The organism is Solibacillus sp. FSL R7-0682, assembly GCF_038005985.1.
GTDB lineage: Bacteria > Bacillota > Bacilli > Bacillales_A > Planococcaceae > Solibacillus.
The window spans coordinates 1,237,432-1,352,774 of record NZ_JBBOUI010000001.1 but is presented as its reverse complement, the minus strand read 5'-3'; the positions used below and the strand labels follow the sequence as shown (position 1 = coordinate 1,352,774).

The following is a 115,343-nucleotide window of genomic DNA, read 5'->3' as shown; positions in this document are numbered from 1 at the left end:
TAAAACCTTTGAAACATAGGGGAAAATAAACATCGTCGAAATTGCTCTCGCAACGAGTCCGAACCCCATTATAATACTCGCTTCTGATACAGTTAGCCCTTTATCATTAATTAACCACCCTGTCCAATATGGTAAAAAAACTCCCCACGTTAAAAAAAACGTAAAAAAGTTTTTGGCTAACCAACGTTGATTGTTCATAATTCCATATCCCTCCAACTTTCCTTTGTTGAATAATAGCACGATAAAATATACAATAATGTGAGATATCTCATATTTTTCGATGAGGAGTTGCCATATAATTTGAGAAAGCTACCACAAGAAGAAAGTATACACTATATTCAGAAATACCCTATTTCACAATATTTTTCATTTGATATTACACCCTATATTTATGTATATGAATTTGAAAAAGGTGAATTTATATTTCACGAGCAATCGTTTCCTGATTATTTATATTACATGATTGAAGGAAAAGCAAAACTTTATATTACCCATAAAAATGGTAAAATATCATTAATAGATTTTTTAACTTCCCCAACTTTTATGGGGGAAATAGAACTTCTAAATACAGAACGGTATTCAAAGGGCATTCAAACCGTTACAAAATCAATTTGTTTCGCTATCCCAATTCGCGAAGTAAAAGAGCGATTACTTGCCGACCCAGTATTTTTAAAAATGCTCTGTTTATTTTTAAGTAAAAAAACGACTACCGCAACCGCAAAATATACACAAAATCAAGCATACCCTCTTGAAAATAGACTCGCATCTTTTATTTTACTATCTTCGGACCAACATTTTTACAAAGAAAAGCATACCGAAGTATGTGAATATTTAGGGGTATCCTATAGGCATTTGTTATACGTTCTCGCACAATTTAGTGATGCGGGTTATTTAACAAAGCAAAATCGTGGTTACTTACTCACAAATATTGAAGCATTACAGCAACTTGCTACTGAAATCCAATATTAATGTACATGACCATACAAAAAAGACTGCGCTTAAATGTTTTTAAGCACAGTCTATAATCTATTAATTTAAATTTATAAAAACATCCCTGCAATTGCAGCTGATAATAATGAAGCTAACGTACCAGCAATTACAGCTTTTACAGCTAAGCTTGCAATCATACTGCGTTTTTCTGGTGCCATACCACCTAATCCGCCGATTAAAATACCCATCGAGCTTAAGTTAGCAAATCCACATAACGCGAATGAAATGATAATTCCTGTTTTATCAGAGAACTCACCGATTACTGGACCAAAGTTTGAGTAAGCTACAAATTCATTTAAAATTAGCTTTTGGCCGATGAACGAACCTGCACGTACTGCTTCATCCCAAGGAACCCCAATAACAAATGCAAGTGGTGCGAATACATAACCTAAAATACCTTCAAGTGTTACATTTTCATAACCAAATATTCCAGCTACTCCACCTAATAAACCATTTAATAATGCAATCAATGCAATGAAGCATAGAAGCATAGCACCGACGTTAACAGCTAATTTTAAACCATCAGAAGCACCCATTGCAGCTGCATCAATTACGTTAGTTGCATCTGAGTTACGTTCTAATTTGAAGTCTGCTTCATCAACCTCTTCTGTTTCTGGAATCATTAACTTCGCCATAATTAAACCTGCGGGCGCAGCCATGAAGCTTGCTGCTAATAAATATTCTAATGGTACACCAAGTAATGAATAACCTACTAATACTGAACCTGATACAGAAGCTAGTCCACCAGTCATAACAGCGAACATTTGTGATTTCGTCATTTTCTTTAAGAAAGGACGAATAACAAGTGGAGCCTCTGTTTGTCCTACGAAAATATTGGCAGCAGCGTTTACTGATTCAGCCTTCGTCGTTCCTAAAACTTTCGATAGGAAACCACCAATAATTTTAATAATTAATTGCATAATGCCTAAATAATATAGTACTGCGATTAAAGAAGAGAAGAAGATGATAATCGTTAATACGCTCATTGCAAATACAAATCCTACCTTCTCTGCATCTGCCAAGCCACCAAATACGAATACGATCCCTTCATTTGCATACCCGATTAGTTTTTGTACACCTTCTGAAAGCTGCATAAGCTTTTCACGACCATACTCCCACTTTAACACGATAAAGGCAAAGATAATTTGTACCGATAACCCTGATAAAATAATTCTCCACTTAACAGCTTTTCGCTCGCTTGATAAAACAAAGGCGATACCTAAAACCGATAAAATCCCAATGATCCCCCATAAGAAATCCATATATTTGCACCTACTTTATTTATTTTGTAAACCTTTTCATTTACAATTAATGACATCTAACTTCGGACGTCATATGAACGATATCTATACTAACACAGTTGGAAATACAACAATAAAAAATTGTTTCTTTTTAAATTTCTGACTTTTACTTATGGAATTAATAAAACATAACAATATATTGTTAAAAAATTAGGTTTTTTAAACATGTGTTATGAATATCTGATCAATTATATTTCCATACCTTTAGCTGAGATAATTAAACATATAGCAAAATAAAAAAACTAGCAGAAATTCTGTTTCAATCGAATTTCTGCTAGTTTATAAAATTTATTCGTTAAAATCATATGGCGATACTCCATCCATTCCAATTAAAGGATGGATGTAGGGTGCCGTTTCAGTCGTTAAATGATTGGGTAGTGATTCGCCGATTTTATGTGAGTCTGAGACATTTAATAAACTTAATTGTTTCTCTGTATTTTGCTTATTTTTCATTTCAAATTCTTTAGAACTAGGTGTTTCTGTTACAGGTACAGTTTCTTTTGGCACTTCTTCATGCTCGTCAACAGTCGGGTTTAATCGCATTTTTAAGGACGTCAAGCGCATTAAATCGTCTGTTTTTGCTAAGCCAGTTGCTAATACATCTGGCTCTCCACATAAAATTAAAAAGTTTTTTGCCCGCGTAATTCCCGTATAGAGCAAATTACGACGGAGCATTTTAGAATAGCCCCGAACAACAGGCATAATGACAGTTTGAAACTCAGACCCTTGAGATTTATGAATGGAACAGCAATAAGCAAGGGTAATTTGATTTAAATCGGGTCGTTGATAAGTAACTTCGATTCCATCATATGAAACGATGAGCAGGTCTTGCTTTTCAACCGTCTCTTTTGCTCGAATAATTGAAATGACCTCACCCATATCCCCATTAAATACATTATTTTCTGGTTGGTTCACTAGCTGTAATACTTTATCTCCTATACGGTAAATCGTATCACCGAACACAATTTCCTTCCGTGTTCCGTCATTCGGATTGACGAGCTGTTGAATTTCTTTATTTAGCGCATCGATTCCAGCTGGCCCTTTATACATTGGGGCTAAAACTTGAATATCTCGAATTGCTTGCCCTTTTGCGATTGCGCTTTTCACAACTTGTGTGACTACACCCGTCACTTGGCCAGCCGCAGCTTGAATGAAGGAACGATCCGATGTCTTTGTCGTTAAAGTTTTTGGAATGACCCCTTTTTTTATTTGATGGGCCATCTCAATAATTGTTGATCCCTCTGCTTGACGATACACATCCGTTAGTTCCACCGTCGGAATTTGCTTCGAGGCAAGTAAATCCTTTAATACTTGCCCTGGTCCTACTGGGGGCAGTTGGTCTTGATCCCCTACAAAAACAACTTGTACGTCTTCATGCAATGCCTTCAATAATTGATGGGCAAGCCATGTATCAACCATCGACATTTCATCTATTATGATGAGTCGACCCGTCACTTCTCGTTCTGTTTCCTCATCCTTTTCTTGTCCGTTAAAACCGAGTAAGCGGTGAATTGTCATCGCAGGTAAGCCTGTCGATTCAGCAAGGCGCTTCGCCGCTCGTCCAGTCGGTGCAGCTAGGACAATAGGAAAGGGTTCCTCTTTTTCTGCATAGGTTTTCGGATTTAATGATAGCCCATGAAGTTCTGCATATACCTCAACTAAACCTCGCACTACCGTCGTTTTCCCAGTACCTGGTCCACCAGTTAATATCATAACCGCAGAATTTATTGCCGTTTCAATTGCTTGTGCTTGTGTTGGCGCATAAGCTACATTGTATTGCTCTTCTACCTGTCCTATCGCTTTTCGAATTTCATCCTGTGAAAAGCTTTCAGATTGTTTATTTTTTTCTTTCAAGTCAAGAATTTTACTCGCTATACCCACTTCACTAAAATAGAGTGAAGGTAAATACATACGCGTTTCTTCCCCACAAATTTTTGACTCTTCCCGCATGTCTATACACGCTTTGGAAATGGCTTCATATGGAATTTCAATACGCTGACTTTGCTCGAGCATATCTTTTACCATTGGTAGTACCATCTCCGCGTCTAAATAAACATGCCCTTCAGATAGCGCCGCGTTAGTTAGTACATGGAAAACTGCAGCTTTAATTCGGTCCGGGTGATTCCCTGTAATTCCTAGCTTTGCCCCAAGTTCATCCGCACGAATAAAACCGACTCCGTCGACTTCTTCAATTAGTCGATACGGATTTTCAGTTAATAAATGAATCGTCTCTTCCCGGTAAGCTTGATAAATTTTCATGCCAAGCTGTGGACCGAAGCCCCATTCATTCAACCTTACCATGACACGCTCTAGTCCTAAGTTTTCTTCAATTGTTTGACGGATTTGTAACTTCTTTTCACTAGATAGCCGTGGAACAACATCTAGTGCTGATGGATCTTCTAATATTTTGTTAAGTGCATCCATCCCAAGTTTTTCAACTATTGTTTCTGCCGTTTTTCGTCCAATGCCTGAAAACAAATCACTTGATAAATAATGAACAATACCCTGCTCCGTTGTCGGCACCTCTTTTTCAAAGGTTTCAATTTGAAATTGCATGCCGTATTTCGGATGGCTTTTCATATGCCCTGTAAAACGATACAGCTCTTCCTCCACAAGTTGAGGGAAATAACCAACAATAATTATTTCCTTTTCGTCATATTGAATATTCGTTTCCTGAATTTTGACACGAACAATGGAATACATATTTGTTGCATTATGAAAAATAGTCCCAATTGGTCGCCCTAAAATAAACAACTTATTGAGATCAAATAAATTCAAATTCTCCGCCATTTTCATGCCACACTTTCCTAACTTTTTCGTATGCTCATTTTACCATACGAAAAATTGACTGTCTTATATTATTAAGCTTTTCTAAAAACACCGAATAAGCGTCTGATTTTTCTATTAATTTGAGTAGGAGTAATGGTATGATAGGACATGATGTTTTAGAAAAGGTAGTGAACAAAATGGAATTTAGACCCTGTATTGATTTACACGATGGAAAAGTAAAGCAAATCGTCGGCAGTACGCTTGGTTATAAAGATCAAGCTGTCGTTGAAAACTTTTCATCCGAGCATGATTCATCCTATTATGCACAATTATTTCAAGAAAATAAATTAACGGGTGGACATGTCATTATGCTTGGTCCGGGAAATGAGGACGCTGCAATTCGCGCTTTACAAAGCTACCCAAAGGGCTTACAAGTCGGTGGTGGCATTACAGCTAATAATGCAAAAAAATATATCGATGCAGGGGCATCCCATGTCATCGTTACATCCTATATTTTCCATGATGGCATGCTTCATATGGAACGTCTAAAGCAGTTGATTGACGTTGTCGGCAAAGAGCAGCTTGTCATTGATTTAAGCTGTCGTAAGCGAGATGGGAAATGGTTTGTCGTCACTGATAAATGGACAAAATTTAGTGATTTTGAAGTAAACGCGAAATCAATACAGCAAATCGAACAATATTGTGATGAATTATTAATCCATGCGGTCGATGTAGAAGGGAAACGTAGTGGCATGCAGGAGGATTTAGTGCGTGATTTAGCTCAGTGGACAACTATTCCTACTACTTATGCAGGGGGCGTACGTTCTTTGATTGATTTAGAAAAATTCCATGATCTTGCAAAAGGCAAATTGCATGTAACGATAGGAAGCGCGTTATCGATTTTTGGTGGAGATTTAGATTTTGATACAGTCGTAACATATTGCCAAAAATAATGTAAGGACAGAGAGATTCTTTTTTCGAATCAATCTGTCCTTTTATTTACAAATTTGACATTAAGCGCTTAGCGATCATTTGGAATTCTTCTGGACCAATACCTGGAGCAAATTCTTCTGGTAGCTCATCTAAATCCGGAATTTTCCCACCCTTCGGAATCCCTTCCTGCACAATTAATGGCGCATTCGTCATCGGATGAGTACCCTTCCAAATTTTGTCTATATCTTTATAATCGCCAACATAGTTCCATGTAAATAGTACATTTCCATAGCCTCGATCCTCATATTTCCGCGCTTGGTCAAAAATATGATTGTCTAAGCTTGGAATTGGTAGCATCTTTGTCACATCGACACCAGTAGCCATTTCAAGTGCTTTCGCATAGGCAACGACATGTACACCACCACGTACTAATAAATAGCCTATCATTTCACGTGCTGTAGGGTGATCCGTCATTTCAAAGACACGCATTTTATGTGTACGCGCACCACATTCCAAAAAGAAATTATGCAGAAGGTCTAATACTAAATTCCCACTGGAAAATACATTTTCGCCAGTCCAAGGTTTTCCCATTGAGTCTACCGGTAAGGCAGTTTGAGCAGAGGCAATAAAGCTTTGTGTATTACGCAAATTTTTGGCATTTTGAAGTGGTGCAACATTCGGTTCAGCTGCAAAAGACGCATCTTTACTTAATAAATTGATCGTATTTGCAACTAGCTCAACATGACCAAATTCTTCAGCCGTAATACTTGCTACTAAATCGTAAAATGGTTTTAATTTTTTTTTCCCACGAAAATTAAACGACTGATACATATAATTATTCAATGTCGACATTTCACCGAACTTACCACCTAAAAGCTCTTGAACAGCACTCGCTGCATTTGCATCACCGTACTCGACATTTGGTAAATCTATAGCCAAACGATTGACACGTTGGAACAATAAGGCACCTCCTAAATTATCATAGTAATCATATGACAACTAGAACGTGCCTATTCGTATTTCCTATCCTTTTTTTACAACTGGCGTTACCCACACAATTTGTTCCATACGAATATAAAATGGTGTACGGCAAACATCAAGTACGATATAATCTGGACAAATTGCTGCCAAAATACCGTGCTGTACACGATTACCTGTTTGTTGAACCGCAACCATTTGACCAAGGAACGGTTGAATCGCTTCTAACCAATACATATTTGAATATTGACTAGCTTGAACCAAAAAAATCACTCCTTTACAAGCATACTGTACAATATGCCAAACAGGAGTGATTCGTTCGTTGTCTATTTTTTTCAGCAAAAGTAAATTGACTTTATTTCACTTTAGACTCAACAATGATTGTCACAGGGCCATCATTTACTAAGGCTACATCCATCATTGCACCAAAGATCCCCGTTTCAACATGTAACCCATGGGATTTTAAATGTTCGTTAAATGCTAGCCAAAGCGGCTCCGCATGTTCGGGTCTTGCTGCTTCAACAAAACTCGGGCGTTTTCCTTTACGCGTATCCGCATACAATGTAAATTGGGAAACCGATAAAATTGCTCCACCTTCTTCTACAATCGAGCGATTCATTTTTCCTTCTTCATCTTCCCAAATTCGTAAATCCACAATTTTTTTTGCTACGTAGGCAATGTCCTCTTCTGTATCTGTATGTGTTATTCCCACTAACAGGACGTAACCTTTCTGTATTGCACCTGTAACAGTGCCATCTACCGTAACTGATGCATTTTTTGCACGTTGTAATACTACTCGCATTTTTTCATCCTTCTATCTATTAATTAATAACACGCTGCACAGAATAAATATCAGGCAGTTGCTTAATTTTTTCTACTACTTTATGCAAACCTGAAATATTTGAAATTGCAATTGTTAAATGAATGGTTGCAATTTTATCTCGATCTGCACGACCTGTCACCGCTAAAATATTTGTTTTTGCTTCACTTACTGCTTGCATCACATCATTTAACACACCAGGACGGTCAAAGGCCGAAATCTCAATATCCACCGGGTAATCTTTTCGTGTTTGTAATATTGCGTTTTCCCATTCAACTTCAATTAGACGCTCTAAATAACCATCTTCTTGTATGTTTGGGCAATCCGCTCTGTGAACTGATACCCCTCGCCCCTTTGTAATAAAGCCTACAATTTCATCACCCGGAACAGGCGTGCAGCAACGGGATAATCGAATTAATAAGTTTTCGATTCCTTTTACAACGACACCAGATTCTGTACGTCTCTTCGGCGGTTGGCTATTCATGTTTTTCACAATTTTTTCAAGTGCTTCTTCTTTCTCACGCTCTTTACGCATTTTTTCAGCAAGGCGATTAACAATTTGCTGTGCCGTAATGCCGCCAACACCTACTGCTGCATATAAGTCATCTTCGTGGGTATAGTTGAATTTCTCAATAACACGTTTAATATTTTCAGGTGTTAAAACTTCCTTTAATTCAAACTCTTGTGCCTTAATTTCTTTTTCAACCATTTCTTTCCCTTTAATAACACTATCTTCACGCACATGCTTTTTAAAGAATTGCTTAATTTTATTTTTTGCCTGAGAGCTTTGGGCAATTTTAATCCAGTCACGACTTGGTCCAAAGGATTGCTTTGACGTTAATACTTCGACAATATCACCCGTTTTTAACGGTGTATCTAGTGGTACCATTTTGCCGTTTATTTTTGCACCTATCGTCTTATTTCCGACTTCTGAATGTACGCGATACGCAAAGTCAATTGGCACTGATCCTGCTGGCAATTCAATAACATCACCCTTTGGTGAGAACACGTATACCATATCTGAAAACAGATCAAATTTTAATGATTCCATAAATTCTGCGGCATTCGACGACTCGTTTTGGAATTCTAGAATTTCACGGAACCAAGTTAATTTTTGATCGATATTTTGAGCATTTTCATCAACGGTTTTTCCTTCCTTATATGCCCAGTGTGCTGCGATACCAAACTCAGCAATTTTATGCATTTCTTTCGTACGGATTTGTACTTCAAGGGGATCTCCGTAAGGACCGATAACCGTTGTATGAAGAGATTGATATAGGTTTTGCTTTGGCATGGCGATGTAGTCCTTGAATCGACCAGGCATTGGCTTCCATAATGTATGAATGATTCCTATTACCGCATAACAGTCTTTAATACTATCGACTAAAATACGCACTGCTAATAAATCATAAATTTCGTTGAATTGTTTTTTTTGTAGCACCATTTTACGATAAATGCTATATAGATGCTTCGGACGTCCATAAACATCGGCTTCAATTTCGACTTCTTTCAACTGTGAATTAATCTCTGCCATAACATTATCTAAATACGCCTCACGCTCATCACGTTTTTTCTTCATTAAACTGACGATGCGGTAATATTGTTGTGGATTTAAATAACGTAACGCCGTATCTTCAAGCTCCCACTTTACTTTGGAAATTCCTAAACGGTGAGCAAGCGGCGCAAAAATTTCGAGCGTTTCCTGGGAAATACGACGTTGTTTTTCAGCAGGTAAATGCTTTAACGTGCGCATATTGTGAAGGCGGTCCGATAATTTAATTAAGATGACACGGATATCCTGTGCCATTGCGACAAACATTTTCCGATGATTTTCTGCTTGTTGCTCCTCTTTCGACATATATTTAATTTTCCCTAGTTTCGTTACTCCATCAACAAGCTTTGCCACTTCTTCACTAAATTCGTTGACTAAATCTTCACGTGTTACTTCTGTATCTTCAACGACATCATGTAAAAAACCAGCTGCAACAGTTTCAGGGTCCATTTGTAGCTCAGCTAAAATACCCGCAACTTGTACTGGATGAATAATATACGGTTCCCCAGAGCTACGGAACTGCTCTTTATGTGCTTCTTTCGCCACCTCATACGCTTTTACGACAAAGGCAACGTGTTCTTCATTCATATACGACTTTACGAGCTCGAAAACATCTTCGGGCGCCAAAATTTGTTCTTTCGCCATTGTTTGTCCACCTTGTTCCATTAATTTTCACATTAAATATAAATTTAATTGTATAAAATATAGCTAGCAAATGTAAAGACAGTAAGCAATTTAGTTTTATAGAAAAGCCAAATATGTAGAATCATTGAACTAATTTACATAAATAATAAAAAACTACGATACATGAATATTGTACCGTAGTTCAAAAAATTAATATTGAATTAATGTTTTCGCTGGAACGTTGCCAATTTTTGCACGACCGTTTAATTCAAGTAACTCGATAATAAATGCACAACCTACTACTTCTCCACCTAATTGCTCAACTAAACGGATTGTAGCCTCCACAGTACCACCAGTTGCTAATAAGTCATCACAAATTAATACTTTTTGACCTGGTTTTACTGCATCTTTGTGCATCGTTAATGTATCTGTACCATACTCTAAGCCGTAATCAGCAGAAATTACTTCACGTGGTAATTTACCTGGTTTACGCACAGGTGCAAAGCCAATTTCAAGAGCATAGGCAACCGGACACCCAATGATAAAGCCGCGTGCCTCAGGACCTACGATAATTTCAGCACCAACTTCTTTTGCATATTCAACAATTTGGTCTGTTGCATATTTATATGCGGGACCATTATCCATAATTGTTGTAATATCTTTAAAGCTAATACCCTCTTTTGGCCAGTTTTCTACTGTTGTTACATATTGTTTTAAATCCATTGCTCCTTGTTCCTCCTCAAGAACTCAATCGTTCATCGAACCATTGTTTTAACTCTATATACGTGGCATATAATAGCTTTTGCTCTAATTCAATTTGTTCTGAACGCGATTTATATGACGGTGCATCTGAAAGTGCTTTCTTCGGCGCATTTTCATTTACTGTCGTCAAACCATTCTCTATTGTAACAAATCCTAGCTCAAAAAACACTTTTGTCATAAATTTAATTACATCAATATTTAGTCCAATATGTTGTGATAATTGTTGAATATGTTGATCCAGGTTAAAGGTCGGACGTTTTTTTAAAAATCCGTAATACCATTTGAAGTGCTCTCGGGATGGCATACCTTCAAAATATTGTGATTTAGCTGTATAAAAATGCGCATAAATTCGTTCAATCTTTACTTCTTTTAAAAGCTGCTCCAATAATGTTACGTTATTCGGCAAATCTAGTAAAACAATATTTCCACGTAAACTTTGCAAATTGTTTTCACCGGTCACATAAATAATATCTTTTGAAATTGTCTGCTCAAAATGTGCTTTTGTCTCAGCTGAAAAGGCAACAAAATCTGTTTGTTCTAACGGAATTTTTTGTAGCCAATTTGCAATTTGATTTTTCCCACGGTAATCGTATAATTGCCAGTCTTTCACACCTACATCTTGTATCATAAATTGTGGTTTCTTTTTACCTTGCCACTCATTTATTTGTAAATCACCTACTAACGAAAGATCAATACCATACGATATTTCATCATGTAAATAGCCTTTTCCAAAGCCAATTGCATCAAGTGAACTATACGTATCCTCTAGCTCCATTTTTAAATGATTTTCTCCTGATCCAATTTTGCGCATAGCTTTTACTTTTACTTGCTGAATCGCAAAAACTGGCTTCGGAAATTCTGTTCCATATGGGGCAAGCTTGCGTATTTCTTCAATTGCCTCAACTGTAATTTCACTTAATTCTATTGGTACATCGACTTGTAATTTCTGAATGAGTTGTTCATCTGTTAAACATTGCTTTGCTTGGTCATTAAGTCTTATGCGAAGTTCCTCGACATTTTCTGCTTTTAATGTCATACCAGCCGCCATTGGATGCCCTCCAAAATGCGGTAAAATATCGTGATTTTTCGCTAATTCATTATATAAATGGAAGCCCTCAATACTACGTGCAGAGCCTTTTGCTGTTCCTTTTACAGAATCAATGGATAACACAATTGTTGGGCGATAATACTTTTCTACTAAACGGGAAGCAACAATTCCAACTACCCCAGCATTCCAACCCTCCTGTGCGACAACTAACACTAAAGAATTACGAATATGTGGTGTATTTTCAATCATTTCAATTGCTTCATTGGCGATATCTTCTACAATTTTTTTACGTTCAGTATTTTTTTCATTTAATTCTTTTGCCAAATGAGTGGCTTGTACCGGGTCTTCACTCATTAAAAAACGTACACCTGGTTCAGCACTTCCTAAGCGACCAATGGCATTTAAGCGAGGTCCAAAATAAAAACCAACTGCTTCTTCGGTAATGTCCTTTTGGTTGACACCCGACGCCTCACATAATGCTGGAACCCAAGGATTATAAGATGTTTGAAGGGCTTTTAATCCACGTTGCACTAAATAGCGATTCTCTCCTACAAGGGGCACTAAATCCGCAATCGTTCCAATTGTCACATATTCAAATAAATGTTCTGGTAGCTCCCCATAAAGTGCATGAGCTAGCTTGTATGCTACCCCCACTCCTGCAAGCTCTCCAAAAGGATAGTGACCTTCTGGGATACGTGGATGAATAATAACATTCGCATCGGGTAAAACGTCACCTGGCTCATGGTGATCTGTTACAATGACATCCATCCCTAACTCACGAGCAATTTTAATTGGTTCAATCCCACTAATCCCATTATCAACCGTAATTATTAATCCAATACCTTTTGCAGCAGCATCTCTAAATAGTTCTTCATGCGGTCCATAACCATGTGTAAAACGATTAGGAATCATAAAGCCAACGTCTGCTCCTAAATCCATTAAGACATTAAGAAGTACCGTTGTACTCGTTATTCCATCCGCATCGTAATCACCATAAACTAAAATTTTCTCACCGTTATCTAGTGCCTGTTCAATACGTGCAACTGCCTGTTCCATACCGGCCATTAAAAATGGATCATGATATTGACTTTCATCTATTTTTAATAATGTTTTCGCTTGTTCAGCCGTCTCACAACCTCTTGCTAGTAAAATCTTTGTTGCAATCGTTGAAATATTTAGCTCATTGCTTAATTCCTTTATTAGATGTTCATTCGGCTCGTTAATCGTCCATAATTTTTGTGATTTAATCATGTATGTTCACTTCCTCATGCAGTCCATTATACCGAAAAAATAGTACTCTTTCATAAAATTTAATTTCAGTTAATATAGAAGAAATTAAAAAAGGTATTTTGTAAGCAAAACTGTTTACAAAATACCTTTTCGACTTAATTATACAGTTGGCTCGTCTGAACCCCATTGTTTTTTCTCTTTTTTCACAACCGAAGTACCTTTTTTGTCCATTTCGCGTGCTTTTAAAGTATACCAAACTTGTGCTGCAATACAGATTGATGAGTACATACCTGTCACTAAACCAATTAGTAGTGCAATTGAGAAGTTTTGAATTGAAGGAGCACCTAAAAATACTAATGCTACTACTACAACGATTACAGTTAACACCGTATTCACAGAACGTCCTAATGTTTGACGTAGAGACTTGTTAACAATGTTTGCAAGCTCTTCTTTTGTTGTAATTGTTTCTTTTCGATCAATATTTTCACGAATCCGGTCGAACGTTACGATCGTATCGTTAATTGAGTAACCGACAATTGTTAATACTGCTGCGATAAACGTAATATCTACTTCTAAACGAAGTACACTGAAAATCGCAACCATAAAGAATACGTCGTGCAGTAAGGAAATAATTGCACCTAGACCCATACGCCACTCAAATCGTACCGCTACGTAGATAATAATACCAATAGCCGCTAATGTTAAAGCATAAATCGCATTTAAAGCAAGCTCTTTACCTACTGTAGCTGATACAGTGCTTAAGCTTGGCTCATGACCAAACTCTTCGATTACTTGTGCTTTAAAGTCTAATACTTCTTGCTGTGAGAAGTCATCTTTATAACGCATTACCGCTGTATCTTTTTCTTCACCGGATATAACAACGTCGCTATTCGGGAAGCCAATCTTATCTAAGTAATCTACTACTTCTTGCTGAGAAATTTCGTTATTCGCTTTAATTTCCACACGCGTACCGCTTGAGAAGTCGATTCCTAAGTTTAATTTAAATACTGCTAAAATCCCGATACCAATGACTAAAATAATTGTTGATAAGGCATAGAATTTTTTACGATTACCAACGAAGTCAAGTTTATCGAACTTTGTTGATAAGTCTAAAGATGTAATGCCTTCATCGATATGATGTTGTTTCGATTTATTAATACCAAACCAAGCTGGATTATTGAAGTAGCCACTATTTACTAATAAGCCTAGTAACAGACGTGATCCCCATACTGCTGTTACGAATGACAACAGAATCGAGATAATTAACGTTGTTGCGAAACCTTTTACAGAACTTGTACCGAAATAGAATAATACTGCCGCTGCAAGTAATGTCGTTAACTGCGCATCAATAATAGCAGATAATGATTGTTTTGAACCTAGCTTAAAGGCCTCTTTCACTGTATGTCCAACACGTAACTCTTCACGAACACGTTCTGCTGTTAAAATGTTGGCGTCAACGGCCATACCGATACCTAATACAATCGCTGCGATACCTGGTAACGTTAATACTGCGTTTATCCCGTTAAATACGATTAATACTAAATATGTGAAGATTGTTAACGTAATAATCGAAATAAAACCTGGTAGACGATAGTAAAGTAGCATAAAGACGAAAATTAATAATACGCCGACAATACCCGCAAATACTGTATCATTTAAGGCATCTTCACCAAATTGTGCCCCAACAGACGTTGAATAAATTTCTGTTAATTTAACTGGTAATGAACCCGCATTTAAAATCGACGCTAAGTTTTTCGTTTCTTCTACTGTAAAGTTACCCGAAATCATAACATCCGTCGTATTTAATACTTGTGAAACAGATGCAGCCGATTTAAATTTTTGATCCTTTGGTGCCTTTTTAACTTCTGCTGCATAAGAATCGACGCCTTCTTCAAAGTCTAACCATACAACGAGTAAGTTATTTGGTGGACCCATTGCTAAAACTTTTTTTGTTACTTCTGCAAATTTTGAAGCATCCTTTAATGTTAACGATACGATTGGCTGGTTTTGTTGGTCAAAGGAAGCATTTGCACCGCCTTCTTTTAAATCCGTACCATCTAATAAAATATTGTCATTCACATCACGGAATGTTAAATTGGCTGTGCTTGATAAAAGCTCACGTGCCGAAGACTGATCATCTAAACCCGCTAGCTGTACACGGATTCGATCTTTCCCTTCGACTTGAATGCTCGGCTCACTTACACCGAACTCATTAATACGGCCATTTAAAGCCGTTGTCGTATCCGCAAGAACTTTTTCCGTTACCTCTTGTCCATCGACTAGTGATTCAACTTCGTAAAGTACTTCAAATCCACCTTGAAGATCTAGACCGAGTTTTACATCGTTTAAAACCTTCTCTACCGTTGTGCCCATTCCAGTAAATAGCAATGCTACAACGAGAACAAACGTAATGATACGGTTTACTAATTTCATTCAAAATCCTCCTCAATTTCGCACGGAACAGCGCACGAAGGGAACGTACAAAACTTTCCCGCAAAACTATGTATCTAATTCACAATTCAATACATTACTTTTCAAAAATAATAATCCATAACTTTGAAAAGCACAACACTCTCATTATGAAACAGCTTACGTTAACTGTCAAATTATTACTAGACTATATGAATTACTTTTCATTATTTTCGGACAAGCTACTTGGGAATTGCTGAAATAAATTAGACAGTTCATCGTCTGAAATTTCTACTTCAAACAAATTTTGCTTCAATCCATTTACTTGTAAGTAATTAATAATTTCCGATGCGGATACATTTAATATTCCTGAAGTTAATTCATACAACCTCAATGACTGAATATCTCGTTTACGCCAAGTTTTATTAATGCAATATTCCCATAATTCTTGTTCTGTTATCGAATTATAACCAAAATAGTGAAACTCCTCAATTTTATTTTTTAAAATAATTTGAACTTTTTCGTATAAACTTGCATAAGGAATTGCCAATACACTCACTCCCACACCTTAGTTTTAACTCACGTAGTCCTTGCATATAAGTATTGTAATTGAATCAATTAAAAATGAGAAGGGATAAGGTAGTTGGGGTCATTTTTAAAAGGAACACTATTTTTAATGTTTGTCATTTTTATTTCTAAGCTGTTTGGCTTTGTTTATCGCATGCAATTTATGCGGATTGCAGGTGAAGAGGCCGTCGGTTTGTACATGACAGCCTATCCTACATTTATATTTTTTATTTCACTTATTCAATTAGGCATTCCAATTGCCGTTGCTAAACTTATTGCGCACTATCATGCAAGTAATAAGGACGAACATATTTCAGTAATTATGCGGACAGCAATCAAGTTATCCGTTTTGTCTATTATTATTTTCATGCCTATACTAATGCTTACTATTCCATATATCGTTAAAAACTTATTACATAATGAAAATTTAATTTTTACTCTATACGTTAGCTTATTTACAATACCACTTGTTATTTTTTCTAGTTTAATGAAAGCATACTTACAAGGTTTAGCAAAAATTGCGCCAACAGCATGGGCACAGTTACTTGAACAACTCGTTCGTATCGGATTAATCGTATTTGCACTTCCATACTTTATCATTCCAAGTGAACCGGCAAAAACAGCTGCTGTCGCAATGGGTATTACGGCAATGGGAGAAGTATTTTCTTTTTTATTTTTGGGCTACTACTACTGGAAATCGAAGCGGAACCTAAAGAAAGCGACGACAAAAGGAACATTTGTCAAACCAATTTTTAATATCGCTATTCCTTCTGCAGGTAGTAAATTATTTGGAACCTTTACATGGTTTTTAGAACCAATCGTCTTCTTAAAAGCTTTGACGGTTTCTGGTATAACCGCTGGTGCTGCAACAACTCTTTACGGTGTTATTTCAGGTGTTCACATTCCATTATTGTTATTTCCATCCTTTATACCAAATGCTCTTGCAATTGTACTAATTCCGGCTGTTAGTAGTGCATTAGCAAGTAAAAATTGGACATTGCTTAATCAACGTATCGGCATGTCACTGCGGCTTTCTTCAATTATTGGATGTGGCGCTGCGGCATTTTTCTTTTTACATGGAGATGAACTTACGATGCAGCTGTTTCATTTGGAAGAAAACAGAGGGTACATGAAAATTTTGGCGCCAATTTTCTATTTTTATTACATTCAAAGTCCGTTACATTCTATTTTACAGGCCGTTGATGAAGCCCGTGTTGCGATGATGAACTCCATTTATGGTGGAATCGGAAAATTATTTTTACTCTATTTATTAGCTTCGCAATCTTCTATCCAGGAACACGGTGCGATTATTGCTATCGGGTTTGGCGTTTTAATTACATCTTTTTTACACATTGCTTCTATTAGACAGCATAAAAAAATTGCAGTCGGCTTTAGATTTTTTGTCTTACCTTATTTAATCTTTATTGTGACGTGTTTTATACAGCCAATTCTTACTCAAAATCTTTCGTTATACGCATCCTGCACTGTAACGATTCTTATGGTGACATCCTTATTAATCATCACAAATCAGTTGAAACTACAGGATTTGAAATATGTTCGTTCAATTTTTTCGAGAACTTAACTGGACAAACCATTTTCCTTTCTCATAGCTACAGTAAAAAATATCCTTTATATTGTGATAACCCATGACCATTAATTCTTGTTCCAGCCATTCGCAATCTTTATTAATAATTTTTAAATGTCGTTGATCGACATATCCGTCTAAAATGAGTGGCATTATTAGTTCTGTATCATCTTTACGGTAAATCGATAACTTTCCAGATTGCTCCAAAAACGCATAGGCGACATCCTGCACTGAGCCAACACCTTGTTCCCTAAGCTGTTGTAATAGGTCATCTAAATTGTAGCGTTGATTTTTCATTTCCTGTTCTATTATCCATCCGTCTCGTATAATCATCGATGGATCGCCTTCAATAAAATCACGTAGACGCTTATTTTTTAAAATTAACAAGGAGTTTATATATTGAATAATAAATAATATACCAATAGGCAAAACGGCTTTACCAAAATGATTATGTACATCATCAAGTGCTAATGCCGCAACTTCAGCCATTAATACAAAAATTGCTAAATCAACAATACTTAGCTCTCCTACTTCTCGCTTCCCCATCAATCGGAATACTACGAGTAAAATGATATATAAAATAACTGTTCGAAATAAAATTAACAGATAGTCATTCATATGTTCACCCTTTTCTTTTAAGCATCATACTTAAAGAATAGGCAAAATCAATTTTGACTATACAAAAAGCTTGTGGAAATTATTTTCCACAAGCTTTTTCAACTACTTAAACTGATTCTACACGACCAATTGCTTGGCGTTCAAATTTCAAACGTGTATTCCCGTCAACTAAAATATATACAACTGCATCTTCAATTGCATCGACTTCACCATGTAAACCACCAACTGTTACTATGCGGTCACCACGCTTTAAGTTGTTTTGCATTTGCATCGTAGCTTTTTGACGTTTTTGTGCTGGACGAATTAAAATGAACCACATCGCAATAAACATTACGATAATTGGCAAAAATTGGATTAAACCTTCCATTTTCGATTTGCCCCCTTTCTATTTCTCACTTACCTAGTATAGTACAGATTTGCTAGATTTTGCGCTAAAAAACTCTATTAATTCAAAAAAAATCAAAGAATATTTAAATCTCGACATATTATTAGAAATTTTTTGCATTTGGCTTATTATAGCCGTACTTTTCAAAGAATTCTTCTTTAAAATCACCTAAACGATCTTCACGAATTGCTTGACGTACATCTTCCATTAATTTAATTAAGAAGCGTAAGTTATGGTAAGAAGTTAGGCGGAGGCCGAATGTCTCCTCTGTACGTAATAAATGACGTACATATGCGCGTGTATAGTTTTTACAAGTGTAGCAATCACAGTTATCATCAATAGGGCGGAAGTCTTCAGCATACTTCGCATTTTTAATGACCATACGGCCTTCAGATGTCATTAACGTACCGTTTCGCGCAATACGTGTCGGTAATACGCAGTCAAACATATCAATTCCGCGCATCGCCCCATCAATAAGTGAATCTGGAGAACCAACACCCATTAAATAACGTGGCTTATTTGCTGGCATTAACGGCGCTGTAAAGTCTAATACTTTATTCATGACATCTTTCGGTTCACCAACAGATAAACCACCAATTGCATAGCCTGGGAAATCTAGTTCTACTAGTGCCTCTGCTGAACGTCTACGCAATTCCTCATATTCGCCACCTTGAATAATACCGAATAGACCTTGTTCATCAGAACGCTGATGCGCTTCTTTACAACGTTTCGCCCATCGTGTTGTACGATTTACTGATGCTAGCATGTACTCATATGTCGCAGGATATGGTGGACACTCATCGAAGGCCATCATAATATCTGATCCTAAGTCATTTTGAATTTCCATTGCTTTTTCTGGAGATAAAAATAATTTGTCACCGTTTAAATGATTACGGAAGTGAACGCCTTCCTCTTCAATTTTGCGGAATTTACTTAACGAGAATACTTGGAAGCCACCTGAATCGGTTAAAATGGGACGATCCCAGTTCATGAACTTGTGTAAGCCACCTGCTTTTTTGACGATTTCATTACCTGGACGTAACCATAAATGATACGTGTTTGATAGGATAATACCCGCATTCATTTCTTTTAGTTCCTCTGGACTCATCGCTTTTACAGTAGCCTGTGTTCCAACTGGCATAAATGTTGGCGTTTCAAATGAACCGTGTGGCGTATGAACGATTCCTAAACGCGCTCCTGTTTGGGCACAAGTTTTAATTAATTCGTAACGAATTGGTGGTTGTTGTGTCATTTCTGTCATTTCTATTTTCCCTCTCATTTCTAATGTAAAAACAGTACATCGAATTAAAACACCTACTAAAAATAGTAGGTGTTACACAAATAACAATTGTATATAGATTTTAGTGTAATTGCAAACTACTTCTTCGGACGAATGAACATCGCATCACCGAAGCTGAAGAAGCGGTATTTTTCTTCAACTGCTTTTTCGTAAGCGTTTAAAATTGATTCTTTCGAAGCTAAAGCACTGACTAGCATAACTAATGTAGACTTCGGTAAATGGAAGTTTGTAATCAGTCCATCAATTGCTTTATACTCATAGCCCGGATAGATGAATATGTTTGTCCAACCTTGTGCTGTGACAATTTTGCCATCATTTTTTGATGCAACTGTTTCCAGCGTACGTGTTGATGTTGTTCCAACGGATATAACTTTACCACCGGCATCTTTAACACGTTGAATTGTTTCCGCAGCTTCTTCAGATACACTATAAAATTCTGAATGCATATCATGTTCCTCAATTGAATCAACGCTTACTGGACGGAAAGTACCTAGGCCAACGTGAAGCGTTACAAAGACAATTTCAACGCCTTTAGCACGAATTGCTTCAAGCAACGTTTCTGTAAAGTGAAGCCCTGCCGTTGGGGCCGCTGCAGAACCGCGCTCTTTTGCATAAACTGTTTGATAACGATCTTGATCATCTAATTTTTCACGTATATATGGAGGAAGTGGCATTTCACCAAGTTTATCCAAAATTTCATAAAAAATTCCGTCGTATTCAAATTTAAACGTACGACCACCGTGATCTAATTCGCCGGTACATGTGGCTGTTAGTAAGCCGTCACCGAATGTTACAACTGTCCCTACTTTCACACGCTTCGCAGGTTTTACAAGTGTTTCCCATTCATCTTCATTTGTTTGTTTTAATAATAACAACTCAATATTTGCACCCGTATCAGGCTTAACACCCATTAGACGAGCTGGTAATACACGCGTATCATTTAATACAAGGCAATCCCCTGCATGTAACTCATCTAAAATATGCCCAAATGTATGATGCTCAACTTCTAATGAATTTGGATTAACAACCATTAAACGACTCGCAGTTCGGTCAAGTAAAGGTGTTTGTGCAATTAATTCTTCTGGTAAATGAAAATCAAAATCTTCTACTCTCACGTCTAAAACTTCCTTCTATTCTTTTTGTGCTGGCGGATAGCCAAAATGTGTATAGCAAAGATCCGTTGCCATACGTCCGCGTGGTGTTCGCTGAATAAAACCGATTTGTAATAAATATGGCTCGTACACATCTTCAATCGTAATACGTTCTTCACCAATTGAAGCAGCGAGTGCATCTAAACCAACCGGACCTCCACCAAAGCGTTCAATTAATGATTGCATAAGCTTATGGTCTATATGATCAAGCCCTCGAGGATCTACTTGTAAAAGCTCTAATGCTTGTTTCGCAAGATCTGGTGAAACAATACCATTTGCTAATACTTGCGCATAATCGCGTACACGCCTTAATAACCGATTGGCGATACGTGGTGTCCCGCGCGAACGACGTGCAATTTCACCTGCTGCCTGTTCATTTAGCTCGACTCCAAATAACGTTCCTGAACGAATAACAATTTCCGCTAATGCCTCTTCGTCATAATATTCTAATCGCGCAAGGACACCAAATCGATCCCGTAACGGGGCAGATAAAGCACCTGCTCGAGTCGTTGCACCAACAAGTGTAAATGGCGGTAACTCTAAGCGAATCGACCGGGCTTCTGGTCCTTTTCCAACGACAATATCTAAACAAAAATCTTCCATTGCAGAATATAAAACTTCTTCAATCGCACGTGGCAGGCGATGGATTTCATCAATAAATAGGACATCGCCCGCTTCAAGAGAGCTTAATATCGCAGCTAAATCGCCGGGACGCTCAATTGCTGGCCCACTTGTCATTTTGACGTTAACGTCCATCTCATTCGCAATAACAATCGCTAATGTCGTTTTCCCTAAACCTGGTGGACCATAAAGGAGAACATGATCTAGACTTTCCTGACGAAGTTTTGCCGCTTCAATAAATATTTTTAAATTTTCCTTTACTTTATGTTGGCCTATGTATTGCATAAGTCTTTGTGGTCGTAAGGAAAGTTCTAATTGCTCTTCTGCTTCTGAAGCTTCTCCTGAAAGTACGCGGTCTAACATGATTTTCACTCCCTTTTATTTCATTTTTAATAATAATTTAAGTGCTTGTTTAATATAGCCATCTGTTGTTGATAAAGAGTCATCTTCATCGAGCTGCGGTTTAATTTTATCAAGCTCTTTTTCTGAGTAGCCAAGCGCTACTAAAGCAAGTAACGCTTCCTCAAGCTCATGCTTATTCGGATTTACACCAAATAACGGCAATTCATCCTCGTTACTAGGGAGTTCGACTGTATCTAGTAACATACCTAGCTTGCCCTTTAAATCTAAAATCATTTGGCGTGCAGTTTTTTTACCAACACCAGGGAAACGTACTAAAAAAGCTTCATCTTCCATTTCAATCGCTTGTATAACGGACGTAGGGTTACCACTTGCTAATATCGCTAAAGCACCCTTTGGACCGATTCCTGATACTTGAATCAGTTTTTTAAATAATTCACGTTGCTCCAAACTATGAAAGCCATATAAATTTTGTGCATCTTCGCGAACTTGCATCGAAACAAAAATTTGCTGCTCTAATGCAGATTGTCTAAATGCATAAGGATTAGGCGTATATAGCAACCAACCAATCCCTTGCTGCTCTAAAACAATATATTCTGGTGTAACACGTGTTACTTGTCCTTTTAAATAATCATACATCGTTCATCCCTCACATTTCTGCATCTATTATAGCACATCACAGAGCGATCACCGAACGTATGTTGCATTTTACATGAAGAAAGACTGCCTCTATTGAGACAGTCTAAATTATTCTACCATATCACATCATGAAGGGATACTGATTGCCTTTTAAACTAGCTAAAAATTCACTATTGTAATGCTTCAATGGCACGTTTTAATTTTTTTTCATAGAATATACATTCACTCACTACAGATTGTATAAAAGGATAACAAGCTTGCTGCTGTCTTGGTGATAATTTTAAATAGTACAATGCTTCTCGCATCACTTCGTTTGGATAAAGTAAATAATGGAGCTTATGCCTCACTTCTTGTAAAGTAGGGTGCTCATTCATCAAATCCGTTAAATTGTAGTTGACGTTCGGTAAAACACGGTGTAACCATAATATGATTTCATCTGTTTTTTGACCTAATGCAGCTAAATCAAAATCAACAAGCTTTATCCCCTCGTCACCAATCATAAAATTATGGTGTACGACATCGCCATGAAGTAATGTTTGTCGTTCGGGTACGTATTTTGTCGCTTCAATATAAGTTAATGCCTTTTCAGCCTGTTTAACGATTTTTTTATAATTATCTTCCAGCAATTCTGTTAATGCCGATTCATGCTCAATAAATCGTTCGAATCGACGGTTCCACTTTTCTTTCAACCCATAATAAGGGAGTAAATTCAGTTCTGTCCAGTCAATTTCCTTACCCGTTTGATGCAATGTTTGTAGTACATGTAACGTCAACTTTCGATCATCTGGCTGACGATAATTTGCACTTCTTCCTTCATACCAGCGCTGTTTGATAATATGCGCATCCTCATTTCTTTCTACAGGTACATGATAAGGAAACTTTATTTTTTCAAGTTGATGATGAATCAATTTCACTTTTTGTGCAAGAAAGGCATCCTCATAATACTTCATGAAAAATGAGCCCTTTGGCGAATCCCACTGCCAACAATTTTCCTTTATTACTAGTGACATGGCTTCTGTGGATGTGGCATTGGATTCATTTGTGGCATCATCTGTGGATCCATTTGTGGCATCATTTGTGGCATCATTTGTGGCATCATTTGCGGATCCATTTGAGGCATCATCTGTGGCATCATTTGTGGATCCATTTGTGGCATCATTTGCGGCATCATTTGCGGCATCATGTGCATCGGATGAGGTACTGGTTGCATTTGTGGCATCATGTGCATTGGATATGGCATCATATGCGGTGAACAACAAGGATTTGGCATACACATCATTTGTTGTATTTCCTCATAATAATTACGTACTTGATGTTCTCTATCTTTACATCCACACATTGGCATAGCTGATGATTCCTCTTGGCGAATTGGTAAAACTCGAGGCGGTTCTGGCATTTTCATTCCATGTCCACACTTGTGGCAAGTTGGCATATGATGCATTTGTGGCATCGGAGGGTGCCAATGTACAGGCTGTTCAATATAAATTGGTTGTTGCGGTACCGGCTGTGGTTGCGGCTTAACTTCTGGCTGTGGTGCTGGCTGTGGTGCTGGCTGCTGTATAATAATTGGTTGCTGAGGCATCATTTGTGGCATAACGACTGGCTGTGGTATAGGCATTGACATTGTTTGTTCAATTGTCGGCTGAAAATGTACATGCGTTTGCTGGAATGGTAATGACATTGGCTGTGGGGGCGGTTGAAAATAAATATCCCCTTGCCATAATGGTTTTTGTGGGACTGGAACCGGCATCGGTGCTGGTATTGGCTTCGGCGCTGGTGCAACTTCTTTTATAGGCTTTACTTGTTCTTTTACTTGTTCCTTTATATGTTCCTTTACAACTTGTTGTTGCACAACTTCTTTTTCCTTTTTCACAACCATTTCTGGTAAATAAATTTCCATCCCCGGTACAATGTAATCCGGGTTTGCTAAATGGGCATTTAAACGTTTTAACTCTTCAAATCCAACGGCATATTGCTTGGCAATTTTCCATAATGTATCTCCCTTTTGAACAATATGAACGCGCACATTCTTCCTCCTTTTCTCGTAATAGCATATGCGTAAGTTACCACGTTGCCACAAACTTTCCATCAAGCATAGCAACTTGTGGTAAACTAAGAGCACGATGTTTGTCAATTGAGGTGGAAATTATGAAGAAGTTACTTGGTGAAGAGCGACGCAACGAGCTACTCTCCATTTTAAAAAATGCAAAGCAGCCTATGACAGGCACAGACTTGGCAAAGCATACGAACGTATCTCGACAGGTGATTGTCAATGATATGAATTTATTAAAGGCACGAAATGAACCAATCGTTGCAACGAGTCAAGGTTATATTTATATGCACAATATACAGCAAACAAAACATGAACGAAAAATTGTTTGTATGCATTCATCCGAACAGGCCAAGGAAGAATTATTCATTTTAGTAGATTGTGGTGTAACTGTTGAAAGTGTGATTGTTGAACATCCAGTATATGGTGAAATAACCGCTTCAATTATGGTTTCAAACCGTTTAGAGGTCGAGCATTTCATCAAACGGGTTGCTGAAACGAAAGCTCAATATCTTTCTGCATTAACAGATGGGACACATTTGCACGTAATTAGTGCGTTAACAGAGGAAAGTTTAGATTTAGCAGAGGCAAAATTACGTGAACATGGTATTTTAATTGAAAATTAGAGCTTGAAAGGGACGCAATTAATTGCAGTCCCTTTTCCTATTCTATTATATAGTTCTTTCAAACATTCATTTGACTATTTATTCAATTTATTTTATATTTATACAAAAGTGAAAGGATTGGCTATATTGAACATTATTCTAAACGAAGATGTTGAAACTAATTTATCCATTCAGTTAAAAGCATTTGCAGAATACGCGACTGACCCAACCCCCTCCAGCGCATTAGATGAGTCAGTAGAACAAATTAATGAGGAATTACAAAATGGCACAAAAATTTTAACGGCCATCGTTGAAGGGAAGCCTGTTGCTACCGTTCGCTTCTTATTAAAAGCGCATCTGCTTTATTTTTATCGCCTCTCCGTGTTACCTGCTGAACAAGGAAAAGGCTACGCGAAACAGCTCATAACTAAACTGGAGGATTTTGCAAAGCAACAGGGGCTAAATGAAGTACAATGCAACGTAAGATATAACGTTCCGCGTAACCTCTATTTATATACATCCATTGATTATCAAATTATTCACGAATATGATGTTATTAAACCAAATGGAGCAGCTATTAAAACGGTAACGATGGCTAAGAAAATTTAAAAAATAAGGCTCTCTTATGTTTACTTGAGAGCCTTAAGTATCGAATATTATTTTTTATCAATTAGAAATCGACCTTTTTGTTCTGGAGTTGGCAACATACACTCTTGCTTTTTACCAAACCATTTATAGCGATTTTTTGCAATCCATTTATACACAACATCTCGTAGTGGCTTCGGTATAACAATGCCAAAATAAAATAGTTTCCAAAACCCTGAAAGATTTCGTGCTACTTTTAATGCCGCAGTCGATTCAGTGAAATAATGTTCCCCTTCCAGTAGCAAAAAGCTATTCGTTGTTGCGGGAATATTGTATTCCAATAATAACGATTGCCCTATTTCACTTTGTAATGATGTAAAATGAAACATACCACTAGGGTCGCGCTTTAAAATAAACTGTACACTTGCATCACATAAATTACATTCCCCATCAAATAGTACAATACGACGCATGCTCTTCACCTCACTCTGGAGTGACGTATGTAAAGTACGTGCCAAGGGATTTTAATTCACACCCTAGAGATTTTAGCTCTTCAACAGCACCCTTCATCATCGCGTCCTCTTCATCAGCTAGTATATCAATTATAAAGAAATAATTCCCTAATCCTGTTTTAAGTGGGCGTGATTCAATTTTACTTAAATTTAGCTTTCGCCATGCAAAAACCGATAATACTTGGTGAAGGGCACCTGAAACATCCGTCGGTAATGTTAGCATGAATGTTGTTTTAGGCTGTGCTTGTAATGGCACAAGACCGTGGCGAATATTTTGCTTCGATAACACAAAGAATCGTGTATGATTAAAATGAAAGTCATGAACATTGTGCTGAGCAATATGTAAGCCGTATTTTTGAGCAGCTGATTCATTGGCAATTGCCGCAATAAAACGATCCTCAGTTTTAGAAACGAGCTCTGCAGCTGCAGCTGTAGAAGCAAAAGGTGTTTGTTTTACCCGACCATGATTGTAAAATAAATATTTATGACATTGTGCCAATGCATGTGGGTGTGAATAAATTTCTTCAAGCCCTTCTAAATCATTGGCAAATTTTTTATTCACAAGTAAATGCTGTTGTATTTTTGACATGACCTCAGCTGTTACAAACAGATTTGCCTCATGATATAAATAATCTACAGTTAATGGTACAGAACCTTCTAATGCATTCTCTATTGGCACAACGGCTAGTTCCACTTTTCCTTCTGATACCGCTTCAATACATTCAGGAATAGATGTATATGGGATATGCCAGTCATTAGGAAATAACCCCTTCGTTGCTAAATATGTAAAAGAAGCTTCAGGTCCTAAATATGCTATTCTTTTCTCCCATTTGTTTTCAGACATTTTTTTGTCCTCCAATCTTCCGTTCTAAATTTTCAGTGAATTCAACAATAAGAAAGGGCTGTCCCATAGCTTATTTTTCTTATATGCTTTGAGACAGCCATTGTTTTTTCTATTATAAGGCACCCGAGCTTATTACTTCAGCTGATTCGACAAAGTCTAGCTGATTTAAGCTTCGAATGAGCTCATCTAAATCATAAGTCATGCTCGTTACATCAAGTGATAATGTCACATTTGCACGACCTTGAATAGGAATTGTTTGATGGATTGTTAATACATTACAATGGGCATCGGAAACTGTTTCAAGAAGTCTCGCAAGTGTACCTTTCCGATCTTGTAATTGAATAAAAACCGTTAATATTCTTTCTTGCACGATAGAGTGGAACGGAAAAACGGCATCACGATATTTATAAAAGGCGCTCCGAGACAAATCAACCTCTTTTACAGCATCCCAAATGGAAGCGACTGTTCCATTCTGTAGCAGCTGCTTTGCTTCTAAAGTTTTTTGCATGGCATCCGTTAGGACATCTTCACGCACTAAGTAATATCGCTGATTGGCAACGTTTTTCATTATGATCCCCCTAACCCTTAATCAACAAAGTCAAATTCAAATTCCATTAAACGAACCGTGTCGCCATTTTGTGCACCACGTTTACGTAATTCTTCATCAACGCCCATTGCACGTAATTGACGTGCGAAGCGACGAATACCGTCTTCACGGCTAAAGTCTGTCATTTTAAATAGACGTTCAATTGTATATCCAGAAAGTACAAATGAACCGTCATCATCACGTGAAATTTCAAAATCGACACCTTTACTTTCATGCTTGTAAAGTACTACCGCATCTGATTCTTCTTCTGTAATTTCGTGAAGTAAAAATTCTGGTGTTACTTCTAATAAGTCTGCAATTTCAAATAATAATGGTTTTAAGCCTTGACGAGATACAGCTGAAATCGGGAAGATTTTCACATCTTCTCCTACTTTCTTTTTGAACTCAATTAAGTTTTCTTCTGCATCTGGCATGTCCATTTTGTTTGCCACAACAATTTGCGGACGTTCTAGTAAGCGTAAATTGTATTGCTCTAATTCATTGTTAATCGTTACATAATCATCATATGGCTCGCGACCTTCCATACCTGACATATCAATTACGTGTACGATAACACGTGTACGTTCGATATGACGTAGGAATTGCATACCAAGACCCACTCCTTGGTGTGCTCCTTCGATTAATCCTGGTAGGTCAGCCATTGCAAATGAACGACCATCATCTGTTTCGACCATTCCTAAATTCGGTACGATCGTTGTAAAGTGATACGCACCAATTTTTGGTTTTGCCGACGAAACAACCGATAACAATGTAGATTTACCAACTGATGGGAATCCTACTAAACCTACATCTGCTAATACTTTTAATTCTAAAATTACATCTATTTCTTGGCCAGGCTCTCCTTTTTCTGCAAGCTCTGGTGCTGGGTTCGCTGGTGTAGCAAAGCGGCAATTTCCGCGCCCACCACGTCCAGCTTTTGCAACAACCGCTTTTTGACCATGCTCAACTAAGTCTGCAATTACAGCCTTTGTTTCTGCATTAATCACGACTGTACCAGGTGGCACTTTTACGATTAAATCCTGTGACTTACGACCGTGCATTCCTTTACTCATACCATGCTCTCCGCGTTCCGCCTTAAAGTGACGTTTATAACGGAAGTCCATTAATGTACGTAATCCTTCTTCAACTTCAAATACGACGTTACCACCGTGTCCACCGTCACCGCCTGCTGGACCACCATTTGGTACATATTTTTCACGACGGAAGGCAACCATCCCATCTCCGCCATCTCCGGCTTTAACGTAAATCTTTACGTGATCGACAAACATTTCTTTCACTCCTCATAAATGTGAATAACATATTTCCACGAAGTATTCGTTTCTTCTAGTGTTTCCACATTGAATATATTCTGTTCTGTTAAAAAGCACGATTGTTGCCATTTTCCTTTTAAATGAAAAGTAATCTGACAATCTTTACCGTTTGCTTCAATGTCCAATTGTAATTGCTGCTCCTCATAAGGATCAAGCACATCATATACATGAATAATTGTGTTTTCCAAGTATTGAACAATAGCTCCATCGTACTTAGCATTGACTGATGCCAGTACATCACTCGTCATTTGCATCTGTAAAGCGGGGTATCTCCAATTCACCGTTTGAAGCCATTCTACCGTTTGTGGTAACTTAAGTTGATTAACGTTAGAAAGCATTTTACAATGTTCAGATAGTTGTTCAATTACTTTTTTTGCGTCATCTACTCGTTGTAAATCTAAATTCATTTGAATTAAATGAAGATGATTTAAAAAATCATGGTTTGCATAACGTAAAGCTTCACTTACAGTTAAGTTAGAAACGGTCATTTTACTCACTCCGATTTACAGTTTCATCATTAGTATAACAAGTATTTCAACATTTTTCCCTTAATTCCCTGCCCAAACGACATAGATAATACTATAGGAAAATTTCAATTATTCATTTAAAAAAGGACTGCAATAAATGCAGTCCTTTAATTGCAATAATTATGCTTCTTGAGCTGTAGGGTATACAGACACTTTTTTCTTATCGCGACCCATGCGTTCGAATTTAACAACGCCATCGACTTTAGCGAATAAAGTATCGTCACCACCGCGACCTACGTTTGTACCTGGGTAAATTTTTGTACCGCGTTGACGGTAAAGAATTGAACCACCAGTAACGAATTGACCATCAGCACGTTTAGCACCTAAACGCTTAGACTCAGAGTCACGACCGTTCTTAGTAGAACCTACACCCTTCTTAGATGCGAAGAATTGAAGATCTAACGTTAATAATAACATAATGTTCCACCTCCTAGACCATTTTGTATTTCAATTCGATATACTCTGAATAGCTAGCAGTCATTGTATAAAACTGCGTCACCATTGTGTTCAAAAGTACTTGTAATTTTTCGTCTGTTTCAGCATCTGGTTTCTCAGGAATAGTTACTTTTAAGTATCCACCTTCTGCACCTTGTTCAATTTCAGGTGTAATTCCAGTAACATGTGGAATGGCATTTACTGCACCAAAGGCAACAGCAGAAGCACCTGCACATACTAAATCACGACCATATACATCAGACAATGCATGACCAGATATTTCAAATCCATACGATTTACGATTTTCATCGCTGTAAATTGTAACAGTGATCACTCTCTATCACCTCACTTATTAAGCGTTGATAGCTTCAACTACTAATTTAGTGTATGGTTGACGGTGACCTTGTTTACGACGGTAGTTTTTCTTCGCTTTCAGTTTGAAAACAGTAATTTTCTTTTGCTTACCTTCTTTAACAACTTTAGCTGTTACAGTAGCGCCAGCAACTGTTGGAGCACCAACTTTAACTGTTTCTCCACCTACGAATAAAACTTTGTCAAAAGTAACGATTTCGTCAGCAGCTACACCTAGTTTTTCAACATAGATTTCTTGACCTGCTTCAACTTTGATTTGTTTACCACCAGTTTCGATAATTGCGTACATTAAAATGCACCTCCTCTTAGACTCAGACTCGCCCGGAATTGCAGGTGACCAAAACGGTACTTAAAACCTGTTCAGCGCGGTTGTAGTAGCACGGGTGCTACAAACAATAACATTAAAATACTACCACACCATACCATTCAAGTCAACCTGTTCATTACAAGTTTTTCGAATGCAGAACGGTATTTTCGAACTCTCCATTCTCCTATTACTTTGCTCCATAAAAATAGACTTAACACAGCTAAGGAAAGAGATCGAGGCAGTAAACATAATAGTACGATAATTATCATTGTAAGTAAATAAAAAGATACGGACAAATACATTTCATAAACTTTTATTCTCGGATTGGCCATTAGTAGGCGATAACAAAGCAATCTTCCGCCATCTAATGGCCAAATCGGGATGAGATTAATTGCAAGCAATAGAAAATTCATATAAAAAAAGGGTTCGGTAAAATTATCAGGAAGATACAAAGCTACAAACATTCCAATTGCTGAAGCGATTGGCCCTCCTAATGCAATGATTGTCAGCTGATTATAAGAGAGTGCCAACTCGTTTTTTATTTTCATTTCCCCACCATAAGGCACAATGACACAACGTTCAATTTTAGCACCGACAAGCTTAGCTGCCACATAGTGACCGAATTCATGAAATAATAGCGAAATAATAATGACACTATATAGTGCGATATTGCCGTATAAAATAATGAAAAATAAAAGTATAAGAAATAACGGATGAATGACTAGTTTCATTGGTGAAGTTCTTTCAGCCACTGAGTTGTTTGTTTTATGTCTAAAAATACTCCATTTTCTTCAATTTGAATATATAATTTCCCTGCTTCTTTCGTTGCAATCAAAGTACCTTTTGAGACAGCCGAATATGGTAACACGTCAAACTGATCAACATAACCAAATGTGACAGTAATCCCATTTCCATATAAAATTGAGATCGTTTTCCCGTTGTACCTCGTATGACCTGTAAATACAATCAATCCATCATACAATGCCGTTAAAACGATTGGTTGCTCATAGGACAATAAAAACCCCTCATTATATCGCTCAATTGACTGATACGTTAATAATTGTTCTATTGAGGGATCTGCTGAAACAGGTACTTGCTGCTCATTTCGAAAGCCAATATCCATAATGACAGAGCGCATAAACAATAAATCTTCAGAGCTATAAACAATTTTATTCACACTTCTTTTGACAACTAAATTCCCATACGTGTTACAAAGAAAAATCGTCAATAACAATACACTCGCGATGAGCCATTGCCATTTTTTCAAGCTCACCATCCTATCTTTTTCTATAGAATATGTGTAACACCTGAATTAAATTCAAAAAGAAGTTGCCAACTAATTCGACAACTTCCTACATTTACTATTTAAAGATTGATTTTAATTTTGCAAACATCCCTTTAGGTTGGTCGTCCTCTAATGTCATTAAAGGGACGGAATCCCCTAAAATACGGCGTGCAATGTTTCGGTAGCCTAATGATGCCTTATTATTTGGATTCATTACAATTGGCTCCCCTTTGTTCGAAGAGCTAATAACATCATCACTATCTACAATAATTCCTAATAAATCGATTGATAAATGCGTTGTTACTTCCGTAATATCCATAGCATCACCATTTGACATTAGATTTTTACGGATACGGTTAATGATTAACTTTGGCGCTGCAATTGGTTCTTGTTCTAAAAGACCGATGATTCGGTCTGCGTCACGTACAGCTGATATTTCAGGTGTCGTTACAACAATGGCTTGGTCTGCTCCAGCTACCGCATTACGGTATCCTTGCTCAATACCCGCTGGACAATCAATTAATACATAATCAAATTCGCGTTTTAATTCATCAACTAAAACTTTCATTTGATCCGGTGTTACGGCATTTTTATCTGTATTTTGTGCGGCTGGGAGTAAATATAAACGATCATCGACACGTTTATCTTTAACAAGTGCTTGATGTGTTTTACAACGCCCTTCAATAACATCAACTAAATCATAGATGATGCGATTTTCTAAACCTAAAATAACATCTAAATTGCGCAGTCCGATATCTGTATCGACTAAACAAACCTTCTTCCCTTGAAGTGCCAATGCAGTCCCTAGGTTAGCAGTCGTAGTTGTTTTACCGACTCCACCTTTTCCTGAAGTTATAACGATTGCCTCTCCCACATTAGCGGCCCCTTCCTTATGTAAGGTAGCATCTTGAGCTATTGCTTCATCAATATTCTTAGCGAATAATAATTCTTCTTCACTCATTTAGCTCCCTCCTTAAATGTTGATAAATTCGGTCGGATATTTCTTACTTCTTGTATTCTGTCATAACAAATTGCATTATCTTCACCGATATAGGCAAATAATTGATCCGTTTTTTGCATCAAAAACTGTGTTTCATTTGTCATGACCTCCACATGATTCGCAATTAAAACATGTGTCGGTTCAAAATGAGAAGCGGTAATGATTGCTTCATCATTACCGTTAACGCCTGCATGGACAATGCCTTTTAGCTTACCAGCAATATGAATACTACCTCCCGCTTCAATTCGCCCATTCGGATTGACATCACCTAAAATAAGAATATCCCCAGTTGCACGAAGAACTTGTCCAGAACGAACAATACCAACAAAAGTATCACAACGATTTTCCTCTAGCTGTTGTTTACTTTCATCCACTGTAAGTACATCACTATAAACCTTTTTTACTCGTAAATTAGGCTGTTGTTCTACTAGCTTTGTTAATTGCTTTTTTTGTTCTGGTGTGCAATAACGTTTCCCCAGATGCAATTGTACATCTATTTTACCATCAAGATGACCTTCTGTAACTTTTTTTCCAAGTTCTTCAATTAAATCTGTATAAGAACATTGATCGTCTAGTCGAAGTACCAATCCATCCTTCGTCCCTTTTATATGGACTAGTTGTTTTTTCATAGCTTACAAGTCACCTCACGCTACATTATTAAGAATGCTGCTGAGCACGTTGAAGTACGCGGGCACTTATTAAATATTTAAATACCCACCCGAGCATCATTAAAAATAAAGAATTAGCCAAAATTGTCGGCAAAAGTCGATTAAGTATGAACGGCTTTAATGCCATTGTAGTAAACTGTATCATATAGAAAAATTCATATAACGCAAATTCTAGCAAACTTATTAATAAGATTGCTAAAACTGTAGAGAATAGTAGATGGGGGTGAATACGTTTTACACACCACGCTGCAATAAAACAAACTGCTGGGTATAAAAATGTATATAACCCAATGATATTAATATAAAATACATCGAAACATAACCCAAAAATTAAGCCATAAATCATCGCTTTTTTACGATTATAATAAATGGCTAAAAAGATTAAATATAAAATTAAAAACCGAGGAACTAAAATAAACGTTTGATCGTTCCACGTGATTGGTGAAAACATCGCAAATTCGGATTCAAGCAAAAATAATAGCACTGCAACTAACGGAATTAGAATTCGAGTGAGCATTATTCTTCCTCCTCATCTTCCTTAGGGGCAGGTCCATTCGTTAAATCTTCATTTGTTGCGTTACCATCAGAACCATCAATTGCAATCGTTTTACGCTTTGCAATGATAACATTTTCTAGCATAGAGAAGTCCGCTCCTGGCTTTACATAGGCCATTTTCGTTAAACCGAAGTCATCTGTCGTTACTTCCGTTACTTCGCCAATTAAAATACCTTTCGGGAAAATCCCTCCAAGACCTGATGAAAGAACTTTCTCGCCTACTTTTAATTCTACTTTTGAGTCGATTCGCTTTAATAGTAATTCGTTGCGCTCTGCATCATAACCTTCTATTAAACCGTGAATTTCTTTATTTTTTTCATTGATTACAATAGCTGAAACACGATAATTTTCATTATTTGTATAAAGAAGTTCCACTTCAGATGTATACGGCGTAGCAATTACGATTTTACCGATAAGTCCCCGTGTAGTCATGACGGCCATATTTTTCTCAACACCGTCTGCTGTACCTTTGTTTAAAATAATTTTTTCTTCCCATTGATCAGGGTTTCTCGCAATGACCGTCGCCTGAATCGGGTTGAAATCACGCAAACTTCCCTCCATCGATGTTAGTTCACGTAATGAAGTATTTTCAGCTTTTAAAGTACTTACCTCTGCTTGCAATACCGCAAAATCCTCTAAGCGCATTTTTAAGCGTTGATTTTCTTCATACGTATTTAACAGCGAATCAATATTGCTAAAAATACTTGTTATGTAGTTTGTTGGCTTTGCAAAAATAGATTGCGCAAAGCCAACAGTATCTTTAATAATTTGCTCAGGTAATGTTGCGTTATGACGATCACGTAGGGAGAAACCAATCAATGCCACAAGGAAAATTACGCTAACTAACAGCAAGATTAATTTTTTATTTGTAAAATGTGGCACCGCAAGTCCTCCTTACTTCAGTTGTTGTGAACGAATTAAATCAATATTGTCTAATGCTTTACCTGTACCAATTGCAACACAATCTAATGGATTTTCTGCAATAAATACTGGCATTTTTGTTTCATCACTAATTACTTTATCTAAATTGCGTAGTAATGCGCCACCACCTGTTAATACAATACCGCGCTCCATAACGTCAGCTGATAATTCTGGTGGTGTTTGTTCTAATGTTTTCTTAACGCCATCTACAATTGAAATAATTGCTTCATGTAAAGATTTTGAAATCTCATCAGAAGTAATTTCAATTGTTTTAGGTAAGCCTGTTACTAAATCACGGCCGCGAATTTCCATCGTTTCAGCTGGTCCTTCAGCACGTGCTGTACCGATTTCAACTTTAATCGATTCCGCAGTACGTTCACCGATTGTTAAGTTATAAGATTTGCGAATATATGCAATAATTGCGTGATCCATAGCATCACCGCCAACACGTACAGATTCACTTGTTACAATACCACCAAGTGAAATAACCGCTACTTCCGTTGTACCGCCACCGATATCAACTACCATTGAACCTGTTGGCTCCCAAACTGGTAAACTAGCACCAATTGCCGCAGCAAATGGTTCTTCAATAGTAAACGCTTCTTTTGCACCAGCTTGACGAGATGCATCAATAACTGCACGTTGCTCTACAGATGTAATGCCGTATGGCACACAGATCATAACGTTAGGTTTCTTCCAATTAGAACCTGATGCTTTCATAGCTTCTTTTAAATAGTATTGAATCATTGCAGTCGTAATTTCAAAGTCTGCAATTACACCATCTTTCATTGGACGAATAGCAACGATTGATCCTGGTGTACGACCAATCATATTTTTCGCATCGTTACCTACTGCAACAATGTCGCCTGATTTCGTATTTTTCGCTACTACTGAAGGTTCACGTAGTACGATTCCTTTTCCTTTAACAAACACTAATGTATTCGCTGTGCCAAGATCAATCCCGACATCCTTATTCCCTAATCCAAACAAATTTAGTACTCCCTTTCTTAAATAGCCATTCTATCTTTTATGATATTGCTAAAATCATACGCTCTATTATAACGAATTGCGTCAAAAAATTATAGTGTCACAAGCACTGAATCCCGACTTTTGTCGAATGTTTTTTTGCATAACGCCACTTTTCTATTGTATTTCTATTTTCATTTTGAAACAATTAAAATTAATATGTAAGATTTAACAAAATAACCACATACACATGACGAATATAACATACAAAAGTTCCATAACAATTAATCTCTTTATATCCGTACAGTTATATTACAAAAATAATAATTTCTTTACGATTGTATCGACGAAACTGCTAAATTATGCATGCCTGTTGAAAAAGATATTTATATTTTTATTATCAAACAAAAAGACCCTCTTGTAACAATGGATTACAAGAGAGTCTAAAATAATCAAAAATACCCTTTTTCTTTCATACTGATAAATTGATGATCCCCGATGATGACATGATCAAGCAAATCCACTCCGACTATTTTACCTGCTTCATGCAGTCGATTTGTTACTTCAATATCTTCTGGACTTGGAGTTGGCACGCCACTCGGATGGTTATGCGAACAAATAATGGCAGCCGCAGAACGTTTTACAGCTTCGCGGAAAATTTCTCTTGGGTGTACGATACTAGCGTTTAAACTACCAACAAAAATCGTCTGTTTATGTAGTACTTGATTCTTTACATTAAGAAATAAACAAACAAAATGCTCCTGAGTGAGTGATGTCATATCCTGCATTAAAAAAGATGCTGCATCCTCAGGGGAACGAATAGTAAAGCGCTCTTCTAACTCTTTTGACGCTAAACGACGACCTAGCTCAATTGACGCTAAAAGTAAAACCGCCTTCACTTCTCCAATCCCTTTAATATCCTTCATTTCCTCTAAAGTTGCATGCTTTAAATTGTGTAACTTCTCAAAAGTAAGTAAAACACGATTGGCAACAGTTAATACGGACTCCTGCTTCGTGCCAGTGCCTAATAAAATCGCAATTAACTCTTGATTAGAAAGGCTTTTTGCTCCTTGACGAATCAATCTTTCACGAGGGCGATCTAACGTATGAACATCATGTATTTTTATATTCATTAACGGGTGGGTAGACAATTACATCACTCCTAAAAAGTTAATTTTAGTAGGTGTAAAGTAAGCAATTTTTGTACTAAAGTTGCTATTGGTAAACCAACTACATTGTTGTAATCTCCTTCAATTCGATCTACTAGTAAAGCTCCACTAGTTTGGATTCCATATCCTCCTGCTTTATCAAACGGATCTCCTGTTTGCACATATGCTTCTATCATTTTAGGGGAAACTTCTTTAAATACAACGTTTGTAACTTCGACAAATGTTGTTTCTACCCCATCCGGTTGAATAATCGCGACAGCAGTCATTACTTCATGTCGATTTCCACTCAACTGGGATAAGTGTTGTACAGCCTCCTCAGGGGATTTCGGCTTGTGTAAAATTTGATTATTAAAAACAACAATTGTATCGGCACCAATAATAAGTTTTCCGACGCATTTTTTGGCGACATCACGCGCCTTTAATAATGCAACCTCTTTTACATATTGTTGCACCGTACTAGCTTGTACACTTGTTTCTTCAACATCGCTCGTTTGTATTGAAAACGGTACGCGAAGCATTCCGAGCAATTCCTTTCTTCGCGGTGATGCTGAAGCTAAAATAATTTGTTCATTCGTAGTAAAATTCATTTCCAATCCTCCTATTTACTATAGTAAACGACAATTGGAAATTTGAAAAACTTTGCATTAGTTAAACAAACTCAAAAAAAAATATTTAACGACGTTTTGCTATCAAAACGTCACTTTCAAACAATCTAATTGCTCATAATAATTCATTAACATATGCAGCCGAATAACATTAACCTGATTCGTTAACTTTTGAACTTCTGCAAGATTTGTCCCCCAATCCTTTGGCACATTCGCCTGTTGTGCGTCTGTCAACGTTTCAACAGAAAGCCACTTTTCATCCATAAGTAGATTGGGAAGTTGAAGCTCACTAGTAGTAGGGCAACTGCTTGATAATGTCATTTTTTTATAAAAAGAACTAGGGGTTGTTAACGTTGCGCCTTCTACTTTTTCTTGATCAAGTTGTGACCAAATATAATACTGATCATCCACCTCAAAGATAGTGGATTTATTCAGGGTTGGATATGACGCTAAAAACTGAGCAGCACTATCAAAGTTTGAAAAAACACCATGCTGCAAAGCAAAAAAAGACTGTGATACTACTTCTTGTTCACTTGATACTTGTGTGGTCGAAGCGAGCTCATCCTCTTGTTGTTCATTGGAAGGTAACTGTAGAATAAAAATAAATACAATAACGCCTACTAAACCAGTTAATCCTCCAAAAAACATCGCTTGTGCAACTGAGCTTTTTCTTACTGTTCGAATTATTGGCATATACTCACCTCTTTTTATAGCAAACTTTACCAAAAAAAATATAAAAAAAGGCGAGAGTGATGTCGACTCGCCTTTAAAAGTTTTCTTGTTATTTCGATATATTTTGTCAGTATACAACTTTTATGCATTTAATTTTCGACGAATTTCGCTTAGTAAATAAAGGGAGCCCGTAACAATTCGAATACAATTTTCCACAGGCTGCTGTAAAAATGCCACGACATCGTCTATAATAATCTTATTACCTGCATGACTTAATTGATAAATTTTTGTTGCTTCCATAGCACGATCATTTGCAATATTAACAAAATAAAAAGTATCACTTACTTCTTCTAATATCGTCAGAATTTCCTCTACATCTTTATCTGCTAAAATACCCATTACAAATTCAATATTTTTAGATGGAAAGTGTTTTTTAACCGTATGAACTAATGTCCGAATACTCGCAGGATTATGCGCACCTTCAAAGTAAATATTTGGCAAAACCTCTTCGAATCGACCGGCCAATTGTGCCTCTCGTATTGCCACGTGCACTTTTTCTTCTATTACCTCAATTTTTAATGCATCCGCAACTTCAAAAAACGCTGTAATAGCAAGCGCCATATTATGTCCTTGGTGAATACCTAACATTTGCCGCTGCAAACCTGAAATAGTCAACTGTCGATGTGAATTTATGTATTCTTCACCGTTTCCATGCTGTTTTATATCAAATTGCTTTCCCATTTCATATAGAGGCGCATTTTTTTCCTTAGCTATTTGCTGAATTACTTCACGTGCTTCCTCAGGTAAATGTCCAATAACGGTTGGTTTACTGTCTTTTATGATTCCGCCTTTATGATGCGCAATTAATGTAAGTGTATTCCCTAAAAAATTCGTATGCTCTAATGCGATACTCGGAATGACTGAAACGATTGGTATTACAACATTCGTACTATCCTCGCGCCCTCCCATACCAACTTCTAGGCAAACTAAATCTACTTGCTGTTCTTTAAAATGGATAAAAGCTGCTGTCGTTAATAATTCAAAATCCGTTAACTTGCCACTTAAACCAGCTGCTACAAGTTGTTGAAATATTGCATCCATTTCCTTTGGTTTAATCGGTCTACCATTGATTTGAATTTGATCGTGCACATCAACAATACACGGTGACATAAACTTCCCAACTGTAAGATCATGCTGGCGCGCTAAATGCTCGACAAATGTTAATGTCGAACCCTTCCCATTCGTTCCGGCAAAATGGACAACTTTTAGTGTGTTTTGAGGGTTTCCCAACGCTTCAAGTGCCTCTAATATCGCAGCCAAACCTGGTTTAATCGCACGCTCACTTTCTACATGCCAACGCATTTTATATTCTTCTAAACGTGGAATCATCAAATCAGTCCCTTTTTAATAAATTCTCCGCGCACCTCTGCAATAAAATACAATGAGCCCGTGATAATTAATAATTCATCCTCCGATAATTCATTCATTTGCTTATCAATTAACCTTTTCCAGTTGTCATGCGCGCTCTTTATCTCATGCTTACTTTGTTCACACAAATCCTTTGGCTTTGCCGCGCGTGGCAAATCAATTTGTGTAAAATACATTTGATAAGCCACGTTATCCATTAATTGAATGCTTACAGCATGGTCTTTATCTTGAAGTGCCGCATACACAAATTTATATTTTTTATCCGGTTCAACAAGTTGAAGCGTTTCAATTAAAGCGCTCGTTCCTTCAGAGTTATGTGCTCCGTCTAAAATGATATTGTCTCCAACTCGTTCAAAACGACCATCCCACTTTGCACGTTTTAACGCTTCTTTCACATGCTGGATGTTCAAAGTATGTAAAAATAACTTAGACGCAGTAATTGCTAATGCCGCATTCGATACTTGATGTTGTCCCACCATTGCCAGCTCTAGTTGCTCGATTGTTAAATCTCCGTAATAGCTGAAGCTAGTAGTCCCCGTTTTTTGTGTAAAAAATTGTTTATCTAAAACATAACTTTTTGCATTTTTTTCTTCCGCTACTGCTTGAATAACTGCTAAGGCTTCTCTATTTTTCACGCCTATTACGACAGGTTTTCCAGTTTTAATAATTCCCGCTTTTTCTGCTGCAATTTGCGCATATGTCGTGCCAAGCATATCCGTATGCTCTAACGAAATAGTTGTAATTACGGAAACCTCTGGTGTAATGACATTTGTCGAATCAAGACGCCCACCAATCCCCGTCTCAAGTAGCGCCAAATCAAGCTTCTGCTCAGAAAAATACTGTAGTGCAATTAATGTCATAATTTCAAAGAAACTCGGGAATTTCCCTTTTAATTGATTGTTCACTACATCCGCAATAACATTCATAATGCGCAAAAAATCTTTATCTGAAATTTGTAATTTATTAATCGTAATTCGTTCATTTGGACGTTCTAAGTGTGGCGAAATAAAAGCTCCTACTTTTAAATGATGAGCCATTAATATTTCACGGGTTGCATTGAGCGTAGACCCTTTGCCATTAGACCCTGCAAAATGAATAAATTTCGTCTTCCGTTCAGGATTACCTAAAGCGGATAATATAATTCTTGCTGATTGTAATGGCTCACCTTTATATTCACTCGCTTTTAATCGAAAAATGAAATCTGTGCATTGTTCCATCGATTGAAACATTGTCATTCTCTCCCCCAACAATTTATTAGAAAGAAAGAGGCACCGACTTGCGGCACCCCTTTCGATTAAAACTACATATTTTTTAATTCAGCAATACGTTTTTCAACTGTTGCATATTTCGCTTCATAGTCCGCTAATTTTTCACGCTCTGCTGCTACTAACGCTTCTGGCGCCTTCGCTACAAATCGTTCATTAGATAGCTTACCAGAAACTAATTTTACTTCCTTCGCCCACTTTTCAAGCTCTTTTTCTAAACGTGCAATTTCTTCCTCCACGTTAATTAAGCCTGCTAGTGGCATAAAGATTTCTGCCCCTGATACAACAGCAGACATTGCTTGAGCTGGTGCTTCTAAATCTGCACCAATCGTAAGTGTTTCTGGGTTACAGAATTTTTCGATGTAGCCTTTGTTTGCTTCTAGTACTGCTGCAACTGAAGCATCTTTCGCTAAAATTGTCATCGGTACTTGTTTACTCATTGGTGTATTTACTTCCGCACGAATGTTACGAACAGAACGGATAATATCCATTAATAGTTGCATTTCACCAGCTTCAGCTTTAAAGTTGAATGCTTCGTTTACAGTTGGCCAAGCTGCTACTGTAATTGATTCACCTTCATGTGGTAAGTGCTGCCAAATTTCTTCTGTTACGAATGGCATTAGTGGGTGAAGTAAACGCATTGTATTATCTAAAACGTAAGCTAATACTGAACGAGTTGTTAATTTTGCCGCTTCGTCTTCGCCGTATAATGGCAATTTCGCCATTTCAATGTACCAAGAACAGAAGTCATCCCAAATGAAGTTGTATAGCTCACGACCTACTTCACCAAACTCGTATTTATCCGATAATGCTGTCACACGTTCAATAGTTTCGTTTAAGCGTGTTAAAATCCATTTATCAGCTGTTGATAGATCTCCAGTTAAATCGATTTCTTCAAATTTTAAACCGTTCATGTTCATTAAAGCGAAGCGTGAAGCGTTCCAAATTTTGTTTACGAAATTCCAAGTTGATTCTACTTTTTCTGTTGAATAACGTAAATCTTGACCTGGTGAAGAACCAGTCGCTAAGAAGTAACGTAATGAATCGGCACCGTATTGATCGATAACATCCATTGGATCAACCCCGTTACCTAATGACTTAGACATTTTTCGTCCTTCTGCATCACGTACTAAACCGTGAATTAATACATCCTTGAATGGACGTGTCCCTGTAAACTCCTTCCCTTGGAAAATCATACGGCTTACCCAGAAGAAGATGATGTCATAACCTGTTACTAATGTGCTCGTTGGGTAGTAACGTTTGTATAACTCTGACTCTTCATTTGGCCAATCCATCGTTGAGAACGGCCATAAAGCTGAAGAGAACCACGTATCAAGTACGTCTTCATCCTGTGTCCAGTTTTCAGCATCTGCAGGTGCATCTTTTCCTACGTATAATTCACCTGTTTCTTTATGATACCAAGCTGGAATTTGGTGACCCCACCATAATTGGCGTGAAATACACCAGTCATGAATGTTTTCCATCCAACGGTTATATGTGTTTTCAAAACGATTTGGTACGAAGTTTACTTTTTCATCTTCGTTTGCTTGCATTTTTAAAGCTTCTTCCGCAAGTGGTGCCATTTTAACAAACCATTGCTTTGAAAGGTAAGGCTCAACAACAGCATTTGTACGCTCTGAGTGACCTACTTGGTGTACATGTGGCTCGATTTCCACTAATACACCCGCTGCTTGTAAGTCCGCTACAATTTGCTTACGGCATTCAAAACGATCCATACCGTTATATTTACCTGCAAGCTCATTCATTGTACCGTCTTCATTCATTACTAAGATGCGTTCTAAATTATGACGGTTTCCAACTTCAAAGTCGTTCGGATCGTGAGCTGGCGTCATTTTTACAACCCCTGTACCGAATTCCATATCTACATAGTCATCTGCTACGATTGGAATTTCACGGCCTACGATTGGTAAGATAACTGTTTTTCCGATTAAATGCTTATAGCGCTCGTCTTCTGGGTGTACAGCTACACCAGAGTCGCCTAGCATTGTTTCTGGACGTGTTGTCGCTACACGTAATTTTCCAGAGCCATCCGCTAACGGATATTCCATATGGTAGAAGGCACCTTCTACTTCTTTGTGAATTACTTCGATGTCAGAAAGAGCTGTTTTTGCCGCTGGATCCCAGTTAATGATACGCTCACCACGGTAAATGTAGCCTTTTTCGTATAATTTTACGAAGACTTCTTTTACCGCATCCGATAAACCTTCATCTAATGTGAAGCGCTCTTTTGAATAGTCTAAACCAAGACCTAATTTTGCCCACTGCGCACGAATGTGAGAAGCGTATTCCTCTTTCCATTCCCATGTTTTTTCAAGGAATTTTTCGCGTCCTAAGTCATAGCGAGAAATACCTTCACCACGTAGCTTTTCTTCTACTTTCGCTTGCGTAGCAATACCCGCGTGGTCCATACCTGGTAACCATAATGCATCATAGCCTTGCATGCGCTTCATACGAGTTAAGATATCTTGTAATGTTGTGTCCCAAGCATGACCAAGGTGTAATTTACCTGTTACGTTTGGTGGTGGGATAACGATTGAATATGGCTCCTTTTCGCTCGTTGGGTCTGCTTCAAAAAATTTACCGTTTAACCACCATTCATAGCGGCCGGCTTCTGTTTCTTTCGGATCATACTTTGTTGGCATTGTAATTTCCGTCATAATGATTCGCTCCTTTAAATAAAATCAAATAGTTGAATGAAAATAAAAAACTCCCTTCGTCTTTAAAAAGGACGAGGGAGTTGATTCGCGGTACCACCTTTATTTCCGTCGGCTTAAGTAAAGCGTTCGCATTCTGCGTCACTCCTCACTCAGCAATCCTCATGAACCTTAAGTTCATTCTGGTTGCTTCGCTTCGTCGTTCCTTGACTGACAAACGCTTTCTTTTAAGCCTCTGTCATATCAAGCGCCCGCGTAATCTCACAATTCTTAAGCACATCGGCACTTCATTCGATAACGGTGTTTAACCGGAGCTTAGCTACTATTTGTTCACTAAGTCAGCTCATAGGCTACCTTCTGCTTGTATGCTGTAGAAACTTTTCAGCTACCGTTTCCTCTCTTCACAACATGATCAAACATACTCTTCCTAATCTTCGCTTCACATATATAGTTGACCTCAATTGTAATAGGTTTTTGTTAAAATTTCAAGTAGCGTATTTACACTATCTATAATAAGTAACTCCAATAACAATTCCTGCTATAACGACTATCCAAGGCTTCCATTTAAATTTGGACAACAGCATCAATAATATGAATGCAAAAACACCATCTATCCAGCTCGTAATCGTTGTAGAAACAATTGGTGAAATAAAGGCAGCTAGTAAAATACCGATTACTGCAACATTCATCCCCACTATTGCTCCATTTAGCTGTGCGTATCGACTAAGCATTGCCCAAAATGGATATGCCCCAACTATCAATAAAAATGCAGGCAAAAAAATCGCAATCGTTGCCATGATTGCCATCGGAATTCCGCCGATCACCATACCTAAATAGCTAGCAAAGGTAAATAATGGCCCTGGGACAGCTTGCGTCAAGCCATAACCAACTAAAAATTCTTCCGCAGTCACATATGTTCCTACAAATTGCGTTTCTAACAATGGTAGTACGACATGCCCACCACCAAATACAAATGAACCCGCTATAAAAAATTGACTAAAAAGCTTGATCCAATCCATACTTACGATATTCGCTATTATTGGTAATCCGATTAATAGCACGAAAAATAAGAGTAATGAGAATGCTCCCCATTTTTTTGAAAATACAGGCTCATACTCTGTCTGATTATGGTGTTTAAATAATTGAAGACCAATAAGTCCGCAACTAAAAATAACAATGACTTGTGAAAAGATTGAATTTGAGAAATAAAGCCCTATTAATACAAGCACTAACAAAATAACATGCTTTTTCGATACGATTATCTTTTTACCCATATCAAAAACTGCCTGCGCTACAACGGCAACTGCTACGAGCTTTAAACCCATTAACCAGTCCATATTGATTGTAGAGCTTTTCATGAAAATTACAAAGATAATGAGGATTATAACTGATGGCATAGTAAAACCAATAAAGGCTACAAGACTGCCTAATATTCCGCCTTTTCTAAGCCCTATCCCCATTCCTACTTGGCTTGATGCAGGCCCAGGTAAAAACTGACTAAGAGCAACTAAATCGATATATTGTTTATCTGTTAGCCATTTCTTTTCCTTCACATACGTTTGTTGGAAATACCCTATATGTGCAGAGGGCCCGCCGAATGAAGTAAGCCCAAGCTTTAATGCAGTTACAAAAATCGTCCATATATTTAACATATTTCTTACTCCCTTATGTAGATACACTTCCATGATTACATACTACACAATAACGCCACCATTCGTATCAATATTTACATGTTTTTAAATTAATCTTAACAAAGGGAAAATGTTTTCCAACAGCACATAAGCGTTGTTTTCAACATATACTATGTAAAAGGAGATGATGAAGTTGCGCAAAAATTACAATCCATACTTACTCCCTCCTTGGTTAAGAAAATTTCGCTTTTTGATGAAAGGCTGCATCATCCCACTTGCTATTTTCCAAGGAATTCGGACGATTTTCTTCCCTACATCAGGAGATATTATATTATTTATTTTATTAATTATTTTATGCTATTTACTATCAATCGATTTTATTTAATGCACTAGGTTGTATTAACAAACCACAAAAAGACCCGAGTTTAGCACAAACCCCATGTGAATTAAAAATCCCCTCAATAAAGTATAATTAATCCCGGCAAACATCTGTGATGAAGTTAAAACTAGAATGGATACTTTTAAGCAGACACACTATTCAACAAAACACCCGTAAATGTTCGATTCAAACATTTACGGGTTAATTTTAGTTAATATAATCAGTTAGTTACTTGAACATAAAAAAATTCCTAGAGGAATCCTCTACTTCTCTACTTTACTCATATGAACTTTAACAATGCTGTATGCCTCCGCAAGCTGTTCAAAAAAGTCAGCTTCTTCTTCAATTTGTTTCGCTTCTTTTGTAGATAATTTTAGCGATTCATTTTGAACTAGCTGCTCTTCTTTTGGAGCTGCAACCGTTCGTTCCTTATAGTCCTCAATCACAAGCTTTTCTACTATTAGTTGTTCTGCCTCAACAAGTGGAGGCATTTCAATAGCTTCTGCCAGTATTTCTTTTTTAGGCTTCTCTTCTACCCGCTCTTCTACAACTTTCTTTTCAACAATAGCTTTTTTAACTACAGGTGCTTCCACAACCGGTGCTTCCACTACCTCAGTTTCAGCAACTACTGGTGCCTTTTTCTCAAGATGACATTGAACTTGCCAACTACAGTTACATGCGGAGCCCTTGTCAGCTACTAACTTTGGCGACAGCGCTTCTATTGTAACTGTCTCGACCTCCTCTTTTGGGAAATCGATGGAGAATGGAATGGCATATTCAAAATACGCTTGGTCTTGTTCTACATCAATGTGCTCAATGAGTATCCCTTGAGGCTGTTGCTCATCTTCAATTGGATTAAAATCAAATTGAACATGCCCTTTAATGACATAAACACCATTTAATAAGACAGACTCATTTTCTACTTGTTGTTGCCAACTTGGTTTTACTTGAATTGACGGCGTTCCAATAACATTCCCTAAAAAACTAGGGAAAATAAAATTTTCATTCATCTCCCATTGTTGCATAAAAAAACCTCCTCTCTACGAATAAATTATGCGTAGAAAGGAGATTTATGAGTTCGTCCTAAATTATCGAGCTAATTTTTCAAACACGGTATGGAATGCTCGAACTGTTTTTTCAATATGCTCTTCTGTATGAGCTGTTGAAATAAATAATCCTTCAAATTGTGATGGTGGTAAGAAAATACCTTCTTCAGCCATTAATTTAAAGTACTCTGCAAATAACGCTAGATCCGAAGTTTTTGCTGACTCAAAATCAATTACATCTTCGTTTGTAAAGAAGAAGCCAATCATAGAACCTGCGCGATTTACTGTATGAGGAATGTTATACTTCGTTGCAGCCTCACGGAAACCTGCCTCTAATTGGTCACCTAACTTACGGAAATAGGTATACGAATCTTTTGTTAAACGTGATAAAGTTTCATACCCTGCAGTCATTGCAAGTGGGTTACCAGATAAAGTTCCTGCTTGATAAATCGGACCAGCAGGCGCAATTTTCTCCATAATCTCACGTTTACCACCGAATGCACCGACTGGTAAACCACCACCGATTACTTTTCCTAAGCAAGTAAGGTCTGGCTGTATACCGAAATATTCTTGTGCACAGCCGTAGTCGACACGGAAGCCTGTCATAACTTCATCGAATATTAATAATGTGCCATTTTCTTCTGTTAGCTTACGTAGCCCTTCTAAAAAGCCAGGTTGTGGAGGTACAACACCCATGTTGCCAGCTACTGGCTCTAAAATGACTGCAGCTATATCTGAACCAAATTTTTCAAATACTAATTTTGCTGATTGTAAATCGTTGTACGCTACTGTTAATGTATTTTTCGCAATATCAGCCGGTACCCCTGGTGAATCCGGTAAACCTAAAGTGGCAACACCTGAACCCGCCTTAATTAGCAATGAATCCCCATGCCCATGGTAAGAGCCTTCGAATTTTAATATTTTGTCGCGTCCCGTATAACCACGTGCTAAACGTAATGCTGACATCGTTGCTTCTGTACCTGAAGATACAAAGCGAATCATTTCAACTGAAGGTAAACGATCCATTACTAATTTCGCCAATTTATTCTCCGATACAGTTGGTGCACCAAATGATGCTCCTTTTGCAGCCTGCTCTTGAATTGCCGTCACGACTTCAGGATGTGCATGTCCTAAAATCAGTGGACCCCAAGATAAAACATAGTCAATATATTCATTGCCATCAATATCCTTAATGATTGCACCTGATCCAGATTCCATAAAAATCGGGTCTAAGTTAACAGATTTAAATGCACGTACCGGTGAGTTAACCCCACCTGGCATTAAATCAACGGCTTCTTTAAATGCCTCTTTTGAATTTTCATATGAACGCATCTTATTTTTCCTCCAACCAACGACAAACGTCTTTTGCATGATAAGTAATAATTAAGTCTGAGCCTGCACGCTTCATCCCTAGTAACGTTTCTAAAACAACAGATTTTTCATCAATCCAACCATTTTGTGCTGCTGCTTTCACCATCGAATATTCTCCCGATACATTGTATGCAACCACAGGCACCGGGAACGCATTTTTCACGTCACGAATAATATCCATATATGCTAATGCAGGCTTGACGATTAAGAAATCTGCGCCTTCTTGTACGTCAGAAGTTGCCTCTCGAATTGCTTCGATGCGGTTAGCTGGGTCCATTTGGTACGTTTTACGATCGCCAAACTGCGGTGCCCCCTCTGCTGCTTCACGGAACGGGCCGTAATAGCTTGAAGCATATTTAACGGCGTAAGACATAATTGGAATATGCTCGAATCCCTCTGCATCTAATCCTGCACGAATCGCCGCAACAAAGCCGTCCATCATATTTGACGGCGCAATGATATCTGCCCCAGCTTTCGCTTGTGAAACAGCAGTACGCGCTAAAATATCGAGTGAAGGATCATTTAGTACTTGCTCGCCCTCAATAACGCCACAATGTCCGTGGTCAGTAAATTCACAAAGACAAGTGTCAGCCACTACTAATAATTCTGGATGACGCTCTTTAATTAAACGTGTTGCCTTTTGAACAATTCCGTGATCATGGAAGGCACCTGTACCAACTGCATCCTTCTCTGCAGGAATACCGAATAATAAAACAGCACGAATACCTAAATTTACAATCTCGTCCACTTCTGCTGCTAAATTATCTAATGACAGCTGGAATACACCGGGCATAGAGCTAACCGGATTTTTAACATTCTCGCCTTCAATAATGAATAACGGATAAATTAAATCTTCCTTTTGTAAATAAGTTTCTTTTACCAATGCGCGCATTGCGGCATTTTGACGTAATCTTCTGTGACGTTGGAATGTAATTTCAGTCATTTGTTGTTTCCTCCAAGATGAGCTGTTCAATGACAGCCTGCATTGTATATGTTTTAGGTTGAACGATTGGTGTCACGCCGTACTTTGCGAGTGCAGCGGTCGTTACATGCCCTATTGATGCAAATTTCACATAACCCCAATTTAAATCGGGTACAATTCGTTTTGCGTAAATGTCTACTGCTGATGGGCTAGCAAATATGACAATAGGTTGCTCACATTGAACTAAAGCTTTCTCTAAGTCATTTAAATGCTTTAGACAAGACTTTGTTTCATAAACTGTCCATTCATCTACAGCAATACTAGCACGAATTGTATCCTTTGCTAAACTTCCACGCAAAAATAACGCGCGCTCCCCTTCTGCAAGGGCAAATTGTTGCACAAACACATCTGCACTAAAAATTGTTGGCATAAAATCAACTTGTAAGCCATTCGCTTGTAATCGTGCGGCTGTTTTCTCACCAACCGCTGCGATTTTCAAATGATTCGGTACAACTACTTGATAACGTACGCATTTCGAAAAGAAGCTTGTCACCGCATTTTGACTCGTAAAAATAAGCCAGTCGTATGTTTGTAATTGTGCAAGCCATTGTGGATCTTCTGGCGTAATCAATTCAACGGTTTCGATAAGCGGAAAATGAAGTACTTTCCCTCCATTTTCCTCGATTAACTGGGCAATCGGTTGTACGACAGAAGAGCCTGTTAATATTATGGTTTTGCCTGCGAGTTTACTCGGCATTAAGCTCAGCCTTTACACGTTGAATTAGATCAAAGGCACCTTGCTCTGTAAGTTTTGCAGCTACCGCCTTTCCTAAAGCATCTGCATCATGGCCTGTTAGTGTTTCTTTATAAGTAACGGAAGCATCTGGAGCAGCAACTAATCCTGTTAACGTGATTTTGTCTCCATCAACTGTTGAGTAGCCTGCAATTGGTACTTGACAGCCACCATCCATAGCCGCTAAAAATGCGCGCTCTGCATGGGCTGTTTTCCATGTAGTTGCATCCGTTAATTTCGCCAATTGCTCTAATAATTGGACATCATCAGCACGGCATTCAATTCCAAGGGAACCTTGTGCTACAGCTGGTAAGCAAATATCCGTATCTAAATATTCAGTGACTACATCGGCACTCCAGCCAAGGCGCTTTAAACCAGCTGCGGCCAAAATAATCGCATCATAATCTTCTGTTTCTAGCTTATTTAAACGTGTATCTACATTCCCGCGAATCCACTTGATTTCCAAATCTGGTCGTACTTGTAATAATTGAGCACTACGGCGTAATGAACTTGTCCCTACTACAGCCCCTTTCGGTAAATCTGCAAACTTCACATGACCTTTTGAAATAAAGGCATCACGTGCGTCTTCACGTGGAGGGATACAGCCAATAACTAAGCCTTCTGGTAAAATTGCAGGCATGTCTTTCATCGAGTGAACAGCAAAATCGATTTCTTTATCGTATAAAGCTTGCTCAATTTCTTTAACAAATAGGCCTTTTCCGCCAACTTTAGATAATTGCACGTCTAAAATTCGGTCACCCTTCGTCACAATTTCTTTTACTTCAAATTCAAATGGTACACCTGCTGACTTTAACTCGTTAATGAACCAATTTGTTTGTGTTAATGCTAATTTACTTTTTCGTGAACCTACAATAATTTTTCTCAATACACTCCGACCTTTCTGTTAAACCCATAGATGGAAACTAGATAATTTGCTGCCAAGGAAGAAATTAATGACAACAAGTAAAAATAAATATAAATGCACAATCGCGTACGAAGAGCCTAATAAAGCACCTTTTCGATGCAGTAAAAAGGCTATTAAATAAAGACACGACACGATAAATGAGCCTATAATTTTAACATCTAATATAGAAACCCCTTCAAGAGAGACAAACGCCCATTCTAGACCTAGCACAATGCTAATAATAAATAATGGAATTCCTACAAGGGTAGATAGATTCATCCATTTTAACATTTGCTGTAAGTTTGGTAATCTTGACCAAAGATGATTCAACTTTTTTTGTTTTAATATGCGATATAAAACTAAATATAATAATGAAAAAACGAAGGCAACTGAAAATGCCGCATACGAGGTAATCGCAAAGCTAATATGAATAAATAGCATTTCTGAAACGAGTGACTCTCCTACAATTTGTTCTGACGATTGAGGTGCAAATAAATGAATCGTGACAAAAATAAAGCTTAAAAAGTTTAATAGTACGACCGGCAAATCTACACGTGCAATACAGTGCAGCACAATTGAAAGTGTCGTTAGCAGCCATGCATAGAAAAATACTCCTTCATATAAGGACAGTATCGGAAACCGCTTCGTTTGTATAATAAATAATAATAAAAATACGTTTTGCAACACCCAAACTGTGGACACAAACCAAAACGCGACACGTCTAAATTTTATATTTTTATATAAGTAATCTGTGAAATATAAAACAATACTGAGCGCATAAAGTACAATCATAAGCTCATAAAGTCTAGTCATTACTACTTCTGCCATATGCACCCTTCCCCTATAATTCTTTTCTCTTTATAATAAATCGAAAAAAGCGTTTTACATATCTATAATTTTACCATAGAGATACGAAAACGCTTATTTTTTATTTAAGTCGATAGGAAAACGACATAAGACAGGCCAACCATCACGTTTGGGCGCAAATGTATCTTTCTAATAAGATAATCGTGGATTGGCTTGTACTTCCTGTTGTAAGCTCGTCTCTGTCGATTTTTCTACTTGTTGTAATCGAACTTCCTGTTGTACATCTTCTTCAATGCCGAATATTTGCTGGAATAATGCCAATTGTTCAGCAGCTGCATCTGAATTTGCCAATTCCTTTGCCTGTAAAATCGGATTTTTCAATAACTGGTTAATAATCGATTTCGTATGCTTATTTAAAATTTTTCGTTCACGCTCTGATAAGTTTGGCATTTTATTTTCAATGCTTAACATTGTCTCTTCTTGAATTGATGCTGCTTTTTTACGTAACGCTGTAATAACTGGAACAACACCGAGTGTTTTAAACCATTCCTTAAATTCAATGATTTCGTGTTGAATCATATTAATAATTTCACTTGCAGCACGCTCACGTTCAGCTAAGTTCGCTTGGACAATCCCCTGTAAATCATCAATGTCATATAAGAAAACATTTGGCAAATCACCGATTTTCGGATCTAAATCGCGAGGAACGGCGATGTCAACCATAAACAATGGATCACCTTTACGGAACTTGGCAACATACTTCATTAAATCATGGTCAATGACATAATTTGTTGCCCCAGTTGAACTAATTAAAATGTCTGCCTCAAGTAAAGTACATTGTAATTCATTCATTGCCTTTGCATTCCCATCAAACTTTGAGGCTAAATTTTGCGCTTTTTCAAAAGTACGATTAATGACCGTTACTTTGCCTACACCATTCCCGTATAGGTTTTGAATAGCAAGCTCTCCCATTTTACCTGCACCTAAAATCGCAACATGCTTGTTTTGTAATGACCCGAATATTTTCTTTGCAAGTTCAACGGCAGCATAGGATACGGAGACAGCATTCTCGCCAATTGCCGTTTCACTATGTGCTCGTTTTGCAAATGTCACCGCTTGTTTAAATAATTGGTTGTAAACGGTTCCAGTAGTACCGATTTCTTGACCTTGGAGGAAGCTTTTTTTCACTTGTCCTAAAATTTGTGTTTCCCCTAATACCATTGAGTCAATACCAGCTGTTACACGGAATAAATGATCTAAAGATTTATCCTCTTCTCGAATAAAGAGGTGATCTTCAAATTGGTTTACAGGAATATTAAACCAATCCGCTAAAAATTGTTTAATATAATAACGTCCTGTATGCAATTGATCTACTACCGCATAGATTTCTGTACGGTTACATGTTGAAATGATAACATTCTCTAATATACTTTTTTGTTGTTGTAGCGCCGCCATTGCATTTGGAATATCTTGTTCCACAAAAGATAGCTTTTCTCTAATTTCAACTGGCGCTGTTTTATAATTCAAGCCTACTACTAATGTATGCATGAATCTCCACACCTCACACGTTCTAATTCATAAATCCTATTGTATCATAAAGAAATACCGAATCATGCACATTTTGTGAACATGCTATGAAAGTATTTCTACATTAGAATAATTCTAATGTAAGTGTAACAAAGTTATCTACTCTTTTCAATGCTTATACCCAAAAGAAAAAAATACCAAGCAAAGTCTACTTGGTATTTTTAACATTAATTACTAGAACTATTCATAACGTGCATTTTAGATGCAATTATATTTCCATTACTATCTAAAGCCTGGAATTCTACATCTACATATAAGTCAAGTACTGGGAATTCATATAAGTTTGGTCGATGCATAAATCGAGATGATCCTCGGTATGGTAAATCAAATTGTTTATTACCACTAGGAGATTCAAACACTACTCGTACATTTTTAATATTATCACAAGAAGTATTAATATCGGCCATTAAACGAACCTTTTCCTTCTCGATCACAACTGACGTTTGGTTAAATAATAAGTCGCCATTTGCACAACTTGGATTCGATACTACTTTATTACATAAAACTGACGTAATAATTGATTGCAATGCACTATGGATATCATGAATTTCCTTCACATTCATATATGTTCCGCCAGTTTCTGTTGCAATTTGCTTTAATAACGTTTCATTAACACTTGTATACTTACCTACTGCAATTGTATGAATGGCAACACCTTTTGATTTTGCCAAATTAATCATTTGATCAATACCATTACGATTTGTTTTACCATCCGTAATCAATACTACAGCCTTTTTCGTTGCACTGTTACTTGAAAAATTATTAATAGCCGTAGTAACAGAAGCAATTACATTCGTTCCTCGATTTTCACTTTTATATTGCAATAGGCTTGGCATTTTAGCTACTGTCTCTGATTCACCGGACGTTTCAAAAATAGCTTTTTTATTGAAGCGGTATACATGATTTAAATCCGCCTCTAATTGTTTCACAGTCTGTTTTACTTTTAATGAAGTAAAGTTTTTTGGATCGCGTGCTTTCATTGAGCCTGAATGGTCAACTACAAATGATACTTCTGCATCCAAAGAACACATATTTTTTTCGAATTTCGGGTTTGTAAAAATTGTTTTCGATGTTGTTGTGCCAATGATACTTTGTAACAGTTTATCATAGCGTGGATCTGTATCCACCAGGCGAGCCGTTACTTTTTGGTTCCCATAAATGACATCATCGAAATAAAACACTGCCGATCCAGCATGACCTGTGCCATCATTATAATCCTTTGTATTTGTATCAAAAGAAGCTAATTTTGTCTTACCATTATATGAGACCTCTACTGTCCCTCTATAATCTGTAATGACTACCCCACTTGGTAATACTAAATTGACAATAACTTTCGTATAACGATCCATACCATCAGGACGGTTTTCTAATTCTTGCCCCTTTTGTAATATTTCAATTTTTGACATAGCCCCTTCAAGCTTACCAATAGCTTGCGCAAAACCTTTTTGTAAAATGTTTTTATCCATTTGACTAAGCTTGTCATAAATCGCTTTTATCGCTAATACACTGTCTTTATGCGCAAGTGTAATATCGTCAGCTTTCGGTAAAATATTGATTAAGTAAATGACAGCAGCATGTACAGTTGAATCAAATTGGGCTGTGAATTCTTCACTCATTACCCCTTGTAAATCGTATGTGGCACGCCCTTCACTATTCACCGTGTACATTACTTTCGCGCTTCCTAAGCCGCCCCAATCATTTTCTTCTTGCTCAAGACCATAAATCATATATTCTAAAATTTGTTCAAATAACCATACTGAAATGATTTGACCTTCTAATTTTAGTTCGGCGTTACCGTACTGAATTTCTTCAGAGGAGATTTCCCCCTGCGTAAGCTGCCCAGTTGTAGGATTCGTATAAGTTTCCCATTTCGTTCCGCTGAATAATTTCAGGTCTTCATCAAAGTCTGAGATTGTAATAATCCCCTTTTGTGTAAACGGTATAGTTACCCCATTAACAACACCTTGAGGTAAAGCCGGTAATGGTTTTACACCTGGGTCTACATCTCCTGTGATCCAATCTGTTTGATCTGGATCATGTACTTCATATGAAATTCTTAATTCTGCCTTTGGTACATAACGAACTTTTGCTTCGATTACTTGATTTTTATATGTGTAATATTGATTAGTTGGATTGACCATTTCAAAACGAATTGTATCTACTACAGATTTTGTTAAAGCTGGTGCAGTCACATATACATCTAATTGCGGTCCATCTGTATATACAACTGTCGAGTTCCCGCTAGTGCTTGCGTTTGTTTCAGAAAAAGTACCGCCAGCCGAAGAAGTAACTTTAAATGCTAATGATTCATCAAAGGAAATATCATTACCATAACTATCTTTTAATTCAATCGAAATGAGTGTAGAATCAATTCCATTTGCAATTAATTCCTCAGATTCAACATTAATGCTTTTTACTGCTTTATAAATATCTGGTCGTTTTTCTTTATCATTATCATTCGTACCTGGTGTTGGCTTTACTGTAACAGTCGAATCTTTTCCTTCAACAAAGTTTAAAGGCAATGTAATTTTTTTGTTGTCGCGACCATTTGGTGAAGTAGTTAACCCTTCAATTGCAATTGAACCTTGCTGGACTGTACGGTATAAAAATACAGCCATATCCCCTCGGTTTAAATTACTTGTTGGTTTAAAATCTTCATACGTACGTTTACCTGTTGTTCCTTGCGAGATGTCGTTCATATATAAATATTGAACCGCTTGAATATCTGATAAATCAAGTCCATTTATCGCTGCGTATATACGTGCAAATTGACTGCGGGACACATTAGCGTTTCGCTTTGTTTTATTAGTAACCCCATATAAGGGAAGGTTCAACTCGCCATAATAACCATAAAGTGTATCTGGATTTGTACTGTTAAAGTTAAAATTACGATCTAATTTCGCAATCATTTGGAGTAATTGTAATTCACTCACAAGCAATTCACTTTGGAATTTGCCATTGTTTAACTGCATGTAGCCATTATCTACTGCCCATGAAGCAGCTTTATATTTCCCATTTGTCGTATTCATATCGGTAATTTTGGTAGTTGCTGCATTTGCTTCGATCGGACCAAATGGGAAAACAAGTGTCATCATTAAGAGAGTTGATAATAACACGGCCATCACTTTTTTCATTTTATTCACAGTAGCACCCCCTAGTTAAAAAATAGAATATTGTCTCGATAATTTTCTTTCAAATCTTGTTCTAAATAGAGTAAAAAACGTTCAATGATTGCTGCCGATTGGGCACGTGTTAAAGTCCCCTTCGGATCAAACGAACCATTACTCCCTTGAAGTAACCCTAATTCTGTTGCAATGTAAATGGAATCCCTTGCATAATCAGCTATTTTATAATCATCTCTATAAGACGTCGTATAACCTGGATCTGGTGCTCTCTCCTCTAAGCCAAGTGCACGCACTAAAATTGTCGCTGCTTGTTCACGAGTTAAAAAACCATTTGGATCAAATGTATTAGCTGTTATTCCTTTAATAACCTCTTTATTAACAGAAGCAACTAAGTAGTTATAGTCTTTTGTTGTTTTCTTTACATCTTTAAAAATTGTCGGTTGCGTTGTTTTTCGTCGACTTGATGTATCCTCTAGCACACGTAAATCAATCGCTTTTCCAATCGCTACCGCAAAATCATAGCGTAACATTGGTGTATTTGGCGAAAAGAAATTTGATTGATCATCTAAAATTCCTAGTGAGTACAGTTTTTCAATATGTTCGCGTGCCCAGTTCGATGATAAATCACGGAATTTTGGAATTTTCAACATTTCAAGCTTAGGCATATACTCTAAATCGATTGCTACTTTACCACGGGCATTTGGTAAATCGTACTCATATTCTGAAATCATATCTGCAGTACTAACCGTTTTATAGTTTCCAATGAAGCTTGATAACGTCGCATCATTTTCGCTATATTCCAATTTTTTATTTTTTCCAGCTGATAGTTTATTAATGACTGTCCCAATTTTCCCATCGGCATACTCAATTTCAAATTCTGTAATTTGTGTTTCAGTAGCTCCCCAGAAATTTTCGTATCCTTCATTTCGACTATCCGCGTGTACTGTAATTGTTTGGGCATTCGCATTACGACTACTTCCACTTACTGTATACGTTTTTCGAGCTACTGCATTCCCCGTATAATAATCAGATGCAGGACGTTTATCAGTAATAGTACTTTTAGATAATTGATAATCTGCTAATGTAAAGGTTTGATTACCAATAGTAATCTTTTCAGTAAACTTCGTCACTTCCCCGGTTGCAGAACTTTGCCCAACTTGATCATAATTCGTGACATCATATGTATACGTGAAATTACGTGTTAACTTTGCATTATTAGGTCCAGTTAATGTTAGTTTATACGTCTCAGTTAACTTCCCTTTATTTTCTTTTACTGATACAGAAACATTTTTCGCAGTCCCTGTAAATTTTATCGGATTCCCTGTTAAGAATATATATTCTTCGTATTCATATTCATTTTTAACCCCACCCGTCAGGTCAAGCGTTTGAGCAAAAACACTTGTCGGTAACACAAGTATTAAAGTCATTAAAAACGAACAAGTTAGAATAAATATTGTTTTTTTATTCACAAAACTGTCCCTCATTTCTTAAAAAATACTTGATTCAATTTTTCATTGTTTTAATTGTCCTAAAAACGCTTGTTGACATGTAGGAAACCCCACATGTCATTAAGCGAACTATTCATTTACTAATAATACATGTACATCTGAAGAAGATTTGGCAAGTGCTACTACACGATCAGATGGCTTTAAATCCGTAAAGTTAATTACCTCACCATTTTTCACAATCATAGCTTGTGATAAATTTAAAGTATGTGCTCCCGAGTTATAGTTCCAGTTACCATTTTGGTTCCATTGACTACTATCTTTCACGACAATTTGTTTTGCACTTAGTTTTACCTCTGCTATACGGCCCGTAAATGTAATGGTAGAACGGGCTTGTCCTGGTACAAAATGAATTCCCTGAATATGACCATCTCTTACGTAGAAGTAGCCATAGTAAGGATTTGTTGGATAATTCGTATAGTTATCATATAAATCTAAATCAAGCTCTGGAATTACTTTAAACGATGTTGTTCCATCCAATTCCGTGGCCTTTGTTGAATTACTAAATGCAAATTCAGTTACATCGTTATTTGTATTCCAGAAATGATTATCAAAGCGCTCTAAATTCGTTAAATCTAATCGATAAGCTAACATATCTGCAACATCGATGACACCAAAGTACAGTTGATCTGTTGATAGGTTTGGTGCAAGGAGTCCATCATTTGTAATATTCACTACATGCGCATAGTCATTTTTGGCATGTCCATCAGTAATAACAAATGCTGTTGTTGAGATTGCCTGTTGATCAAGATTCAATGCGACTAAGCTTTCTGGATCTACTAATCGACCATTTCGAATTAAAATTGAACCACTATGATAATCCAGCTTCAATGATTTACGTAGCTCGATTACATTGAAGTCAAGATTCACACGTGAAATTGGCTCATAATATGTTCTTTCATTGTTTGAAAGTACAATAATTTTGTTCACTACTTCTTTACTGAATTGCTTCGTCGTTACGAAATACATATCGTTATTACGATAGTTTTTTAATTGATTTTTTGTGATTTTTTTATTGCCGACATAAATTGAAGTTGTATTTGTAAAAGAAAAATTCGATTGAGCAATTGTATCTTGTGTACCAAAACGCCAGTTTAATAATGGATGCGCATTTCGTACATTGATTGAATTTTTATTCGTATTAATTGTATTAAGTTTTGCTTTATACAACTCTTGCACCATAATTGCCGATGTATTGATAATATCGATTTCAGCTATAGTCGAAGTCGTAGCTGTAGCAAATGTTAGTCGAACTTTATCACCAGCATATAATGTACTTACATCAACGGAAGAATTATTTTTGAACACTTCGGTATTTTTATTCATTGTAAATGTACGTATTGAAGAGCCATCAATTTTCACACGAATTTGTAATCCGTTCGGGTCAATCTGTGTTACAACCCCAGTTAATTGCTTGCTGTTGACAACAATTTCTCCACTTCCACTATTCGTACTAGCACGCATTTCTCGTACTTTATTTAATCCCATTGCTACAGAAACTTGCATCCCTGCCTTGAACCCATATATATTCGTTGCTGTATTATTGATATAGTATACCGTTGATTTATCAACCTTCAACGTCGTTACTTTACCTGCACTATTTCTTACTTTAATGCCCGTAATAGCAGTACCTATTGGTTTGCCTTTATTATCGTATGTATCTACTTCCACTATTTCCACAAAGGTATATGTAGTTGCTGCTTCAGCTAATTGTTCCACTGGAAATGCAGCTAAAATAAAAATAATTGCTATGAAAAGGCCGGAAATTTTTTTTAGCAATTAATTCGCCTCCTTAATATTTCTGTTCTAAAAAATTATATCAAAGTCATTTTCGATCATTTGTATTTTCTATGTTCTGTAACAAAAAGCTCGAAAAATTTGTAAAATCTGTTAATCATTACATAATCATTTGTATAGTTTACCAAATAATTCGAGCTTGTGCATTTTTTCATACGGTATCAATTATACGGATACATCAATTGTATGTCCTAATGTTGGGTGTGGCGCATCGAGAATTTCCGTTAGTTGCTCCGCGCTTTGCTGTTGAAATTCCATAGCTTGTTTTGTAACAGCCAATGAAACATTTTGCATTAATTCTGCTTGTTTCATCGACATCGCTAATGCTGCAATATCCATATGTAGCACCTCCTACCTTGTTTATCGGTCAAAATCGCAGTATATCAAGGTATTATTATGATTACATTGTAAAAATATCATTTTTTTTACGTTGATTAAATAACGGCCCATAACAAAAAAGAACAACCTCCTAAAAAGAGGTTGTTCTTTGAATTAGCTTACATACGTGCATCAATTTCGGCCCAAGCTTGCTCGAAACCGAGCCCTTTTTCTGATGAGAAAACAATTAATGGATCTTGCTTGTCCATTTGTAATGTTTCACGTACATTTTTTTTGTGTTTATCCCATTTACCTTTTGGGATTTTATCTGCCTTCGTTGCAATTACGATAACTGGAATGTTGTAATGCTTTAAGAAGTCATACATCATACAATCATCATTCGTTGGGTTGTGACGAATATCTACAATAAGCACGACTGCCTTTAATGGCTCTCGTCCCATGAAGTATTTTTCTATCATTTTCCCCCATGCAGCACGCTCTGATTTTGATACTTTCGCATAGCCGTATCCCGGTACATCTACAAAAAACAGCTGGTCTTCAATCTTGTAGAAATTTAGCTGTTGCGTTTTACCAGGCTTTGACGAAATACGCGCCATCGCTTTACGGCCAATCATACGATTAATGAACGAAGATTTTCCGACATTCGAACGCCCCGCTAATGCAAATTCAGGTAAACCCTCTTCGGGGAATTGCTCTGGTCGAACAAAGCTACCGATCATTTCAACGTTATGAACTTTCATTACTTACTAAAACCTCCATCTAGTGCAATCGCAAGAACTTCTTCTGCTTGAGACACTAGTTTAAATGTGAGTTGCTCACGTATTGTTTCTGGAATATCGTCAATATCTCGCTCATTATCTTGTGGAACGATTATTGTTGTTAAACCTGCTCGGTGTGCACTTAAGGACTTCTCTTTTAAGCCGCCAATTGGTAATACTCGACCGCGCAGTGTAATTTCACCTGTCATACCTACTTCACGCTTAATTGCCTTACCTGTAATCGCAGACACGATCGCAGTCGTCATTGTAATCCCTGCTGATGGTCCATCCTTTGGTACAGCGCCTTCTGGTACATGGACATGAATATCGTGTTGTTCAAAATAATCTGCGTCTAATCCAAGGTCATGCGTCAATGTTCGAACATAGGATAATGCGATATGAGCCGATTCCTTCATTACTTCGCCAAGCTTCCCTGTTAATTGTAACTTCCCTTTACCAGGTGTTAATGAAACCTCAATTTGCAGTGTATCCCCACCTACTGTTGTATAGGCAAGTCCTGTTGCTACACCTATTTGATTTTCAGTTTCAGCTTGACCATAACGGAAACGGTGCTTACCAAGCATATCTACTAATACTTTTGAGCTTACTGTTACTTTTTTCTTTTCACCTGAAACAATGATTTTCGCAGCTTTACGACAAACTGTTGCCACTTGACGCTCTAAGTTACGAACTCCTGCTTCACGTGTATAATAACGAATTAAATCTGTTATTGCTTCTTCTTTAATTACTAATTGAGCTTTCTTTAAACCATGCTCCTTCATTTGCTTCGGGATTAAATGGTTTTTTGTAATTTCAATTTTCTCATATTCTGTATAGCCTGGAATATTAATTACTTCCATACGGTCCAGTAATGGTGCAGGAATTGTACTTAAATCATTCGCTGTTGCAATGAACAATACATCTTGTAAATTATATGGCTCTTCAATGAAATGATCACTAAATGTTCCGTTTTGCTCCGGGTCTAACACCTCAAGCATTGCAGCTGAAGGGTCACCGCGGAAGTCGTTTGACATTTTATCAATTTCATCAAGTAAAAATACAGGATTTATTGTCCCTGCCTTTTTCATCCCTTGAATAATTCGACCGGGCATTGCTCCAACATACGTACGACGATGGCCACGAATTTCTGATTCATCACGCACTCCGCCAAGTGAAATACGCACAAATTTTCGATCTAAACTTTCAGCAATCGAACGTGCTAAACTTGTTTTCCCTACTCCTGGTGGTCCAGCTAAACAAAGAATAGGTCCACGTAAAGAAGCCATTAATTGACGTACAGATAAATATTCTAATACACGTTCTTTCACTTTTTCTAAACCGTCATGGTCACGATTTAAAATTTCCTCAGCGTATTCTATATCAATGCGGTCATCCGTTTTTTTACTCCATGGAATCGATACAAGCCACTCCAAGTAATTACGAATTACACCACTTTCTGCACTTGCAGCAGGTAATTTCTCATAGCGATCTAATTCTTTATATACAACCTTTTGCGTAGCCTCTGGCATACCAGAAGCTTCTACCTTCTTACGTAAATCTGCAATTTCACCTGATTTTCCTTCACGGTCCCCAAGCTCTGTTTGAATCGCCTTCATTTGCTCACGTAAATAGTATTCTTTTTGCGTGCGCTCCATTGCTTGCTTTACTTTTGTACTAATTTTTTTCTCTAGATTTAATATTTCCTGCTCATCATGCAGACGAATCATTAAGTGATCTAAACGTTTTTTAATATTCGTTAACGCTAAAACTTCTTGTTTCTCTGCAATTTTAAACGGTAAATGCGAAGTAATGACATCTGCTAAACGCCCCGGCTCTTCAATATCCAAAACCGACTCGATGGTTTCTGTCGTAATTTTATTTGAAGATTTAGCATACTTTTCAAAATACGTTAATACCGTACGCATTAATGCCTCTGTTTCAGAATCTTTTATTACTTCATCTTCATACACTTCCAAGTTTGCAACGGCAAATTTGTCTTCATCCTTGTAGCGTGTCATTTTCGCGCGATGAATACCTTCCACCAAAATTCGTAATGTACCATTTGGTAATTTTAACATTTGCTTTACTTTGGCTAGTGTACCCATCTCAAATAAATCAGATTTCACCGGTGCTTCAACACGTAAATCTTTTTGTGTTAATAAAAAGATCGTGCTATCTCCTAACATTGCATGTTCTAATGCTGCTACAGAACGTTCACGGCCTACATCAATATGTAAAACCATAGTAGGGTAAACAAGTAAGCCTCTTAAAGGTAAAACTGGCATATTTTCTAATTTTTTTGTCACGCGGGTATTCACCTCCATCCAAATCTTAAAAACAACCCGCATTTTAAGTATGTGTCAGCTATTCATAAAATTTTCATCAAACCAATATGTAAGTTTCATTTGTAAGAAAAAGCTGACTTTGGACTTGCTTATGAAGTCTAAGTCAGCTACATTTTTGGTTTATATTTCCAGCTATTTTATGCTGATGTTTTTTCGTTATCTTCTTTTTTAAATACTGAACCATCTTCTAACAGAAGCTTAGGATCTGCTTTATCACGAATTGTTTCCGCTGTGATCACACATTTTTTAATATCTTCACGTGACGGTAATTCAAACATCACATCTAACATTGTCGCTTCAATAATTGAGCGAAGACCACGCGCACCTGTTTTACGTTCAATTGCTAATTTTGCAATCTCAACTAGTGCATCGTCTTCAAATTCAAGCTCCACATCATCAAGCTCTAACATTTTTTGATATTGTTTTGCTAAAGCATTTTTCGGTGCAGTTAAAATTTCAACTAAAGCATCTACATCTAATTGCTCTAAAGTTGCTAAAACTGGTAAACGACCAATAAATTCTGGGATTAAACCGAATTTTAGTAAGTCTTCAGGAATTAATTGAGACATTAAAGAACCTGATTCTTCCTCAAATTTACTTCCTTTTGAACCAAAGCCGATTACTTTTTCACCTTGACGGCGCTTAATGATCGTTTCAATACCATCAAACGCACCACCAACGATAAATAATATATTAGAGGTATCAATTTGTAAAAATTCTTGGTGTGGATGCTTACGACCACCTTGTGGAGGGACGCTTGCAACTGTACCTTCTAGAATTTTTAACAATGCTTGTTGTACACCTTCTCCAGATACATCTCTTGTAATCGAAGGATTTTCTGATTTTCGAGCAACTTTGTCGATCTCATCAATATAAATAATCCCTTTTTCAGCACGCTCAATATCATAATCGGCTGCTTGGATTAGCTTTAATAAGATATTTTCTACATCTTCTCCAACATAACCCGCTTCTGTTAAGCTTGTCGCATCTGCAATTGCAAATGGTACATTTAATATACGAGCTAATGTTTGAGCAAGTAAAGTTTTACCACTACCAGTAGGTCCAATTAAAACGATGTTAGATTTTGATAGCTCTACATCATCGATTTTTGAGTTTGAGTTAATACGTTTGTAGTGATTATATACAGCAACAGCTAACGCTTTTTTGGCACGCTCTTGTCCGATTACATACTCGCCTAGAATATTTAGAATCTCTTTAGGTTTTGGGATGTCTTTGAATTCGATTTCCTCTTCGATACCCAGCTCTTCCACTACGATTTCTGAGCATAATTCGATACATTCATCACAAATATATACGCCTGGTCCTGCAACCAGCTTACGAACTTGTTCTTGTGGTTTACCACAAAAAGAGCATTTTAAATTGCCTTTCTCATCATTAAATTTAAACAATTTGGTTCACCCCTATTCAAGCAACAATCTTACAAGATTCTACTCGTTTTATCAAATAAATTGATTGCATCCAATGGCAAGCTTCCTCCATTGCATTAATTATATAGTACTATATATTATTCAAAAAACAAAAACTGATAGTATCCTATCTTTTATAAAATATTGAGTACATTTAAATTATGTATAAATTCAAAATTTAGATTATGTGATAAAACAAGGCACGGGAGATCCGTACCTTGTCAAAAATACTTAGCGTTATTCAAATTTCTTTTTTATAAATTTATTATCGACGCTTCAGTAACTTCATTAACAATTTTATAAAACATTCAATGATGATTCTTTTCCATGGAGAATCATCATTGAAGACTATAAAAGTTGGATATCGCTTTATTACTTTTTAAATTAGTTAGAGATTTTAGCGTTTTCTACTAATAACTCAACTGTTTTTTGTGTACGAATATCGTTCTCAAGAACTTTTGTACCGCCTAAAGCAGTTAAAATTTGGTCAGCAGTCATACCGAATTGTGCAGACATTTTTTCAACTTCTGTGTTGATGTCTTCTTCTGTTACTTCGATGTTTTCAGCTTGGCCGATTGCTTCTAATACTAATGAAACGCGTACGCGGTTTGAAGCTTCTTCAGCCATTTGAGTGCGTAATGCTTCTTCGTTTTGACCAGAGAATTGGTAGTATAAGTCTAAGTTCATGCCTTGCATTTGTAAACGTTGGCCAAACTCTTGGATCATACGGTCTACTTCTGTGTTGATCATACCTTGTGGAATTTCAACTTCAGCGTTTGCAGCAGCTTTTTCTACTAACTCATCACGTAAAGAACCTTCTGCATCTGCTTCTTTTTGCGCTAATGTAGTTTCTTTAAGTTTTGCACGTAAAGCTTCTACTGTTTCAACTTCTGGGTCAATTTCTTTTGCGAACTCATCTGTTAATTCTGGTAAAACTTTTGTTTTAACTTCTTTAACAGCTACAACGAACTTCGCTTCTTTGCCAGCTAATTCAGCAGCGTGGTACTCTTCTGGGAAAGTAACGATTACATCTTTAGATTCGCCAGCTTTTGCACCTACTAATTGCTCTTCGAAACCTGGGATGAATGAACCTGAACCGATTTCTAATGCGTAATCTTCACCTTTACCGCCTTCGAATGCTTCGTCACCTACGAAACCTTCGAAATCGATAACAGCCGTATCGCCTTCAACGATTGCTTCGTCTTCTTTAATTTCTAATTCAGCTTTTTTAACTAATTGAGCATCGATTAAGTTTTGAACTTCTTCATCTGTTACTTCAGTTGAAAGTTTAGTTACTTCTAACCCTTTGTACTCACCTAATTTTGGTTCTGGTTTCACTGTAACTGTTGCAGTGTAAGTGAATTCAGCGCCTTTTGCAAAGTTTTCTGTACCAGCGATTTCTGGGTAGTCAACTGGTTCAATACCTGCTTCGTCTAAAGCTTCTGGGTATGAAGAGTTAATTACGATTTCTAAAGCGTCTTGGTATAACGCTTCAGCGCCGTACATTTTTTCGAATACGTTACGAGGCATTTTACCTTTACGGAAACCTGGTACGTTAATTTGTTTTACTACTTTTTTGAAAGCTTGGTCTAAAGCTTTATCAACTTCTGTAGCAGCTACAGTAACTGTTAATAAACCTTGATTACCTTCTTGTTTTTCCCATTTTACTGACATGTATATGACCTCCAAAGTGAACTTTTGTTTGTTTAACAAACTCGTCGTTTATATAATTTGACAACCATTTTAGTATAACATAGATGCTCAATGTTTCAACTTTTTTCACTACTCTTGTAAATCTGTAATTTTTTCTAAATTTTGTAAAAACTCTACAATTTCGTAATCCATTTCTTTCACTTCACCAAACATCATCTTTACAAAATCAATATAGCTTATTGCAACATCTTCACTGTCAAAATGAAGCCATTCAAATGGATATAACACAATTGCGTGCTTTGCAATTAAATGTTGAACAAACTCTAGCGTAGATGGCTCATGTTCTAATTGCTCTAAAAGGATGTTTGAAATGACACTGAATTGTACCAACTTTGTTGGTAAATCGAGCTCTGCCGGATTAATTTCCTTTACCTGGTCAAACTTTGACACTGTAATAGGTAAATGAACTTCCTGCTCAACGAGTAATATTAGTAATAAACTTTGTATAAATGGGTGAACCGAATCATGTTCAATAATTTCTTTCACCTCATTAATATAAGGCCGAATATTTATTTCTGTTATTTCGTGAATGCGCATTAACTGTTGCTGTAAAGGTAATTGTAAAAAATGGCTTGCATCCAGTTCAACTTGTAACGCTTCATCTTCTTCAATGATTTCATTATTTAACTGGGTATTTTGGTTTTGGGCAATTTCTGCATTTAGCTTTTTTAATCGGTGAAATTTTTCTAGTTGATCGGATGGAATTACTTCTTCATCTAATAACGATTCAATAATTTTTTCTACTTGTTTAAATTGCCGCAGTTGCATACAAACCGTTAAATATAATTCCATTACTTCAAAATACGCACTTGGTCCATTCATTAGTAACTTTTCACAAACCTCTTTCGCTCGCTCATAGTTTTTCAGCTCATATAGCGAATATGCATAAACACTTAATGATATTTCGTCCCCTTCAGTTAATTCAAACGCTTTTTCAAACAAAGCATTCGCTTCTTGATATTGATAATTTTCAGCTAATAATCTTGCTTCCTCTAACATGCGTTCAATAGTTCCTGGAAACAATACTACATTCCCATGCCGTTTTAAATTCCTTTTTTTCATCATAAAATCACTCCAAAAATGATAAGAATTTTTAATTCCATTCTTATCAATTGCATTTATTTTACCTGTGATCTTTCATGACAACAATAGTTCACAAAATTTATATTTCAAATATTTTACTTTATCCATAAAATGTATATACTTATAACTAATAAGTAGGAGTTTTTATTTATTTGAAGTCTCTTTTCTAATTCAATATTCCCGCTTTTCCCATCATTTAATCTATCCATTTAATATTTGCAAAGTAGAAATTACCTTTCATGAGGAGTGGTTTTTATGGTTGTACTTTCCGAAAATAGTTTACTCGATTTTAAAACACGTTTTGAAAAATCCTTAGAAAATTTACCAATAAGCGTCATAAGCCGAAGTACCGCGTTAGTGAACGATATCGAATATCCGGTAAAATTCGACTTTATTACAGAGACAAAAGTTGATCACAAAAAGCAAGTAGTTACAACACATATAATTGAAATCAATGGAACAATTCCTGGAACAATTAAAATTGGTTCATTGCAAATTATTCCGCAACATATCCAAATTACGTGCGAATACGAGATTTTATCGATTACTAATAATGAATTAAAAACACTAGTTCAAGAGGAAAAACCAATGCAACTATATAGTGACTGGTTACTTGAAGCAATCGAAAACGAAATACTTATACTAGAAGTAAAAGTAGAAAATAATCAAATGGTTGACTGGCCAGTTGGTATTAAAAACGCATATTTCCTATAAAAAATACTAAGGGTTTTTCGCTGAAACTATTTTCTGCGAAAATCCTTAGTTTTATTTATTTTCAGTAACATTTCTATGCAATGTCCATCCTCTAAGGTATACTAAGCGCTATGTAATTCGAACACAGTTATGTATTTTACGAAACGTGTTTAGTAATGAAAGAAGGAAGTTTTTTATGAAATATGGATTTATAGGTTTAGGGAATATGGCGAGTGCCATTATTCAAGGCATGATTTCGAGCAGTGATTTTAACGCTGAGGACATTTATGGCATTAATCGTTCTCCTCAAAAAACAGAGGCTCTTGTAAATCAATATGGTATTCAATCGTCCCCTTCACTTGAGCAATTAATAAAAGATGTAGATGTTATCATTATCGCAGTAAAACCTCAAATGTTTGATGATGTTCTCCCAACAATTAAAGAGCATTTAAATAAGAATCAAATTGTTATTTCGATTGCGGCAGGTAAATCACTAGACTATTTACATGAGCATCTTGGTTCAAATAATACGATTTTTAGAGTAATGCCGAATATTAACGCAACGATTGGCGCATCGACAAGCTGCTACTCAACAATTGCTACAGACAGCGATCAAAAAGCATTAATAGAACAGCTTTTTGCAACGGTCGGAACAATTGTCGAGCTTCCAGAAAATCTATTTTCTATTTTCACAACAATCGGCTGTGCTTCCCCTGCTTTTACGTATCTTTATATAGATTCACTTGCACGGGCAGCTGTTCGCGAAGGAATGCCTAAGCAAATGGCCCTTGAGATTGCTGCGAGCTCTGTTTTAGGAAGTGCAAAAATGGTTTTACAATCTGAATCTCATCCTTGGGCATTAATTGACCAAGTATGTTCCCCAGGAGGTACAACAATCCAAGGTGTTACCTCGTTACAGGTTAATCATTTTGAAAGTACAATATATGAGGCAGTTGATGCAGTAACAAACAAGGATGCGTTACTTCAAAAAGAAACGGTGAAATAATTTTTTAACAAAACGGGTATGTAATTCAACAATGGATTACATACCTGTTTTCCTTTTACATCCTACAATTCAACCTTCAACACAAACCAGAAAATTTATGGATTGTATAAGAAATTTTGTTCAAAAAAAATTTTTTATAAAACATAATTGCTAACTTTTCAGCTATTCTATATAATCAATCTTGTTTCAAATGAAACAACAAATAAACTTATGATTGGGAGCGTGACAAGAAATTGGGTAAAGCATTGATTATTGGTGCTGGCGGAGTAGCTAGCGTAGTGGTACATAAATGTGTACAAAACTCAGAAGTATTCGAGGAGATTATGATCGCAAGTCGAACAAAATCTAAGTGTGATGCTTTAAAGGAAAAATTAGATGGTGGTAAAACGATTATTCACACAGCACAGGTGGATGCGGATAACACTGAGGAACTAATTGACCTAATCAATGGATTTAAACCAGATGTGGTAATTAACGTAGCTTTACCATATCAAGACTTAACAATTATGGATGCATGTTTAGCAACGAAGACTCACTATGTAGATACTGCAAACTACGAGCCTTTAGATACGGCTAAATTCGAATATAAATGGCAATGGGCTTATAAAGAGCGTTTTGAAGAAGCAGGAATTACTGCACTTCTAGGTTCTGGTTTCGACCCAGGTGTAACAGGCGTATTCACAGCGCATGCGCAAAAGCATCACTTCGATGAAATTCATTACATCGATATCGTAGATGCAAACGGTGGAGACCACGGACTTCCATTCGCAACAAACTTCAACCCTGAGATAAACATTCGTGAAATTACGGCGAACGGACGTTTCTGGAAAGAAGGCGAATGGGTAGAAACGGAGCCTTTAGAATACAAAATGGTATACAATTTACCAGAAATCGGTGAAAAAGATTGCTACCTTCTTTACCATGAGGAATTAGAATCTTTAGCGAAAAACATTAAAGGATTAAAACAAATCCGCTTCTGGATGACATTTGGTCAAAAATATTTAACACATTTAAATGTTCTAGAAAATGTTGGCATGACTTCAATTGAGCCAATCGAATTCCAAGGCCAAATGATTCAACCAATTCAATTCTTAAAAGCTGTTTTACCTGACCCGGCAACATTAGGTCCACTTACAAAGGGTAAAACGAATATCGGCTGTATTGTACGTGGTATTAAAGATGGAAAAGAAAAAACTTACTATGTTTACAATGTATGTGACCACCAAGAGTGCTACCGAGAAGTTGGTTCACAAGCGATTTCATACACAACAGGCGTACCTGCTATGATTGGTGCAATGCTTGTAATGAATGGCGAATGGCAAAAACCAGGTGTTTGGAACGTGGAAGACTTCAATCCAGATCCATTCATGGACGCATTAAACAAATGGGGCTTACCATGGCAAGAAACAGATACACCAGATCTAGTAGATTTAGAATTTACTTCTAAAAACAAGGTAGATGCATAATGACGGGCGCGAATACAGTGCAAAAGCCAATTATGAATGCCGCTCTAAAAAAAGAGACAGGCATTGATTGGCAGCAAGCACCTTCACCTGCTTTTGTCGTTGATGAACGTTTACTAGAGCGTAACTTTGAGTTATTAAAATCCGTACAGGACCGTACAGGTTGTGACATTTTATTAGCTCTAAAGGGCTTTTCAATGTGGTCGACATTCCCAATGGCACGAAATTATTTAGCTGGCATTACATCTTCCTCTTTATTCGAAGCACGTCTTGGCTTTGAAGAATTCGGAAAAGAAGTTCATGCCTATGCTCCAGCTTATGCGGAGCATGAAATCGATGAATATTTAACGTATGTAGATCATATCGTTTTCAATTCATTCGATCAGTTAAGTAAATATAAAGAAAAGGTGCAAAACCACGAAAAGAATATTTCAATTGGCTTACGTGTGAACCCAGGCTATTCAGAAGTGGAAACACCACTTTACGATCCATGCTATATTAATTCACGCTTAGGTATTCCAGTAGATTCTTTCAGACCAAATGAACTTGATGGCGTAGAGGGGATTCACTTCCACGCGATGTGCGAGCAGGGTGCAGATGTACTAGAACGCATTTTAGTGCATTTTGAGGAAAAATACGGCGAGTACTTACACCAAATGAAATGGATAAATTTCGGTGGTGGTCACCATATTACGAAGCCTGGCTATGACGTGGAGCTTTTAATCCGCTTAATTAAGCGTATTCAAGAGACGTATGATGTAAAGGTGATATTAGAGCCTGGTGAAGCCATTGCACTTAACACGGGTTACTTAGTAGCTACTGTGTTAGATATCGTACAAAATGGCATGGAGCTAGCAATTGTTGATTCATCTGCCACTTGCCACATGCCGGATACACTTGAAATGCCTTATCGTGCACATATTATCGGCTCTGGTCAAGCAAATGAAAAACAATATACGTATCGTTTAGGCGGAATGACTTGTTTAGCGGGCGACATCATTGGCGATTATTCATTCGATGAGCCATTAAAACCAGGTGATAAGCTTGTCTTTACAGATATGGCCCACTATACAATGGTAAAAACACATATGTTCAACGGTGTAAATTTGCCGAGTATATGCTCATACAATGATCAAGATGGTTTGAAAGTCATTCGTTCATTCCATTATGAGGATTATAAAGGGCGCTTGTCTTAAAAATTTTAAAGAAGCCGAGACCATACAAAAATACAATTTTTCTCCTCGGGGAAAAATTGTATTTTTTTGATTCGCATAAAATTTTTATTATTTAAATTTGTTAAATACAAAGCTTTCTACATATACCCCAACCTGTTTCTTATAAGTTAATAGATTGCTCTACTAAAGGCTGGTTGCCAAATCCCTTGTTCATTTCTTTCCATAGTCAGCTCAGTTTCTCCCCCATTAATAGCATTCGTTGCATTAAATTTAATAACCCCTACCGTGTCCGTTCGCTGCTCAAAATGTGCATTTTCTATCCCTGCAAAAAGGTTTCCAATAATCAGTTGATTCAATTCTTTTGTAAACATTTCCTGACGCACACGCTTCGTTTTTTCATAATATCGACGAACACTCTCTGTTTCTTCATTAATATTCGATGTAAACAGCGCTTCATATGTGCGATAATCTTGTTCAATATCACTTAGTAAAAACATTTTTACAATTGCCTGTGGCGTCATATCTTTTAAACGTTCAATATTATAATCCATTTTATAGCTAGTAAATACTCGCTGCTCCTCATCTGTCAATTCAAATGTAAGCTTAAAATTTTGGAATCCAACAACTTTACCAAGGAGTTGATTTTCATGGATTTTTAATATAGTATTGCCGTTTTCAAGATTGTTATCATAAACAATGAGTTCATCTTTTTCAGTCGAAATAGTTTGATCACTAAATGGCGCTGGCGTTGTTCCTCTACTCCGAACTAAATAGGGGTTATGAAATGGGTTGTTCATGTCTTCTACTTTTATTGGTTGATTTAACCGATGAACTTTCAAACTTTTATTATTAACTAAAATTTGCCCTTGATTCATTGTCACATTATCATTTCCTAGCCCAAAAATCGTTGAAACGATTAGCCCATCCGTTCCATAAAAAGCAACATAATCTCCGTACGTAATTGACGCTTGCTTATCAACGATCATAGGTAAAAAATTTAGCATCCACTGTTCCCCTATTATATTTGCATAACGTGGATTAATAACTTCTAAACCGGACACATCATCTATTATCGGCAATAATTCATTTTCCCCACTAGCCGTTTGAAAGTAATTTTGTGGAAAAAATTGCGTAAACAGTAATACCCCAATAATAAAACATGTAACAATAGAAACCGAAATGACTTGCCAATTACCTTTTCTTTTTATTTTTTTTGTCTGCAATAAACGTTGTTTAATGTCATTTGTAAATGGTACATCTTGTTGCAATTCTTGTTTTAGCCGATTTTTAAATTCCTTCATAAAATATCGCCTCCAGTTCGTGATCTTTTTTCAACAGTTCTCTTGCTCTACGAATCCTTGTACGTACGGTATTTTGTGATACATTTAATAAACTAGCAATTTCGGACACATCAAACTCTTCATAATAAAATAAAATAATTACTTCACGGTAATGCACTGGCAACGCAAAAACACTTTCCTTTAAAGTCGTATAAGCTTCATTTGATAAATACGATTGCTCAACGGAAGGTTCACTTCTACCCAACGGTAATAATTTTGAAATAAGCGATTTACGTTTTATTTTTCGTATCTCATCATGACAGCAATTAATTGCAATACGGGTTATATATGTTTTTAATGATGCATCTCTACGAAAGTCATCTTTATGTAACAAATATTTCATTAGCACGTCTTGCGTAATTTCCTCTGCAAGTTGACGATCCTTTACATATAAATAACTAAAATGATATAAATATTCCCCGTATTGCTCTATGATTTCTTCCAACGACAACTCACCTCTTTTCAATTCTACAGCTTAGACGCCTGCTTTCAGAAAAATTGTTCAAATTGCACAATTATTTTAAAATGCACATAACAATGGCCAAATGTTGCTTCGATATAAAACGGTCCCATTTCATAAAAAACATAGTCTCTATACTACCGAGAAGAGCTAAATTTCAACACATATAAAAAGCTATCGATTTGAAGAAAGATTGATCAAAACGATAGCTTCTGTAATTTTAAGAAATTTTTAAATGACTTATTTTAGATTCGCTTCATAATGCTCTTCGTTAACTTTCACTGCTTCAAGTTCTTTTTGATTCTCAATCAATTTCCATGCTAAACTTTGAATTCCAAAGAATTCTGTAAAAGTATGACTGCCAATAATCAGATTTATCCCCTTAAACTTAGCGTATTGAATCGTATATAAATTACATTCACCTGTAATGTATACATCGCAATTATTTTCAACTGCTTCCTTAAGGCAAGTTGTTGACCCTCCATTGCCACAGACTAAGCCTACTCGCCTCACCTTTTTGTCATTAAACTGCCAATATCTAACTGGTTCTTCAAGTAAATTTTCAATCTTAGTTACTAACGCATTAAAATTGATTTCTTCATCATATTCTGCGATTCTACCAAAATATAAACCTTCCCATTCATGTGTACTTTTCACATTTCTTAAGTTCAATTTTTTTAATAAACTATCATTTGTTCCAAAGTTACAGTCATCAAGTGACAAGTGATTATAGTAGTGACTTATACTATACTCTTCTAGTTTTTTTATGCATGCCTCTTTTAACCCATATATTTCATCCCATGCATCATGATGTGTCACCATCATATCAACACCCAAAATATTTGCCTCCTCTATCGTTTCAAGCGTTAGGTTTACACAATATCCAATTTTTTTAACTCTTCTTTTTGCATCGTATGTAATGCCCGATTCACTCGTATAAATTTCTTTATTTGTTACATTAAAAAGCTCATTAATTTTATCTACTATTTGTGAAACATTCATATACTTACCTCCACCATTGATTCAGTTATCGTCTTCGTCTTAGTAGGATTATAAAGATTATTTCGTTAAACTTCCAATTTAAAAATGAATTTTCAGAAATCAAAACAATAAAATCATTCGCATAAGAAGATAAGTCTTATTATTCATAAACTTTTTAAACAGCAAAAAGAGGCTGGACAAAACTAAAACATCATTTTTCTCGAGTGAGAAAAGTGATGTTTATTTGTAATTGGTTTCTGTTGCGGGCACGCTTTCCGGGGTGACACTCCTCCACTTCAACCAAATTATTAAGTATCCAATTTTTAATACTGTATTTTACCATAAATTGAGAAATTTTTACTTCTGTCCCACCCTCAGTTTATTATGTTCCACAATAACTAACAAATGGTGGAATGTCATCATTTGGTGGCTGTGTAAAATGTTCGTGTTCTTCATCGATTTGATAGGGATTCGTCAAAAGATGAAGTAATGTTAAATATGGTGTTGAATCCCCTTCTACAAAAGCATTGATTGCTTCTTCTACAAGATGATTTCTTGGAATAACAACCGGATTGACTGACTGCATTACATGCATTACTTCTTCAAGCGACGTTTCTTGTTGTTCGATTCGCAAGAGCCATTTTTTCTCCCATACTTTAAATGCTTCGGATTCGAAAAAGGGTGTTTTGGAGCGAACGTTATCCGCTAATGCACGAAATGTATTCGTATAATCTACTTCGAATTGCTCCATTATTTGTAGAAGCTGTAAAATGCATTCCTCATCCATTTCCTCGGTCGTCAGCAAGCCTAATTTATTTCGCATTTCACTAAAGTAATACGTCTCATAAAGTGAAGGGAATTGCTCCAAGGTAGCTTGCGCTAATGCTATCGCTTGATCCACATCTTCATCAATGATTGGCAATAAGCTTTCAGCAAAACGGGATAAATTCCACCCGGCAATTGCTGGCTGATTGCCATATGCGTAACGTCCTTGCGTATCAATTGAACTAAATACAGTCTTTGGTTTAAATGTATCCATAAATGCACATGGACCATAGTCGATTGTCTCACCACTAATGGTCATATTATCTGTATTCATAACCCCATGAATAAATCCTACACTTTGCCATTTTGCAATTAATGCGGCTTGTTGTTCTATCACTTTTTCTAGCATTGCGATATATGGCTGCTCAGCATGTAGGATTTCTGGAAAATGACGTTTCATCGTATAATCCGCTAGCGCCTTTAATTCCTCTTTATCGCAAAAATTAGCAGCATATTGGAAAGTCCCAACACGGATATGGCTAGAAGCAATACGCGTCAGTACCGCACCTTCTAGCACTTTTTCTCGATAGATAGGCTCACCGGTAGATACTACAGCCAAACTACGTGTTGTTGGAATGCCTAAACTAAACATCGCTTCACTTATAATAAATTCTCGTAACATAGGACCAAGTGCCGCACGTCCATCGCCTCCACGGGAAAAAGGTGTACGTCCAGTACCTTTCAACTGGATATCGACACGTTTCCCATCCGTCATAACATGTTCACCAACTAACAGTGCACGCCCATCTCCAAGCATATTAAAATGACCAAATTGGTGCCCGGCATAGGCTTGTGCGATTTGCGCAGCGTCTTGTGGCATCTCATCCCCCGCTAACATAGCTGCCCCATATTTCGAAAGTTTATCTGCATGTAACTGTAATTCATTTGCAAGTGTTCGATTAAAAATAATAATCGACGGATCGCTTACATGATTTAATGGGACCTGTGCATAAAACGTTTCTGGTAATGTCCTATAGCTATTTTCAAAATGAAAACCAAAATTTTGACTTTGTTGCGTCATTGGCTATGCCCCTTTTCTAAAAGTATGATATACATTATATCCTTTTCCCCTCCGATAAACTAAAAAGCAACACTGAACGAATAATAATTGTTAGCGTTGCTGAGACCATTTTTAATTATACATGGCCATATAGCCCTGTGTCTGATTTCGACCATTCTCCTTTACCCGATATAATGCTTCATCTGCTTTTTGATGTAATGAACTAAAGGAATGATTGGGAGATACTTGCTCTGTTACGTAGCCCAAACTTATCGTAATATAAGGAGATGTCTTTGATTGAGTATGTTCTAATTTAAGCTTTTCAACTTCAAAACGAACTTTTTCTGCTAATTGACTCGCTTCATGATTAGATAAATCATAAGCGATGATGATGAATTCCTCACCACCAACTCGCGCAATATAATGGTCATGTAATAAGACCTTCTTAACTGCTAATGCAACATTTTTTAATACATCATCGCCAGCTAAATGCCCGTAATGGTCGTTGTATAACTTAAAAGAATCAATATCGAACAGCATCACCGTTATATTGTCATGCGGTTTTTTATTTTGCTCTTCTATATATTGCTTCATACCTAGAACATTATTAACTTGTGTTAAATAATCAACTGTCGCTAATATAGCAAGCTCCTCATTTTTTATACTAAGCTGCATTTTCTGATTAAATCCTTTACAATAATTCGCATAGATCATGCGCGAACCTATCATACAAAAAATAATAAATACCGTTATATTTATAAAATGTTCTATCGCCATAGCAACGTTTTCTTGAATAAAGAAAATGCCAAGAAATAGTGAGACTACTGGTATAGTATGAACAATTATGTATTGTTTCGGACTTACAACAAAGAATAATGTAACAATCATCAAATTGGTTAAATAAACGGTTACGTTTCCAAATGTTCGTTGATCCATAATCGTAACCGCAACACCCCATATTAATAAAAAAGCGTAATAAACTCTCAATATATTGAAATAATATTTTATTTGCTTATTCCCGTCTCGTATTTTTGAAATTTTGTAAATAACAAATAAAATTATTGCAGAAATTGATAATAACAAAATATATATTAAAGCATAATATTGGAGAAATGGTCCATCTCGTAACACAACTCCCCCTAATAAAATGACAATCCATACACACACTTTTAGTCGAGCAATGTTTTCAATCGTTAACCTTGCATGGAGTTGTTGTTGCTGTTCTTTTGACAATTGAATTTCTATCAAGTGTAACAAATCCTTATTTAAAATTAAAAAATTATTCTCTTATAATTTAGCAAAAAGAAAATTGATATGATATAGGTGTTTCTCTTCATCTAAAAAAAATAAAACTATATATCCACTTTGCGTTAACTAACTATAAATAACAGTTGACATAAATATCGCATTCTAGTATATTTACGTCAATTAATATTGGAATTCAAGTTAACGAATAGGGGTAATTATATGCAAACTGTTTCGAACATGCGTAACTTTAAAACAATCGATCTTATTTATAGTGCATTATTTGCAACACTTATAATGATAGGCGCAAATATTACTGCATTCGCTCCATTTTTAACAATTGGGGGCGTTCCGATTACATTACAAACATTTTTCGCTATTTTAGCAGGATTAGTGCTCGGAAGTAAGAAAGGTGCAATTGCTTGTACAGTATATTTATTTATCGGGCTAGCTGGAGCTCCTGTCTTTTCCAAATTTTTAGGCGGTCCTTCTGCAATCCTATACCCTACATTCGGGTTTATCGTAACATTTATACTTAGTGCTTACGTTGCAGGGAAAATTGTGGAGCACTATAAAACAAGAACATCCTATGTCATTGCTGCATTAATCGCAACAGCTATTAATTATATTTTAGGTACAACTTGGATGTACTTCGCATACAAATTATGGGCTGCTGCTCCAGATGGCTTTAATTTTGCAATGGCTTGGTTATGGATGCTCCCTCCAATGCCAAAAGATATTGTATTAGCAATTTTTGCTGGGTTTTTCGCATTTCGTATTCAAAAAATTTTAAAGTTCATTCCAATCATTACTAAAACTTCATAGTAATTATTCATGAAAAGCTGTATGAAAGGATTACTTTCCGTACAGCTTTTTCTCTTTTTCTATTTTTATTATTCATCCAAAATAATCCAAGCGTCATGTAATTATACAAATTTCTAGTTATTTATAAGGGATTTAATCTAATCTGCTTATTTCATTATTATCAAAAAATTGTTATAATTTACATTCGGAGGGATTTGATTTGGAAGAACGGAGAATACGTCGCACAAAAAACGCTTTTAAAATGCACTTTATTGCACTAGTAAAACAAAAGGGCTATCAGGCAGTAACGGTTACTGATATTGTAGACCGTGCAGATTATAACCGTAGCACCTTCTATGTATATTATTTAGATAAAGAAGACTTAGCACAGCAACTATTAGAGGAAATGATGCACCTTTTAAAAAAATCGTTTCGAGAACCTTTTCAAGTAAATACGGAAGTCCCATATCAAAAAATTGAGAACCGAAATCATAATACATTTTTCAACCATCTATATGAACATCGGCATTTCTATGAATTACTTGTTGTTTCAGATACATTACCACAATTAAATGAACGATTTTTAGAACAATTTAAAGGACTTTTTTCTAGTATGCTATTTCTTGATGAACAAAAAAATATCATTACAGTGAACCACTATAATGAATATAAAATGTATGGATCGTATGGTGTTATTTTAGAATGGATCAAACGGGGGTTTTCCGAAAAACCGGAACAAATATCAGCAACTTTACTATCGATTTTTAAAACGACCGCGAGTTCATTTCGTTTTATTTAAAAAAGGTAAAGAAATCAAAACGATTTCTTTACCTTTTCCTTTATATAATAGAAGAAACTTATTTTACTTCATTCTTTTCTTCATCATTTTTCTTAATGTCACTGTCCTCTACTAATTCACGTGTTGATGATTTGAACTCGCGTAACGTTTCACCAATTGCTTTCCCTAATTGAGGAAGTTTAGCTGGACCAAATAAAATTAATGCAATGACTAAAATAATGATTAATCCAGGTACACCAATACTTGGCATTTTCAGATCTCCTTTCTAGCTTTCTAATTTATTTCGGCTGGATTAGTAAGCCACCACCATTTTTTAGGTAGTTAATCATACCTTCAGTTGCGCGGTATGTTAAAGCAGCCATTGTTGGTGTTGGATTTGTTGGTCCAAAGTGTGGGAATGCAGAAGCACCACATACAAATAAGTTTTCATAATCCCACATTTGTAAGTAATTATTTACGGCTGAGTCACTTGGATTAGCGCCCATAATTGCCCCACCTGCATCGTGTTGGAATGTAAAACGACCGCTGAAGTGCTCTGCCATTGGATGGGCAATAACTGTGTCAGCGCCCATTTCTTCTAACATTTGAACACATTTCTCCGATAAAAACTCCTGACGTTTGAAATCCATTTCATGATAGTCAAATGTCACACGTAATAACGGATCACCATACTCATCTTTATATGTAGGATCTAAACTCAAATAATTCTCTTTATATGGTAAAAATGCACGTTGTGATACAACGGTTAATGTACGGTGATAATAATGTAAAGATTTCTCTTTAAACTCTTTCCCCCAAGACGGTGTCCCTGGTAGCACTGGGTTACTAGCAATTGGTTCATTGCCCATTAAGTGCATTTCAATTTGACCCCCATGGATAAAATCTACATCTTTATGATCAAAGTTATCCGCATTAAAATCATTGTAAGCAGATCCCCAAGCACCAGTACCAATGAAGCTATTAAATTTCTTTTCCTCAAAGTAGCCAGTTGCACCTAAAATTGTGTGGTGGTCAGTATAGTTACGACCAATCATACCTTTTCCTGTTTCGGGATTGTACGGTTCGCCAATATTCGATAAAAGTAGTAAACGAATATTATTAAATATATAGCTTGTCATTGCTACGATATCAGCTGGTTGATCAAATTCCTCACCTGTACGAACGTCTCGATAACGAACACCTGTAACTTTTTTCCCATCCGTTAAAATGCGTGTAACTAACGAGTGTGGACGTAAATCTAATTTCCCCGTTTTTTGTGCAGTTGGGATTACCGTTACAATTGGGTCAGATTTCGCACCATATTCACAGCCATAGTTCCCACAAAATGAACAATATTGACAAGCATGCAATTGTTCACCGTCTGGATTTGTATATTCTTCAGATACATTTCCTGTAGGTACACGATAAGGGTGGTAGCCTAATTTTTCAGCTGCTTCATGAAACATTTTCATCGCGGGTGCCATTTTTAATGCTGGTGTTGGGTAAGGTGCTGAGCGGTGACCAGCTAATGGATCTTCTTCACCTGAAACCCCAGCCATTTGTTCAAACTTTGTATAATATGGCTCAATCTCGTCATATGTAATTCCCCAATCTTGCAGCAACATATTTTCGGGAATTTTACTTTCTCCATAACGTTCAACCGTTTTACTACGAATTTCAAAATCGTATGGAAAATAGCGATATGTTTGTGCTCCCCAGTGTGCACCACCACCACCAGTACCTGTACCTAAAACAAGAGCTCCCTCGTCTCGTACAGGTCGTGCTTCCTGACTTGAATTATTGCGGAATGTAAGTGTATCTTTATTTAATTTTTGCATTAATTCTTTACGAATATTGTATTTTAATTCGTCATGCCCCATTAAATAATCTTCAACTGAACGTTCCTCACCACGCTCTAGTCCAACTACATGGAAGCCAGCTTTTGTTAGTTCAGCAGCAACAATACCGCCTGTCCATCCCATCCCTGTTGTTACGACGTCAACTTTCGGTAATACTTTAACCATGGTGTTCCTCCTACAGCATTAATGTGAATGCCCGCCAACTGAAACCGGGTCAATTTTAATAAATTCCTCTTTTTCGGCGTATGCAAGATACGACATTTGTGCACCTGGAAATTCTTTCATTTTCCAGCCAGCCATATTTTTATTTCCACCATAAAGTGGATCACAGAAACATCCTTGTAATGTTGCCGCGCGTAATAAATTAAAAAAGACTGGTGATGCAACTAAATTCATTTCAACCTCGCCGGCTTCAAATTTCTGTAATACTGAAATTTTTTGTTCTTCTTCTAAACTGCTGAAGCTATCGGCAGCATAGTCACTTTTAGCAATCGCATTTAATTTACGAGCACCTTCAATAAAAATTTCACCATTATTTAACGGCGTTTCTCCAGGCTGAAACGGTGCTTTACGATAGTCATCTGCATTTGTTCCCCAAGGCCCCGCAAGTTGCTTATCTAAAAAATATGGTGCGCCAAGTGTAATTGCCCCCGGTCCGTTTGAGTCTTCTGGATAAATTGTTTCCATAGCTGCAGCTATTGCATTAAAATCCGACTTTCTACGGAAAAATTGAAGCGCTTCAGTAAAATCGACATGCTCACTATGTGTACTTGTTGTAACAGCCGGTGCTGGTGCTTCACTTCGCTTCGTAAATAACGAACCTAAAGAGCCCCCTAATACTAAGCCTCCAACTGCAACCCCAGAATTTTTCAAAAAGTCTCGTCTTGACGATTTTTTCTCAAGCGTTGATTCTTTTTTCTCGCTCATCTTTATCCTCCCATTTAAAATCTGTCAATTATTTATTAAACTATCCAAATGAAATGATTCCTTTCTAACAGTAAACTTTTCGAAAAAGTTACACAATCATTAAAACATGTCAATATGTGGTGTAATCCAACATTTCTGTCTTACTTTGTTGGATAAATATCTGCTTTCTGACAATGGATTTATTAAAACTCAAACACAAAAAAGACAGCTACAATTAGCTGCCATGTTGTGAAATAGTAATTTGTTTGTTCATTTCCTTCTTCTCGATAAAACTAGCAATTATAATACTAAATTCAAACAATAGTATCATTGGTGCAATAATTAAAAAATCGGACAGGAAATCCGGTGGCGTAATCGAAACACCGATAATTACTAATAAAATATATGCAATCTTTCTCGACTTTTTTAATAATACAGAACTAATAATGCCGATCTTTGTTAAAAATCCAGTAATTACGGGTAATTCAAAAATAACAGCTACAGGAATAATAATTCCAAACATGAATGTAAAGTATTGGTTCATTCCATATGTTTCTGTTGCACCAATTGACTCATTTATAGTTTTCATAAACTGCATCATGAATGGAAATAACACAAAGTAAGCAAATGCTACACCTAATACAAACAGTAAGAACGCCGAAGGAATAAAAATAAAAGTTCCTCTTCGTTCTTTTTCATTCAGTCCCGGTTTCATAAATTGCCAAGCTTGATACATAGCAACTGGTAGCGTAAGTGCAATGGAAATAATTAAGGCACACTGTAAGTAAATCATGATGCCATCTGTATAATTAAATAAATTCCACTCGACCCCCTGCGCCACATCATGTGATTTTAATTCATTCAAAATAGTTGGGGAATAATAAAAACCAATTGCTAGTGTAATTACAAATACAAGTATAGTAATAATTAGCCGTTTTCTTAATTCGGTTAAATGCTCTACGAGCGTATATTCTTCCACTCTTAACGCCTCCATCAATTACTCGCTTCAAAACAAGTATTGATTATAGACTAAAAAATTTTTTTTGTGAACTGAATAAATTTATGCTATTATTTGTAACCAGTAAAATCTAATTTCTAAATAGAGAGAGGAAATTCCTATGACTCATTATAACGATGGCGAAATCAAATCAATTATACAAGCACTTTTAGCTATTTTTATTAGTTATACATTGTTACGTTTTTTAGCTGTATTTGCCGTAACCTTTAATGGTTTAACAGCATTTGGCGTAATTTTAGGAGCTGCTATTATGTATTTTAGCTATAGACGTACGACTGAGTTTGACACATTTGTAGGTCTTACATGTTTACTAGCAGTTCCATTTTCGATGCTTTTTAGTTTTCTAGTATAATAATTTACTCCTCATTTCCCGAAATACCTATTATTTGATATAATGGTGAATAACGTAAAGGAGGTATTATTCATGGCTAATCATTATCAAAATATCGTCGTCGCAGTAGATGGTTCACAAGAAGCAGAGCTCGCCTTTTTAAAGTCAATTGATGTTGCAAAACGAAATGTAGGATCGACTTTACATATTTTGCATGTGATCGATACAAGTGTTGCCACTTCATTTGACATGCTGTATGAAAATATGGTTGAACTTGTACGTAAGCATGGTGAAGTGTTGTTAGAACGATACCAAACTTTAGCAATTGATGCTGGCATTTCTAATGTGAACCCTATTATTACAAAGGGTGTTCCAAAGCAGGTTTTAACAAAACAGCTTGGTGACATTGTAAAGGCTGACTTAATTATTTGTGGCGCAACAGGCTTAAATGCTGTTGAGCAAATTTTTATCGGTTCAAATACCGAAGCAATCGTGCGTCATGCAGAATGTGATGTATTAATTGTTCGAACTCCACAATAAAAATTAATAAAAAAGGTATGAGGAATTAATATTCCCCATACCTTTTTAAATCATTAAAATGTCTCGTATATCTTGTTCAGTCAAGGTTGGTGACATTTTTTCATCTGCCTGCAATATATCGGCTACTAATGTTTTTTTGCTTTCTTGTAGCTGATTCATTTTCTCCTCAATCGTTCCTTTTGCAACGAGCTTAATGACTTGTACGACATTTTTTTGTCCGATACGGTATGCCCGGTCAGCCGCTTGCTCTTCTACTGCTGGGTTCCACCATAAATCATATAAAATTACGGTATCTGCACCAGTTAAATTTAAGCCAGTACCTCCAGCCTTTAGTGAAATTAAAAATAAATCTCTTTCTCCTTCATTAAACCGATTGCATAGCGCAACTCGTTCTTCAGAAGATGTTTGTCCATCTAAATAATAATAGCTTTGACCTCGCTTTGATAACTCAGTAGCAATCAGCTTTAACATTTGTGTAAATTGAGAAAAAATTAATACTCGTCGACCTGATGCTTTTGATTCCTCTAAAATATGCAATAGTTGCTCAAATTTCGCTGATCTACCTTCATATCCTTCTACAAATAGTGCTGGATGACAACAAATTTGTCGTAAACGTGTTATCCCTGCCAAAATTCGAATTCGATTTTTTTGAAAAGTTTCTTTATCTAAATGCTTTAGTGCATCAAAACGTAGCTTTGCTAAATAAGCAGCATAAAGCGCCTTTTGTTCCGGAAAGAGCTCCGACGATTCGAGCATTTCTTCCTTTCCAGGTAGCTCCAATAACACGTTTTCTTTCATGCGGCGTAATAAAAAAGGCCGTACTCTACGTGCAATATCTTTCCTTTGCATATGACTAAATTCCTCAAGTTCTCGGAAAAGTTGCGGGAAAATGACACGGTATATCGCCCACAGCTCAGATAATGAATTTTCAATAGGTGTGCCTGTTAAGCCAAAGCGATTTTCGGCTTGAATTTTCTTCACTGCACGTGCCGTTTGAGTGAGCGGGTTTTTAAAGGCTTGTGCTTCATCAAAAAATACAGTATGGAACATTTGAGACTCGTAATAGGGCAAATCTTTTCGCAGCAAAGGATATGTCGTAATAATAACATCCTGCTCTTCAATTTTTCTTAGTAAAGCTCGTCTTTCTACAACATTTCCGTCAATGACAAGTGCCTCAACTTCTGGTGCAAATTGCATAAATTCATACAACCAATTATACGCTAAAGACGAGGGACAAACGATTAATACTGGCTGCTTTCGTTGGCGAATGATTGAAAGTTCTGAAACAATAAAGGCAATACTTTGAATCGTTTTCCCAAGACCCATATCATCCGCTAATACGCCTCCAAATCCATAGCTTGCAAGCTGCTTTAGCCAATTAAATCCTTGCTTTTGATAATCTCGTAAAATGGCTTGTAATGTTTCTGGTACCGCAAAATTATTCACTTCTGGTTGTAAAAGCTGTGTTGTCATTTTTTTAAAGGAATCTTCTAGCATATAGACATCGCTGTCCTCAAATTTTCCTAAAAATTTCATACTGTCAAGGACAGGTAAATTAAATGATGATTCAAAATGATCGTCTTGTGCAGGAATTTCTCTTAGAAACCGTTGTATTTCTTCCATTTCCCTTGTTTCAAGAGACATTAAGGCCCCATCAGGTAAGCGGTAATATTTTTGCTTTACTTTCAATGCTGCAAGAATTTCTTTAATTTGTTTTTCTGAAACGCCATCCATCTCAAATTTAAATTCCAGCCAATTTGTTCGCTCCTTTTGGACTTTGACACGAATTTTTGGAAATGTATTTTCCTTTACAATCCGAAGTCTCACAGAAGATGTAGCATATATTTGCACAAATTCCTTCAGCTTTGGCAACTCATGATATAAAAATGCATATTCCAACTCCTCATTTTGCATATAATAGCCGCCGTCCGTTTTCGTAAAGCCACATTCATCCATGATTGAAAGAATAGTTGCTTCCTTTTCAATATCACGAACAATTAATAATTCCTTTGATAAATCCTGTTCTTCAAGCGGTTGAATGACAAATTGATCATAGTGAAATTCAAGACCGGCAAGTAAACGATTTTTTACACGGTCTAAATAAAGGAATGCTTTTAATGGTGTTTTCATACGTTGTTGCCTTAACGTTTTAGATAATTCTAAATGACCAATTTTTTTAAGCTTTGGCACGACATGTTCCATAAAATAATCGATTTGTTTATGTGAAATTTCGATTTCAGCTTTTTTACTTTTTTCGAGCATACTTTTTAATTCTACTAATTGAGCTAAACTTTCCTTAGACAATTCATAAATTTTGCCCTCAATTAACACAACTTGATAATCATTAAGTAATATTGCTCGTTCAAACCCACGTACCTTCAATTCATAATTCTGCCCTTGTTCCTTCACATAAAAGTGGAGTGATGGTGCTTCATCCATAATTACTACAGGATACGTTTTTTCATTATTGTACAATAATGAAACTTCCTCACTTTTTTTGAATAAAGGACTTACACTTAACCAAGCAGAAGGTGGGATGATTAGCATATCTTCTTCTATTTCAATTTTTTTTCTTTGTAAATGTGTATCTATATAAAAAGCTTCATCTTTCACAACATTTGCTAATTGCTGCAATAAAACGTCCGGCTCTGTCATGAAACAATATTGTTTTGCATCATATAAAAGATCATCCGACAGCAAATAATGATGCCCATACTTAAACGCATTTAAAAATGTTCGAATGGAACGAACAGGCACACCTTCAATTGTTAATCTTAAACCAAATAAATTCGCTTCTTCATTGAACTGTAATGGCATTAAACAAAAATGAGGTGTCAATAAAGTTCGTTCTTCAAAGTGCCTCTGATGCCCAGTCGATCGTATGTGAGTATTATCAAAAATAGAGAAAAAACGGTTGGATAATTCAGGCATAAATTGTTCCTGCTGTCGAGCTTCATTCGATATTTGTTGCTGTTTTTGATGATCATAAATCGCTAGTAATACAGCCGCAATATGCTGACAGTTTTTATTAAAGCCTTCTAATGCAGGGCAAGTACAATTTACTTGTAAACCTACATTGGGCTTCGTTTCAATTCTCACTTGAAATTTCTCCGTACTTTTAACCGTTGCATCCCAGTAAGTTTGTGCACATTCATTGAATTGTACTTTACCTGTGTTATAAAATGTTTGTCCCTTTTTAAAGGAAATGGTGCCACAGAGATCTTTAATTTTCTTTAATGATAGTGTAATATCCATGTCCAAGTCCCCTTTCATATACAAAGTATTTTCTCATTTCCAATAAAAAAATACTAGTTTTAACGCTGGAAATCTACCCTAACTGACGATAATTATATTTTGTAATTCGATATGTTTTTGTTGTAATTCAATAAATCATGATTTAATATCGATATTACAAACAGTAAAGTGAGGTGTCAAAAATGAAACGCGAAACATTCTTTTTAAAAGTTGTAGTTTTTATTATCGGCTTACCAATTGCGGCAATTTTAACATGGCTAACGTACGATTTAATTACTGTTCCTAAGACGAAGGAATTTACAATATTCATTCCGATGGTGTTAGTACTCTATTTAGCTGCGATTCCTTATTTTAATGCTCTTTTTCAAACAAATAAATTATTAACGTACATCGATCAAAACAACGCATTTTCAACTTTATCAGTTCACGCTCTGAAAAAAATAAAACTTTGTGCCATTATCATTAGTGTATTATTTATTATAGATTTGCCTTTTTTGTTTAGGATTGCAGAGTTAGATGATGCACCTGGGATTGTACTATTTTCGTTGATTATCGTTTTTGCTTCGATGGTCATTGCTGTTTTTGCAGCAGTCCTTCAAAAGCTTCTAACAAGTGCACTAGAAATCAAATCTGAAAATGATTTAACGATTTGAGGTGTAAACGATGACGATTATTATCAATATCGATGTGATGTTAGCAAAGCGTAAAATGAGCGTTACCGAGCTTTCTGAACGTGTTGGTATAACGATAGCGAATATGTCCATTTTAAAAAATGGAAAAGCAAAAGCCATTCGTATTTCAACACTAGAAGCAATTTGCGAGGCACTTGATTGCCAACCTGGGGACATTTTAGAATACAAAAAAGAGCAGAAATAACATCAAGAAGGCATGGAGAGTTTTAATTTTATCTTACTCTTACATGCCTCTCTTTCGTAATATTTACTACTTATTTAATTCATTAATTAATTGAAATGAGCGTACCATATGCTCACGAAATTGCTTAGCAACATAGGAAACTTCACGGTTTTTCATCCATGCAAACCCGACCATTTGATAACAATCAGGATTTTTTATGCGAATTAGCTTCGTATTTTTTAAATTTTCTCCGACAAATGAAAATTGAGGATAAAATGTAATACCTTGTCCTTCATTGACAAGCTGTAAAACAATTGACATTTCTGTTCCTTCAAAAACGATATTCGGTTCAAATCCAGCCGCTAAACAGCATTGTTCGAACATACTAGTAGATTCTAAACCAGATTTATACCCGATAAAGCGTTCATTTTTTGCTTCGATTAAATCGATTTCATCATATCTAGCAAATGGATGATTTAGTGGGACAAGTAAATCCAATCGTTCCTTAACGACAGGTAACCATTCTATTCCTATACCTGTGATTGGCGTATTAGAAATACAAAGCTCTAAGTCCCCATTCATAAGTCGGTCCTTCGCAATTTGATCTGGTAAAATAGATTGTATAATTTTCACATTAGGTCTGCGGTCATAGAAACTTTTAAATGTTGGCGGCAAAATCGTAGAACTCATAACACTGATTGTTACTTTATCTCCTTCTAAATTTGCCATTTCTTGTATCGTTTCTTTCGCGTTCTCTAAAATCGTTAATGCCTTTTCTGCCTCTTCAGCAAACTTTATCCCATAGTTATTTAAGCTAATTTTTTTACCGTTTCGGTCAAAAAGGGATACCCCTAAGCTTTCTTCTAAACGAGCAATCGTTTTACTTAAAGAAGATTGTGAAATATTTAATGTATGTGCGGCCATTGACATGTGCTGTTCACGGGCAACAGCTAAAAAATATTGTAATTGTAAAATTTGCATCATTACACCTCTTATATTACTCCAATGGAATAAGCATATTCCTTTTCAAATATTGTACTCTTTTTGGATAAATAATACGATTTCGGGGAATAATCTATTTTCAAATTGAAAGGAGTTATCATATGAAAATTACAGCAGCAGTGACAAAAGGCCAAGGTGCTCCATTTGAGATTCAAGAGGTAGAGTTAGCCAGTCCAAAAGCAAATGAAGTACTTGTTAAAATAGTAGCAACTGGTGTTTGTCATACGGATGCAGTAGCGCGTGATTTAGCTATTGCGCCTTTACCAGCTGTTCTTGGTCATGAAGGTGCAGGGATAATTGAACAGATTGGAGAAGGTGTAAAAGATTTAGCAATCGGGGACCATGTTGTTCTTTCTTTCGCCCATTGTGGGTCTTGCCCTAACTGTTTAACTGGGCATCCAACAGTTTGCGATACTTTTAATGATCTAAACTTTGGTGGTATTCATGATGATCATACGAAACGCTTAAGTAAAGACGGCGAAGAGCTTTCAACTTTCTTCGGCCAATCATCATTTGGTACTTTTGCTATTGCACATGAGCGAAATGTCGTAAAAGTTGATCCGGATGTTGATTTAGCACTACTAGGTCCTCTAGGGTGTGGCATTCAAACAGGAGCAGGTACAGTACTTAATCGTATTAAGCCTGAATTCGGCTCTTCGATTGTTATTTATGGCTGTGGAGCAGTTGGATTATCAGCATTAATGGCTGCTAAAATTGCAGGCTGTCAGTATATTATTGCGGTAGATGTACACGATTCACGTTTAGAGTTGGCGAAAGAATTAGGGGCTACACATACGCTAAACGGACGAAATGTAGATGTTGTAGCGGAAATTAAAGCTATTACAAACGGTGGCTCAAACTATGCAGTGGAAACAACAGGCGTACCACCAGTTGTAAAACAAAGTTTAAATGCGTTACGTCCATTAGGTACTTGTGCAATTGTTGGAGTAACACCTGAGATGCCGATCGATGTGCACAATGATTTAATGGCCGAAGGAAAAACAATGATGGGTGTTATTGAAGGTGATTCTGTACCGCGCGTGTTTATTCCTAAATTAGTAGAATATTACAAGGCCGGTTCTTTCCCATTTGATAAATTAGTGAAATATTATGATTTTGACCAAATTAATGAAGCATTCGAAGATTCCAAAACTGGAATTACTATAAAACCAATTTTAAAAATCGAGAAATAAATATTATTTAAAATAAGGTACTTTATTCATTTCATCATGTCCTTCTTTAGCAAATAAAAAGAGGCTAGAACAAAACAAAAATACAATTTTTCTCTACGGAGAAAAATTGTATTTTTTGATACGCGTAAAATTGATTTCTATTCCGAGTACTGTTCCCGCTGGAGTCGACCCCTCACTTCAACCAATTTAAATAAAGTTTATTTTTACTATTTATATTTTACAAAATACATAAGCTTTCTATTTATGTTCCGGCCCCTTTTGTATGTTTAGTAATTAAGCTGTTACTTGTTTCGTAAAGCGAGGATGCGCCCAAAGCTCTCGCCACTTCATAACTGAAGTAATTACGATAATTAAACCGAGTGTAAGCATAATGATTGATAAAATACCGTTTAATACGTTGAAACCACCTGCTGCTGAGTTCCAATAGACGTTCTTCACCATCCAGAATCCTGCAACGTTTACCGTAATGTATAGGTATAACAACGGTATAAAGCATGTTAGCGCATAAATACGCTTGTCTGCGATTTTTAACACAAATGTCACACCACAAACTAAACCTATCGAGGCCATTAATTGGTTTGATACACCGAACAATGCCCATACAGAAGCAATATCCCCTGAATTTAGTAAGTATCCCCACATTAGACAGGCCAATGCACTTGCCCCTATTGCACCGGGTAGCCAATCGGTTTTCTTTAATGGCTTATACACATTTCCTAAGAAATCTTGAATTAAATAACGTGCTGTACGAGTACCCGCATCGATTGCAGTTAATATGAATACCGCCTCGAACATAATGACGAACTGATAGAAATAGCTTGTTAAATGACTAAACCATTCCACCTTTGCGAAAATCGCTGCCATACCGACTGCTAATGTAACAGCCCCCCCTGTACGACCTTCTAAATCCATACCAATCGCTTCAGAAAGTACTGGCAAATCAACAACAGTCATACCAAGCTGCGCAAATCTTTCTGGTGTTGAGTTAATTGCAAAGTAATCTGCAGGATGTAATACTGTTGCAGCAATTAATGCCATTACCCCTACAACACATTCCACTAACATTGCCCCAAATCCTACAACGCGAATATCTTCCCAACGATTTAACATTTTTGGTGTCGTTCCAGATCCTACGAAAGCATGGAAGCCTGAAATAGCACCACAGGCAATTGTAATCGATACGAACGGCCATACTGGACCAGCCACAATTGGCCCACCACCGCCTAAGAAATCAGGAATAATTGCTGGAAATTGTATTGTGGGATTAATAATAAATACCCCAATAATTAAGGCAATGAATACGCCAATTTTCATAAAGCTACTTAAATAATCACGTGGTGCTAATAGGAACCACACTGGTAATGCTGCCGCGAAAAATGCATAAATCGGTAATAATATCGATAATGTTGCTTTATCTAATGTTAAAAAATCTCCTAACCAAGTTCCTTGTATGTTCGGTCCATAGAAGACTGCACCAATTAGAAGAATTACTCCGAGTAAGGTTGAAAGTTTTAAATTACCTGTAAATTTGTTTATAAGTCCCATAAGCATCGCAATTGGAATAGTTGCTGCAACCGCAAAAGTACCCCATGGATTTTCTGCTAATGCCCCTAAAATAACCATTGATAATCCAGCCATCGTAATCGTAATGATGAAAAGCATTGCTAAACCTGTACAAAAGCCGGCAACTGGACCAAGCTCTTCACGCATTACTTCTGATAGAGATTTACCCCCTTTTGTCATTGATGCAAATAATACAACTGCATCATGTACTGCTCCCCCAATAACGGCACCAATTAATAACCATAAATAGCCTGGTAAATATCCGAATTGTGCTGCTAAAATAGGTCCTACTAACGGACCTGCAGCTGCAATCGCCGCAAAATGGTGACCAAAAGCTACCCATTTATTCGTCGGCACGTAGTCTTGTCCGTCGTTTTTTTCATGGGCGGGCGTAGGCATATCATCATTAATTTTCAATACCTTTTTTGTAAAAAAGATACCATAAAAGCGGTAGGCGATTACTAAAATACAAATTGCCCCAATAACTAACGTAATTGCGTTCATTGTCATTCCCCTTGTTTTCTAATTTGTAGTATAACAATAACAGAATTTTTTTCTGTACTATTACAAAATACAGAATTAACAGAAAATTCTACACAATATAGAAATTAAAATACATAAAATAGAATAAAGCGCTTTCTTTGTATAAAATTATGCATTTAGCCAGAATAAAATGTATCTGTTATAATTTTTATAGTGATATTTTTTCGTAGAAAGTGAGGAATAAAAATGGCACGTTTATTTGAACCATTACAACTACGCAACGTAACATTTAAAAATAGAATCGTTATGGCACCAATGTGTATGTATGAAGCGAATACGGACGGGAAAGTACAGCCTTTTCATGTCGTTCACTATGTGTCCCGTGCAGTCGGAGGTACCGGACTTATACTAACCGAAGCAACAGCAGTGACACCCGAAGGACGTATCACCGATAAAGACTTAGGTGTTTGGTCAGACGAGCAAATCCCCGGACTTACTCAACTGACATCTCAAATGAAACAATACGGTGCGATACCAGGTATTCAACTTGCCCACGCAGGACGGAAAGCAACTGTTGATGGAGACATTTTTGCTCCCTCCGCTGTTGCATTCAATGAAAAATATAAAACGCCTAAGGAACTTACTATTGCCCAAATTGAGAAAGTTATTTTGGCCTTTAAAGAAGCTGCACAAAGAGCAAAACAGGCTGGCTTTGAAGTTTTAGAAATTCACGCTGCCCACGGCTATTTAATTAATGAATTTTTATCTCCATTATCCAATTTCCGTAATGATGAATATGGAGGAAATGCAGAAAATCGCTATCGTTTGCTACGTAAAATAATCGATGAAATCCGAGCAATTTGGGATGGTCCGTTGTTTGTTCGTATTTCAGCATTTGATTATGCTGAAGGCGGATTAACACCAGATGATTATATAGAATTTGGTGAATGGATGAAGGAGCAGGGTGTTGATTTAATCGATGTTTCATCAGGTGCGGTTGTTCCAGCTGAAATAAATGCTTTCCCGCTCTATCAAGTTCCTTTTGCAGAAACTGTGAGGAAAAGCGGTCTTCCTGTTGGTGCAGTTGGTCTTATTACAACTGGAAAGGAAGCAGAAATGATATTACAAAACGAGCAAGCAGATTTGATTTTTATTGGACGGGAATTATTACGTGATCCTTATTTTGCTTACCATGCAGCGAAGGAATTGGAAATTAAAATGGATGCTACAGTTGAAACATACAAGCGCGGTTGGTAATCCATACCATTGCCAAAAGTGGCTGGGACAGAAGTGAAAATATCTCTATTTACGGTTAAGTACAGTATTAAAAATTGGATACTTAATAAATTGGTTGTAGTGGAGGGGCGACTCCTTGGGGAATAGCGTGACGCCTGAGAATACAGGCTCAGGCCACGCCCCCGGAAAGCGTCCTCGCAACGGGAACCAATTACAAAAAAACATCATTTTTCTCACTCGAGAAAAATGATGTTTTGGTTTTATCCCAGCCTCTTATACTTAACTTACTCATCCATTTTGTGCCATTCTTCCGAGAGGGCCATCTTCTTTCACAATATCTTGGAGGTCATACACAGAAATCGGGAACATCGGTAATCCATATACATACGGTGTAATTTCGTAAAGTTGGAAATACACAACTAACGTTTTATCTGCTATATAAAAATCTTGATCTGGTCGTATTTGATTAAACGGTTCGAGTAACTGAATATCTCGCTCCTTTATTTGCTCTTGAATGATCGTTGATATCCTCCCAATATAATCACTACCAGACTTGAATAAATCTTTTAATTGAATACTACTTCCCTTTTCTAAATCAAACGTTAACGATTTGATATAGGTCATTCCATGGGCAGCACGGTCGTGATAGGTATAATTTAATAACGACAAGCTTAATACATCACGCTGGTTGTTTTTGATTTCATAGGAACCGAGCATTTCAGCTACGGTTGATGGCATATTTCCAACTTGGGTATATATTAGCTGCTGCGTTTCAAACACGATTGCTTGATTAATAAGCTGCTTTAGCGAATGATTGTGTAGAAAACAAACTTGAGGATAAAATACTACCTTTTTAGGACCACTATTTACATTGAACGTTTGAATCGAAACAGGAAATGAAATCGGCATTAGTGTCATTCCTTTGTTTTTCCCATTGTATTCAAATTAAGTAAAGTGTGGACTTATATTCAAATAATTTAATTTCCTCATAGCACAAAAATTCCTTATTGTATTGAACCTGTACTTTTAAGACCAGGTTTTATAGTCACATTAACCTCCGCATTTTTATAAGCTTCTTTCCATTCAGTATTACTCATTCGCTTATTATGAAGTGTTTTAGATTTATAATTAACTCCAAATCCTAAGGGGTCATATCCCGTTTTAATCATGTCATTGAAAAATTCAGTAATTTTCTTTTCCGATTCCCTCTTGAGCAATTCATTATAATGGGCTAGTTCCTTATTTTTCAATGGTTTTATTGATTCGGATATATACCCATATAAACTTATTTCTATATCGATTTTTATGTTTTCATTATTTTGTACGTTTACATTATATTTAGATTTAAAAGTATCGATTTTCGCAATAAAATGTTCTCCATCCTCATTTATAACAAGGTCTAAATAATTTGTATTATTGGTTAGCATGTTAAAAAGTGATGTATTTAGTGTGTTAAGTTCATGTGGCTTTTTCCTGTTGGCTAATAGATAAGACTTATTAATTATAAAGTGCGAATTTTCATGGCTAATTTCTATTATTGGTACAACCGTATCGATCCCCTCTTCCTTCATATTTCTTCTTAAAATATATAAATACGTTGTAACAATGTATTGACTTTCTGTCCCATTATGATCAAAGTAATTGAATAATTCTGGATAGGCAGCAGTTTCACCCTGTGGAACGGTTTTAATTATTTCTTCTGCGGTAGGTCTTCCAACAGAAATCCAAGATATCATTTGTATATCCGGTCTTCTTATCAAGAAATCTAATATTTCCCCGTTTTTTCCATCCTCTAAAACAAGATCTTCTCCAATTACAATTAGCTTTGAGTGCCCAAATTCCAGTTTTTTATCAGAATAGGATTCTAAAATACGGATTGCTTCAGATATCGTTTCCCCTGTTTGCGTCAAATAGGAATATTCTGGTTTAGTTGCCTGTTTAAAGGAACCAGTTGGCTCATAAAGCTTTAACGTTACTTTATAAGGTTTATCTTCTTCATCCGATTTGTCTATTGCAATCATAGCGACAAATACATCTTTATCAATATCTTTAAATTCACAGCCCATAAGTAGAAGGAAAATAGGAAAAAATATTAACAAGGATCGCTTCGCTTTTAAGTACTTATTTGGCATATTTCATCCTCCTTTTTATAAAGAAAAATAAAACGACCATTACCGGAAAAATAAAGACTAATACGTTATAAAAATAAGTTGTATAACGGAATAATTCATATTCGTTTAGTTGTCGCACACAAAATAAAGATATCCCTATAAAGAAAGGAATCGGAAAGAATTTACCAATGATATTTTCCTTGTATTTAATGTTATCTAATTTGAATACAAATTTTAAAAACTCCATTGAAACATGCCAGTGAACAAGAATACTTAAGAAGGCGATACCTAAATAAAACAATAAGAAGACAAATAGTACACGCTCAATAATAAAGAACTCCATCCTTAAAGAATCGGATGTTGCAATCCACGGGTATATAAGTTCATTAATATTTTCGAAACCATTAAAGCCAATCGGGATAAAGTATGTCGTAAACAATGTTGTAATAGATATAAATGCTATGATGATTATTTGCTTCCATCCAAAGTTTTGTTTTTCGGTAAAAAAACGATTAAAGAGAAACAAGTTGGCAGACCCTAAAAATAAATAAAAACTAGCGGAAAATGCGTTGAAATTCGGCATTTGATTTACATATAAAGCTGCTTCCTTAACAAAATCCCATTGCAAATTATCACTACTGTACGCTTTAAAAAAGATATAAAGAATTAGGGGAATAGTAATTAATAAGATCAATTCAACTGTATACAACACTCTTTCAGTTTTCATTAAGCATCCGAAAATCACAGACAAGATAATGGTTAAGCTAATTTGAATAATCGGCATTTGCGGTGTTAAAAAACGAATAAGCAGAAACGTAAAGGTGATTAATGTAATTAAACCAGCTATAAACCATATGACAGCTAAAAAAAATACAAATGGTTGATAGAACCATTTGACCGTAGTTTTTTTCAATAGTTCTGGTAACGTCATCCCTGGAAAGGAATTAAAAAAACGAGTATAGACAATGACAAGAATAATACCAACTACTATTGAAATAAGCATAGAAGAAACTGCGCCATCCTTATGATGGTTTAGTAGAATAACTGGGACTGAGGCGATAATATTAGCCGCCATATTAATTAATATTAAGTAGTAATAAAATCGACTCAAGTTTGTCCCTCCGATTTCGACTTTTTTTTCGGTGAAAGATCTAATTTCATGTATGGTTGTCCGAAACTGTCTATACTAATTAAATACATAATTAAGGCATAAAAACCGAGTGTTAATCCCGCTAAACCTAATAGACTTGTGATAAGTATGAAGACTAGCCTTACAACACGAATCGAAAATGCCATTTCATTTACTGGGATGACAAAGGTTGAAATGGCTACTGCTGAAACGATTATGACCATAATATCGGATGCCAGCGAGGCTTCCGTCACGGCTGTTCCAAGAATTAGCCCTCCTACAGTTGTAGCAGTTGCACTAACTGCCTTTGGGAGTCGTATACTTGCTTCTAATAGCATTTCCATGAAAAATAGCATAAATAATACCTCAATAAATGAAGAAAAGGGGATGCCTACCCTACTGCCAGCTGTTGCTAAAGCTACTTCTGTTCTAAATACTTCAGGTGCATATGAGGTAATGCCGATATACAAACTCGGTAGAAGGATACTGATGAATAACCCCGCATATCGAAGAAATTTAAGAAATAGAGAAATTAAAAATGTATGGTAATTGTCTTCCATTGTCGTCATAAAATCAAAAAAGGACACTGGTGCAATGAGCGCTTGTGGATTTCCATCCACTACTAAAACAACTTTACCACCAGCCAAATTGTATACTATACGGTCAGGTCGCTCAGTCATCATCATTTGCGGGAATAAAGAGATTTGCTTATTGTTTAAATAATTATTTAACTGAGTAGTTGATGTAATTAGTTGTTTATCTACTTTCCCAAGCTTCTTTTGAATTATCTCTAAAACATCCTCTTTTACTTTCGCTTGATCATATATGATTGCAACTTTATGTTTATTCACTTCTCCTGTATGATGATATTCAACGAATAAGGAAGGCTGATGATAATTCGAGCGAATAACATTTATATTCGTCATGAGATTGTCACTCAATGCAATTTGGGAGCCATGGATAGTCGTTTCAACAGATGTTGTATTTACTTGATCATTAGTTGATAATTTAATATCTACTAAGTAAAACTCCTCCTGGATGAACACGAGGACATTTCCATTCATGATGTCTAATTGAAGCTGATCTTTTGAATTAATTTCCTGAAACTGTGGTAATGCGTGTAGATATTGTTTAAATTGCTCTTCCGTAGACATCTCAAAAAAAGGCTTAATAATAATTTGCTGAAGTAGTTCCTGATTAATAAGGGGCTTAATGTAAATTAACTTTGCCTGTTTATCTTCATATTCGAGATTCTTCTCTGTTAATTCATTTGTGCGTTTGATTTGCGCTTTTATCCAATTAACTGTTTCTATGGAAGACATAACAGTTCCCCCAATCATTTAAATAGTCTTTTATATAGCTTGTCCAAACTTTTATAGAGCAATTCATAAAAGACAATAATTCGCTTTTAGCTAGCACATCGTTTCACTTATCGCATACTGTAAAATGATGGATTCCACTTTAAATGGAGGTTTTAATTAAAATGGTTCAATTTCAATCCTTTCAAGGTACTGTTACAAATATTTCAGACTTTATGACTACAGCTACCAATAATACAGGATGCTATAAGTTATTTTCGGTGAGCAATCATCAAGGTGGAATTGTTAATTTTGTTGTAGCTCCATCTACTTATGTAGTGGATCATGAGACATTAGCGATTGGGGATCGAATTACTGGTTATTATGACGGGAATTCCCCTGTTCCACTCATCTATCCTCCTCAATATGCTGCACTTGTCATTGTAAAAGAACAACCTCATCAAAATGTAAAAGTTGATTTTTTTAATTGGCAATTAATAAGTAGTGATGGACAGTTACAAATAAACCTTTCTCCACAGACACCTATTCTATTAACAAATTCACAGTCTTTTACAAATAGCCCTGCAAACAGAAATTTAGTTGTCATTTATGGAGCAACAACTAGAAGTATTCCAGCGCAAACAACTCCAGTAAAAATTATCGTCCTTTGCTAAAGAATACCTCTGATGAATACAACAAAAGCGCCCGATTGTTTATGCACAATCGGGTATACTTTAATGAATGTAAAGGTTTAAAATCTACTCTATTTTCAACATATTTAGTACACGTTCTAAATACGGTTCTTTATTGTATGAATTAAATAATTGTCCAGATAACTTTGCTGGATCCCCAAAGAAAAACCGTTCATATATTGTTTGCCGCGTACCAAATGAACTCATCGTTAAATCCCAAGCAAGGCGGAAAATCTTTATGCGATCCTCTGCATTATGTGCCTTCGACTGTAAATATTGATCTAAATCTCCTCTAAGTTCACTATGAAAAGCAGTTTCTGACGGTATATTAATTAAACCACTTGCGCCTAATAGTTGAATAATTTCAGTAAACCTCGGATAAATTTTCGGATAAACATTAATGGCCACCTTTAGTGTATGAATATCTGGTCGCATAACCCCATACTCATCTATTTCCGCTTCAATCTCTGACTTAATTAAAAAAGCTTTCATCGTCTCCAGTGCAACAATTATTTCCGAAATCTTGTCTTGGACATGCACAAATTCACTAATATTAATCGTTTCAACAATCGCTAATGCTACACCTAAAATAAATTCTGTTTTAATAATTTGTCGAGCAACTACTTGATGCAGAGTTAAAGATTGAAATGCTGAATGATTTACAAATGTATTGGAAACTTCAATATTATTACAATAAAAAACACGACTCCAAGGTACTAAAACATTGTCGAAAACAACCATTGAATCTATTTCCTCAAATCGGGAGCTCAATGGATAATCAAATTGAGAATCTCCACCAACAAAGGAAGCTCTACAAACAAACTTTAATCCCTCTGTATTGCATGGAAGTGAAAATGCAAAGCCAAACTTTTCATCGGTATTCCAGCTGGCTGACATGACTAATATTTCATCAGTTATGCCACCCTGTGTCGCGAGTAGCTTTGCTCCTTTAATTATAATACCCTCTTCATTTTGTCCAACAATGCATGCAGCTACCGGTTCGTCATCCAATTCAACATAATACTTCGAACGGTTCACTTGTGGGTCAATAAAAGTATGAGTTAAAGACAAGTCATTCTCCCTGACAAATTCATAATATGCTTTTAAATTTTCAGGGTAGCAGTTTTCCTTTCCTTTTAAAAAATTGATCGAAGAGGCAAATGCCGTCAAAGCCGTATTCATGTAATCTGGGCTTCTCCCCATCAAACCATTATTCAACTTTGCCCATTGTTGAGCCATTTCTCGCCGTTTCACTAAATCTTCCTTTGATTTCGGCTGTAAAAATGACAAACTAACCCTATCTCCTGTCAATGGAGAAGGATAGGTCATCACTTCTATAAGGGAAGAATCATGCTGTAAATCATACAATGCCGCCTGACTTTTCATAATTCCCTTAAAAGCAGGGTGTTCCGAAATATTCCCTGTTACTTGTTTTCCGTCTATCCAAACATTGGACTGGAGCTGATCAATTCGTTTAATATACTGATCACCTGTAATAGCTGGCATACATACTCTCCCTTATCTATTGATCTATCAATGTTGCAAGCCACGTTTTAAAATAAATGAACGAACTTACGTTAAAGATTTCTTTAGTTGTATAATATTAATTTGTTTTTTAAATGCTACTATGTGTACGGGATTGTCCATTTAACAGCATGAAACGGCTAGCATTCTAAGAATAGAACGTTTTCAAGTTGTACACATTAAAAACTAGGAGGTGAACGATCATGAGTAAAAATAACAAAAAGACAATGAATGAAAGAACGCATAACCCTTTTGAAATTTACAGAAGTAAAGATTTGGATAAAACAAATAGTAATAATAATAACCCGAACGACAACTTAAATGAAGAATTTGGACCTGAATTCGATGCGAAGGCAAAAAATAAAAACAATAAAACGAATCATGATAAAAATCAGCAATCGAATAAACAGAAATAAAAAAGATGCCCCAAACCCTTATCATATAAGGGTTTGAAACATCTTTATTGATTAGCAAATTTAAATAAATCTACTTGTTAAGGCTTTGTTGGTTTACCTTGATTACCTGGGTTCCCTGGGTTACCTGAATTCCCAGGTTTATCTGGTTTCCCTGGATTACCTGAATTCCCAGGTTTATCTGGTTTCCCTGGATTGTTAGGTTTCCCTGGCTTGTCCTTGTCTGGTTTTCCAGGTTTTTCTGGCTTCCCAGGTTTAACTGGCTTCTCCTTTTTAGAAACTGTTACAAGAACCTTTACTTCATTACCGCCGTATTTCACAGTAATTGTTGTAGTACCTGAAGACTTAGCAGTTACTAAACCTTGACTTGTAACCGTCGCAACCTTGTTATTAGCAACAGTATATGTCGCAAGTTGTGTAACGTCTTCAACTGTTGGAGATGTAACGACGTTATATCTTGCCGGTCCATCTAACTGATTAATTTGTTCTACTGTATCACCACTATATGGTACTTCATTAAATATAGGTTCAGTAAGTGTTAAGTTTGGAAGTGATTCGATGTCAATCATAGGAGTAATAGTATCTTCTATTTGTGAAGTTACTTCTTCACTTTTTTGTTGATTGGATGAATCTTGTTCTAATACTTCTGTTAATGATGCAGATTTAATTGGTGTTAATGAAGCGATTAGAGTTGTTGAGTTTTTAGCTGTATTTAAATCGTTTTCTGTTTCTAAGTCTGTTTGATCATTAGACTCTTTTGGTGTTTCAGAATCAGCTGGTTCACCTGACTCTTCTGGTACTTCCGAATCTTCTTGCTCACCTGTTTCCTCTTTCATTTCTGGTGTAGCTGGGTTTGCTGGTAATGTAGCACTATCGAAGATTACTACCTCATTATTATTGCCTGCAGCATCTTGAACAACTACTGTCACAACATTATGCGCTGCTACATTTAACGTACTCAAATCGAATGAATAGGAACCATCTTGATTTAATGTAATTGGCACTGCTCCAGATGGTACACCATCTTCTGTTACTACATATGAAGCCGAAAGCTTCGTATTTAAATCATAGTTTAGCCCATATTGTGCTAATGCATCATTATACTCGATATATTTATCTGAAATTAGACCACTTGCGATTCCATCAGTAATTTCACCTGTAATTTCAGGCTTTGTTGTCTTTACAACAATTGGTCCAACATATGCGCCAACAGGTCCTGTAGAAGAAGAAGCATTGAAATCGATTGTGTATAATCCATCAGGAATTGTTGCTGCTCCCGTGCCACCCCATGGAACATATTGTCCACCAACATTAAGCGTGTATGATCCTGCAGCTAATGAATTTCCTGCATGTAAATAACCAATATAACCATCTTGGTAAACCCCACCATCTGGATTCATAATATCCCAAATTTCAATGAAGTTTGTTGTTACATTTCCAGTCAAAGTAAACGATAATAAAGCTGAATCTTTAACACCGTCTCCATTAAACGAAAGATCCGTTTCAGAAATTCTCATATTGCGAATTTCTGTTGGTGCAACTCCACCAAAGTCTACTGCAAATGGTAATGAAATATTTGTATATGGACTTGCAACTGGTGTTGTCGTTTCTATAACATTCAGTTGAATGTTCTCGCCTTTTTTCATATTTAATTCTGTACGATCTACAGAAAGCGATACATCACTCAAATCTTCTTCCACTGCCGTAATATGAATATAACCTAGCAGTTCGTCACCAAGCTTCGCTGCTGTATTTTGTGATGCAGTTAAAGTAACCGTTAAAAGTTCTTCGCCATTTAACGTAAAGGTTGGCTTATCAACCGTAATTGCAGCATCTCCAAAACCTTTTGTAACATCAACAGAGACGTTATACGTTCCGCCAATACCCTTTAAATCCTTCACTAAAATTTGTTTCGTTACAGATATCGGACCTGTTTTTAACGATTGTGTACCAAATGTGACAGTACCTTTTAAGTTTTCAACAATGGCACCACTACTATCTAATAACGCCTCATCAATCGCATAAGCAAGCGCACTTGGATGTGCAGCTGCATAGGCATCAACACGACCTGCACCTTGCTCAAATACATCATATTCCGCTGTATTCAATATTTTTGCTGTATTCGATAATGCTACTTTCACATCGAATGCACTCCAGCTAGGATTTGCTTGTTTAACAAGTGCTGCAATCCCTGCTATGTGAGGTGTTGCCATTGATGTTCCCGTTTTACGGGCATACGCTTGACCGTAACTTGCATCTGGGAAATCTGCTTTGTACATCGGAATTGTTGACATAATATTCGTACCAGGTGCTGTTACATCTGGTTTAATATCAAAGTTTGGTGTTGTAGGTCCACGTGAACTCGAGTCATTTACTTGATCACCTACTGTCGAAACTGAGCCAAACAAATCAAATGAAATTGTGCCCTCTCCATTTGCTAATGCTGCTCGAATCGCTTCCCCATCTGTTACAGACATATCAAACGTAGGTATAAAGTCAAATGAATCCCCTAAAAATACGCCTGATACATTCGGTGCATTCGTACCACCAGCAAAGTTATGAATGATTGTCCCTACTGCCCCTTGTGCTTTCGCATTTTCGATTTTCTCAACAAATGCGATAGATCCACGAGCAATAAGAGCGATTTTCCCTTCTACGTCAATGCCATCAAAATCTGATACATTTCCGACACCAGGAATGGCTACTAACTCATACTCATCTCCTAATTGTACTGCAACATCTTGACCAAATGTTGTAGCCATTAGCTCCAGCTGCTTAGAATATTCAAAGTCACCAATTGAAATATTTACTTGTCCGTTATGCATTAATTCAGGATTTGTTGTATTTCCTACAGCAATTCCTAAACGAGAAGTAGAAGGTGTACCAATTGTTCCACGATTCGGTCCAGAGTTACCTGTTGCAACTACAGAAATCGTTCCAGCCATCATAGCATTATTAATTGCAAATGAAGCTCCGTCCGTTTCAGAGTTTGACCCACCACCTAATGATAAATTGATCACATCCATCTCTTCAATAACAGCTGTTTCAATTGCTTTAATAATGCCCGAAGTTGAACCACTACCATACGCCCCTAATACGCGGTATGCATATAAATCCACTTTAGGAGCAATCCCTTTAATTCCAAACTCATTTGCACCGATTGCTGCTATTGTACCAGCAACGTGAGTACCATGAGATGTATAGAACGCGCTACCGTTTGTATTAAATTCAGGTCGATTTGATGGGCGATCTAACGGAGAAGTTTCTGATGCATCATCATCAGCACGTGGTCGTGCATAATCTGAACCTGTATGTGGAACAAAGTTTTTCCCACCTTTATATATTCCAGCAAATTCCGGATGTGAAGCATCAATACCCGTATCTAGTACGGCTACTTTTATCCCTTGTCCTTCATAGCCTTCATTCCAAAGCTTTTCAATACCTAAGAATGAATTACTCGTATTCATAAAGGCACTAACTTGTCCTTGCTGATTAAAGTCATCATCACCGCTACTTGCCACTTCTTCTGAAGCATGCACGATAACATCTGGCTCTACTAGAGTAATGCCTTCGATGTTTACTAATTTATCAATATCATCTGCCTTTACAGTCGCTGCAAAGCCATTTAATACCGTATCAAATGAATAGCCTTGTGTGAATGAAACATTTTCTTCATTCATCTCACTAATTACTTGTTCTTGTTGAGTGTTTACGTTGTCCTTTACTATTGCTTCAGCATTGCTACTAAATGAACGTCCACTAAATTGCGATATCCCTTTTTCAAGGGCTACAGGCTTTTCCGATAAATGAATTATGACTGGAATTTCTTCACTGCCTGATATATTTTGTAAATCTTTGTGTAAAGTAGCTGCCCCTGTATGGACTCTAAGTTGTTCTGCTATCGCTGCTTTTGCCAGCATCGTACTTTCATCAAAATTAGAATGCTTAAATGAGCCACCTTCTTCATTTGCTGATGCGTTTAGTGGCGAAAGCATCGAGAATATCAATAAGAAAGTTAACAGTATTGCGAAATGTTTACGAAATCCTTTTTCCTTCAAATCCCAACTCCTCCTTTTTGATTAACAACTATTTTTGAGCATTTAGGAAACTTTGAATTTTTGTTCCTAATATGATAGATTATCGCTCCCCCTCTCTCTCTTTTAATGAGCTTTATTACTTTAATAGAAAAGTTATTCGTTTCTCTAAATATTAAATAGAAAAACATAATAATATATGTTTTATAGAGAAAGAATATGAGTTTATAATAGGTAAAATTGTCAGAAAAATCTAGTAAATTTTATATTTTTTTATATATTTTTATTATTTATCTAGCAACTTACTTACTATCATATTAGTCCTTTAGAAGTATATTGAATTAAAATTTATGTCGAAATCCCTCTACTAAACAATCATTTTTTACGAAATTAAATTAAAACGAACACCTTTCGGACCTTTACCATATGTATATTGTAGGAGGGCGATTTATATAGTCTCAACGGAAACAATTGAACTTCAAGGACATTTATTTACTGCTGTAACGGTTCATTTGCCAAAAACGACATTGCTGACCATTTCAAATGAACGCGGTTATATTATGTGCGGTGCATTGGATGTCGGACTTTTAAATCACAAGTTAGCAGACCGGAAGATTATTGCCGGTCGAGCAGTCGGCGTGCGCACGATCGATGACTTATTAAAAGCACCCCTTGAGTCCGTAACCTATGAAGCTGAAAATTGTGGCATTGTCAAAGGAATGATCGGTGAAGATGCATTATTAAAAATGCTTTAAACAAAAAAACTGCCTTGAATATGGTCTTTTTAAAGGACCTTTCAAGGCAGTTTTTAAGTTGCAATTCATTTAGTATTATTTAGATTAAATAGCTTAAATTTCAATAATTATTGGTAGGATCATTGGTTTTCTCATTGTTAATGTAAAAACATATTGGTCCACTGCTTTTTTAATTGCTTTTTTCATAGCATATGGATTTGCCTCATTAAAATTGCTAACAGCTGTTTTCGCTAAATCATTAATATCAAGAATTAATTCTTCAGAATTTTTCGCATAAACAAACCCTCTGGAAATTGTATCTGGATTCGTAATAATTGAGCCATCATACTTACTAATCGTTAAAACAATTACCAACATGCCATCTTCAGAAAGTTTCTTCCGATCGCGTAAAACAATTTCTCCTACTTCTCCAATCCCAATGCCATCCACATACGTATCCCCTGCAGGTATGTCTCGAGTTTGCCGCGCTACCCCATTCACAATATCAACGATTTCTCCATTTTTAAGGATAAAAGTATGATCTTTTTGTACGCCAACTGCTTCGGCTAATAAACGATGTATATGGAGCATTCGATACTCTCCATGAATTGGAATAAAATATTTCGGCTTCATTAAAGTTAGCATAAGCTTTAAATCTTCTTGATAGCCATGACCTGATACGTGCATTCCTGTTATGCTTGAGCTTCCGTAAATAACCTTCGCTCCCAGCTGGAAGAGATTATCTACGATTTTTGATACATCCTTTTCGTTCCCAGGAATTGGTGAAGCAGCAAAAATAACTGTATCGCCTTGAACAACTTTGACATCTCGATTACTACCAGTAGACAGTCTAGAAAGGGCGGCGAGTGGCTCTCCTTGGCTTCCTGTACATAAAATTACTACACGCTCCGGTGGAATTTGATTTAAATCACGGGCTTCTACAAGCATCCAATTTGGTATTTTTAAGTAACCGAGTCTCATGGCAACAGAAACTACATTGACCATACTTCGCCCTAGCAATACTAGTTTTCGATTCGTTTTAATGGCTACATCAATGATTTGCTGAATCCGATTGACATTTGATGCAAATGTAGAAATAAAAATTTTCCCTGTTGCTCTCATAAATTCTTCTTCTAAATGACTACCGACTAATTGTTCAGAAGGTGTGGAACCAGGCCGTTCTGCATTCGTACTTTCAGAAATTAATGCTAATACCCCTTCCGTCCCGATTTCCGCCATTTTATGAATATCTGAAGACTGATCATTCGCTGGTGTTAAGTCGAATTTAAAATCTCCTGTATGGACAACTTTTCCTTCAGGTGTGTGGAAAACTAACCCAAGGCAGTCTGGAATACTATGACTTGTTTTAAAAAATGTGACTGCAATTTGATTAAATTCTAAACGAGAATCTGCATTTATCTCAATTAAATCCGTTTCACGAAGTAATTTATGTTCCTTTAATTTTATTTCGATTAATCCAAGCGTAAATCGAGAAGCATAGATTGGCACATTTAATTTTTTAAGCATATACGGAATACCGCCAATATGGTCCTCATGTCCATGGGTTACAATTAATCCTTTAATCTTGTCTTTATTTTCTTCTAAATACGTAAGCTCTGGGATAATTAAATCCACCCCTAGCAGACTTTTATCTGCAAATTTTGCACCACAGTCTATAATCATAATTTCATTTGAATATTCAATAACATACATATTTTTACCAATTTCATTAATGCCACCTAAAGCAAAAATGGACAATGCATTTTCTGTACTTGCCAATCCAATTCCCTCCTACTATCTCGTTGCTGTAAGTAATGTAACAATTAAATAATCGATTATTGATGCTTTAACACATACTAGTATTGCAACATACGCATGGAACTATACGATATCAATGGTTATAGTGCCTTATTTTATTGAAAATGAATGAAGAAAGTAGAACTTCATTCATTACGCAAAGATATTAAATAATTTCCATTATTTCGCCCATACTACGAACGAAAGGAAGTGTGACCATGCTCACTGACAAACAACTAGCTAATTTAAAAAAGATGCTCATCCACCAAAAAAACGATTTAATAAATGTTAAAAATGAACGAGAAAATGAAGTAACAGCCCATAGCAGCTTACGTGATTCAACAGATGAATTATCAACGCTTGACAATCACCCTGCAGATTTAGCAACTGAATTATATGACCGCGAAAAGGATTTAGCATTAAAGGTGCATAGCGAGGATTTATTATCACAAGTTAATTCCGCACTCGAACGGATGGAAAATGGTACGTATGGAGTTTGCACAAAATGTCATGAAGACATTCCTTATGATCGCTTAGTTGCGATACCGTATACGGAATTTTGTATTAATGATACGGAAGCGAGAGCTATTCCAACAGATCGCCCTGTTGAAGAAGAAATTATTCTTCCACCAGTAGATAATTCATTTGCCAATCGAGAGGCGAATGACGTACTTCAAGATGATGAAGATTCATTCCAAATTGTTGCCCAGTACGGAAATTCAGATACCCCTGCAGACTTTGAGGGCGATTTTGACCATTACAATGATTTATATAGTGATGATGAAAATAAAGACATGTATTCGCCACTAGAAGAATTACACGTCTCCAAAGAGGAAGGTTTAAACGGTCAAATTTCACAAGCATATGCAGATGAAGCTCGGAAATATGATTATTTGGAATAAGTAAATGTAAACCAGCTGAAGCCGCTCATTCAGCTTATAATAATGCTGTTCCAATGAAACGCACCGGTGAGCCAGAAGAAGTAGCTAACTTAATCGCCTTTTTATTATCGGATGAAGCAAACTACATTAGTTCAAAGCCTTACACAATCGATGGCGCTTTATATAATGTTTAACTTGGAGGTATATAGATGAGTCGTTTTAAAGATAAAGTTGTTCTTATAACTGGAGCTGGATCAGGTTTAGGTCAGGCGGCCACATTACAATTAGCAATGGAAGGTGCAAAGCTAGCACTTGTTGACTTAAATCAGGCAGGTTTGGAGGAAACAAAGAAAAAAGTGGCAGATATTGCTCCTAATATAGACCCACTACTTATTACAGCAAACGTTGCTATGGAACAAGAAGTCGAGAATTTTGTAAAACAAACGATTGATAAGTTTGGGAAAATTGATGGCTTCTTTAATAATGCGGGTATTGAAGGAAAACAAAATTTAACGGAAGACTTTGGTATTGAAGAATTCCATAAAGTTGTTTCGATTAATTTAAATGGCGTTTTCTACGGTATGAAGTTTGTGCTAAAAGAGATGAAAAAGCAAGGCTTTGGCTCAATTGTCAATACAGCTTCTGTAGGTGGTATTCGCGGTGTCGGCAATCAATCCGGCTATGCAGCGAGTAAACACGGTGTTGTTGGTTTAACACGAAACTCTGCCGTTGAATACGGTCAATTTGGGATTACGATTAAAGCTATTGCACCTGGTGCAATTATGACACCGATGGTAGAAGGTTCACTCCGTCAAATAGGCGGTGAAAATTGGGAAGAAGCCGGTAAGCAATTTGTTCAATCAAACCCTATGAAACGTTTTGGTAAGCCTGAGGAAATTGGCTACTTAGTAGCATTTTTACTTTCGGACCAAGCAAACTTTATTAATGGTGTGGTCATTCCGATAGATGGTGGCCAATCTTATAAATATTAAAGTGATAATAAGTGCAAGACTTTGTACAAGTCTTGCATTCTCATTTTTATTTAACAAATAGAAAATTTCAGCCTAAAAGTTAGTTTTCTGTTAATCTTTTAGAAAACCCTGTGCTTTTTCCGAGAAATCCTAGGCATTCATAAAATTTATGTGCGGCTATTCGTTCTTCTCGATTCCCACTGTTTAATGTAATGGCTACACAATGATTGTCCCTCGCCCACTCTTCGACAGCTCGCATCAAGCTTTGACCAATATTTTGTCTACGAAAATCATTATGCACTACTAAAGCCAGCACGCGAACATACTGTTCATCAAACTCATAAGCATCTTGTCGACACATGCCAACTAATCCAACAACTGATCCATTTGTTTCCGCAATCAATGTATGATAGTTCGGTAAATGCAATAGTCTTTTAAATCTTTCCTGCAAAATAGAAATTGAAGCAGGATAGCCTAACTGGGCCATTAACTCTTCCATCTGTTCGATATCCTCTATTTGCATAGGACGAATTTGCATAACTGATACATCCCCTTTCTAAAACGTATTTTTTATTCCCTGTTTAATTTTCTTAGTACTTCATCTACAGAAGGCCACACATATATAGATTCATTTAATCGTTGCCCACCTATTGTAATGGGCACTGTTTTAACAAATTGCGCGCCAAAGTATTCATAGAAATATCGGGTAGGATTGTCTTCTAATACTTCAACAAAAACTTTTTCATAGCCTTCATTTTTTATGCGGGTGAATAGTGCTTCAATAAAAGGCGCCCAAGCCCTTTTCCCTGATAAGATTGTAATAAATAAAGTGAGGTTAAATCTGTAGCCTTCAGATCAATATTGTTCGCTCTTCTACATGTATCTCCAAACCCAATTATTTGCTGTTTATCATTTTCTATTATAAATACAGTATTATCTTGTTTTGCAATATTTTGTTGCCAAAGCATTGTTCGTTGTTCGTATGATAATTTTGCTAAAAATTCACTAGGAATTATTCCCTCATAGGTTGTACGCCAAGTATCCACATGAACTTTTGCAATTCCTTGTGCATCTTCTAATGTTGCGCTTCTTACATTCATAAAATTTCCTCCTTCATGATGTAGTTATAATAGCTTTTTTTAAAGAAGGCAATGGTTTTTGCCCATGAATCTTTACTTGCATAGGCATTATCCTTTGTATTTCCTTGCTTATAGGCAATCATTAAATTAGGGATTCCGATTGAATGACCTGCTCCAGGGTAAATGAGGTGGTCATATGGATAAGGCGATCGATGTTCTTCCAACCGTTTTATAGCCCTCTGTGAGAGACCAACCGTGTCCACATCATCTTCCTCTCCGGATATAATTAATACAGGTCCATTTATTTTCTCTACCTGGATTTCTGCTTTCTTTGTTGCTTCTGGATCAGATGCTAAAGCACTATACCATTGTCCAAGTGGATTTCCTCTTCGTTCATTCCACATATCTTTGCATGAAAGGGCTACCGCTATCGGATTTTCTGGCGAGAGATATGGTAGTGGTTTGTCCTGATATAACCAAGCTGGGGGAAGCGTTTTTTCATCAGTCCAAGGGACAATGCCACTAAACGCGACAGCGAATCCATTTAATGCTACAGCAGCACGTAATTCTGGAAATAAACTAGCTGATAATAATGAAAGTTCTGCTCCCCTTGATGTTCCATGTATACCTAACCAGCCATTTGTTACTTCGTTACGTTGTTTCATCCAGTCAATCGCTGTTTTTACATATTCGAGTGGAATATTGACTAGATTCTTAGGAAGACTCTCGACACCAAAGTATGCAAGGGCTAACACTGAAAAACCATGTGATGCTAATAACGCAGCAGGATATTCATATATCCCACCTTCTGAGCCACCAAGTATAATTATTCCTGGCAAAGGCGTTGTTATGTTTTCATTGTAAAAATAAGTTCCAACAAGTCCATGTTCTTTGACTGAATAGCGGGAAATCTGTTCATCTAGCCATAATCTTTTGATTTCAACTTCATCAACAAGAACATGATCAATTAAAAGGGATAACGTAATAATGTGCGGTGATAAAGGGTGTGATGGTCGATCATCCTTTTTAATATTTTCTTGCACTTCCACTACTTCAAATGACCAGAATAATCCCATCCCATTAATCCCCGAGTATGTACCTGATAAAGGTTGCTGTGTATTTAAATCGACTATTCCTTCATTATTAGCTCTATATTTTGCATTAGATTCTAAAGATAATGGCTTCAAACTATTAGTTGTCCGCCTTGCTCTTATTTCTATTTCCTGTTGCGGCTGTAAATCAATTACTTGAATATCAATAGTTCTATCAATCAATGAACTAATAGCACTAACAACAATACGTGGTGAATTAATTTCTGAGCACATCTCTATTTCCTCCTGCTTATCTATTTTTAAACATCCCTAAAATATCAACTATTCACTTTATATGGTAATTCGATTATTTAAAAATAACTATCTTTGTTGCAAAATTGATTTTGCTTTAATCATAGATTACTATAAATGTATAAATTTACATATAAAAAAAACAACAAGGTTGACAGTTGAGAAGGTGTGTTACATGGTTAAGATTCACATTATTGGTCCTGTAGGAAGTGGTAAATCAACTTTAGCAAAAACTCTTACTAAAGAATTTTTTATCCCTTATTTTGAAATTGATAATATTGTATGGGAGCGTAATCCTACCGGGGATATTCGACGTACAGATGAAACAATTACAAATATTATCGCTACTATATTAGAGGAAGATGCTTGGATTATAGAAGGTGTACATACACATTCTTGGGTCGAACCACTACTAGCTGAAGCACATAAAATTATATACTATGAGCCTTCTAAATATGTAAGACTATACCGAATTAACAAACGATTTGCTAAACAGTATTTAAGAATAGAAAAATCAAATTATAAACCAACTATAAACATGCTTAAAAGTATGCATAAATGGAATAATCAACATGAGGAAAAATACCAAGATGAAATTGCTGAAATATTGATGCCTTTTCATCAAAAATTAATTCACCTTCAAACAAAAAAGGATTTTAGAAAATTACATAAAACATTTCAAGAAACGTTCGACAAAAGCATCTAAAAAATGACATCACTTTAGGCTTTTCTTCATACTATAGCTATGAGGTGAATAAATGCCAAGAATAAAATACCGAGAAGCAGATGTTGATTTAATGGCTAGGATGATGCGAGCAGAGGCTGAAGGTGAAGGCAAGCAAGGGATGTTATATGTTGGCAATGTAATCGTTAATCGTGCTATAGCAGATTGTTTAGACTTTAGAGATGTCCGAACAATTGAAGACGTTATTTTTCAAGTGCAAGGAAACAATTACTCTTTTGAGGCTGTACAAAAAGGAAATATGTTTTATCAACGAGCAAGAGATACTGAACGAAGATTAGCTAGGCAAAATTTAGAATATTGGAGAGTCCATCCAGCGAAATATGCCCTTTGGTATTTTAATCCATTTGGGGAGTGTCCTCCAACATGGTACAATCAACCTTTTACTGGTCAATTTAAACAACATTGTTTTTATGAACCAATAGGTGGAACATGTGATAGTGTTTATATGGGTTAGGAACTTCGTGTAGCCTAACTTTATAAACAAACTTTAGCTTAACTAAGGAATAAATGAAGGGAACTGCCTATCTTTTAGGCGTTCCCTTTTTTCTTGGGATAAAAAATGAACCTTTTCCAAAAGTCATTTGTTTATAATGTATACCGCAAAGAAAGGAGTGTCTCAAATTGACAGAACGAGATTTATTCGATTTATATAACAAAGATGTATACCGTACCTGCTATTACATGCTTCGAAACACCCAAGATGCAGAAGATGTATGCCATGATGTATTTATTACGGTCTTTCGCCAAGATTGGAGAAATGTTGAGCATTTACGCGCATGGCTTATGCGCGTCACGATGAATCATTGCTTAAATCTTATTAAAAAGAATCAGACCCAAAGAGAAAAGCAGAATCAAGTACAACGGTTACACGAACAAATGATTTCCTCGGTGAAATCGTTAGACACCATTTTACTAGAAAAAGCAGAAGCTGCCGAATGGGACGAACTACTTAAGCAACTTCCAGAGAAGTTACTGGCAGTCATCACACTACGCTATATTGGTGAGCTATCATTGACGGAAATTGCAGAAACCTTAAATATTCCTGTAGGCACTGTCAAGTCGAGACTTCATAAGGCATTGAAGATTCTACGCAAAAAAGTTGATTACAAGCATCATTCATTCTTGAAGGGAGAGAATCAATTTGGAACGTTTTGAAAACAAGCTAAAAACCCAAATGAAAGAACCAAATAACATATCGTACCCTGATTTTGATCAGATGTGGCATAGTATTAAGCAAGATGAGCTAAAAAATCCTGATGTTAATCCAACTAAAAATCGTCTTCGAAAACAAAAACGATTTGCTTTAGTAGTAGGACTAGCAGTAGCTTTGATGGTTACACCAGTCTATGCTGCATTAACTTATGACTGGTCCACATTACTTACCCATAGAGCAGGTATTCAATCTGCTTTTGAGCAAGGACTAGGACAAGCAATTGAGCAATCCATTACAAAAGAGGATATAACATTGACCGTACAGACAGCTTTTATGGACGAAAATAGAACCTTCATACTATATAGCTTAAAAGCCGGTGAGTCATGGAACGGGAAGGATATAATCTTTGACCATATCGGGCTTAAAGATCAAAATGGCGAGCTCATTGAAGGTAGATATTCAACCCAGTGGAACGATGAGCTCGGTGTATTTCAAGGTTATTTTGAGACGGACTGGATTGTAAAAGGACAGAAAGCAGATGTTCAGTTTGTAATAGAGAATATTCAATTCATCGATGATAAAAAGCAAACTATTCCTTACAATCCTAAAGATACAAATACCCAAAACTTCACCGTTCAGAAAGATGGAATTGAAAGTGTAAGAATACAAGCTTTTGAACCAACCGAAGATAAAACATTACTTATCTCTTCCATTATGTTGTCTGATACAAAAATGGAGAAAAACAGTTTTGCTCATATCGAAGCTGTAAATGACTTGAATACTATTTTAGAAGTTGAAGCATCTGTATACGGTGGTCCAGGTGAACAAGGTGAATATGTAAACAAGCAAACATTTAAAACTAATGCATTACGTGCAGAGGGGACCCAATTTCAACTAGTCTATAATTATCCATTAGCTACCGCCAAAAATACTTGGAACTTAAATTTAGCTCTATCTAAAAAACAAGTAGAAAATGGATCATTTAAAGACGTGTTAAAGATCGCTGTACCAAACGTACCTAACAAAACTGAAATTAGTGAAATGATTGTGACACCGACCCAAGTCCGCCTTGTACTTCATCATGAAAAGACTTATCCTCGCCTTCCTTATATGGACTATCAACTTGATGTAGGTGGGACTCTATTAAACGGAAACATGTGGGATACAAGAGACCCTAAAAAGACGGAGCTACGTTTTGAACTTGAAGGTATTGATATTACATCTTTAGCTAGACAACCAATTACGTTTATCGCTAATCACCGAGTAGATGAGTATAATGGTCATGACAAGCCAATCAGTTTGACTAATATATCAGCGACACCTCAAAGCTTAACGACTTCTATTAAAGGTTATCCAATCTCATGGAAATATTATATGAAAGATAATAACCTCTATGTAGAATCCGTAAGCCCAGACCGCAAATTTGGTGGGGTTAATCAAACCTTCTATCTAGAAGGTAAGGAAAAAAATTATGGACGACCTACTATTTTTGGTATTTTTGGAGACGAAAATAATCAAAGTATGGATGTATATAAGAATTTTGACAAGAAAAACATCGACATTTACATTTCAAATTATACAATTCATAATCGCGAAGCTGAGTTACGTATTCCACTTAAACCTGGAAATTAAATTCCGAGGTTCCTCCTAAACTTAGAATTACTTCATAGCTAAAAAGCCCAGCTCCTTTTTTTAAAATAGGGAGCTGGGCTTCGGTTATTTTAGTGCTAAGTTTTATTTGTTATTAATCAAATAGCGTAACATGACTGTGTTTTCTTCAATTTTAAAAGAAAGCCCAAGCCAATATAGACCATTGTCTTCGTTTGTAAGATCAATTTTAAACGTTTCTGGATTTTCATCCAATGCATTTACATCTATCGCTTTGACTTCT

The 115,343-nt window shown here is 36.4% G+C and carries 108 protein-coding genes and 2 other annotated features (2 of these 110 only partly in view); of the genes, 28 read left to right on the top strand and 80 right to left on the bottom strand.

Annotation, left to right across the window (positions count from 1 at the left end; all coding sequences use genetic code 11):
• On the bottom strand, window positions 1-198 hold the 5' end (the start) of the coding sequence (locus tag MKZ17_RS06770; protein WP_340722991.1) for a 3-phenylpropionate MFS transporter. Its footprint begins 954 nt before the window's first position; 198 of the gene's 1,152 nt are visible here — the first part of the coding sequence; the start codon lies at window positions 196-198; its stop codon lies beyond the left edge, outside the window.
• 102 nt (window positions 199-300) lie between these two features.
• Between MKZ17_RS06770 and yeiL the strand changes: the two genes are divergently transcribed.
• Window positions 301-969: a transcriptional regulator YeiL gene (yeiL, locus tag MKZ17_RS06765; protein ID WP_340722990.1), complete on the top strand. Its 669-nt coding sequence runs from the start codon at window positions 301-303 to the stop codon at window positions 967-969.
• Between the two features lie 71 nt (window positions 970-1,040).
• On the opposite strand, the gene MKZ17_RS06760 is transcribed toward yeiL, so the two are convergent.
• Together MKZ17_RS06760 and recD2 are read right to left on the bottom strand one after the other, a co-directional pair.
• Complete coding sequence (locus MKZ17_RS06760) at window positions 1,041-2,252, bottom strand: NupC/NupG family nucleoside CNT transporter (protein WP_340722989.1); 1,212 nt, start codon at window positions 2,250-2,252, stop codon at window positions 1,041-1,043.
• Between the two features lie 327 nt (window positions 2,253-2,579).
• Entirely contained in the window at window positions 2,580-5,081 is a 2,502-nt protein-coding gene (gene recD2, locus MKZ17_RS06755) for an SF1B family DNA helicase RecD2 (RefSeq protein ID WP_340725513.1), read from the bottom strand.
• 176 nt (window positions 5,082-5,257) lie between these two features.
• On the opposite strand from recD2, the gene hisA reads away from it, so the two are divergent.
• Window positions 5,258-6,013 carry a phosphoribosylformimino-5-aminoimidazole carboxamide ribotide isomerase gene (hisA, locus tag MKZ17_RS06750; protein WP_340725512.1) on the top strand — a complete coding sequence of 252 codons (756 nt, stop codon included), beginning with the start codon at window positions 5,258-5,260 and terminating at the stop codon, window positions 6,011-6,013.
• 46 nt (window positions 6,014-6,059) lie between these two features.
• Here hisA and MKZ17_RS06745 read toward each other — a convergent pair whose 3' ends face one another.
• From MKZ17_RS06745 to MKZ17_RS06710, 8 genes are all read right to left on the bottom strand, one after another.
• Complete coding sequence (locus tag MKZ17_RS06745) at window positions 6,060-6,953, bottom strand: manganese catalase family protein (protein WP_340722987.1); 894 nt, start codon at window positions 6,951-6,953, stop codon at window positions 6,060-6,062.
• A gap of 63 nt (window positions 6,954-7,016) precedes the next feature.
• Window positions 7,017-7,235: a DUF2642 domain-containing protein gene (locus tag MKZ17_RS06740; protein WP_340722986.1), complete on the bottom strand. Its 219-nt coding sequence runs from the start codon at window positions 7,233-7,235 to the stop codon at window positions 7,017-7,019.
• A 91-nt stretch (window positions 7,236-7,326) separates the two neighbouring features.
• On the bottom strand, window positions 7,327-7,773 hold the full coding sequence (gene dtd, locus MKZ17_RS06735) for a D-aminoacyl-tRNA deacylase (RefSeq protein WP_340722985.1): 447 nt from the start codon (window positions 7,771-7,773) through the stop codon (window positions 7,327-7,329).
• Between the two features lie 19 nt (window positions 7,774-7,792).
• Window positions 7,793-9,988 carry a RelA/SpoT family protein gene (locus MKZ17_RS06730; protein WP_340722984.1) on the bottom strand — a complete coding sequence of 732 codons (2,196 nt, stop codon included), beginning with the start codon at window positions 9,986-9,988 and terminating at the stop codon, window positions 7,793-7,795.
• A 189-nt stretch (window positions 9,989-10,177) separates the two neighbouring features.
• Window positions 10,178-10,690, bottom strand: a complete 513-nt coding sequence (locus tag MKZ17_RS06725) for an adenine phosphoribosyltransferase (protein ID WP_340722983.1) — start codon at window positions 10,688-10,690, stop codon at window positions 10,178-10,180.
• A 16-nt stretch (window positions 10,691-10,706) separates the two neighbouring features.
• Window positions 10,707-13,028: a single-stranded-DNA-specific exonuclease RecJ gene (gene recJ / locus MKZ17_RS06720; protein WP_340722982.1), complete on the bottom strand. Its 2,322-nt coding sequence runs from the start codon at window positions 13,026-13,028 to the stop codon at window positions 10,707-10,709.
• Window positions 13,029-13,166: 138 nt separating this feature from the next.
• Window positions 13,167-15,440 (bottom strand): protein translocase subunit SecDF, encoded by a 2,274-nt coding sequence (gene secDF, locus MKZ17_RS06715; protein WP_340722981.1) that lies wholly within the window; start codon window positions 15,438-15,440, stop codon window positions 13,167-13,169.
• Window positions 15,441-15,633: 193 nt separating this feature from the next.
• On the bottom strand, window positions 15,634-15,966 hold the full coding sequence (locus MKZ17_RS06710) for a post-transcriptional regulator (protein ID WP_340722980.1): 333 nt from the start codon (window positions 15,964-15,966) through the stop codon (window positions 15,634-15,636).
• 93 nt (window positions 15,967-16,059) lie between these two features.
• Between MKZ17_RS06710 and MKZ17_RS06705 the strand changes: the two genes are divergently transcribed.
• Complete coding sequence (locus MKZ17_RS06705; protein ID WP_340722979.1) at window positions 16,060-17,565, top strand: putative polysaccharide biosynthesis protein; 1,506 nt, start codon at window positions 16,060-16,062, stop codon at window positions 17,563-17,565.
• Here the strand turns inward: MKZ17_RS06705 and MKZ17_RS06700 are convergent.
• The 8 genes from MKZ17_RS06700 to MKZ17_RS06665 form a co-directional block, all read right to left on the bottom strand.
• On the bottom strand, window positions 17,545-18,186 hold the full coding sequence (locus MKZ17_RS06700) for a DUF421 domain-containing protein (protein WP_340722978.1): 642 nt from the start codon (window positions 18,184-18,186) through the stop codon (window positions 17,545-17,547). The genes MKZ17_RS06705 and MKZ17_RS06700 overlap by 21 nt on opposite strands.
• Before the next feature lie 106 nt (window positions 18,187-18,292).
• Window positions 18,293-18,553, bottom strand: a complete 261-nt coding sequence (gene yajC / locus MKZ17_RS06695; protein ID WP_340722977.1) for a preprotein translocase subunit YajC — start codon at window positions 18,551-18,553, stop codon at window positions 18,293-18,295.
• Window positions 18,554-18,674: 121 nt separating this feature from the next.
• The gene (gene tgt / locus MKZ17_RS06690) at window positions 18,675-19,823 is read right to left on the bottom strand and encodes a tRNA guanosine(34) transglycosylase Tgt (protein ID WP_340725511.1); all 1,149 of its coding nucleotides are present in this window, start codon (window positions 19,821-19,823) and stop codon (window positions 18,675-18,677) included.
• A gap of 125 nt (window positions 19,824-19,948) precedes the next feature.
• Window positions 19,949-20,986: a tRNA preQ1(34) S-adenosylmethionine ribosyltransferase-isomerase QueA gene (queA, locus tag MKZ17_RS06685; RefSeq protein ID WP_340722976.1), complete on the bottom strand. Its 1,038-nt coding sequence runs from the start codon at window positions 20,984-20,986 to the stop codon at window positions 19,949-19,951.
• Between the two features lie 15 nt (window positions 20,987-21,001).
• Window positions 21,002-22,006 (bottom strand): Holliday junction branch migration DNA helicase RuvB, encoded by a 1,005-nt coding sequence (ruvB, locus tag MKZ17_RS06680; RefSeq protein WP_340722975.1) that lies wholly within the window; start codon window positions 22,004-22,006, stop codon window positions 21,002-21,004.
• Between the two features lie 15 nt (window positions 22,007-22,021).
• The gene (gene ruvA / locus MKZ17_RS06675) at window positions 22,022-22,642 is read right to left on the bottom strand and encodes a Holliday junction branch migration protein RuvA (RefSeq protein ID WP_340722974.1); all 621 of its coding nucleotides are present in this window, start codon (window positions 22,640-22,642) and stop codon (window positions 22,022-22,024) included.
• A 170-nt stretch (window positions 22,643-22,812) separates the two neighbouring features.
• Window positions 22,813-23,592 (bottom strand): phosphotransferase, encoded by a 780-nt coding sequence (locus tag MKZ17_RS06670; RefSeq protein ID WP_340722973.1) that lies wholly within the window; start codon window positions 23,590-23,592, stop codon window positions 22,813-22,815.
• Between the two features lie 50 nt (window positions 23,593-23,642).
• Complete coding sequence (locus tag MKZ17_RS06665; RefSeq protein WP_340722972.1) at window positions 23,643-24,668, bottom strand: LysM peptidoglycan-binding domain-containing protein; 1,026 nt, start codon at window positions 24,666-24,668, stop codon at window positions 23,643-23,645.
• A gap of 122 nt (window positions 24,669-24,790) precedes the next feature.
• Between MKZ17_RS06665 and MKZ17_RS06660 the strand changes: the two genes are divergently transcribed.
• Complete coding sequence (locus tag MKZ17_RS06660) at window positions 24,791-25,318, top strand: transcription repressor NadR (protein ID WP_340722971.1); 528 nt, start codon at window positions 24,791-24,793, stop codon at window positions 25,316-25,318.
• Window positions 25,319-25,444: 126 nt separating this feature from the next.
• Window positions 25,445-25,906: a GNAT family N-acetyltransferase gene (locus MKZ17_RS06655; protein WP_340722970.1), complete on the top strand. Its 462-nt coding sequence runs from the start codon at window positions 25,445-25,447 to the stop codon at window positions 25,904-25,906.
• Window positions 25,907-25,953: 47 nt separating this feature from the next.
• On the opposite strand, the gene MKZ17_RS06650 is transcribed toward MKZ17_RS06655, so the two are convergent.
• The 22 genes from MKZ17_RS06650 to chrA form a co-directional block, all read right to left on the bottom strand.
• Window positions 25,954-26,355, bottom strand: a complete 402-nt coding sequence (locus tag MKZ17_RS06650) for a thiol-disulfide oxidoreductase DCC family protein (protein ID WP_340722969.1) — start codon at window positions 26,353-26,355, stop codon at window positions 25,954-25,956.
• Window positions 26,356-26,365: 10 nt separating this feature from the next.
• Complete coding sequence (gene pheA, locus MKZ17_RS06645) at window positions 26,366-27,238, bottom strand: prephenate dehydratase (protein WP_340722968.1); 873 nt, start codon at window positions 27,236-27,238, stop codon at window positions 26,366-26,368.
• A gap of 112 nt (window positions 27,239-27,350) precedes the next feature.
• Window positions 27,351-27,806, bottom strand: a complete 456-nt coding sequence (locus MKZ17_RS06640; RefSeq protein WP_340722967.1) for an ACT domain-containing protein — start codon at window positions 27,804-27,806, stop codon at window positions 27,351-27,353.
• A gap of 17 nt (window positions 27,807-27,823) precedes the next feature.
• Complete coding sequence (gene obgE / locus MKZ17_RS06635) at window positions 27,824-29,113, bottom strand: GTPase ObgE (RefSeq protein ID WP_340722966.1); 1,290 nt, start codon at window positions 29,111-29,113, stop codon at window positions 27,824-27,826.
• Between the two features lie 5 nt (window positions 29,114-29,118).
• Window positions 29,119-29,643: a Spo0B domain-containing protein gene (locus MKZ17_RS06630; RefSeq protein ID WP_340722965.1), complete on the bottom strand. Its 525-nt coding sequence runs from the start codon at window positions 29,641-29,643 to the stop codon at window positions 29,119-29,121.
• 159 nt (window positions 29,644-29,802) lie between these two features.
• The gene (gene rpmA, locus MKZ17_RS06625) at window positions 29,803-30,099 is read right to left on the bottom strand and encodes a 50S ribosomal protein L27 (protein WP_340722964.1); all 297 of its coding nucleotides are present in this window, start codon (window positions 30,097-30,099) and stop codon (window positions 29,803-29,805) included.
• A gap of 13 nt (window positions 30,100-30,112) precedes the next feature.
• Window positions 30,113-30,451 carry a ribosomal-processing cysteine protease Prp gene (locus MKZ17_RS06620; protein ID WP_340722963.1) on the bottom strand — a complete coding sequence of 113 codons (339 nt, stop codon included), beginning with the start codon at window positions 30,449-30,451 and terminating at the stop codon, window positions 30,113-30,115.
• Between the two features lie 18 nt (window positions 30,452-30,469).
• Window positions 30,470-30,778 carry a 50S ribosomal protein L21 gene (rplU, locus tag MKZ17_RS06615; RefSeq protein ID WP_008405205.1) on the bottom strand — a complete coding sequence of 103 codons (309 nt, stop codon included), beginning with the start codon at window positions 30,776-30,778 and terminating at the stop codon, window positions 30,470-30,472.
• Window positions 30,779-30,792: 14 nt separating this feature from the next.
• Window positions 30,793-30,870: a sequence feature (ribosomal protein L21 leader region), on the bottom strand.
• A gap of 45 nt (window positions 30,871-30,915) precedes the next feature.
• Window positions 30,916-31,527: a metalloprotease gene (locus MKZ17_RS06610; protein WP_340722962.1), complete on the bottom strand. Its 612-nt coding sequence runs from the start codon at window positions 31,525-31,527 to the stop codon at window positions 30,916-30,918.
• On the bottom strand, window positions 31,524-32,063 hold the full coding sequence (locus MKZ17_RS06605; protein ID WP_340722961.1) for a M23 family metallopeptidase: 540 nt from the start codon (window positions 32,061-32,063) through the stop codon (window positions 31,524-31,526). The genes MKZ17_RS06610 and MKZ17_RS06605 overlap by 4 nt, the downstream gene beginning before the upstream one ends.
• 94 nt (window positions 32,064-32,157) lie before the next feature.
• On the bottom strand, window positions 32,158-32,955 hold the full coding sequence (minD, locus tag MKZ17_RS06600) for a septum site-determining protein MinD (RefSeq protein WP_340725510.1): 798 nt from the start codon (window positions 32,953-32,955) through the stop codon (window positions 32,158-32,160).
• Between the two features lie 83 nt (window positions 32,956-33,038).
• Window positions 33,039-33,710, bottom strand: a complete 672-nt coding sequence (locus MKZ17_RS06595) for a septum site-determining protein MinC (RefSeq protein WP_340722960.1) — start codon at window positions 33,708-33,710, stop codon at window positions 33,039-33,041.
• A gap of 28 nt (window positions 33,711-33,738) precedes the next feature.
• Entirely contained in the window at window positions 33,739-34,266 is a 528-nt protein-coding gene (gene mreD, locus MKZ17_RS06590; protein WP_340722959.1) for a rod shape-determining protein MreD, read from the bottom strand.
• A complete protein-coding gene (gene mreC / locus MKZ17_RS06585) occupies window positions 34,266-35,186 on the bottom strand; it encodes a rod shape-determining protein MreC (protein WP_340722958.1) in 921 nt (306 codons plus the stop codon). The genes mreD and mreC overlap by 1 nt, the downstream gene beginning before the upstream one ends.
• 12 nt (window positions 35,187-35,198) lie before the next feature.
• On the bottom strand, window positions 35,199-36,215 hold the full coding sequence (locus MKZ17_RS06580; protein WP_340722957.1) for a rod shape-determining protein: 1,017 nt from the start codon (window positions 36,213-36,215) through the stop codon (window positions 35,199-35,201).
• A 428-nt stretch (window positions 36,216-36,643) separates the two neighbouring features.
• Complete coding sequence (gene radC / locus MKZ17_RS06575) at window positions 36,644-37,324, bottom strand: RadC family protein (protein WP_340725509.1); 681 nt, start codon at window positions 37,322-37,324, stop codon at window positions 36,644-36,646.
• Window positions 37,325-37,353: 29 nt separating this feature from the next.
• Complete coding sequence (locus MKZ17_RS06570; RefSeq protein ID WP_340722956.1) at window positions 37,354-37,947, bottom strand: Maf family protein; 594 nt, start codon at window positions 37,945-37,947, stop codon at window positions 37,354-37,356.
• 102 nt (window positions 37,948-38,049) lie between these two features.
• A complete protein-coding gene (locus tag MKZ17_RS06565) occupies window positions 38,050-38,658 on the bottom strand; it encodes a translation initiation factor 2 (protein ID WP_340722955.1) in 609 nt (202 codons plus the stop codon).
• Between the two features lie 120 nt (window positions 38,659-38,778).
• Complete coding sequence (locus tag MKZ17_RS06560) at window positions 38,779-40,026, bottom strand: bifunctional folylpolyglutamate synthase/dihydrofolate synthase (RefSeq protein WP_340722954.1); 1,248 nt, start codon at window positions 40,024-40,026, stop codon at window positions 38,779-38,781.
• Window positions 40,026-41,294 (bottom strand): bifunctional folylpolyglutamate synthase/dihydrofolate synthase, encoded by a 1,269-nt coding sequence (locus MKZ17_RS06555; RefSeq protein WP_445326941.1) that lies wholly within the window; start codon window positions 41,292-41,294, stop codon window positions 40,026-40,028. The genes MKZ17_RS06560 and MKZ17_RS06555 overlap by 1 nt, the downstream gene beginning before the upstream one ends.
• A 71-nt stretch (window positions 41,295-41,365) precedes the next feature.
• Window positions 41,366-44,008, bottom strand: a complete 2,643-nt coding sequence (locus tag MKZ17_RS06550; protein WP_445326901.1) for a valine--tRNA ligase — start codon at window positions 44,006-44,008, stop codon at window positions 41,366-41,368.
• Between the two features lie 64 nt (window positions 44,009-44,072).
• Window positions 44,073-44,449: a binding site (T-box leader), on the bottom strand.
• Window positions 44,450-44,508: 59 nt separating this feature from the next.
• Entirely contained in the window at window positions 44,509-45,657 is a 1,149-nt protein-coding gene (chrA, locus tag MKZ17_RS06545) for a chromate efflux transporter (RefSeq protein WP_340722952.1), read from the bottom strand.
• Window positions 45,658-45,829: 172 nt separating this feature from the next.
• Between chrA and MKZ17_RS06540 the strand changes: the two genes are divergently transcribed.
• On the top strand, window positions 45,830-46,021 hold the full coding sequence (locus MKZ17_RS06540) for a hypothetical protein (protein WP_340722951.1): 192 nt from the start codon (window positions 45,830-45,832) through the stop codon (window positions 46,019-46,021).
• Window positions 46,022-46,278: 257 nt separating this feature from the next.
• Here the strand turns inward: MKZ17_RS06540 and MKZ17_RS06535 are convergent, their stop codons facing one another.
• From MKZ17_RS06535 to MKZ17_RS06460, 16 genes are all read right to left on the bottom strand, one after another.
• Window positions 46,279-47,040 (bottom strand): hypothetical protein, encoded by a 762-nt coding sequence (locus MKZ17_RS06535; protein ID WP_340722950.1) that lies wholly within the window; start codon window positions 47,038-47,040, stop codon window positions 46,279-46,281.
• Window positions 47,041-47,103: 63 nt separating this feature from the next.
• The gene (gene hemL / locus MKZ17_RS06530) at window positions 47,104-48,393 is read right to left on the bottom strand and encodes a glutamate-1-semialdehyde 2,1-aminomutase (RefSeq protein WP_340722949.1); all 1,290 of its coding nucleotides are present in this window, start codon (window positions 48,391-48,393) and stop codon (window positions 47,104-47,106) included.
• A 1-nt stretch (window position 48,394) separates the two neighbouring features.
• Window positions 48,395-49,375, bottom strand: a complete 981-nt coding sequence (gene hemB / locus MKZ17_RS06525) for a porphobilinogen synthase (protein WP_340722948.1) — start codon at window positions 49,373-49,375, stop codon at window positions 48,395-48,397.
• The gene (locus MKZ17_RS06520; protein ID WP_340722947.1) at window positions 49,368-50,111 is read right to left on the bottom strand and encodes a uroporphyrinogen-III synthase; all 744 of its coding nucleotides are present in this window, start codon (window positions 50,109-50,111) and stop codon (window positions 49,368-49,370) included. The genes hemB and MKZ17_RS06520 overlap by 8 nt, the downstream gene beginning before the upstream one ends.
• On the bottom strand, window positions 50,101-51,033 hold the full coding sequence (gene hemC / locus MKZ17_RS06515; protein ID WP_340722946.1) for a hydroxymethylbilane synthase: 933 nt from the start codon (window positions 51,031-51,033) through the stop codon (window positions 50,101-50,103). The genes MKZ17_RS06520 and hemC overlap by 11 nt, the downstream gene beginning before the upstream one ends.
• Window positions 51,034-51,051: 18 nt before the next feature.
• Window positions 51,052-51,879, bottom strand: coding sequence for a cytochrome c biogenesis protein CcsA (gene ccsA, locus MKZ17_RS06510; RefSeq protein ID WP_340722945.1), 828 nt, complete (start codon window positions 51,877-51,879; stop codon window positions 51,052-51,054).
• Window positions 51,880-52,047: 168 nt separating this feature from the next.
• On the bottom strand, window positions 52,048-53,406 hold the full coding sequence (hemA, locus tag MKZ17_RS06505) for a glutamyl-tRNA reductase (RefSeq protein WP_340722944.1): 1,359 nt from the start codon (window positions 53,404-53,406) through the stop codon (window positions 52,048-52,050).
• 206 nt (window positions 53,407-53,612) lie between these two features.
• A complete protein-coding gene (locus tag MKZ17_RS06500) occupies window positions 53,613-56,579 on the bottom strand; it encodes a VWA domain-containing protein (RefSeq protein WP_340725507.1) in 2,967 nt (988 codons plus the stop codon).
• A 20-nt stretch (window positions 56,580-56,599) separates the two neighbouring features.
• Entirely contained in the window at window positions 56,600-58,039 is a 1,440-nt protein-coding gene (locus MKZ17_RS06495) for an S-layer homology domain-containing protein (RefSeq protein ID WP_340722943.1), read from the bottom strand.
• Between the two features lie 108 nt (window positions 58,040-58,147).
• Entirely contained in the window at window positions 58,148-59,854 is a 1,707-nt protein-coding gene (locus MKZ17_RS06490) for a phosphate ABC transporter ATPase (protein ID WP_340722942.1), read from the bottom strand.
• Window positions 59,855-60,037: 183 nt separating this feature from the next.
• Window positions 60,038-60,211 carry a YjfB family protein gene (locus MKZ17_RS06485; protein WP_340722941.1) on the bottom strand — a complete coding sequence of 58 codons (174 nt, stop codon included), beginning with the start codon at window positions 60,209-60,211 and terminating at the stop codon, window positions 60,038-60,040.
• Between the two features lie 158 nt (window positions 60,212-60,369).
• Window positions 60,370-60,951 (bottom strand): ribosome biogenesis GTP-binding protein YihA/YsxC, encoded by a 582-nt coding sequence (gene yihA, locus MKZ17_RS06480; protein WP_340722940.1) that lies wholly within the window; start codon window positions 60,949-60,951, stop codon window positions 60,370-60,372.
• Window positions 60,951-63,293 carry an endopeptidase La gene (gene lon, locus MKZ17_RS06475; protein WP_340722939.1) on the bottom strand — a complete coding sequence of 781 codons (2,343 nt, stop codon included), beginning with the start codon at window positions 63,291-63,293 and terminating at the stop codon, window positions 60,951-60,953. The genes yihA and lon overlap by 1 nt, the downstream gene beginning before the upstream one ends.
• Before the next feature lie 158 nt (window positions 63,294-63,451).
• Window positions 63,452-64,723: an ATP-dependent protease ATP-binding subunit ClpX gene (clpX, locus tag MKZ17_RS06470; protein ID WP_340722938.1), complete on the bottom strand. Its 1,272-nt coding sequence runs from the start codon at window positions 64,721-64,723 to the stop codon at window positions 63,452-63,454.
• A gap of 402 nt (window positions 64,724-65,125) precedes the next feature.
• Window positions 65,126-66,415: a trigger factor gene (tig, locus tag MKZ17_RS06465; RefSeq protein WP_340722937.1), complete on the bottom strand. Its 1,290-nt coding sequence runs from the start codon at window positions 66,413-66,415 to the stop codon at window positions 65,126-65,128.
• Between the two features lie 108 nt (window positions 66,416-66,523).
• Complete coding sequence (locus MKZ17_RS06460; RefSeq protein ID WP_340722936.1) at window positions 66,524-67,519, bottom strand: tetratricopeptide repeat protein; 996 nt, start codon at window positions 67,517-67,519, stop codon at window positions 66,524-66,526.
• 273 nt (window positions 67,520-67,792) lie between these two features.
• Here MKZ17_RS06460 and MKZ17_RS06455 point away from each other — a divergent pair, with 273 nt between their 5' ends.
• From MKZ17_RS06455 to nspC, 4 genes are all read left to right on the top strand, one after another.
• Window positions 67,793-68,251, top strand: coding sequence for a hypothetical protein (locus tag MKZ17_RS06455; protein WP_340722935.1), 459 nt, complete (start codon window positions 67,793-67,795; stop codon window positions 68,249-68,251).
• A gap of 175 nt (window positions 68,252-68,426) precedes the next feature.
• Entirely contained in the window at window positions 68,427-69,236 is an 810-nt protein-coding gene (gene proC / locus MKZ17_RS06450; RefSeq protein WP_340722934.1) for a pyrroline-5-carboxylate reductase, read from the top strand.
• A 233-nt stretch (window positions 69,237-69,469) separates the two neighbouring features.
• Window positions 69,470-70,702: a saccharopine dehydrogenase family protein gene (locus tag MKZ17_RS06445; protein WP_340722933.1), complete on the top strand. Its 1,233-nt coding sequence runs from the start codon at window positions 69,470-69,472 to the stop codon at window positions 70,700-70,702.
• Between the two features lie 32 nt (window positions 70,703-70,734).
• Complete coding sequence (gene nspC / locus MKZ17_RS06440) at window positions 70,735-71,895, top strand: carboxynorspermidine decarboxylase (RefSeq protein WP_340725506.1); 1,161 nt, start codon at window positions 70,735-70,737, stop codon at window positions 71,893-71,895.
• Window positions 71,896-72,041: 146 nt separating this feature from the next.
• Here the strand turns inward: nspC and MKZ17_RS06435 are convergent, their stop codons facing one another.
• From MKZ17_RS06435 to MKZ17_RS06415, 5 genes are all read right to left on the bottom strand, one after another.
• On the bottom strand, window positions 72,042-73,175 hold the full coding sequence (locus tag MKZ17_RS06435; protein WP_340722932.1) for a hypothetical protein: 1,134 nt from the start codon (window positions 73,173-73,175) through the stop codon (window positions 72,042-72,044).
• Complete coding sequence (locus MKZ17_RS06430) at window positions 73,162-73,659, bottom strand: RNA polymerase sigma factor (RefSeq protein WP_340722931.1); 498 nt, start codon at window positions 73,657-73,659, stop codon at window positions 73,162-73,164. The genes MKZ17_RS06435 and MKZ17_RS06430 overlap by 14 nt, the downstream gene beginning before the upstream one ends.
• Window positions 73,660-73,914: 255 nt before the next feature.
• Window positions 73,915-74,676 (bottom strand): Nif3-like dinuclear metal center hexameric protein, encoded by a 762-nt coding sequence (locus MKZ17_RS06425; RefSeq protein WP_340722930.1) that lies wholly within the window; start codon window positions 74,674-74,676, stop codon window positions 73,915-73,917.
• 361 nt (window positions 74,677-75,037) lie between these two features.
• A complete protein-coding gene (locus MKZ17_RS06420; protein WP_340722929.1) occupies window positions 75,038-76,501 on the bottom strand; it encodes a protein adenylyltransferase SelO in 1,464 nt (487 codons plus the stop codon).
• Window positions 76,502-76,612: 111 nt separating this feature from the next.
• Window positions 76,613-77,728: a diguanylate cyclase gene (locus tag MKZ17_RS06415; protein ID WP_340722928.1), complete on the bottom strand. Its 1,116-nt coding sequence runs from the start codon at window positions 77,726-77,728 to the stop codon at window positions 76,613-76,615.
• A gap of 219 nt (window positions 77,729-77,947) precedes the next feature.
• On the opposite strand from MKZ17_RS06415, the gene MKZ17_RS06410 reads away from it, so the two are divergent.
• Together MKZ17_RS06410 and MKZ17_RS06405 are read left to right on the top strand one after the other, a co-directional pair.
• Window positions 77,948-78,550: a biotin transporter BioY gene (locus MKZ17_RS06410; RefSeq protein ID WP_340722927.1), complete on the top strand. Its 603-nt coding sequence runs from the start codon at window positions 77,948-77,950 to the stop codon at window positions 78,548-78,550.
• A 199-nt stretch (window positions 78,551-78,749) separates the two neighbouring features.
• Complete coding sequence (locus MKZ17_RS06405) at window positions 78,750-79,328, top strand: TetR/AcrR family transcriptional regulator (RefSeq protein ID WP_340722926.1); 579 nt, start codon at window positions 78,750-78,752, stop codon at window positions 79,326-79,328.
• A gap of 58 nt (window positions 79,329-79,386) precedes the next feature.
• On the opposite strand, the gene tatA is transcribed toward MKZ17_RS06405, so the two are convergent.
• The 4 genes from tatA to tatC form a co-directional block, all read right to left on the bottom strand.
• Complete coding sequence (tatA, locus tag MKZ17_RS06400; protein WP_340722925.1) at window positions 79,387-79,578, bottom strand: twin-arginine translocase TatA/TatE family subunit; 192 nt, start codon at window positions 79,576-79,578, stop codon at window positions 79,387-79,389.
• 28 nt (window positions 79,579-79,606) lie between these two features.
• A complete protein-coding gene (locus MKZ17_RS06395; RefSeq protein ID WP_340722924.1) occupies window positions 79,607-81,331 on the bottom strand; it encodes a GMC family oxidoreductase in 1,725 nt (574 codons plus the stop codon).
• An 18-nt stretch (window positions 81,332-81,349) separates the two neighbouring features.
• Window positions 81,350-82,093: a gluconate 2-dehydrogenase subunit 3 family protein gene (locus MKZ17_RS06390; RefSeq protein ID WP_340722923.1), complete on the bottom strand. Its 744-nt coding sequence runs from the start codon at window positions 82,091-82,093 to the stop codon at window positions 81,350-81,352.
• Between the two features lie 214 nt (window positions 82,094-82,307).
• Window positions 82,308-83,051: a twin-arginine translocase subunit TatC gene (gene tatC / locus MKZ17_RS06385; RefSeq protein WP_340722922.1), complete on the bottom strand. Its 744-nt coding sequence runs from the start codon at window positions 83,049-83,051 to the stop codon at window positions 82,308-82,310.
• A gap of 139 nt (window positions 83,052-83,190) precedes the next feature.
• On the opposite strand from tatC, the gene MKZ17_RS06380 reads away from it, so the two are divergent.
• Window positions 83,191-83,442 carry a hypothetical protein gene (locus tag MKZ17_RS06380; protein ID WP_340722921.1) on the top strand — a complete coding sequence of 84 codons (252 nt, stop codon included), beginning with the start codon at window positions 83,191-83,193 and terminating at the stop codon, window positions 83,440-83,442.
• A 72-nt stretch (window positions 83,443-83,514) separates the two neighbouring features.
• Complete coding sequence (locus tag MKZ17_RS06375; RefSeq protein WP_340722920.1) at window positions 83,515-83,961, top strand: universal stress protein; 447 nt, start codon at window positions 83,515-83,517, stop codon at window positions 83,959-83,961.
• 45 nt (window positions 83,962-84,006) lie between these two features.
• Here the strand turns inward: MKZ17_RS06375 and MKZ17_RS06370 are convergent, their stop codons facing one another.
• Window positions 84,007-87,216 (bottom strand): SNF2 helicase associated domain-containing protein, encoded by a 3,210-nt coding sequence (locus tag MKZ17_RS06370; RefSeq protein WP_340722919.1) that lies wholly within the window; start codon window positions 87,214-87,216, stop codon window positions 84,007-84,009.
• 182 nt (window positions 87,217-87,398) lie between these two features.
• Here MKZ17_RS06370 and MKZ17_RS06365 point away from each other — a divergent pair, with 182 nt between their 5' ends.
• Together MKZ17_RS06365 and MKZ17_RS06360 are read left to right on the top strand one after the other, a co-directional pair.
• Window positions 87,399-87,869 carry a DUF2975 domain-containing protein gene (locus tag MKZ17_RS06365; protein ID WP_340722918.1) on the top strand — a complete coding sequence of 157 codons (471 nt, stop codon included), beginning with the start codon at window positions 87,399-87,401 and terminating at the stop codon, window positions 87,867-87,869.
• A gap of 10 nt (window positions 87,870-87,879) precedes the next feature.
• Entirely contained in the window at window positions 87,880-88,092 is a 213-nt protein-coding gene (locus MKZ17_RS06360) for a helix-turn-helix domain-containing protein (protein ID WP_340722917.1), read from the top strand.
• Between the two features lie 66 nt (window positions 88,093-88,158).
• Here MKZ17_RS06360 and MKZ17_RS06355 read toward each other — a convergent pair whose 3' ends face one another.
• Window positions 88,159-89,052: a LysR family transcriptional regulator gene (locus tag MKZ17_RS06355; RefSeq protein ID WP_340722916.1), complete on the bottom strand. Its 894-nt coding sequence runs from the start codon at window positions 89,050-89,052 to the stop codon at window positions 88,159-88,161.
• Window positions 89,053-89,174: 122 nt separating this feature from the next.
• Between MKZ17_RS06355 and MKZ17_RS06350 the strand changes: the two genes are divergently transcribed.
• Window positions 89,175-90,266: an NAD(P)-dependent alcohol dehydrogenase gene (locus MKZ17_RS06350; protein ID WP_340722915.1), complete on the top strand. Its 1,092-nt coding sequence runs from the start codon at window positions 89,175-89,177 to the stop codon at window positions 90,264-90,266.
• Between the two features lie 273 nt (window positions 90,267-90,539).
• On the opposite strand, the gene MKZ17_RS06345 is transcribed toward MKZ17_RS06350, so the two are convergent.
• Window positions 90,540-92,333 (bottom strand): carbon starvation CstA family protein, encoded by a 1,794-nt coding sequence (locus MKZ17_RS06345; protein WP_340722914.1) that lies wholly within the window; start codon window positions 92,331-92,333, stop codon window positions 90,540-90,542.
• Window positions 92,334-92,558: 225 nt separating this feature from the next.
• On the opposite strand from MKZ17_RS06345, the gene namA reads away from it, so the two are divergent.
• The gene (gene namA / locus MKZ17_RS06340) at window positions 92,559-93,569 is read left to right on the top strand and encodes an NADPH dehydrogenase NamA (protein WP_340722913.1); all 1,011 of its coding nucleotides are present in this window, start codon (window positions 92,559-92,561) and stop codon (window positions 93,567-93,569) included.
• Window positions 93,570-93,836: 267 nt separating this feature from the next.
• On the opposite strand, the gene MKZ17_RS06335 is transcribed toward namA, so the two are convergent.
• The 4 genes from MKZ17_RS06335 to MKZ17_RS06320 form a co-directional block, all read right to left on the bottom strand.
• A complete protein-coding gene (locus tag MKZ17_RS06335; protein ID WP_340722912.1) occupies window positions 93,837-94,457 on the bottom strand; it encodes a DUF3298 and DUF4163 domain-containing protein in 621 nt (206 codons plus the stop codon).
• A gap of 95 nt (window positions 94,458-94,552) precedes the next feature.
• On the bottom strand, window positions 94,553-95,680 hold the full coding sequence (locus MKZ17_RS06330; protein WP_340722911.1) for a Ger(x)C family spore germination protein: 1,128 nt from the start codon (window positions 95,678-95,680) through the stop codon (window positions 94,553-94,555).
• On the bottom strand, window positions 95,670-96,770 hold the full coding sequence (locus MKZ17_RS06325) for a GerAB/ArcD/ProY family transporter (protein ID WP_340722910.1): 1,101 nt from the start codon (window positions 96,768-96,770) through the stop codon (window positions 95,670-95,672). The genes MKZ17_RS06330 and MKZ17_RS06325 overlap by 11 nt, the downstream gene beginning before the upstream one ends.
• Window positions 96,767-98,110: a spore germination protein gene (locus tag MKZ17_RS06320; protein WP_340722909.1), complete on the bottom strand. Its 1,344-nt coding sequence runs from the start codon at window positions 98,108-98,110 to the stop codon at window positions 96,767-96,769. Before MKZ17_RS06320 ends, MKZ17_RS06325 begins: the two co-directional genes overlap by 4 nt.
• A gap of 161 nt (window positions 98,111-98,271) precedes the next feature.
• Here MKZ17_RS06320 and MKZ17_RS06315 point away from each other — a divergent pair, with 161 nt between their 5' ends.
• Window positions 98,272-98,760 (top strand): hypothetical protein, encoded by a 489-nt coding sequence (locus MKZ17_RS06315; RefSeq protein ID WP_340722908.1) that lies wholly within the window; start codon window positions 98,272-98,274, stop codon window positions 98,758-98,760.
• A gap of 84 nt (window positions 98,761-98,844) precedes the next feature.
• On the opposite strand, the gene hpaB is transcribed toward MKZ17_RS06315, so the two are convergent.
• Window positions 98,845-100,284, bottom strand: coding sequence for a 4-hydroxyphenylacetate 3-monooxygenase, oxygenase component (gene hpaB / locus MKZ17_RS06310; protein ID WP_340722907.1), 1,440 nt, complete (start codon window positions 100,282-100,284; stop codon window positions 98,845-98,847).
• 221 nt (window positions 100,285-100,505) lie between these two features.
• Between hpaB and MKZ17_RS06305 the strand changes: the two genes are divergently transcribed.
• Window positions 100,506-100,718, top strand: a complete 213-nt coding sequence (locus MKZ17_RS06305) for a hypothetical protein (protein WP_340722906.1) — start codon at window positions 100,506-100,508, stop codon at window positions 100,716-100,718.
• Between the two features lie 77 nt (window positions 100,719-100,795).
• Here MKZ17_RS06305 and MKZ17_RS06300 read toward each other — a convergent pair whose 3' ends face one another.
• The gene (locus tag MKZ17_RS06300) at window positions 100,796-104,773 is read right to left on the bottom strand and encodes a S8 family serine peptidase (protein ID WP_340722905.1); all 3,978 of its coding nucleotides are present in this window, start codon (window positions 104,771-104,773) and stop codon (window positions 100,796-100,798) included.
• 428 nt (window positions 104,774-105,201) lie between these two features.
• Between MKZ17_RS06300 and MKZ17_RS06295 the strand changes: the two genes are divergently transcribed.
• On the top strand, window positions 105,202-105,504 hold the full coding sequence (locus MKZ17_RS06295) for a YunC family protein (protein ID WP_340725505.1): 303 nt from the start codon (window positions 105,202-105,204) through the stop codon (window positions 105,502-105,504).
• A gap of 93 nt (window positions 105,505-105,597) precedes the next feature.
• Here the strand turns inward: MKZ17_RS06295 and MKZ17_RS06290 are convergent, their stop codons facing one another.
• Window positions 105,598-107,262, bottom strand: a complete 1,665-nt coding sequence (locus MKZ17_RS06290; RefSeq protein ID WP_340722904.1) for a ribonuclease J — start codon at window positions 107,260-107,262, stop codon at window positions 105,598-105,600.
• Between the two features lie 236 nt (window positions 107,263-107,498).
• On the opposite strand from MKZ17_RS06290, the gene MKZ17_RS06285 reads away from it, so the two are divergent.
• From MKZ17_RS06285 to MKZ17_RS06275, 3 genes are read left to right on the top strand one after another with little or no spacing between them, the layout of a single operon-like run.
• A complete protein-coding gene (locus MKZ17_RS06285; RefSeq protein WP_340722903.1) occupies window positions 107,499-108,182 on the top strand; it encodes a TraR/DksA C4-type zinc finger protein in 684 nt (227 codons plus the stop codon).
• The gene (locus tag MKZ17_RS06280) at window positions 108,179-108,355 is read left to right on the top strand and encodes an SDR family oxidoreductase (protein WP_445326940.1); all 177 of its coding nucleotides are present in this window, start codon (window positions 108,179-108,181) and stop codon (window positions 108,353-108,355) included. The genes MKZ17_RS06285 and MKZ17_RS06280 overlap by 4 nt, the downstream gene beginning before the upstream one ends.
• 15 nt (window positions 108,356-108,370) lie before the next feature.
• On the top strand, window positions 108,371-109,153 hold the full coding sequence (locus MKZ17_RS06275; RefSeq protein ID WP_340722902.1) for an SDR family oxidoreductase: 783 nt from the start codon (window positions 108,371-108,373) through the stop codon (window positions 109,151-109,153).
• Window positions 109,154-109,232: 79 nt separating this feature from the next.
• On the opposite strand, the gene MKZ17_RS06270 is transcribed toward MKZ17_RS06275, so the two are convergent.
• From MKZ17_RS06270 to MKZ17_RS06260, 3 genes are all read right to left on the bottom strand, one after another.
• Window positions 109,233-109,670 (bottom strand): GNAT family N-acetyltransferase, encoded by a 438-nt coding sequence (locus MKZ17_RS06270; protein ID WP_340722901.1) that lies wholly within the window; start codon window positions 109,668-109,670, stop codon window positions 109,233-109,235.
• A 220-nt stretch (window positions 109,671-109,890) separates the two neighbouring features.
• Window positions 109,891-110,232 carry a GNAT family N-acetyltransferase gene (locus MKZ17_RS06265; RefSeq protein WP_340722900.1) on the bottom strand — a complete coding sequence of 114 codons (342 nt, stop codon included), beginning with the start codon at window positions 110,230-110,232 and terminating at the stop codon, window positions 109,891-109,893.
• Window positions 110,229-111,536 (bottom strand): acyl-CoA thioesterase/bile acid-CoA:amino acid N-acyltransferase family protein, encoded by a 1,308-nt coding sequence (locus tag MKZ17_RS06260; protein ID WP_340722899.1) that lies wholly within the window; start codon window positions 111,534-111,536, stop codon window positions 110,229-110,231. The genes MKZ17_RS06265 and MKZ17_RS06260 overlap by 4 nt, the downstream gene beginning before the upstream one ends.
• Window positions 111,537-111,729: 193 nt before the next feature.
• On the opposite strand from MKZ17_RS06260, the gene MKZ17_RS06255 reads away from it, so the two are divergent.
• The 4 genes from MKZ17_RS06255 (at window position 111,730) to MKZ17_RS06240 (ending at window position 115,084) form a co-directional block, all read left to right on the top strand.
• Window positions 111,730-112,260, top strand: a complete 531-nt coding sequence (locus MKZ17_RS06255) for a DNA topology modulation protein FlaR (RefSeq protein ID WP_340722898.1) — start codon at window positions 111,730-111,732, stop codon at window positions 112,258-112,260.
• Between the two features lie 52 nt (window positions 112,261-112,312).
• Window positions 112,313-112,753, top strand: a complete 441-nt coding sequence (locus tag MKZ17_RS06250; protein WP_340722897.1) for a cell wall hydrolase — start codon at window positions 112,313-112,315, stop codon at window positions 112,751-112,753.
• A gap of 167 nt (window positions 112,754-112,920) precedes the next feature.
• Entirely contained in the window at window positions 112,921-113,454 is a 534-nt protein-coding gene (locus MKZ17_RS06245; protein ID WP_340722896.1) for an RNA polymerase sigma factor, read from the top strand.
• Entirely contained in the window at window positions 113,441-115,084 is a 1,644-nt protein-coding gene (locus tag MKZ17_RS06240) for a DUF4179 domain-containing protein (protein WP_340722895.1), read from the top strand. Before MKZ17_RS06245 ends, MKZ17_RS06240 begins: the two co-directional genes overlap by 14 nt.
• Window positions 115,085-115,186: 102 nt before the next feature.
• On the opposite strand, the gene MKZ17_RS06235 is transcribed toward MKZ17_RS06240, so the two are convergent.
• A protein-coding gene (locus MKZ17_RS06235) for an NPCBM/NEW2 domain-containing protein (protein WP_340722894.1) crosses the window boundary here: on the bottom strand, window positions 115,187-115,343 show its end. 4,949 nt of this gene lie beyond the right edge of the window; the window shows 157 of its 5,106 coding nt (coding positions 4,950-5,106); its start codon lies off the right edge, out of view — the gene reads right to left on this strand; the stop codon is at window positions 115,187-115,189.

Excerpts from the sequence above, each read along its gene's own strand:
- MKZ17_RS06760 (WP_340722989.1), bottom strand. The coding sequence starts at position 2,252 with ATGGATTTCTTATGGGGGATCATTGGGATTTTATCGGTTTTAGGTATC.
- recD2 (WP_340725513.1), bottom strand. The coding sequence starts at position 5,081 with ATGGCGGAGAATTTGAATTTATTTGATCTCAATAAGTTGTTTATTTTA.
- hisA (WP_340725512.1), top strand. The coding sequence starts at position 5,258 with ATGGAATTTAGACCCTGTATTGATTTACACGATGGAAAAGTAAAGCAA.
- dtd (WP_340722985.1), bottom strand. The coding sequence starts at position 7,773 with ATGCGAGTAGTATTACAACGTGCAAAAAATGCATCAGTTACGGTAGAT.
- MKZ17_RS06730 (WP_340722984.1), bottom strand. The coding sequence starts at position 9,988 with ATGGCGAAAGAACAAATTTTGGCGCCCGAAGATGTTTTCGAGCTCGTA.
- MKZ17_RS06725 (WP_340722983.1), bottom strand. The coding sequence starts at position 10,690 with ATGGATTTAAAACAATATGTAACAACAGTAGAAAACTGGCCAAAAGAG.
- recJ (WP_340722982.1), bottom strand. The coding sequence starts at position 13,028 with ATGATTAAATCACAAAAATTATGGACGATTAACGAGCCGAATGAACAT.
- secDF (WP_340722981.1), bottom strand. The coding sequence starts at position 15,440 with ATGAAATTAGTAAACCGTATCATTACGTTTGTTCTCGTTGTAGCATTG.
- MKZ17_RS06700 (WP_340722978.1), bottom strand. The coding sequence starts at position 18,186 with ATGAATGACTATCTGTTAATTTTATTTCGAACAGTTATTTTATATATC.
- yajC (WP_340722977.1), bottom strand. The coding sequence starts at position 18,553 with ATGGAAGGTTTAATCCAATTTTTGCCAATTATCGTAATGTTTATTGCG.
- tgt (WP_340725511.1), bottom strand. The coding sequence starts at position 19,823 with ATGACACAACAACCACCAATTCGTTACGAATTAATTAAAACTTGTGCC.
- ruvB (WP_340722975.1), bottom strand. The coding sequence starts at position 22,006 with ATGTTAGACCGCGTACTTTCAGGAGAAGCTTCAGAAGCAGAAGAGCAA.
- ruvA (WP_340722974.1), bottom strand. The coding sequence starts at position 22,642 with ATGTATGATTATTTAAAAGGACAAGTAACACGTGTTACACCAGAATAT.
- MKZ17_RS06670 (WP_340722973.1), bottom strand. The coding sequence starts at position 23,592 with ATGAAGTATTATGAGGATGCCTTTCTTGCACAAAAAGTGAAATTGATT.
- MKZ17_RS06660 (WP_340722971.1), top strand. The coding sequence starts at position 24,791 with ATGAAGAAGTTACTTGGTGAAGAGCGACGCAACGAGCTACTCTCCATT.
- MKZ17_RS06650 (WP_340722969.1), bottom strand. The coding sequence starts at position 26,355 with ATGCGTCGTATTGTACTATTTGATGGGGAATGTAATTTATGTGATGCA.
- pheA (WP_340722968.1), bottom strand. The coding sequence starts at position 27,238 with ATGTCTGAAAACAAATGGGAGAAAAGAATAGCATATTTAGGACCTGAA.
- MKZ17_RS06640 (WP_340722967.1), bottom strand. The coding sequence starts at position 27,806 with ATGAAAAACGTTGCCAATCAGCGATATTACTTAGTGCGTGAAGATGTC.
- obgE (WP_340722966.1), bottom strand. The coding sequence starts at position 29,113 with ATGTTTGTCGATCACGTAAAGATTTACGTTAAAGCCGGAGATGGCGGA.
- MKZ17_RS06630 (WP_340722965.1), bottom strand. The coding sequence starts at position 29,643 with ATGACCGTTTCTAACTTAACTGTAAGTGAAGCTTTACGTTATGCAAAC.
- rpmA (WP_340722964.1), bottom strand. The coding sequence starts at position 30,099 with ATGTTATTATTAACGTTAGATCTTCAATTCTTCGCATCTAAGAAGGGT.
- rplU (WP_008405205.1), bottom strand. The coding sequence starts at position 30,778 with ATGTACGCAATTATCGAAACTGGTGGTAAACAAATCAAAGTTGAAGCA.
- MKZ17_RS06610 (WP_340722962.1), bottom strand. The coding sequence starts at position 31,527 with ATGAAACTAGTCATTCATCCGTTATTTCTTATACTTTTATTTTTCATT.
- MKZ17_RS06595 (WP_340722960.1), bottom strand. The coding sequence starts at position 33,710 with ATGAAAAAACAACTAGTCCATATAAAAGGGACGAAGGATGGATTGGTA.
- mreD (WP_340722959.1), bottom strand. The coding sequence starts at position 34,266 with ATGCTCACTCGAATTCTAATTCCGTTAGTTGCAGTGCTATTATTTTTG.
- radC (WP_340725509.1), bottom strand. The coding sequence starts at position 37,324 with ATGAATATAAAAATACATGATGTTCATACGTTAGATCGCCCTCGTGAA.
- MKZ17_RS06570 (WP_340722956.1), bottom strand. The coding sequence starts at position 37,947 with ATGAATTTTACTACGAATGAACAAATTATTTTAGCTTCAGCATCACCG.
- MKZ17_RS06565 (WP_340722955.1), bottom strand. The coding sequence starts at position 38,658 with ATGCCAATAATTCGAACAGTAAGAAAAAGCTCAGTTGCACAAGCGATG.
- MKZ17_RS06560 (WP_340722954.1), bottom strand. The coding sequence starts at position 40,026 with ATGATTCCACGTTTAGAAGAATATAAAATGCGTTGGCATGTAGAAAGT.
- MKZ17_RS06555 (WP_445326941.1), bottom strand. The coding sequence starts at position 41,294 with ATGTTTCAATCGATGGAACAATGCACAGATTTCATTTTTCGATTAAAA.
- MKZ17_RS06550 (WP_445326901.1), bottom strand. The coding sequence starts at position 44,008 with ATGACGGAAATTACAATGCCAACAAAGTATGATCCGAAAGAAACAGAA.
- chrA (WP_340722952.1), bottom strand. The coding sequence starts at position 45,657 with ATGTTAAATATATGGACGATTTTTGTAACTGCATTAAAGCTTGGGCTT.
- MKZ17_RS06535 (WP_340722950.1), bottom strand. The coding sequence starts at position 47,040 with ATGCAACAATGGGAGATGAATGAAAATTTTATTTTCCCTAGTTTTTTA.
- hemL (WP_340722949.1), bottom strand. The coding sequence starts at position 48,393 with ATGCGTTCATATGAAAATTCAAAAGAGGCATTTAAAGAAGCCGTTGAT.
- hemB (WP_340722948.1), bottom strand. The coding sequence starts at position 49,375 with ATGACTGAAATTACATTCCAACGTCACAGAAGATTACGTCAAAATGCC.
- MKZ17_RS06520 (WP_340722947.1), bottom strand. The coding sequence starts at position 50,111 with ATGCCGAGTAAACTCGCAGGCAAAACCATAATATTAACAGGCTCTTCT.
- ccsA (WP_340722945.1), bottom strand. The coding sequence starts at position 51,879 with ATGGCAGAAGTAGTAATGACTAGACTTTATGAGCTTATGATTGTACTT.
- hemA (WP_340722944.1), bottom strand. The coding sequence starts at position 53,406 with ATGCATACATTAGTAGTAGGCTTGAATTATAAAACAGCGCCAGTTGAA.
- MKZ17_RS06500 (WP_340725507.1), bottom strand. The coding sequence starts at position 56,579 with ATGAAAAAAGTGATGGCCGTGTTATTATCAACTCTCTTAATGATGACA.
- MKZ17_RS06485 (WP_340722941.1), bottom strand. The coding sequence starts at position 60,211 with ATGGATATTGCAGCATTAGCGATGTCGATGAAACAAGCAGAATTAATG.
- yihA (WP_340722940.1), bottom strand. The coding sequence starts at position 60,951 with ATGAAAGTTCATAACGTTGAAATGATCGGTAGCTTTGTTCGACCAGAG.
- lon (WP_340722939.1), bottom strand. The coding sequence starts at position 63,293 with ATGGAGGTGAATACCCGCGTGACAAAAAAATTAGAAAATATGCCAGTT.
- tig (WP_340722937.1), bottom strand. The coding sequence starts at position 66,415 with ATGTCAGTAAAATGGGAAAAACAAGAAGGTAATCAAGGTTTATTAACA.
- MKZ17_RS06460 (WP_340722936.1), bottom strand. The coding sequence starts at position 67,519 with ATGATGAAAAAAAGGAATTTAAAACGGCATGGGAATGTAGTATTGTTT.
- MKZ17_RS06455 (WP_340722935.1), top strand. The coding sequence starts at position 67,793 with ATGGTTGTACTTTCCGAAAATAGTTTACTCGATTTTAAAACACGTTTT.
- proC (WP_340722934.1), top strand. The coding sequence starts at position 68,427 with ATGAAATATGGATTTATAGGTTTAGGGAATATGGCGAGTGCCATTATT.
- nspC (WP_340725506.1), top strand. The coding sequence starts at position 70,735 with ATGAATGCCGCTCTAAAAAAAGAGACAGGCATTGATTGGCAGCAAGCA.
- MKZ17_RS06435 (WP_340722932.1), bottom strand. The coding sequence starts at position 73,175 with ATGAAGGAATTTAAAAATCGGCTAAAACAAGAATTGCAACAAGATGTA.
- MKZ17_RS06425 (WP_340722930.1), bottom strand. The coding sequence starts at position 74,676 with ATGAATGTTTCACAAATAGTAGATAAAATTAATGAGCTTTTTAATGTA.
- MKZ17_RS06420 (WP_340722929.1), bottom strand. The coding sequence starts at position 76,501 with ATGACGCAACAAAGTCAAAATTTTGGTTTTCATTTTGAAAATAGCTAT.
- MKZ17_RS06410 (WP_340722927.1), top strand. The coding sequence starts at position 77,948 with ATGCAAACTGTTTCGAACATGCGTAACTTTAAAACAATCGATCTTATT.
- tatA (WP_340722925.1), bottom strand. The coding sequence starts at position 79,578 with ATGCCAAGTATTGGTGTACCTGGATTAATCATTATTTTAGTCATTGCA.
- MKZ17_RS06395 (WP_340722924.1), bottom strand. The coding sequence starts at position 81,331 with ATGGTTAAAGTATTACCGAAAGTTGACGTCGTAACAACAGGGATGGGA.
- MKZ17_RS06390 (WP_340722923.1), bottom strand. The coding sequence starts at position 82,093 with ATGAGCGAGAAAAAAGAATCAACGCTTGAGAAAAAATCGTCAAGACGA.
- MKZ17_RS06380 (WP_340722921.1), top strand. The coding sequence starts at position 83,191 with ATGACTCATTATAACGATGGCGAAATCAAATCAATTATACAAGCACTT.
- MKZ17_RS06375 (WP_340722920.1), top strand. The coding sequence starts at position 83,515 with ATGGCTAATCATTATCAAAATATCGTCGTCGCAGTAGATGGTTCACAA.
- MKZ17_RS06370 (WP_340722919.1), bottom strand. The coding sequence starts at position 87,216 with ATGGATATTACACTATCATTAAAGAAAATTAAAGATCTCTGTGGCACC.
- MKZ17_RS06365 (WP_340722918.1), top strand. The coding sequence starts at position 87,399 with ATGAAACGCGAAACATTCTTTTTAAAAGTTGTAGTTTTTATTATCGGC.
- MKZ17_RS06360 (WP_340722917.1), top strand. The coding sequence starts at position 87,880 with ATGACGATTATTATCAATATCGATGTGATGTTAGCAAAGCGTAAAATG.
- MKZ17_RS06355 (WP_340722916.1), bottom strand. The coding sequence starts at position 89,052 with ATGCAAATTTTACAATTACAATATTTTTTAGCTGTTGCCCGTGAACAG.
- MKZ17_RS06350 (WP_340722915.1), top strand. The coding sequence starts at position 89,175 with ATGAAAATTACAGCAGCAGTGACAAAAGGCCAAGGTGCTCCATTTGAG.
- MKZ17_RS06345 (WP_340722914.1), bottom strand. The coding sequence starts at position 92,333 with ATGAACGCAATTACGTTAGTTATTGGGGCAATTTGTATTTTAGTAATC.
- namA (WP_340722913.1), top strand. The coding sequence starts at position 92,559 with ATGGCACGTTTATTTGAACCATTACAACTACGCAACGTAACATTTAAA.
- MKZ17_RS06335 (WP_340722912.1), bottom strand. The coding sequence starts at position 94,457 with ATGCCGATTTCATTTCCTGTTTCGATTCAAACGTTCAATGTAAATAGT.
- MKZ17_RS06330 (WP_340722911.1), bottom strand. The coding sequence starts at position 95,680 with ATGCCAAATAAGTACTTAAAAGCGAAGCGATCCTTGTTAATATTTTTT.
- MKZ17_RS06320 (WP_340722909.1), bottom strand. The coding sequence starts at position 98,110 with ATGTCTTCCATAGAAACAGTTAATTGGATAAAAGCGCAAATCAAACGC.
- MKZ17_RS06315 (WP_340722908.1), top strand. The coding sequence starts at position 98,272 with ATGGTTCAATTTCAATCCTTTCAAGGTACTGTTACAAATATTTCAGAC.
- hpaB (WP_340722907.1), bottom strand. The coding sequence starts at position 100,284 with ATGCCAGCTATTACAGGTGATCAGTATATTAAACGAATTGATCAGCTC.
- MKZ17_RS06305 (WP_340722906.1), top strand. The coding sequence starts at position 100,506 with ATGAGTAAAAATAACAAAAAGACAATGAATGAAAGAACGCATAACCCT.
- MKZ17_RS06285 (WP_340722903.1), top strand. The coding sequence starts at position 107,499 with ATGCTCACTGACAAACAACTAGCTAATTTAAAAAAGATGCTCATCCAC.
- MKZ17_RS06275 (WP_340722902.1), top strand. The coding sequence starts at position 108,371 with ATGAGTCGTTTTAAAGATAAAGTTGTTCTTATAACTGGAGCTGGATCA.
- MKZ17_RS06270 (WP_340722901.1), bottom strand. The coding sequence starts at position 109,670 with ATGCAAATTCGTCCTATGCAAATAGAGGATATCGAACAGATGGAAGAG.
- MKZ17_RS06265 (WP_340722900.1), bottom strand. The coding sequence starts at position 110,232 with ATGAATGTAAGAAGCGCAACATTAGAAGATGCACAAGGAATTGCAAAA.
- MKZ17_RS06260 (WP_340722899.1), bottom strand. The coding sequence starts at position 111,536 with ATGTGCTCAGAAATTAATTCACCACGTATTGTTGTTAGTGCTATTAGT.
- MKZ17_RS06255 (WP_340722898.1), top strand. The coding sequence starts at position 111,730 with ATGGTTAAGATTCACATTATTGGTCCTGTAGGAAGTGGTAAATCAACT.
- MKZ17_RS06250 (WP_340722897.1), top strand. The coding sequence starts at position 112,313 with ATGCCAAGAATAAAATACCGAGAAGCAGATGTTGATTTAATGGCTAGG.